Origin of the sequence: Cupriavidus sp. D384 (assembly GCF_001652915.1) — a bacterium.
Taxonomy (GTDB): Bacteria; Pseudomonadota; Gammaproteobacteria; order Burkholderiales; family Burkholderiaceae; genus Cupriavidus.
The window spans coordinates 114,953-208,029 of sequence record NZ_BBQI01000024.1; the positions used below are offsets into that span (position 1 = coordinate 114,953).

A 93,077-nucleotide genomic window follows, 5' to 3' on the forward strand; every position below is an offset into this window, starting at 1 on the left:
TGGGCTGACGGCATGGGGCCGTCCGCTCGAACGCTTGCTGTACCGCCTGGCCGGCGTGCGCGCCGATGCCGAAATGGGCTGGAAGCAGTACGCCATCGCCGTGATCGTGTTCAACGTGATCGGCGTGATTGCCGTGTATGCCATCCAGCGCCTGCAAGGCATGCTGCCGCTGAACCCGCAGGGCTTTGGCGCGGTGTCGCCGGACTCGTCGTTCAACACCGCCGTCAGCTTCGTGGCCAACACCAACTGGCAGGGGTATGCCGGTGAATCCACGATGAGCTACCTGACGCAGATGCTGGCGCTCACCGTACAGAACTTCGTCTCGGCGGCCACCGGCATTGCCGTGGTGTTCGCGCTGATTCGCGGCTTTGCCCGCCACAGCGCGCAGACCATCGGCAACTTCTGGGTCGATCTCGTGCGCACCACGCTGTATGTGCTGCTGCCGCTGTCGATCGTGACCGCCGTGGCGCTGGTCGGCCAGGGCGTGATCCAGAACTTCGACAGCTACAAGGATGTGTCGCTGGTGTCGGCCGTGGAATACACGCAGCCGAAGGTCGACGCGGCCGGGCAGCCCGTGATGGACAAGGACGGCAAGCCTGTGACGGAAGACGCAAGGACCGGCACGCAGACGCTTGCCATGGGGCCGGTGGCGTCGCAGGAAGCGATCAAGATGCTGGGCACCAACGGCGGCGGCTTCTTCAACGCCAACTCGGCGCACCCGTTCGAGAACCCCACGCCGCTTTCCAACCTGATCGAAATGCTGGCGATCTTCCTGATCCCGGCCGCGCTGTGCTTCACCTTTGGCGAGATGGTCAGGGACCGGCGCCAGGGCGTGGCCGTGCTGGCGTCGATGACCGTGATCTTCGTGGTCATGGCACTGGCGGCCATGGCGTCGGAGCAGCAGGTCAACGCGGCGCTGTCGGCGCTGCCGATCGATCATGCCGCATCGGCACTGCAGGCCGGCGGCAACATGGAAGGCAAGGAGGTGCGCTTCGGCATCTCGGCCAGCGCGCTGTTCGCGACGATCACCACAGCGGCGTCGTGCGGTGCGGTGAACGCCATGCATGACTCGTTCACGGCCATCGGCGGGCTGGTGCCGATGCTGCTCATGCAACTCGGCGAAGTGGTCTTCGGCGGCGTGGGATCGGGCCTGTACGGCATGCTGGTCTACGCGGTGCTGGCGGTCTTTATCGCCGGCCTGATGATCGGCCGCACGCCCGAGTACCTGGGCAAGAAGATCGAGGCCTACGAGATGAAGATGACCGCCGTGGCGATCCTGGTCACGCCGCTGCTGGTGCTGGTCGGCACGGCCATCGCGGTAATGGCCGAACCGGGCCGCGCCGGGGTGTTCAACCCGGGCACGCACGGCTTCTCGGAAATCCTGTACGCGCTGTCGTCGGCGGCCAACAACAACGGCAGCGCCTTTGCCGGGTTGTCCGCCAACACGCCGTTCTACAACGTGCTGCTGGCTGCGGCGATGTGGTTCGGCCGGTTCTGGATCATCGTGCCGGTGCTGGCGATGGCCGGATCGCTGGCCGCCAAGCGCCGCACGCCGGCCACGTCCGGCACGATGCCCACGCATGGCCCGCTGTTCGTCGTGCTGCTGGTGGGCTCGGTCCTGCTGGTTGGCGCACTGACCTATGTGCCCGCGCTGGCGCTGGGCCCGGTCGCAGAGCAACTGCAGCCCGCCGCAGTCACGGCGGCTGCCAAGTAATTCGCGGAGATCCACATGCAACAACAATCCCCGGCGACGCGTAATAACACCCCCGCCGCGCCGTCACGTTCCACGGGTCCGACAGGCACCGCTGCCACCACGGCAGTCAGCGTGCCACATCACCCGCGTCCCGCGCGAGGCATGTTCGCGCCCGAGCTGGTCAAGCCGGCCATCGTCGATGCGTTGCGCAAGCTCACGCCGCGTGCGCAGCTGCGCAACCCCGTGATGTTCGTGGTCTACGCGGGCAGCATCCTGACGACGATCCTGTTCCTGCGTGCCTGGCTGGCGCCCACGCAGGGTGGCGAGTCCGCCGGCTTTATCCTGGCCGTCGCGGTCTGGCTGTGGTTCACGGTGCTGTTTGCCAACTTTGCCGAAGCGCTGGCCGAAGGCCGCAGCAAACAGCAGGCCGCCGCGCTGCGCGGGCTCAAGACCACCACCATGGCGCGCGTGGTGCGCCCCGGCCGCGGCGATGCGCGCGCCGCTGGCGCCACCGAGCCGCGCGTCGCCACGGATCTGCGCCGCGGCGACATCGTGCTGGTGGAAGCCGGTGAGATGATCCCCGGCGACGGCGACGTCATCGAAGGCGTGGCGTCGGTCGACGAGAGCGCCATCACGGGCGAATCTGCGCCGGTGATCCGCGAATCGGGCGGCGACTTCTCGTCGGTCACGGGTGGCACGCGCGTGCTGTCCGACTGGATCGTGGTGCGCATCACCACCAATCCCGGCGAAAGCTTTATCGACCGCATGATCAGCATGGTCGAAGGCGCCAAGCGCCAGAAGACGCCGAACGAACTGGCGCTGACGATCCTGCTGGTGGGCCTGACGCTGGTGCTGCTGCTTGCCACGGCCACGCTGCAGCCGTATTCGCTCTACGCGGTGCTGGTGACCAAGGCTGGCGTGCCGGTATCGGTGACGGTGCTGGTGGCGCTGCTCGTGTGCCTGATCCCGACGACGATTGGCGGCCTGCTGTCGGCCATCGGCGTGGCTGGCATGAGCCGCATGATGGAGGCGAACGTGATCGCCACGTCGGGCCGCGCGGTGGAAGCTGCCGGCGACGTCGACGTGCTGCTGCTGGACAAGACCGGCACGATCACGCACGGCAATCGCCAGGCTGCGCGTTTTATCTGCGCCCCGGGCGTGAACGAACGGCAACTGGCCGAAGCCGCCTGGCTGTCGTCGCTGGCCGATGAGACGCCCGAAGGCCGCAGCATCGTCGCGCTGGCGCGCCAGCAGCCCGGCGTGGCCGCGCCGGAAATGGGCGCACGCGGGCTGGCCGCTCCGGTCTTCGTGCCTTTCACGGCGCAGACGCGCATGAGCGGTGTCGACGTGGCGCAAGGCAATGTCGTGCGCAGCGTGCGCAAGGGTGCGGCCGACGCAGTGCGCCGCTACGTGACCGAGCGCGCCGGCAAGTTCCCCGAAGCGGTCATGCAGGCCGTCGACGACGTGGCCCGCGCCGGCAGTACGCCGCTGGTGGTGGCGGAGGCCCTGGCCGAAGGCACCGAGGACAGCGTGCGCGTGCTGGGCGTGATCGAACTCAAGGACATCGTCAAGGCCGGCATCCGCGAGCGCTTTGGCGAGCTGCGCAAGATGGGCATCCGCACCGTGATGATCACCGGTGACAACCGCCTGACCGCGGCATCGATCGCGGCCGAGGCAGGCGTGGACGACTTCCTGGCCGAAGCCACGCCCGAGGCCAAGCTGGCGCTGATCCGCGAATACCAGGGGCAGGGCCGGCTGGTGGCGATGACCGGCGACGGCACCAACGACGCCCCCGCGCTGGCGCAGGCCGACGTGGCGGTGGCGATGAACAGCGGCACCCAGGCCGCGCGCGAGGCCGGCAACATGGTCGACCTGGACAGCAATCCGACCAAGCTGATCGAGATCGTCGAGATCGGCAAGCAGATGCTGATGACGCGCGGGTCGCTGACCACCTTCAGTGTCGCCAACGACGTGGCGAAGTACTTCGCGATCATTCCGGCCGCTTTTGCCACCACGTATCCGCAGCTGAACCTGCTGAACGTGATGCACCTGTCCACGCCGGGGTCCGCCATCATGTCGGCCGTGATCTTCAACGCGCTGATCATCGTGGCGCTGATTCCCCTGGCGCTGCGCGGTGTGGTGTATCGCCCGCTGGGCGCTGCCATCCTGCTGCGCCGCAATCTGCTGATCTACGGGCTGGGCGGCATCCTGGTGCCGTTTGCCGGCATCAAGCTGATCGACATGTTCCTGACGATGTTTGGCTGGATCTGAGTACGGAGAACCGCAATGCCTACGCAAGCCCATATCAATATGCCCGCAGAACCGGTTCGCCAGACCGGCATGCTGCGCCCCGCGCTGACGGTGTTCGTCGGCCTGTCCATCGTCACCGGCCTGCTCTATCCGGGCGTGGTCACCGGCATCGCGCGCACGCTGTTTCCGCACCAGGCTGCCGGGTCGCTGATCGTGCAGAACGGCAGGACGATCGGCTCCGAACTGATCGGCCAGCCGTTCTCGGACCCGAAGTATTTCTGGGGCCGCCTGTCGGCCACGGCGCCGATGCCATACTACGGCGCGGCTTCGGTGGGATCAAATCTGGGGCCGGCCAATCCGGCGCTGACGGATGCCGCGAAAGCGCGTATCGATGCGCTGCGTGCAGCCGATCCCGATAACCAGGCGCCGGTGCCGGTGGACCTGGTCACGGCGTCGGGCAGCGGCCTCGATCCGCAAATCAGCCCGGCGGCGGCCCGCTACCAGGCGGCGCGCGTGGCGCGGGTGCGTGGTCTGCCGGTGGAGCGCGTCGAGTCGTTGATCGCGGCCAATACCGAAGCGCCTGCGCTGGGCGTGCTTGGCGAGCCCGGTGTCAATGTGCTGAAGCTGAATCTGGCGCTCGATGCTGCGAAGTAGGCTTGTGGTCTTTGATCGGCCTGCCCTCTCCCCCGCCCCTCTCCCGCAGGCGGGAGAGGGGAGCACACCGAGGGCATTGGAGCGCGCGCTGCCTGTCTCCCCTCTCCCGCGCGCCACACCAAGAGCATCGGAAACCCCGCTGCCTGTCTCCCCTCTCCCGCGCGCGGGAGAGGGGCCGGGGGAGAGGGCAGGCGTCTCCAGCCACGAGACACGCCTGCGTGGCACAATCCCCGCACGATGACTGACACCGCCCGCCCGGACCCCGACGCCCTGCTGCAACGCATGCAGGCGGAGGGCGCGCGCGCCGCACGCGGCAAGCTGCGGGTCTACTTTGGTGCCTCGGCCGGCGTGGGCAAGACCTTTGCCATGCTGGCGGCGGCGCGGGCCTTGCGCGGGCAGGGCGTGGACGTGGTGATCGGCGTGGTCGAAACCCACGGCCGTGCCGAAACCGAATCGCTGCTCGATGGCCTGGAGCGCCTGCCGCTGCGCGATGTGCCCTATCGGGACCGCGTGCTGCAGGAGTTCGATCTCGATGGTGCGCTGGCGCGGCGTCCGGCGCTGGTGCTGGTCGACGAACTCGCGCATTCCAACGCGGCGGGCAGCCGTCATCCCAAGCGCTGGCAGGACATCCAGGAACTGCAGGCCGCCGGTATCGATGTCTGGACCACGGTCAACGTCCAGCACCTGGACAGCCTGAACCAGGCCGTGGGCGGTATTACCGGTGTGCGCGTCTGGGAAACGGTGCCGGACGCCGTGTTCGACGGCGCCGACGACGTGGTCCTGGTCGACCTGCCCGCCGACGAACTGCTGCGCCGGCTGCGCGAGGGCAAGGTCTACCTGCCCGACCAGGCGCGCCACGCGGCCCGCCATTTCTTCCGCAAGGGCAATCTGATCGCGCTGCGCGAACTGGCGCTGCGGCGCACGGCCGATCGTGTCGATGACGACGTGCGCGCCTACCGCCATGCCGAGGCGATCCAGCCGGTCTGGCGCACGCGCGAGGCGGTGCTGGCGTGCATTGGAACCGGCGACGATGCCGAGCAGGTGGTGCGCAGCGCGCGGCGCCTGGCCAGCCAGCTCGATTGCGACTGGCATGTGGTCACCATCGCCACCCCACGGCTGATGCCGCTGGCCGACCCCGTGCGCGTGCGCGTACGTGCGGCCATGCAACTGGCCGAGGAGCTGGGTGCCCGCACCGAGACACTGGCCGGGCATGACATGGTCAAGGCGGTGGCGGGCTATGTGCGCCGCCACAACCTCACCAAGGTGCTGGTGGGGCGCGCCCGTAATGACTGGCGTGCCGAGGGCACGCTGATCGATCAGGCGCGCATGTGGCTGGCGCGTGCCTTGTCGCCGGTGGTGGGCGCGGGCAACCGGTTGATCGGCAGGCAGACGTTTGCCGATGCGCTGGCGGCGGGGTGTCCCGAGATCGATGTGATCCGGGTGGCCGCCGACACCACGCGTGCCGACCTGCGGCCGCGCGCGGCGCAGATCGTCGAGCCGCGTCACGACGCCGACGCGCAGGCTGCGCTGGAGGCCAGGGCGGAACTGGCGCACATGCGCCGGCGCGACTACGCGTTTGCCGTGGTGTGGTGCGCCGGTGCCACGGTGCTGTCGATGCTGGCCCGGCCGTGGTTCGATCTGGTCAATATCGCCATGCTGTTCCTGGCCGGCGTGGTTGGTGTGGCGCTGCGCCACGGGCGGGGGCCGGCGGCGTTCGCATCGGTGCTGGCGGTGGCCGCGTTCGACTTCTTCTTCGTGCCGCCCCGCATGTCGTTTGCCGTCAGCGATGTGCAATACCTGCTGACGTTTTTCGTATTGCTGACGGTTGGCCTTGTCATCGGGCAGCTGACGGCCGGCCTGCGCGAGCAGGCGCAGGTGGCCGTGCGGCGCGAAACCGATGCACGCACGCTTTACGAACTGGCGCGCGAGCTGTCCGCCGCGCTGACCACCGAGCAGGTGGTCGAAATCGGCAGCCGCTTCATGCGTGCCGCGTTCGATGCGCACGTGACGTTCTTCCTGATGTCCGAACAGGGGCGGCTGGTGCCGGTGGCCGGCGGCACCCCGGGCGGGAAGACAGACAAGGGCGAAGCCATCGACACGGTGCTGGCGCAGTGGGTGTTCGATCACGGCCAGCCGGCCGGTACCGGCACCCATACCCTGCCCGGCAGCACCGTGCTGTACCTGCCGCTCAAGGCGCCGATGCAGACGCGTGGCGTGCTGGCCGTGGAGCCGCGCGCGTGGCATGCGCTGGCCGAGCCCGAACTGCGGCGCCAGGCCGATGTATTCGCCACGCTGATCGCCATCGGGATCGAGCGGCTGCACTACGTGGAAGTGGCGCAGCGCGCGCTGGTGTCGATCGAATCGGAACGGCTGCGCAGTTCGCTGCTGGCCGCCGTGTCGCACGACCTGCGCACGCCGCTGACCGGGCTGATCGGCATGGCCGAGACCTTGCAGCGTGCCACGCCCCCGCTGGCTGGCGACGTGGCGGAGACCGTGGACGCCATGCGCGGCCAGGCGCTGCGCATGCGCACCATGGTGGTGAACCTGCTCGACATGGCCCGGCTGCAGCAGCACGACGTGGCGCTGCAGCGCGGCTGGCAGTCGCTCGAAGAACTGGTGGGCGCGGCGCTGGCGTCGATGCGCGAGGCGCTGAAGGCGCATCGCGTGCAGGTGGCCGACCTGTCCGCGCTGCCGCTGGTGGAATGCGACGGCGTGCTGATGGAGCGCGTGCTGTGCAACCTGCTGGAGAACGCGGCCAAGTACACCGCGCCCGGCACCGTCGTGCGTATTCGTGGCGAACTGCTCGACGACGAAGTGCATCTGATTGTCGAGGACGAAGGCCCCGGCGTGGCGCCGGGCCAGGAACGCCACATTTTCGAAAAATTCACGCGCGGCCAGCGCGAATCGGCCACCGCCGGCGTGGGCCTGGGGCTGGCCGTGTGCGACGCCATCATGCAGGCCCACGGCGGCCGCATCTGGGTGGCGCCGGCCGGGCCCGGCGCGCGCTTCACGCTGGCGCTGCCGCGCGGCAATCCTCCCGCGATCGAGCCGGAACCGCTCGACGCCATCCTTCCTGATCCGCACTGAAATGCCATTCGATTATTCGCCGACCGTGCTGCTGGTCGAGGACGAACCCCATATCCGCCGCTTCGTGCGCGAATCGCTGCAGGCCGAAGGCTGCACCGTGCACGAGGCCGATACGCTCAAGCGCGGCCTGATCGACGCCGGCACGCGCCAGCCGGACATCGTGATCCTGGACCTGGGCCTGCCCGATGGCGACGGCATGACGCTGATCCGCGAAATGCGCACGTGGACCGAAGTGCCGGTGCTGGTGCTGTCGGCGCGCACCGACGAGGCCGACAAGATTGCTGCGCTCGATGCCGGTGCCGACGACTACCTGACCAAGCCGTTCGGCGTGGGCGAACTGGTGGCGCGCGTGCGCGTGCTGTTGCGCCGCCATGCCAAGGCGAACCCGCAGGGCACGCCGCAGGTGGCGTTCGGCGATGTCCGTGTGGACCTGGCGAACCGGCTGGTCACGCGCGGCGACGCGCAGGTGCATCTGACGCCCATCGAATACCGGCTGCTGGCGGTGCTGATCGCCCATCGCGGCAAGGTCATGACCCACCGTGAACTGCTGCGCGAGGTCTGGGGCCCCGCCCACTCTGAAAGCAGCCACTACCTGCGCGTCTATATGGGCCATCTGCGCCACAAGCTCGAAACCGATCCGGCGCAACCGGCGCACCTGCTGACCGAGGTGGGTGTCGGATACCGGTTTGCAGGATAGACGGCGCGGACGCGCCATCACAGGTGGCAGGGGTGCGCCATGGATACGTCCTGGCCCACCTGATTCCATGTACCTGTGCGTCGCAGTTTGAAAGGATTGGATCGCCACCGTGGCAGCCAGTGCATGCATGCCGGCTGACGGCAAGGCAATCCGAAACCGACATCTGGAGCGACGCAATGACACAGCAAGCAAACACGGCCGCCGCACTCGCGGCAGGCGTTCCCTATTTCCGTGCCAACAGCACCGGGCCCGACGCAACCGCCACCGGCGGCAATGCGATTGCCATTGGGCAATCGGCTGCGGCAACGGTGGGCGATTCGATTGCCATCGGCAATTCGGCGGTGGCCGATGGCGACCACAATTCGCTGGCGATTGGCACCGGTGCCCATGCCGGCAAGGGCTATACCGCGGCGGTAGGCCGGGAGGCAAACGCCGCGGCCGCATGGTCGACGGCGCTGGGCGCCCGGGGTGCCGCCACCGGCGACAACGGCACGGCGTTGGGCAGTTCCACCGTGGCTTCGGCGCCCAACGCGACGGCCGCGGGCTTCAAGGCCGCGGCTGCGGGCGAAAGTGCGTCGGCCTTCGGGCACCTGGCCAATGCATCGGCGCCCTATAGCGTTGCCATTGGCGCGGCCAGCGTCGCCAGCGCGAGCGATGCCATTGCCATCGGCACGAAAGCGGGCGCGTCGGCGGCCAACACGATAGCGTTGGGCCTGGCCGTGGCATCGGCCGTGCGCGGCATCGCCATTGGTGACCAATGTCAAGTCAGCGCATCGCAAGCCGTGGCGATTGGATCGAGCGCCATCGCCAGCGCATTGTTTGCCGATGCGATCGGGGCGAATTCGCAGGCCACGCAGGGAGGCGCCATTGCCCTGGGAGCCAGCTCGACGGCCGCGGCGAACTTCGGCCTTGCCCTGGGCGGCCACGCAAAAGTCAGTGCGGAGTTCGGCGTGGCGCTTGGCGCGGAATCGCTCTGCGATCGTCCGATGACCGTTTCGGTTGGCCGCGAAGGCTTCGGTAACCGGCAGATCGTCAAGGTGGCCGCGGGCACGGAAGGTACCGACGCGGTGAATCTCGACCAACTTCGCCAGGAACTGGTCGGCGTCGGGCGGCAGATCGCCGCCCTGGCGACGCGCATCACGGCCCTGGAAAACGCTGGCTGATCCCCCGCCTGCGTGCTGGCATCCCGGCGTCCTGTCGGCGGGGCGCCAGCCCGTTGGCCCGGCGTTTAGTATTCATAATATGAATTTATATTTCTGATATTTGCTACATGACATCGTTCAGGAGAATAGGCGCGTCGATGGATCGCCAACTACACTGAATTCATCGCCCTCGCTTTCCAGCCTGCCCTGCCGGCCTTCGGAGTTCACCATGCCTGCAACCGTCGCCTCGAAGATCCGTCTGGTCGTGCTGGCTCTCGCTGCGGCGGCCGGGTTACACGCCCAGGCGGCCACCGAGCCTCCCGCACCCGCCCAATCCCAGACCCGCGAAGCCGTTGCCGCCTATGAAGCCGGCCATTTCGATGCCGCGATCAAGGGCTTTGCCGAGGCGGCCCAGAAGGGCAACCGGCTGGCCCAGTTCAACTACGCGATGATGCTGCTGCGTGGCGAAGGCACGACAGCCAGGCCGCAAGAGGCGCTGGTCTGGCTGCGGCGCGCCGCCGACAACCAGATGACACATGCGCAGTACACATTCGGGGATCTGTACGAGCGCGGCGAGCTGGTGCCGAAGTCTCTGGAGGAGGCCAACCGCTGGTATGAGCGGGCGGCGCAGGGTGGCCATATCCAGGCGCAGATGGCGCTGGCGACCAACTACTTCACGGGGCGCGGCGTGCCGCTGGACTACGGCCGCGCCTTCACGTGGTACTCCAAGGCCGCCGCCGCCGGAGACGGCGGGGCGCAGTACATCGTGGGCAGCTACTACGAGCGGGGCTATCCGGGCATCGTGGACAAGGACATCGAGCAGGCCAAGATCTGGTACGCCCGGGCGGCCTCGCACGGCGATCCCGGCGCGCTGGCAAAGCTGCGGTCGTTGCTGGAAGAAGGCCTGCGCGCAAAGAACCAGATGTAGGCCGGCGCGGTTGCCGGACGCCTCCCGTCCGCAGGAACGGGCAGGCGGTACAACTCTTGCTAAGCCTGACGCTACACACAACCCCGGGGGTCGCCAGTGGTCACGCACGTCGCGCTGAGTCATGTCACACACTACCGCTATGACCGTCCGGTGCAGTTGTCGCCGCAGGTCGTACGCCTGCGACCGGCACCGCATTGCCGCACGCCGATCCTGTCCTACTCGCTGCGCATCGAACCGGTGCAGCATTTCGTCAACTGGCAGCAGGACCCGTTCTCGAATTACCTGGCCCGCCTGGTGATTCCGGAGAAAACCACGGAGTTTCGCGTCACGGTGGACCTGATCGCCGAGATGGCGGTCTACAACCCGTTCGATTTCTTCCTGGAGCCGTCCGCCGAGAAGATTCCGTTTGCGTACGATGCCGGGCTGGCGCATGACCTGGCGCCCTACCTGGCGAAAGACCCGCTGACGCCGCGCCTTGCCGCCTTTGTCGACAGCATCGACCGCGCGCCGCGCGCCACGCTTGATTTCCTGGTGGACCTGAACCAGCGGCTGCAGCGCGAAATCCGCTACCTGATCCGCATGGAACCGGGCGTGCAGTCGCCCGAGACCACGCTGGAGAATGCATCGGGATCGTGCCGCGACACCGGTTGGCTGCTTGTGCAGACGTTGCGGCATCTGGGCCTGGCCGCCCGCTTCGTGTCCGGATACCTGCTGCAACTGACGCCCGATGTGAAGGCCGTGGATGGGCCGGTGGGCGCCGAAGCCGATTTCACCGACCTGCATGCCTGGTGCGAGGTCTACCTGCCCGGCGCGGGCTGGATCGGGCTCGATCCCACATCGGGGCTGCTGGCCGGCGAGGGCCATATCCCGCTGGCCTGCACGCCCGAGCCCGGCAGCGCAGCACCGGTCAGCGGCGCGGTGGACGAATGCGAAGTGACGTTCGAGCACCATATGTCGATCTCGCGGATCTACGAATCGCCGCGCGTGACCAAGCCCTATACCGATGCGCAGTGGACCGCCATCGACGCCGCCGGGCTGGCCGTGGACCGCCAGCTCCAGACGCTCGACGTACGGCTGACGATGGGCGGCGAGCCCACTTTCGTCGCGGCGCGCGACCGCGACGGCGCGGAATGGAATACCGATGCGCTGGGCCCCACCAAGCGCGGCCTGGCTACCGAACTGGTGCACAAGCTGCGTGCGCGGTACGGCGAGGGCGGCTTCCTGCATTTCGGCCAGGGCAAGTGGTATCCCGGCGAACAATTGCCGCGCTGGGCGCTGTCGATCTGCTGGCGTGCCGACGGGCAGCCTTGCTGGCAGGACCCGTCGCTGTTTGCCGACGAACGCGAGCCCCACCACTACACGTCGGCCGATGCCCAGCGCTTTCTCGAAACCCTGACGCGCCGGCTCGGGCTCGACGCCGGCACCGTCACGCCCGGCTACGAGGATGTCTGGTACTACCTGTGGCGTGAGCGCCGGCTGCCCGTCAACGTCGATCCGTTCGAGGCGAAGCTCGACGACGAACTGGAGCGCACGCGGCTGCGGCGGGTGTTCGACGCCGGCCTGTCCAGCGTCACCGGCTACGTGCTGCCGCTGGCGCGCGACGATCAGGGCGGCTGGCTGACCGGCCGCTGGTTCGTGCGCGACGAACGCATGTACCTGCTGCCCGGCGATTCGCCAATGGGCTACCGGCTGCCACTCGATTCGCTGCCATGGGTGTCGAAGGCCGACTATCCGTGGCAGTTCGAACAGGACCCCTTCGCACCCCGCGCGCCGCTGCCGGCGGCGGTACCGCTGCGCGCGCAGTCGCCGGCCGCCGCCTACAGCCCGGCGGCAATGGCCGCACGCCGGTCCGAGGCACGGGGCCAGGCGCGCCCGGGTGGCAAGGCCGCCGCGCAGGCCGTGGCGCCCGCGCGCGGAGAATCGGCCCGCGACACCATCCGCACGGCGGTCTGCGTGGAGGTTCGCCACCCGAGCCGCGCCGCCGGTCCGGCTGTCGAGCTGAAATCGATGGAAGACAGGCGCGGCATTCTCTATGTGTTCATGCCGCCCCTGACCGTGCTGGAGGATTACCTGGCGCTGCTGTCCGAGGTGGAAGCCACCGCCGCCGAACTGGGCTTCAGGATCGTGCTCGAAGGCTATCCGCCGCCGCGCGATCCGCGCCTGAAGCTGCTGCAGGTGACGCCCGACCCGGGCGTGATCGAGGTGAACATCCATCCCGCCGCCAACTGGCCGGAACTGGTGGACCACACCGACTACCTGTACCAGGCCGCGCACGAAACGCACCTGTCCACCGAGAAGTTCATGCTCGACGGGCGCCACACGGGCACCGGTGGCGGCAACCACTTCGTGCTGGGCGGTGCCACGGCGGCCGACAGCCCGTTCCTGCGCCGGCCCGACGTGCTGGCGAGCCTGATCGCGTACTGGCACAACCATCCGTCGCTGTCGTACCTGTTCTCGGGGCTGTTTATCGGCCCGACCAGCCAGGCGCCGCGCGTGGACGAGGCGCGCAACGACCAGGTCTACGAACTGGATATCGCGTTCGCCGAACTGCGCCGCCAGCTTGACCTGTGCGAAGTGGTGGGCAATGGTCTGGTGCCGCCGTGGCTGATCGACCGCATCCTGCGCAACCTGCTGGTCGACGTGACGGGCAACACGCACCGCTCCGAGTTCTGCATCGACAAGCTCTACTCGCCCGATGGTCCCACGGGCCGGCTGGGCCTGCTGGAACTCCGGGCGTTCGAGATGCCGCCGCATGCGCGCATGAGCCTGGTGCAGCAACTGCTGCTGCGCGCGCTGGTGGCACGCTTCTGGCGCACGCCGTACACGGCCAGGCTGACGCGCTGGGGCACGGCGCTGCACGACCGCTTCATGCTCGGCACCTTCGTGCAGATGGATTTCGACGATGTGCTGGCCGAAATGCGCGCTGCCGGCTTTGTGTTCGAGTCGAGCTGGTTCGCCCCGCACTTCGAGTTCCGCTTCCCGCGCGTGGGCGAAGTCGACGTGGCGGGGCTGTCGCTGACGCTGCGCACGGCGCTGGAGCCGTGGCATGTGATGGGCGAGGAGGGCGCGTCCGGCGGCACGGTGCGCTATGTGGATTCATCGGTGGAGCGCATCGAGGTCAGCGTGCTGGGCATGAACGACAACCGGCATGTGATCACGGTCAACGGCCAGACCATCCCGCTGCAGTCCACCGGACGGGCCGGAGAATTCGTGGCGGGGGTGCGATATCGCGCCTGGGCGCCGCCGTCGTCGCTGCACCCGACCATTCCGTCGCACGCGCCGCTGACATTCGACGTGGTGGATACGTGGATGGACCGCAGCCTGGGCGGCTGTCAGTATCATGTTTCGCACCCGGGCGGCCGTAATTACCAGACATTCCCGGTCAATGCGTACGAGGCGGAAAGCCGGCGCCTGGCGCGGTTTTTCGCGATCGGGCATACACCGGGACGGTCGGTGGCGCCGCCGCCACGCCGCAGCCTGGAATTTCCGTTCACGCTGGACCTGCGAGACATTGCCTAGCGCATTTCGCGTGCCCGGTGTGTCCGGCGTGCCCACCCCACAGGAGAACCGTCAGCCGTGCCGCTGCAGTCGTCGCTGCCTTTCGATGGACCGGACCTTGCCGACGCGCCGGCCGCCCTGGCGGGCCGGTTGGCGCTGCCCGTGCCCGACGGCCATCGCGACGAACTGCGGCTGCCCGATGGCACGCTGCGCGAGCCGTGGGCGCGCTTCTTCCGCATCCTGGACGACCTGCGCCCCGCCGCGCTGAACGCCCATGCGGCGGCCGTCTCGCGCCGGATTCGCGACAACGGCGTGACGTACAACGTCTACGCCGACCAGGGCGGCGGCGCGCGGGCCTGGCAGCTCGAGGTGTTTCCGTTCCTGGTGTCGGAGTCCGACTGGGCCGTGATCGAGGCCGGCGTGACCCAGCGCGCCACGCTGGCGAATGCCGTGCTGGCCGATATCTACGGCCCGCAGACGCTGCTCAGGCGCGGGCTGCTGCCGCCGGGGCTGGTCTACGGGCATCCCGGCTACCTGCGCCCGCTCAAGGGCTACCAGCCACCGGGCGGCAGCTTTCTGCAGACCATGGCGGTGGACCTGGTGCATACCGACAATGGCTGGACGGTCATCGCGCATCGCACCGAAACGCCTTCGGGCATGGGTTACGCGCTGGAGAACCGGCTCATCATCTCGGGCCAGTACGCCGAAGCGTTTCGCGAACTGCGCGTGCGGCGCCTGCCGCCGGCCTTTGCGCAGCTGATCTCGACGCTTGCGCACGCGGCGCCGGCCGTGCCGGTGGGTGCGGCGGAGGAGGGCGCCGGCGCAGGCATGGGTACGGGGGCAGGGACCGGCACGGGGCGGCAGATCGTGCTGCTGTCGCCGGGCCCGTTCAACGAGACCTATTTCGAACACACGTTCCTGGCCCGCTATCTGGGTATCACGCTGGTCGAGGGCAAGGACCTGACCGTGCGCAACGATGTGGTGTACCTGAAGACGTTTGGCGGGCTGGAGCGCGTGGACGTGATCCTGCGCCGGCTCGACGATGTGTTCTGCGATCCGCTGGAGCTGCGCAGCGATTCCATGCTTGGCGTGCCGGGGCTGCTCGAAGCGATGCGCGCGGGCAACGTGGTGGTGTCGAACGTGCCCGGATCGGGCTTCCTGGAGTCGCCGGCCATCCATGGCTTCCTGCCCGGCATCGCGCAGGCATTGCTTGACGAACCGCTGGTGCTGCCATCGGTCATGAGCTGGTGGTGCGGCGAGGCCGCCGCACAGGAAGAAGCGCTGCGTCTGCTTGATGAAGCATTCGTGATGCCCACCTATCCGCGCACCCCGGCCGATGGCTCGCTGGGCATGGAAAAGGGTTTGCAGCGGCTGGACGCATGGCGCGACCGCATCGCCGAAACGCCAGATCGTTATACGCTGCAGGCACCGTTGCCGCTCTCGCATACGCCATGCTGGGAACCCGATACCAACGGCGGTGGACGGATCGGTTCGCGGGCGGCCATGCTGCGCGTGTTTGCGGTGGCCGATGGCAATGGCGGCTGGCAGGTGATGCCGGGCGGTTTCACGCGATTGGCACCGCCCCATCTGGAAGCCGTATCGATGCAGCTTGGCGGCACCAGTGCCGACACCTGGGTGCTGTCGAACCAGCCCGCGCAGGGGCTGATGCCCGCGCCGTCCAGCCATGCGCGCCCGGGGGCGGGATCGCCCTCGCCCCGTACGGCGCTGCCGTCGCTGAGCACGGCGGCGGTGACGCGGCCGCTGGCCGTATCGAGCCGTGCGGCCGAGAACCTTTACTGGGCCGGCCGCTATGCCGAACGCGCGGAGAACGTGGTGCGCGTGTGCCGCCAGATCCTGGGATCGATCGAATCGAATGACGAGACCGACGACGGCACGCTGAACATGCTGGGCCTGCTGGCGCAGTGGTTCGGGCTGGTGGCGCCGCACACGCCGTCGCCGCAGGCGTCGCTGCGCGTGTTCGAACGCAGCCTGGTTTCCACGCTGGCCGATCCGAACGCGGTGACGGGGCTGATGCCAACGCTAGCCAGCCACGCGCGCGCCGCCAACGAGATCCGCAACCGGCTGTCCAACGATCATTGGCGCACCATACTGGCCGCGCGCAATGACTTCCAGGATGCCATGGCCGATGCCGCGTGCCCGGCCGTCGCGGCTGGCCACGGCGAGGGCGCCTACGACCGTTCCAGGGTGCTGGCCGCGCTGGAGCATCTGTCGATGCAGCTCGGCGCGATCAGCGGCGCGCAAGGCGACCGCATGACACGCGACGAAGCGTGGCGCCTGGTGTTTATCGGCCGACATATCGAGCGGCTCGGCACGCTGGCGCTATTCCTGGAACTGGCGGAGGGCAGTGGCGCGCTGGCATCGCGCAGCGGCTTCGACATGCTGCTGCACCTGTTCGACAGCACGCTGACCTACCGGTCGCTGTTTCCGGGCCGTAGCGACGTGGCCGCGCTGGTCGACCTGCTGGTGCTGGAGCCGACCAATCCGCGCGGCCTCTACGGCGTGCTCGATCGCCTGCGCGACAAGCTCGCGCAACTGCCCACGGGCGCCACCGGCCAAACGCGCGTGCCGCTGGCCGAACTGTTGCCGCCGGCCAGCGCGCTGCCGTCGCGCTCGCTGCTGTGCGAACGCGACAAGGATCGCTATCCGAAGCTGGCAGCGCTATGCGACCAGCTTGGCGCGCGCATGGCGAAGCTGTCCGACGAAATCGGCGGCCGCTACTTCAGCCATGCCGGCGTGGCACCGGAGACTGACCTGCCATGAGCACCCAGCCGGACGATCCACCGGCCGAAGCCCGGCAGCCCGCACTGCCCGAGCCGCCAGCGCCAGCGCCAGTCACGCCGCCCGGCGCGCCCACCACGCTGGACGTGCACCACGTCACCACCTACCAGTACGCATGGCCGGTGGAGCACGCGCAGCAGCGTGCCGTGGTGACGCCGCCGCCATACCCGTGGCAGGCGGTTGGCGCGCACCGTACCGATGTGGAGCCGGCCCCGTCGCACCAGCACATGCGCACCGATGCATTCGGCAACAATGTGCTGCACTTCATGCTGGACGTGCCGCACGAGACGATGCGCCTGATCACCAGCAGCACGGTTACGCTGACGCCGCGCTGGGCCGCGTTCGATGCAGCGCAGGGCACGCCGTGGGAAGAGGCGGCACAGCAGCTGCGCTACCGCGCCGGCCAGCCGTTTCATCCCGAGACGGAGTTCGCCTATGCCTCGCCGAACGTGGCGCTGCACGCCACCCTGCGCGACTACGCGCTGCAGAGCTTCACCCCGGGCGTGACGGTGGCCGCCGGCGCCATCGACCTGATGCACCGCATCCACGCCGATTTCGAGTATCACGGCGAGACCACAGAAGTGCATACGCCTGCGCTGGAGGCCTTTGCGCTGCGCAGCGGCGTGTGCCAGGACTTTGCGCAGGTGATGATCGGCTGCCTGCGCTCCATCGGCCTGGCCGCGCGCTATGTCAGCGGCTATCTATGCACCGACCCGCCGCCGGGCGAGCCGCGCCTGCTGGGCGCCGATGCCTCGCACGCCTGGGCTGGCGTATGGTGCCCCGCCAACGGCTGGATCGACCTCGATCCCACCAACGACGTACTGGCCGACACGCGCCACGTCACGCTTGCCATCGCGCGCGACTACAGCGACGTGCCATTGCTGCACGGCGTGATCGTCGGCGGCGGCGAGCATACGGTGGAGGTGGAGGTCAGTGTCGTGCCGGTTGCCGGGGTGGTCTAGCGCGTTGTCGCACAACATTTGCGGCCCACTGATCGGATAAAAAAAACGGCCACGCGCGAACGTGGCCGTTTCTTTAAAGTGGGATCGGAACCAGCGATCTCAGCCCAGCTTCTTCTTCAGCAGTTCATTGACCTGGGCCGGGTTGGCCTTGCCCTTGGTGGCCTTCATTGCCTGGCCCACCAGTGCGTTGAACGCCTTTTCCTTGCCGGCGCGGAATTCCTCGACCGACTTGGCGTTGGCGGCCAGCACGTCGTCGATGATCTTTTCCAGCTCGCCCGTGTCCGACATCTGCTTCAGGCCCTTGGCGGCGATGATCGCGTCGGCGTCGCCGTCGGACTCGCCGGCCCACATTGCCGGGAACACATCCTTCTTGGCCGTGTTGTTCGACACCGTGCCGTCGGCAATGCGAGATAGCAGTTTCGCCAGTTGAGCCGGGCTCACCGGTGCGGCGTCAATCGCGATGCCGTCGCGGTTCAGTTGCGACGCCACGTCGCCCATCAGCCAGTTGGCGGCCGGCTTGGCACTGGCGGTGCCCACTTCCTTGACCACGGCCTCGAAGTAGCTGGCCAGGGCCTTGGTTGCGGTGATGGTGCTCGCGTCATAGGCCGACAGGCCATATTGCGAGACAAAGCGCGCCTGCATGGCGGCCGGCAGTTCGGGCAGCGCGTCCTTCACGCGATCGATCCAGGCGGCGTCGATCTCCAGCGGCATCAGGTCCGGATCGGGGAAGTAGCGGTAGTCATGCGCGTCTTCCTTGGTACGCATGGCGCGCGTCTCGCCGGTGTCCGGGTCGAACAGCACCGTGGCCTGGACAATGTCGCGGCCATCCTCGATTTCGGCGATCTGCCATTGCACTTCGTAGTCGATGGCCTGCTGCAGGAAGCGGAACGAGTTCAGGTTCTTGATCTCGCGGCGCGTGCCGAACTTCTCCTGGCCCACCGGGCGCACGGACACGTTGGCGTCGCAGCGGAAGCTGCCTTCCTGCATGTTGCCGTCGCAGATGCCCAGCCACACCACCAGCGAATGCAGCGCCTTGGCGTAGGCCACGGCCTCGGCGGAACTGCGCATGTCGGGCTCGGTCACGATTTCCAGCAGCGGCGTACCGGCACGGTTCAGGTCGATGCCGGTCATGCCCGCGAAGTCCTCGTGCAACGACTTGCCGGCATCTTCCTCCAGGTGGGCGCGCGTCAGGTTGATGGTCTTCTCGTAGACGCCCTGCTTGCCTTCCACCTGCACGGTGATCTGGCCGCCCTGCACCACGGGGATCTCGTACTGGCTGATCTGGTAGCCCTTCGGCAGGTCGGGGTAGAAGTAATTCTTGCGCGCGAAGATGCTGCGCGGCGCGATCCTGGCGTCGATCGACAGGCCGAACTGGATGGCGCGCTCGACGGCGCCGCGGTTCAGCACCGGCAGCACGCCCGGCAGCGCCAGGTCCACGGGCGAAGCCTGCGTATTGGGTTCGGCCCCGAACGCGGTGGAGGTGCCGGAGAAAATCTTGGAGGCCGTGGAGAGCTGCGCGTGCGTCTCCAGGCCGATCACCACTTCCCATTGCATGGCGGTTTTCCTAATCTAAGTGCTTTTCTGAGTATGTTGGTTCGGTTGCCGAATTCCAGGCCCTGCGGTGTCTGTGTCGTCAGGGATCGGAACTCGCCAGCCATGAATCGAGTTGGGCCAGCGCGGCCACGCGCGCCACGGCGTCGCCGCCGACGGTGACCCCGGAGCCATGGCGCGCAGCGATGTCGCGCCGCACATGCAGCTCGCTGGTGCCATCGAAGCCATGGTACGCGCCCGGATAGATCTCCAGGCGGAAGCGGGCCTTGGGCTGCCGGCTTTGCACCGCATTCTGCAGCATTGCGCAGCGCGTGGCCGGCGTCCAGTCGTCGGCGCCGCCGATCATCAGCAGCAGCGGCGAACGCAGTCTGAAATCGTGCTGCTGCACGGCGCGCTTGCAACCTGGATAAAACGCCACGGCACGGTCGACGTTCGGCGCATCGGTCGGCCAGGGGCGGCTGGCGTCGATGGTGGCCAGCACCGCCTGCGCGCCGTTGGACCAGCCCAGCAGCACGATGCGGCGGGTGTCCACGCCGGGCTGCTTCGCCACCCAGCGCAGCGCGGCGATGGCGTCGGCACGGCGCGTCTTGTCGTCGATGGACCGCGCGTCGAGCGATTCCGTGCAGATGCCTTGCGCCTTGCCGCGCGGGCTGAAGCTGTCGGGCATCAGCACCGCGTAGCCACGCTCGGTCAGCCAGTGCGCGTATTCGCGGTAGCGGCTTTGCAGGCCGGCTGCCGGGTCGATGACTTCCTCGATCGTGCCGGCGCGTCTGGCCGCCACTTTCATGTCCACCAGGCCGCCGCAGCCGTGCAACGCCACCACCACGGGCAGCAGCTGGCTGCGGGCGACGGTGCCTTCGCGCGGCATGAACCAGTAGGCGGTCAGTGCCGGCGAGCCGGGGTCGGCCGGCAGCCGTACCCGCGCCGTGGCGGGCTCGGTCGCGGTGGCCGGCGCCGCCACGGCGGCTGCGCTGGCCGGTGGCACGGGCGCTGTCAGAGGCGCTGTCAGGGGCGACGGCGGCGACAGAGGCGCCATCGACACCGCCGGCTGTGCCGGTGCGGCGGGCATCAGCGCTGCCACCATCGCCACGCCGGCCAGCGTCCCGCGCAGCCAGCGTCCCACCGTGGTCGGAACCAGCGGCGAGGCGTTTGGCGGCAAGGTGGGCGGGAGCAGGCGCGGCATGGTCGATCGACGAATTCAGCCGGAGGTCAGCGCGTGCGCGCGCATTCGCCGGTGCCCGGTTCGAACATCACGGGCCACGCCTCTTCGTAGATGCCGGGCGTGCAGTGCGCCTGGCAGCTTGCGTGACGCGGCGCGGGTCCTGCCAGACCATCAGCTTGCAGGCGCTGCCGTCGTTGGCGCGCAGCTCGATGTGTGGCGTCTTGCGCACCTGTCGGAAGTCGGCCAGGTTGAAGCTGCACGAGCCGCGCTTGCCCACCCACAGCTTCCACTGCAGCTGCTGCACGGTGTTGTCGGCCACGCGCAGCTGCGCGTCCTCGCGGAAGCCGTCTTCCTCGGTGCGCTGGCAGTTGCCCGCCAGGTCGATGTCGCGCGCCGCGATGGGCGTGGAGCGGCCAACGAACGGTATCTGGCAGCCGGCCAGCGTCACGGCCACCGCCAGGGCGGCGGCCAGTCTCAGCGGGATGCGGGGCAGGGCGTGCATGCGCATGGTGGCTCGGCGGTTGGCGTGCGGGCGGTCAGGCCGGGCGGCGCAGATGCCAGTCGGTGGCCTGCTGGAAGGCATGGGCCACCTGCAGCAGGCGCGCTTCGTCGAAGTAGTTGCCGATGATCTGCAGGCCCACGGGCATGTTGCCTTCGCCAAAGCCGGCCGGCACGCTCATGCCGGGCAGGCCGGCCAGGCTGGTGGACAGCGTGAAGATGTCGGCCAGGTACATCTGCACCGGGTCGGCGGTCTTCTCGCCCAGCTTCCAGGCCACGCTCGGCGCCACCGGCCCCATGATCACGTCGCACCCGGCGAACGCGCGCTGGAAGTCGTCGGCGATGATGCGGCGGATCTTCTGCGCCTGCAGGTAGTACGCATCGTAATAGCCGTGCGACAGCACGTACGTGCCCACCATGATGCGGCGCTTCACTTCCGTGCCGAAGCCTTCGGCGCGGCTCTTCTTGTACATGTCGAGCAGGTCGCGGTACTCGGCGGCGCGGTGGCCGTAGCGCACGCCGTCGAAGCGCGACAGGTTCGACGAAGCCTCGGCCGGCGCGATGATGTAGTACACCGGGATCGACAGCTCGGTCTTGGGCAGCGACACGTCCACCAGCGTGGCGCCAAGCTTTTCATACTCGGCCAGCGCCGCGCGCACGGTCTTTTCCACGTCGGCGGCCAGGCCCTTGCCGAAGTACTCGCGCGGCAGGCCGATGCGCAGGCCGGCCAGCGGCTTGGCGGCGCTGGCGCCAGCGCGCGGCTGGCCCAGCAGGCGCGTGAAGTCCTCGTCCACGCCGCCCAGTTCCGGGGTCAGGCTGGTGGAATCCTTCGGGTCGAAACCGGCCATGCCATTGAGCAGCATCGCGCAGTCTTCGGCCGTATGGGCCATCGGGCCGCCCTGGTCCAGCGACGACGCGAACGCGATCATGCCGTAGCGCGACACACGGCCATACGTCGGCTTGATGCCGGTGATGCCCGAGAACGACGCCGGCTGGCGGATCGAGCCGCCGGTGTCGGTGCCGGTGGCGGCCGGCGCCAGGCCCGCGGCCACGGCAGCGGCCGAACCGCCCGACGAGCCGCCCGGCACGCGGTTGGTGTCCCACGGGTTGCGCACGGCACCCTGGTACGAATTCTCGTTGGACGAACCCATCGCGAATTCGTCCATGTTGGTCTTGCCCAGCGTGACCATGCCGGCCGCGCCCAGGCGTTCCACCACGGTGGCGTCGAACGGGCTTTCGTAGCTGGCCAGCATCTTCGAGCCGGCGGTGGACTTCCAGCCGCGCGTCACGAAGACGTCCTTGTGGGCGATCGGCACGCCGGTCAGCGGCGTGGCCTGGCCGTTGGTGCGGCGCTCGTCGGCGGCGCGGGCCTGGGCCAGCGTCAGGTCGGGGTTGACGTCCACAAAGGCGTTGAGGCCCTTGGCGGCGTCGATGCGGGCCAGGTAGTCGCGGGCGAGTTCCTCGGCGGACACGGAACGGGCGGCCAGCGCATCGGCAATCTGGCGCAGCGAGGTCTGTTGATCAGCGGAAAAGGTCATATCGGGTCGGATGGCGTCTGGATGGGCGACAGGGCAGGGCAGCGCGCTGCCGTCACTCGATGACCTTGGGCACCAGGTACAGGCCGTTCTCGGTGGCCGGGGCGGGGCGCTGGTAGTCCGTGCGGCGGTCGGACTCGGTCACGGCGTCGTCGCGCAGGCGCTGGGCGATGTCGCGCACGGCTGACAGCGGGTGGGCCAGCGGCTCGATGCCGGTGGTGTCCACCGCCTGCATCTGTTCCACCAGGGAGAAAAAATTGTTCAGCTGCACAAGCGTTTGCTCGGCCTCGGCATCGCTGGTTTCGATGCGGGCCAGGTGCGCGATGCGCTTGACGTCGGAAAGTTCGAGAGCCATGGCGTGGTGCGGCGCTTCTCGCCGGATTCAGTCCTGTGGACTGGAGATGTTGCGGCCGGGGAAGACGGGGTGGATGCCGGTTCGCAGCCGGCGTCCACCCAACCGTCGTCGGGTGGCCGTCGGGGTGCCCGGAAGGACGCCATGGGCCCGGCAACTGGCGGGGTGGCCAAGGCGTGCCGGACTGGTGCGCCCGGGGGGCACCCCAGGATCGTCGAAGTTACAAGTTTTTCAGGGCCCAAACGCCCCGAAACAGCGGGAATTATAAGGTATCATTACGCGCTGCAGTCTTCCCGCAACGCGCGCTCCACTTGGGTCGCGGCAAAGCGGGCAGGCGGTGATGCCGTCGGCACAGTTGCAACATCCAGATTCGGTAACCGGGTGGAATTGCCAGGTCGCCAATGTGCTGGATCGGGCGGCATACCGGGGCTGGCGTCGCAACCATGCAACAGTAATGTGCCAGCATCATGGCAATGCCGCGAATTAGCGGCCCGTTTTCATCGTATTTTCAGTCGTTAGAAACTGGTTCCTCCGATTAGGCTACTGCCATTGTCAGGCGTGTTCCCGTCCTGTCCCGCGCATCTGTCCGCGAACTTTCGCGCAGAGTCTAATCAAAGGTTCCCGTAGGTCCGGCGTGCAGGCATGCGCCGGCGAAGCGGATTCCCGCTGGCGCACCGGGGCTTGTCCGCGCCAGGGGTACCGGGCGAGCCGGCTGGTGCCGGCGTCAGCCGCACGCACCGGGGGAGCCGTGAACCATCACCCTTGCAAACGTATTCGTGGCCGGGCCGCTACAGGCACCGGCCGCTTCGCATACCCGCGAACCAACAGAAGACAGGATTCCTGATGTTCGGATTTCTCCGCAGCTATTTCTCCAACGACCTGGCCATCGACCTGGGCACCGCCAACACCCTGATCTACATGCGCGACAAGGGCATCGTCCTGGACGAGCCGTCGGTCGTGGCCATCCGTCAGGAAGGCGGTCCCAACGCCAAGAAAACGATTACAGCGGTGGGCAAGGAAGCCAAGCAGATGCTGGGCAAGGTGCCTGGCAACATCGAGGCCATCCGCCCGATGAAGGACGGCGTGATCGCCGACTTCACCGTGACCGAGCAGATGCTCAAGCAGTTCATCAAGATGGTGCATGACACCAAGCTGCTGCGTCCGAGCCCGCGCATCATCATCTGCGTGCCGTGCGGTTCCACCCAGGTGGAACGCCGCGCCATCCGCGAATCGGCGCTGGGCGCCGGTGCCAGCCAGGTGTACCTGATCGAGGAGCCGATGTCGGCCGCGATCGGCGCCGGCCTGCCGGTGTCGGAGCCGTCGGGCTCGATGGTCGTGGACATCGGCGGTGGCACCACCGAGGTGGGCATCATCTCGCTGGGCGGCATGGTCTACAAGGGTTCGGTGCGCGTGGGCGGCGACAAGTTCGACGAAGCGATCGTCAACTACATCCGCCGCAACTACGGCATGCTGATCGGCGAACAGACCGCCGAAGCGATCAAGAAGGAAATCGGCTCGGCCTTCCCGGGCTCCGAAGTCCGCGAAATGGAAGTGAAGGGCCGCAACCTGTCCGAAGGTATCCCGCGCGCCTTCACCGTGTCGTCCAACGAAATCCTCGAAGCCCTGACCGATCCGCTGAACCAGATCGTGTCGGCCGTGAAGATCGCGCTGGAACAGACGCCGCCCGAACTGGGTGCCGACATTGCCGAACGCGGCATGATGCTGACCGGCGGCGGCGCACTGCTGCGCGACCTGGACCGCCTGCTGGCCGAGGAAACCGGCCTGCCGGTGCTGGTGGCCGAAGATCCGCTGACCTGCGTGGTGCGCGGCTCGGGCATGGCGCTGGAGCGCATGGACAAGCTCGGCAGCATCTTCTCCTACGAGTAATACGAGGCAGGGACCGTGGTGACCCGCGTCGCCCCGTCCCCGCGCCCTTTGATGTCTTCCCCCGCCAGCCCGGACCGCCATGCCCCCAAACGGGCGAGCGGACGCGCTGGCGGAATGGTTTCGCCTGCGCACCGGTAAATGGATTACTCTCCACCGCCGCTCTTCAAGCAAGGCACGTCTGCCGTTGCACGCCTGGTCGTGTTCGTGGCGATCGCGCTGGCACTGCTGATTGTCGATGCGCGCTTCGACGCCATGCGCGTCGCGCGCCAGGTGGCCGCCACCGTCCTGATGCCCGTGGAACGCCTGGTGCTGGTGCCGCGCGACGCACTGCGCGGTGTCTTTGACTACGCCCAGTCGTCGGTCACGCTGGCCAATGAAAACCGCGAACTGCGCCGCAGTGCCGTGGAGCAGGCCAACGCATCCGTACGCCAGGCCCAGCTCGAGGCCGAGAACAACCAGCTGCGCAAGCTGCTGAACCTGCAGCAGCAGTCGGCCACGCCGGTCACGGCGGCCGAGATCCTCTACGATGCCCGCGACCCCTACAGCCAGCGTATCGTCATCGACCACGGCAGCGCGCAGGGCCTGCGCGCCGGCTATCCGGTGATCGACGAGCGCGGCGTGATCGGCCAGGTCACGCGCGTGTCGCCGTTCCAGTCCGAAGTGACGCTGCTGACCGACAAGGACCAGGCCATTCCCGTGCAGGTGGTGCGCAACGGCCTGCGCAGCGTGGCGTTTGGCGGCTCGCGCGCGGGGCTGCTGGATCTGCGCTTCATGGCCGCGTCGGCCGACCTGCAGCAGGGCGACCTGCTGGTGACGTCCGGCCTGGACGGCACCTATCCGCCGGGCCTGCCCGTGGCGAAGATCGTCCAGATCGAGCGCAAGGCCGACACCGCATTCTCGCGCGTGTACTGCGAACCCGTGGCCGGCGTGCGCTCGCATCGCCAGCTGCTGGTGGTGCGCTACGAGTCCGGACTTGGCCCGCGCCCGCAGGAAGAGTCTGCCCCGACCAAGGCCGAGAAGGGCGCCCGTTCGGCGGCCGCGCGTGCCGGTGCCGAGCAGAAGGCGGCTGACAAGGCGGCTGACAAGGCAGGCGACAAGCCCGCCGAGAAGGCCACCGACAAGCCCGCCGACAAGCAGAAATCCCCGGAGCGTTCCCAGTGACGACATCCCAATACCTGCTGCGGCCGGTCAATCCCGCGTTTATCGCGCTGACCTTCGTGCTGGCCTTCCTGTGGAACCTGATGCCCTGGGGCACCACGCTGTGGATCCCCGACATGGTGGCCCTGGTGCTGGTGTTCTGGAACATCCACCAGCCGCGCAAGGTGGGCATGGGCGTGGCGTTTCTGCTAGGCCTGTTGATGGATGTGCACGATGCGCGCCTGCTGGGCGAGCATGCGCTGGCCTATACGCTGCTGGCGTACTTTGCGATCACGATCCACCGCCGCGTGCTGTGGTTCTCGGTCTATACGCAGGCGCTGCATGTGATGCCGCTGCTGTTCATCACCCATGCCGTGCCGGTGGTGATCCGCCTGGCGATGGGTGCGCCGCTGCCCGGCTGGCAACTTCTGGTGGCGCCGGTGATCGAAGCCGTGCTCTGGCCGATGGCCACCGCGTTGCTGCTGGCGCCGCAGCGCCGATCGGCCGACGTCGACGAGACGCGCCCGATCTAGCCCATCCCATTCCCTGATACCGCCACGCCGCCCGCAGTACCGCCATGACCGAAATCCGCAACGTCGAACTGGAAATCGGCCGCTTCCGCATCCGCGTGGCGGCGGCCGCCCTGTTCACGGTCATCTGCTTTGGCCTGCTGCTCTCCCGCTTCCTGTGGCTGCAGTGGTACAAGCACGACCAGTACTCGGCCAAGGCCGAGGACAACCGCATCTCCGTGGCGCCGATCGAGCCGAACCGCGGCATCATCATGGACCGCAACGGGGTGATCCTGGCGCGGAATTTTTCGGCGTACACGCTTGAAGTCACGCCGTCCAAGCTGACCGACACACTCGACAACACCATCGACGAACTGGCCCGGCTGGTCGATATCCAGCCGCGTGACCGCCGCCGTTTCAAACGCCTGCTGGAAGAATCGCGCAGCTTCGAAAGCCTGCCGATCCGCAGCCAGCTGACCGACGAGGAAGTCGCCAAGTTTTCGGCGCAGCGCTTCCGTTTTCCCGGGGTGGACGTCCGTGCGCGCCTGTTCCGCCAGTACCCGCTGGGCGAATCGGCCAGCCACGTGGTGGGCTACCTGGGCCGCATCTCGCAGCGCGATCAGGAACGGATCGACGCGATGGACGAGGCCAACGACGCCGATCCCGCCAAGTACGACCCGCGCCGCGACGCCGACAACTACAAGGGCACCAGCTACATCGGCAAGATTGGCCTGGAGCAAAGCTACGAGACCGAACTGCACGGGCTGACCGGCTTCGAGGAAGTGGAAGTCAGCGCTGGCGGCCGTCCGATTCGTACTTTGTCCACGTCGCCGGCGACACCGGGCAACAACCTGATCCTGTCGCTGGACATCCGGCTGCAGCAACTGGCCGAACAGCTATTTGGCGACCGCCGTGGCGCGCTGGTGGCGATCGAACCGGAAACCGGCGACATCCTGGCCTTCGTCTCGAAGCCGACCTTCGACCCGAACCTGTTTGTCGAAGGCATCGACTCCAAGACCTGGGACGAGCTGAACGGATCGCCCGACAAGCCGCTGCTGAACCGCCCCCTGCGGGGCACCTATCCGCCGGGCTCCACGTACAAGCCGTTCATGGCGCTGGCCGCGCTGACCACGGGCAAGCGCACGGCGGCCTGGGGCATGCACGATCCGGGCTTCTTCACGCTGGGCAACCACACGTTCCGCGACGACAAGCCGGGCGGCCATGGCTGGGTGGACATGCAGGCGTCGATCGTGCAGTCGTGCGATACCTATTACTACGCGCTGGCGCGCGACATGGGTGTCAATGCAATCCACGATTTCATGAAGCCGCTGGGCTTTGGCCAGATCACGGGTATCGACATCGAGGGCGAAAGCCGCGGCATCCTGCCGTCCACGGATTGGAAGCGCAAGGCCTACCGCAAGCCCGAGCAGCAGAAGTGGTATGACGGCGAGACCATTTCGCTGGGCATCGGCCAGGGCTACAACAGCTTCACGATCCTGCAGCTTGCCAACGCCGTGTCGATCCTGGTCAACGACGGTGTGGCGATGAAGCCTCACCTGGTGAAGGCCGTCGAGGATTCGGTGTCGCGCAAGCGGTCGCTGACCGTGCCCAAGGAAAGCTACCGGCTGCCGTTCAAGCAAGCCGATATCGACGTGATCAAGCGCGCCATGGTGGCCGTGACCCACAACGGCACGGCGGCGCGGGTGTTTGCCGGCGCGGCGTACGAGTCGGCGGGCAAGACCGGCACGGCCCAGACCTATACGCTGGGCAAGAACGAGAAATACAACCACCACGCCATCGACGAACGCAAGCGCGACCACTCGCTGTACACGGCATTCGCGCCGGCCGACCATCCGAAGATCGCGCTGGCGCTGATCGTGGAGAACGCCGGCTTTGGTGCCGCCGTGGCCGCCCCGATCGCGCGCAAGGTGATGGACTACTACCTGCTGCGCAAGTGGCCCGAGGAGCTCCAGGCCACCGCGCCGCCGCCCGAGGAAGCGCTGCGCGCCGGTAACCGGCCGCCGGTGGATACGCCGAGCGTGTTCACCACGGGCGATACGGCGAATGCGGCCACGGCGACGGTGATGCAGACCGCACCGGCGCCCGTGGCAGCCGCCTCGGGCGCCGCGGCCGCTGCCAGCGCGCCGGGCGCCAGTGCCGTGGCTGCGGCATCCGTGCCGGTGCCGGCGGCCAGGGCGACCGGTGCGTCCGAGTCGATCGCCGCGCAGCTCGATCCGGCTGCCATCGCGCCAGCCTCCGCCGTGACCACGCTCGACGACCGCATGCTGCAGGCGCTGGGCCACAGCAAGCTGCCGGCGTCGGCGCCCAAGGCACCGCCGCCGCGCGTCACGCCGGCGTCCGCACCGGCCCCGGCGCCGCGTACGCGCCCGGCCAAGACCGCCAACCTTGCCCAGGCCGATGCGGCCGGCAAACAAGTTTCAGAGTAAAAGGAGACGCGCCATGGATAAACGCCGCGTCGCATCGACGATCAAGACGGCCCTGACCGGCTTCGACAAGCCGCTGGCCCTGATCGTCTTCCTGCTGTTCGCCACGGGCATCGTGGCGCTGTATTCGGCCGCCATCGACATGCCGGGCCGCGTCGAGGACCAGCTGCGCAACATCCTGCTGTCCTACGTCGTGATGATAGTGATTGCCTACATGCCAACCCAGCTGCTGATGCGGATCGCCGTCCCGCTCTACACAGTGGGGGTGGCACTGCTGATCGCCGTGGCGATGTTCGGCCTGATCCGCAAGGGCGCACGGCGGTGGCTCAACGTGGGCATGGTGATCCAGCCATCGGAGATCATGAAGATCTCGATGCCGCTGATGCTGGCGTGGTACTTCCAGAAGCGGGAAGGGGTGATCAGATGGTTCGACTTCGTGGTGGCGCTGATCATCCTGGGCGTGCCCGTGGGCCTGATCGCCAAGCAACCCGACCTGGGCACCGGCCTGCTGGTGCTGGCCGCCGGCCTGTACGTGATCTATTTCGCCGGGCTGTCCTGGAAGATCATCCTGCCGCTGCTGGGCCTGGGCATCGTGGCGATCACGCTGCTGATCAGCTATGAAAGCCAGATCTGCGCGCCGGGCGTGAACTGGCCGATCCTGCACGATTACCAGCAGCACCGCGTGTGCACGCTGCTGGACCCCACCACCGACCCGCTGGGCAAGGGCTTCCACACGATCCAGTCGATCATCGCGATCGGCTCGGGCGGCGTGACCGGCAAGGGCTGGCTCAAGGGCACGCAGACCCACCTTGAGTTCATCCCCGAAAAGCACACCGACTTCATTTTCGCGGTGTTCTCGGAGGAATTCGGCCTGATCGGCAATGCCGTGCTGCTGGTGCTGTACCTGCTGCTGATCTTCCGCGGACTTTATATTGCGGCCAACGCGCCGACATTGTTCTCGCGGCTGCTGGCCGGCTCGATCACGCTGATCTTCTTCACTTACGCCTTTGTGAACATGGGCATGGTGAGCGGGATCCTGCCCGTGGTGGGCGTGCCGCTGCCGCTGTTGAGTTATGGTGGTACGGCATTGGTGACGCTGGGCATGGGGATTGGCATCCTGATGAGCATTTCGCGGCAGAAGCGGCTCATCCAGACCTGATCGGCCCGCGCCAACGTCACTTTGCTACACTGCCAACCGAAAAAATCTTATCGGTAGAAGCTTATGAACGCCCAGGACGTCGCCGCCTATCTGCAGAGCAACCCGCAGTTCTTTGAGGACCATGCCGAACTGCTGGCCACGGTGCAACTGACCAGCCCGCACAGCCACCGCGCCGTGTCGCTGCAGGAGCGCCAGATGGAAATCCTGCGCGAGAAGAACAAGGGTCTGGAACTGAAGCTGGCCGACCTGGTTCGCCACGGCCACGAGAACGACCGCACGCAGCAGCGCATGCATGCCTGGCAACTGCGCCTGCTGGCCGAAGCCGATTCGCACGCGCTGCCTTATGCGGTGCAGGACGGCCTGCAGCAGGTGTTCGACGTGCCAGCCGTGGCGCTGCGCCTGTGGAACGTGGGCGAGGCGTTCGCGCATATCGAAGTGGCGCAGGGCGCCAGCGACGATCTGCGCCTGTTTGCCGAAGGCCTGCGCGTGCCGTATTGCGGTGCCAACAGCGGCTTCGAGGCTGCCAGCCTGCTGGAGCGCGACGACATCGCGTCGCTGGCCATGGTGACGCTGCGCGTGCCGGCCCGCCCCGGCGACGATGGCCCGGGTGCCGCGTTCGGCCTGCTGGTGCTGGGTTCGTCAGAGCTGCGCCGCTTCCACGAAGGCATGGGCACCGCGTATCTGGCGCAGATCGGCGAAGTGGCCGGCGCCGCCCTGAACCGCCTGCGCGACTGAATCGCACCCTTCCGCCATGCGCAAGCGCCAGCCGGGCAAGGATGAGGCCGCAGCCACCACGGATACCGCCGCGGCGCCAAAGCCGGCTCCCGATCCGCTGGTGCTGCGCTACCTGGACTGGCTGGCGACCAACCGAAAGCTCGCTGACCACACCCTGACCAGCTACGCGCACGATCTGTCCGTGTTGCAGGAATCGGCCACCCGCTTTGCCGCGGGCGTGCCGCTGCTGTCGCTGGAAACCCGCCATATCCGATCCTTCGCCGCCCGTCTGCACGGCAGCGGCCTGTCGGCGCGCACCATCGCGCGCACGCTGTCCGGCTGGCGCGGCTTCTTTCTGTGGGCGGCGCGGCACGGCCATGGCGTGACCGCCAATCCGGTTGACGGGGTGCGGGCGCCCAAGCGCGGGCAGCCGCTGCCCAAGGCGTTATCGGTGGAACACGCCGTGGCGCTGGTGGCGCACAGGCGCGGCGACACGACCGAAGCCATCCGCGACCAGGCCGTATTCGAACTGTTCTATTCCAGTGGTTTGCGGCTGTCGGAACTGATCCAGCTCGACGTGCGCTATACCGAGGACGGCGAGTACCGGTCGGCGGGCTGGCTCGACCTGAAGGGCGCCGAGGTGACCGTGATTGGCAAGGGGTCGCGCCGCCGGACGGTGCCCGTGGGCAGCAAGGCGCTGGTGGCGCTGAAGGCGTGGCTGGCGGTGCGCGAGACGCTGCTGCGGCCCGGGGCCCTGCCCGAGGACCTGCACGCGCTGTTCCTGGGCACGCGCGGCAGGCGGCTGTCGGGCAGCACGGTGCAGACACGCATCAAGCAACAGGCGCTGGCCGCCGGGGTGCCGTCCAACGTGCATCCGCACATGTTGCGGCATTCCTTCGCCACGCACGTGCTGCAATCGTCGGGCGACCTGCGCGCGGTGCAGGAGATGCTGGGCCACGTGAGTATCACCACCACGCAGGTCTATACGTCGCTCGACTTCCAGCACCTTGCCAAGGTCTACGATCAGGCCCATCCCCGCGCTGGGCGTGCGAAAAAAACCGTACCCGGATCAGCGCCGGGGCGGCCCGATGGGGGCGATGGGGCCGATGAAGCCGATGCGACCGGCGCGCCTGGCGCCGGAGAGGGCGGCAGCGCCGGCGCCGAAGGCTAGGTCCACTGCGAAAGGATGTTCCGGAAACGCTCCATTTCCGGCAGCAGCCATTGCCGGAACGCCTGCACCTTCGGCGTGGCCAGGCTGGCGTGGGTGCAGACGAAATGCAGCAGCCACGGACACGGGATGCTGACCTCGAACAGCCGCACCACGCGGCCCGACAGCAGGTCGTTATAGGCCAGCGACGACCGGATCAGCGCAATGCCCTGGCCTTCGGCCGCGGCCTGCAGCAGCAGCGACGAATCCTGCATCATCAGGCCCTTGGTCGGTTCCGGCCAGGCCAGTCCGGCCGCCTCGAACCACGGTTTCCACGGATCGCCCTCTCCACGCAGCAGCGGCATGCCGGCCATGTGCGCGGGCTGCTCGGGCAGGCGTCCGCCGTTGAAGCCGGGGCTGCAGACGGGGAAGAACACATCGTCCAGCAGGCGTTCGACATAGAGGCCCGGATACTGGCCGCCGCCCATGCGCAGCGCCACGTCCACCTCCTCGCTGGCAAAGTCCACAAGCGAGTTCGACGACAGCAGTTCCACATCGAATTCCGGATGCTGCTCGATGAAGCTGCCGATGCGCGGCGTGAGCCAGCGCGCCGCAAACGACGGCATGGTGCTGATGGTCAGCCGCTTCTCGCGGTTGCCGGCCTGCAGGGCACGCGTGGCGTCGGCGATCTGCAGCAGTGCGTCGCGCACCCGTTCGGCATAGAGCCGGCCGTTTGCCGTCAGCATCACGCGCTTGCCGCGCCGCTCGAACAGCGGCTGGCCCAGTTCTTCCTCCAGGGCGCGGATCTGGTGGCTGACCGCGCCGTGGGTGACGAACAGCTCCGCCGCGGCACGCGAAAAGCTCTCGTGACGTGCGGCCGCCTCGAACGTACGCAGGGCGGCCAGCGCCGGCAGGCGCGGAAATTCGCGTTTCCAGCTACGGGGATCGTCCGGGTTCCAGGTACCGCTCCAGACCATGATGGGCCTCGTCTATGTGAGTTGAGCTAACAAGACACAAGAATATATATCGTTTTGCCAGCGCCGGGGTCATCACTAGAATTCACTCACCGGACCCCGCCAGACAACGCCCTCAACTGTTCTGGTCCAACGACCAAGCCAGTTTCGGCCACTCCGACAACACAGCGGGACCCCGGACTCACGGAGAAGCCATCATGAAAGCCCTACTCACAACGACCGTCTTTACGCTGAACCCCGGCGAAGTTGCGCCGCTGTCGGTGCATGCCGCCCAGCGCCTGTTTGTGGAAGATGCCAAGGGTGTCGATGTATGGGTGACCCGCGAGAACGATTCCGAGGATTACTGGCTGCGCTGCGGCGGCAGCCTGCTGTTGCGGCGCGGCGACGAGATCGTGCTCAGCGTCGACACGCGCGCCAGCGGCCCGGTGCGGCTGGCGCTGATCGCCGAGGCACGGCGCCCGGCCCTGACCCTGGCCGATCTGCCGCACCTGGTGTTCCGCGCCGCGCGCCGGCTGGTTCGAGGCACGGAATGGACGCCGGGGCAGGACAAGATCCACGCCTCATGATGCCGGGGCGCGGCGGCCGAGGCTTGTATGGCCGCCGCCCGACGGCAAATGACCCGGAATGACCCAGGTCAGGGCCGGTCTGTCCCAGCGCAGGCCGGCCCTTTTCGTTACACTCTCGGGCATGCATCCGATCCAAGTCATCGATCAGGGCCGCCAGCCGTACGAGCCCTGTTTCGACGCGATGCGGGCATTCACCGCCGCCCGCACGCCCGAGACGCCCGACCAGATCTGGCTGGTCGAGCACCCGCCGGTCTATACGCTCGGGCAGGCCGGAGACCCCGCACACCTGCTGGTCCCCGACGACGCGATTCCGGTCGTGAAGATCGACCGTGGCGGCCAAATCACTTATCACGGACCCGGCCAGGTCGTGGCCTATCTGCTGCTCGATTTGCGGCGCCGGCACCTCATGGTGCGCGAGCTTGTGAACGATATCGAGCAGGCGGTACTGGACACGCTCGCGGCGTATAATCTCGCAGCCGAACGCAAGCCCGGCGCCCCCGGCATTTATCTGTCCGATGGTCCGCACCAGGGCGCCAAGATTGCCGCGCTCGGCCTCAAGATCCGCAACGGCTGCAGCTACCACGGTGTCAGCCTGAACGTGCAGATGGACCTGGACCCGTTCCTGCGCATCAACCCCTGCGGCTATGCCGGACTGGAAACGGTCGACATGGCCACCGCGGGCGCCACCTTCGTGGCGGCGCACGATGCCGGCCCGCTGCCTGTCACCGCGGCACAACAACCCGCAATCGCACAACGCCTGGCGGCGGCCCTGTGCGAGGTCCTGACCGCACGCGAGGCGAGCGCCCAGGCCCACGGGAATGCCGCCGCCGAGGCTGCCTGAACCCGTGGCACGCCCGGCCCCGAATCAACGCCAAACATGCACGCGGCTGCGCGTGCGGAGAACAGTATGAGCGACGCACTGATCGCCACGTCCAGCGAAGCCCCGCAAACGCCCGAATACGACGCTACCAAGAAGCAGAAGTCGGCCGAGAAGACCGCACGCATCCCCATCAAGATCGTGCCGGCCGAAAAGCTCAAGAAGCCGGACTGGATCCGCGTCAAGGCCGCCACCGGCAACTCGCGGTTCTACGAGATCAAGGACATCCTGCGCGCCAACAACCTGGTCACCGTGTGCGAGGAAGCCAGCTGCCCGAACATCGGCGAATGCTTCGGCAAGGGCACGGCCACGTTCATGATCATGGGCGACAAGTGCACGCGCCGCTGCCCGTTCTGCGACGTGGGCCACGGCCGTCCGGACCCGCTGGACGTCAACGAGCCCGGCAACCTGGCACGCACCATCGCCCAGCTCAAGCTGAACTACGTGGTGATCACCAGCGTGGACCGCGACGACCTGCGCGACGGCGGCGCCCAGCATTACGTGGACTGCATCTCGCAGACGCGCGAACTGTCGCCCAACACCCGCATCGAAGTGCTGGTGCCCGACTTCCGTGGCCGCCTGGACAAGGCGCTGGACATCCTGCTGACGGCACCGCCGGACGTGATGAACCACAACATGGAAACGGTGCCGCGCCTGTACAAGCAGGCTCGCCCGGGCGCGGACTACGCGCACTCGCTGAAGCTGCTGCAGGAATTCAAGCGCCGCAACCCGGACGTGGCGACCAAGTCGGGCCTGATGGTGGGCCTGGGCGAGACCGACGAGGAAATCCTGGAAGTCATGCGCGACATGCGTGCGCATGACATCGACATGCTGACCATCGGCCAGTACCTGGCCCCGTCGAACCACCACCTGCCGGTGATGCGCTACGTGCATCCGGACACCTTCAAGATGTTCGAGGAAGAGGCCTACAAGATGGGCTTCACCCACGCCGCCGTCGGCGCCATGGTCCGCAGCTCGTACCACGCCGACCAGCAGGCGCATCAGGCGGGGTTTGCGTAATCCCCCAGGACGTCTCTCTCACAAGAAACCGGCCAGGCATCCCCTGGCCGGTTTTTTTTGCGCCGGATGTCTGCAACGCGCCTTTCAGTTCCCTTTCGTGCGTAGTCTGGTAATCGCCACTTAATCACCCTTGTGGCGCCAACTTCCGCCAAATGGTGCATAACTACCTAGGGTCTACCCCGAGTGCCGGGCGTTGCCATGTTTCGATATGATGAATTTATCGATAAATCGTTGATGAAATTCGATTGAGTCACATCGGGTTCATCGGCGAGACATGTCGCGGTCCCTGTGGCGCCTACACTGCATGGATCGAAGCCCCGCCCCCAACCAGCGAGCCCTCCATGCCCCAATGCACCGTTCACCGTCTGGCCGAGCAGGCGCTGCTCTATAGCGTCGCGCCACCAGCCTCGCTGGATGTTCAGCGCCGCATCTGGGCCATGGCCGAGCGTGCTGCCGACTGGCGTGGCGTGGTGGATGTGGTGCCGGGCATGAACAATCTCACGCTGACCTTTGACGACACCGCCGACGTGGCGGCGCTGGAACGCAACCTGAAGCTTGCGTGGGCGTCGGGCGAGACGCGCAACACCACGGGCAAGCTGGTGGAGATTCCGGTGCGCTACGGCGGCGAGTTCGGTCCCGATATTGCCGATGTGGCCGCGCATACCGGCCTGACGCCGCAGGAAGTGGTGCGCCGCCACGCCGCTGGCGAATACGTGGTCTATTTCCTGGGCTTCCAGCCTGGCTTTGCCTATATGGGCGGCCTGGCGCCCGAACTTGCCACGCCGCGCCGCCGCGAGCCGCGCCTGGCCGTGCCGGCCGGTGCCGTGGGCATTGGTGGCGAGCAGACCGGCATCTATCCGGCCGTGCTGCCCGGTGGCTGGCAACTGATCGGCCGCACCGAGGCACAGCTGTTCGTGGCTGACCGCGATCCGCCATCGCTGTTCGCACCCGGCGACACCGTGCGATTCGTTGCCGAGGAGGTGTTGCTGTGATCGAGATCCTTCGACCTGGCGCGCAGGCGTCGGTACAAGACCTGGGCCGTACGGGATTCCGCCGCTTTGGCGTGGGCCGCTCGGGCGCCGCCGACGGGCTGGCGCTGAAGGTGGGCAATCGCCTGCTGGGCAACGATCCGAACGCGGCCGCCATCGAATTTACGCTGGGCCGCGCGGCGCTGCGCTTCGAGGCCGACATGCGCGTGGCGCTGACCGGTGCCGAGTGCAGCGCGAATGTCGATGGCGTGCCGGTCTGGTCGTGGCATGCGTTCGACGTCCGCCGTGGCGAAACGCTGACGCTGCCCGCGCCGCGCGGTGGCTCGCGCACCTATCTCTGCGTGGCTGGCGGTATCGACGTGCCGCTGGTCATGCAATCCCGCAGCACCGATCTCAAGTCCGGCTTCGGCGGCTTCGAAGGCCGCGTGCTGAAGGAAGGCGACCACCTGCCCGTGGGCCGCCCCGGCATCGATGCCGGGCAGGACTGGGTTGGCGTGGCCGCGCCGGGCTGGGCGCTGCCGCTGCGGCGCGAGGGCAATGCGCTGGTGATCCGCATGCTGGCCGGCCCCGAATATCCCGATTTCGAGCCCGAATCGCAGGCCGCGTTGTGGTCGTCGGACTGGTCGATCACGCCGCAAAGCAACCGCATGGGCCTGCGCCTGCAGGGGCCTGCGCTGGCGCGCCGCGCCGACCGCTCGGGCGACCTGTTGTCGCATGGCGTGGTGCCGGGCGTGATGCAGGTGCCGCCCAACGGGCAGCCGATTGCGCTGATGAGCGACGCGCAGACCACGGGTGGCTATCCGAAGATCGGCACCGTGATCGGCGCCGACCTGTGGCGTCTGGCCCAGGTGCCGCTGGGCGCCACGGTGCGCTTCCAGCAGGTGTCGGTCGAAGAGGCCGCCGCCGCCGCGCAGGCCGAGGTGGACCGCTACCTGCGCCAGATCGACCAGGCGCTGCGTTGGCAGGGCGCCGGCATGCTGATTGCCGCGCGCCGCCGCACCACAACACGGTTCGTCGCATAACTCTTAAATCGCCCCACACATCCGGAGAACGTCCCCATGCAAATCGACCTGAATGCCGACCTTGGCGAAGGCTGCGGCAATGACGAAGCCCTGATCCAGCTGATCAGTTCCGCCAACGTGGCCTGCGGCTGGCACGCGGGCGATGCGGCGACGATGCTGCAGACCGTGAAGTGGGCGCTGGACAACAACGTGGCCATCGGCGCGCATCCGAGCTTTCCGGATCGCGAGAACTTCGGCCGTACCGAAATGCAGCGCGACCCCGAAGCGGTCTACGCCGACGTGCTGTACCAGATTGGCGCGCTCGACGCCATGGTGCGCGCGCAGGGCGGCCAGCTGGCCCACGTGAAGCCGCACGGCGCGCTGTACAACATGGCCGTGCGCGATGCAAAGCTGTGCGACGCGATTATCCGCGCCGTGCGCGACTACGATTCCGATCTTGTCTTCTTCGGCCTGGCCAACAGCCAGATGATCACCATGGCGCGCGACGCGGGCCTGCGCGTGAAGGAAGAAGTGTTCGCCGACCGCGGTTACAACCCTGACGGCACGCTGGTCAAGCGCGGCACGCCCGGCGCGCTGCATGACGACGAAGACGTGGCCCTGAACCAGACGCTGTCGATGATCCGCGACAAGCAGGTGCGCGCGATCGACGGCACCTGGGTACCGATTCGCGCCGAAACCGTGTGTCTGCACGGCGATGGCGCCCACGCGCTTGCCTTTGCGCGCCGCATCCGGGAACGGCTCGGCGCGGAAGGCATCGCCATCCGGGCCGGCAACTGACGGGTCCCCCCGGCAGGCGCAGGCTTTGCTCCACTTGTAATCAGGTGTTTCCCATGGAATCGGCTGTCAATCTTTGGCCCCTGCTCGGGGTCGGCGTCATCATCCTCGGCTTCGTCCTGCGGTTCAATCCCATGATGGTGGTGGCGGCAGCCGCCATTGTCACGGGGCTGGCCGCGTCGATGCCGGTCGTGCAAATCTTTACTGCCATCGGCACGGCCTTCGTCAAGGCACGCAATCTGCCGCTGATCATCCTGCTGCCGCTGGCGGTGATCGGCCTGCTGGAACGCCACGGGCTGCGCGAGCATGCGCAGGCGTGGATTTCGCGGATCGCTTCGGCCACGGTCGGCCGTCTGCTGATCGTCTACCTGGCCGTGCGCGAGCTGACCGCCGCCGTGGGCCTGACCAGCCTGGGCGGCCATCCGCAGATGGTGCGTCCGCTGCTGGCCCCGATGGCCGAAGGCGCGGCGGAAACGCGCTTCGGCCACCTGCCCGAGCCGGTGCGCCAGCGCGTGCTGGCATTCTGCGCGGCCACCGACAACGTGGGCCTGTTCTTCGGCGAAGACATCTTCGTGGCATTCGGTGCCATTGCGCTGATGCACACGTTCCTGCTGTCGTCGAATATCGATGTCGAGCCGCTGCACATTGCCGTGTGGGGTATTCCCACCGCGATCTGCGCCTTCCTGATCCACGCCGTGCGCCTGAGGCGCCTGGATGGCTGGCTGGCCCGCGAACTCGGCGGCAAGCAACCGGCCGGCACGCCGGCCACCGCCGCTGCCGCAGCCAAAGGGGAGTAAGCGATGATTATCTCGATCGAATATCTCTACTGGCTGGCCGGCTTTGTCCTGCTGATCACCGCGCTGATGACGTTCACGGACAAGACGCATCCGCGCCGGCTGACCACGGGCCTGTTCTGGCTGCTCTACGCCATCATCTTCCTGATCGGCGACAAGATCCCGCCGGCCATCGTCGGCGTGGGTGCCGTGGTAATGGCGCTGATCGCCGGGTTTGGCGGCGTGGGCCATGGCAAGCACGGCACGTTGTCCGAAGAGAAGCGCCGCGCCAGCGCCAGGCGCCTGGGTAACAAGCTGTTCATCCCTGCGCTGCTGATTCCGCTGATCACGGTGCTGGGAACGGTGCTGTTCAAGGACGTCAAGATTGCCGGGCTGCCGCTGCTGGATCCGAAGAACGTCACGTTCGTGTCGCTGGGTGTGGGCTGCCTGGTGTCGCTGTTCGTGGTCTGCTGGCTGACGCGCGACACGCCCGCGCAGAGCATGCGCGAATCGCGCCGCCTGATCGAGGCGCTGGGCTGGGCGCTGGTGCTGCCGCAGATGCTGGCGATGCTGGGCCTGGTGTTTGCCGATGCCGGCGTGGGCAAGGCCGTGGCGCACCTGACCACGTCGTATATCAACATGGACTTCAAGTTCGTGGCGGTGACGGTCTACTGCGTGGGCATGGCGCTGTTCACAGTCATCATGGGTAACGGCTTTGCCGCGTTCCCGGTGATGACGGGTGGCGTCGGCGTGCCGATCCTGGTGGGCGTATTCCACGGGAACCCGGCCGTGATGGCGGCCATCGGCATGTTCTCGGGCTACTGCGGCACGCTGATGACGCCGATGGCGGCCAACTTCAATATCGTGCCGGCCGCGCTGCTGGAACTGGAAGACAAGAACGCCGTGATCCGCGCGCAGTTGCCCACCGCGTTCGGCATCCTGATCGCCAACATCTTCCTGCTTTACTTCCTGATGTAAGGAAACTGCCATGTCCGTCCGTACCGTCCTGCTGACCGGCTTCGAGCCGTTTGAACAAGAGCCGATCAATCCCTCGTGGGAGGCGGTGCGGGCGCTCGATGGCGAGCGCGTGGGCGATGCGGTGATCGTCGCGCGCCAGTTGCCGTGCGTATTCGGCAATGCCATCGATGCGATGGCGGCACTCGTAGAAACACTAAAACCGGATGTGGTGATTGCCGTGGGCCAGGCCGGCGGCCGCACCGAGATGTCGATCGAGCGCGTGGCGATCAATGTGGACGATGCCCGCATTGCCGACAACGCCGGGGCCCAGCCCATCGACAACACCATCGCGCCGGATGGCCCCGCCGCGTACTTCTCGACGCTGCCGATCAAGGCCATCGTGCGCGACATGCGCGCCGCCGGCGTGCCGGCGATGGTGTCGCAGACTGCTGGCACCTTTGTCTGCAACCACGTGTTCTACGGGCTGATGCACGCGCTGGCGCAACGCCAGACCACGGCGGCCACGCGCGGCGGCTTCATCCACATTCCCTATCTGCCCGAGCAGGCCGCACGGCATCCCGGCGCGCCAAGCCTGGCGCTCGACACGCTGATCGCCGGCCTGCGCGTGGCCGTTGCCACGTCGCTGGCGACCGATACCGATATCCGCGAGCAGGGCGGCCAGCTGCACTGATTGCTGCCGGCGGGCAGTCGATGACTGGCCGTCGGTCCTATTTCGATTCCTGCCGGGTTTGCGTCGCCGCAGCCACAGCCCGCGCCGTGGCACGCCGCTGGGCGCGTCTCTGCAGGCGCCGCCGCAGCGTGATCTGCTCGAGGCGCCAGACCACATAGAAGAAGGCCAGGAACGGCCATAGCCAGCCCAGCCATTGCGCCAGGCTGTTGAAGTGGACGAAGCGGCCCATGCGCCAGCCTTGCTCCGAAATCCACGCGTAGGGGTTTGGCGGCAGGATATTGGTCAGCACCACGAGCCCGATCAGCGATACCACCGCCAGCACCGCGCGCAGCCAGCGCGGCAGGCGCAGCAGCAGGACCAGCACCAGCGAACTGGTCAGCAGGGCGAAGCGCCCGCCCTCGGACAGCCAGTTGAACGCGTTGTCGTCGGGGAACTGCAGCTCCGCGACGCTGGCCTTGATGATCAGCGCGGCGGTCAGCAGCCCGGCCAGGATGCGCAGCATCGGCGCGGTGCGCCGCATGGCGAGCGACGCAAACAGCCCGGTGCCGATCCAGCTCGATGCCGTCACCATGGTTTCCAGCAGCAACTGGTTCTGCAGGTCGTCGGGCCGCAGGTTGATGCTGTCCTGCCACGCAATCAGCGCCGGGAAATAGGCCTGCACCCACACCATCGGCCATGAGTCGGGATCGGTCAGCCATTCGCGCACGATGCCGCCCATGCCGAACAGGTGCTCCTGCGGAAACACCTGGGCGAACGGCCACAGTACGATCAGCACGATCGCAAAGCTGGCATGGGGTTCGAACCATGCCATGCGCACGCGGGTCAGGTTGCCGCGGTCGATCAGCGCGCTTGTGAACGGTGCCACCACGGCGGCGCCCAGCAGTGCGCCCAGCGCGTTGGTGATCAGGTCGATGTTCGACGATATCCGGGTAGGCAGCCACGTCTGCAGCGCTTCCATGACCGAAGACAGCAGCGCGCCGGCCACCAGCGCGATCAGCGTGGCGCGTGCGCCCGATACGCGCGGATGCAGCGACAGCACCACGAGCGCGCCAAAGGGGCAGTAGCCCAGTACATTGGTGAGCAGGTCGAATTCGGTGATGTAGCGCGGCTTGGGGGCGGTCAGGAATGCGAACGGCGAGATGCCGTTGCTTATCCAGCCCGAGAACGGATACAGGCTGGCGTAGACCACCAGAAGCGTGAAGCAGATCAGCCCCACACGCGCCAGCGGCGAATGTCGGGGCATCCAGCCCTCCAGCTCCGGTTGCGGCGGAGCCTGCGGGGGCGTCGGGGGCGAAGGGGGCAGGGGCGTATCCGGTGCCATTGACTGCGTAGAACCTTACGGCCTGATTCGCACTATAGGCGCTTCGGGCCTCATTGGCGCGGTGGGGTGGGCTTGGGTGTCTCTTCGGGCGGCAGCGGCACCGCGTTGCGCCCCGGCGGGTTCACGCGCGGCAACTGCGCTGGGCCGGCAGCGGCGGCGGCCTCCAGCGGCAGCGTGGCGGTCCAGTCGAGGATCGCGGCGATGACCGCGTCGCTGCTGGCCGACAGCGCCTTCACGCCGCCCGCACCGTCGGCGCTGGGCGCCGGCAGCTCGGCCACAAAGGTCTTTTGTCCGATCAGTCCCTTGTGGAAGACCGTGGCCCGCGCGCGCACCACGCCGCGGCTGCTGGTGGCCGAGTCGAAGACCTGCTCGAAACCGAGCAGGTCCACCTTGATCGCCGGTACGGTGGTATCGCCGTACCAGGTCAGTTCGCCGCGCGTGGACACGGCGTCGCGCAGTCGGTCGTCGAAGAGCCGCGTCGGGGCGTCTACCCAGCGCTGCGTGGCGTATGCCTGCAGCCGTTGGGCCTGGGTGTACTGCAGCCGGTAGTAGATGCCCCGGCCGTCCATCCATGTCGGGCCATCGGTCTCGGCCACGCGCAGCTTGGGCAGGCGGGCGGGCGGCTGCGACGGCGCGGCGGCCAGGGGACCCAGGTCGTAGGTGGTGCTGGGCTTGGCGGGCGACAGCACGCTGCAGCCGGACAGGGCCGTCAGCGCCGTCAGCATGACCAGCGAGGCAAGGGCGGAAGCGGTTCTCATGGTGGATTCCCGACGGTGGATCTGACGCATGGCGCGGCGATGGTTCAGGGCGCGTGGAAGCCCGGCTCGCCGGGTCCGGGCGCCGCGGACGAGCCGCCGAACAGCACGCTGCTGGGCTGGTCGTTGAACTGGCCGGCTGCGCGGTCGATGCTGCGCGTGGCCTGGCGGGCATCGCGCGCCAGCCCGTTGATCTGCGGCAGCGTTTCCTGCGTGAAGATGCCGGCCGCCTGCTGCACCGAATCGGCGGCGCCCTGCATGTTCTCGCCCACGCGGTTCACGGTGCTCATCACCGTGCCGTGCGGGTTGGCCAGGTCATCGGCCAGCCGGCGCGTGGAGGCCAGCGTGGCGTTCAGGTTGTCCACGGCCTGCGGCAGGCGGGCGGCTGCAGGCTGCAGCGACGCGGCCAGCTTCGAATAGTCGTCGGCGGTCTTGTGTACCGATTTGATGGCGGCCATCAGCTCATCCCGATTGGTGGTCTGGAACATCTCGTTGAGCGATGACATCAGCGTCTCGGTCTGGGTCAGCAGCGAGTCGCCGCGCTTTTCCAGTTCCTCGAAGAAGCCGGGACGCATCACGATGCGCGCGGGCTCGCGTGCCGACGTGTGCAGCGGCGGCGAGCTGGTGCTGGCGCCGTCCTCGCGCGCGGTGTCGTCCAGCTGCACATAGGCGATGCCGGTCACGCCCTGGAAGCCCAGCGTGGCATAGGTGGTGCGCGTGATCGGCGTGTCCTGGTTGACGCTGATGCGCACGATGATCTGGCCCGGCACCTGCGGATCGAACTTGATCGACAACACCTTGCCGACATCGAGGCCGCGATACTTCACGTCGGCCTGGGGACCCAGCCCGTTGACCGTCGACCGGGTGATCAGGTCGTACGGTACGCGCACGGCGTGGTCGCTGCTGAACCAGAACAGCGAGAACAGCACCAGGATCGCCAGTCCGATGGTGAACACGCCTGCCAGGAAGGCGTTTGACTTGTTTTCCATCAGGTGTCTCCAGTATTTCCAGTTGGCGCGGCCGCGCTGCCCGGGCCCTTGAGGGCGGGCAGCGCCTGCAGCGCGCGCTGGGCGCGGTCGCCCAGAAAGTATTCGCGAATGAACGGATGATCGACCTTGATCACCTCGGCAATGGGCGCGGCGGCCAGCACCCTGCGGTCGGCCAGCACGGCCACGCGGTCGGACAGCGCCACGAGCGTGTCCAGGTCGTGCGTGATCATGACCACCGTCAGGCCCAGCTCGCGGCGCAGTTCGCGGATCAGGGCCACGTAGTCGTCGGACGCCATCGGATCCAGGCCGGCAGTAGGTTCGTCCAGAAAAACCAGCTCGGGTTCCAGCGCCAGTGCGCGCGCCAGCGCCACACGCTTGATCATGCCGCCCGACAGGTCCGATGGCATCTTGTCGGCGTCCTTGGCCGACAGGCCCACCAGCTGCAGCTTCAGCAGCGACGCCTGGCAGATCAGGTTGTCGGGCAGCGCGCGCATTTCGCGCAGCGGCAGCGCGATATTGTCGATGACCGACAGCGCCGAAAACAGCGCGCCGCGCTGGAATTGCAGGCCCCAGCGGTTGCGCAGCGTCTGCAGCTGCGCGGCGTTCAGGCCGGCGGGGTTCTCGCCGAAGACCTTGATCGTGCCCGAGGTCGGCCGCTCCAGGCCCACGATCTGGCGCAGCAGCACGGTCTTGCCCGTGCCCGAGCCGCCCACGATCGACAGCACCTCGCCGCGATAGACGTCGAGGTTCAGGTTGTCGTGCACGACATTGTCGCCATAGCGCTTGACGAGGTTGTGCACCTCGATGATTTTCTCGCGCGGGGTGTCGGGGCCGACTTCCGGCGTGGCGATGGTATTCATAGGCCCACGTTCTTGAACAGGATGGCGAAGACCGCGTCGGCCAGGATGACCACGGTGATCGACGTCACCACCGATGCCGTGGTGCCCTGGCCCAGGCTCTGCGTGTTGGGCTTGATGCGCAGCCCGAAGTGGCAGGCGGTCAGCGCGATCAGCATGCCGAACGCCACGCCCTTGCCCAGGCCCAGCCACAGGTTGGCCACCGGCACCGCGTCGGGCAACTGGCGCAGGAAGAACGCGTAGCTGATGTCGAGCTGGTAGCGCGCGGCCACCATGCCGCCGGCCAGCGCCATCACGTCGGTCCACGCCACCAGCAGCGGCATCGAGATGGCCAGCGCGATCACGCGCGGCATGATCAGCCGGAAGCCGTGCGAGATGCCCATCACGCTCATCGCGTCGAGTTCCTCGGTCACGCGCATCACGCCGATCTGGGCGGTGATGGCCGAACCGGAGCGGCCGGCAATCAGGATGGCGGCCAGCACGGGCCCCAGCTCGCGGATCACGGCCATGCCCAGGATGTTGACGATAAAGGTGCTGGCGCCGAATGTGCGCAGCTGGTTGGCCGACAGGTAGGACAGCACGATGCCGATCAGGAATCCGACCAGCGCCGTGATCCCCAGTGCCTTGTAGCCCACGTTGTAGACGTTGGCGGAGATCTCGCGCCACGGGCCGCGATGCGGCGCGCGCGCAAAACGCAGCAGGTCGAACGCAAGCTGGCCCAGCATGGTGATGCCGACGCCCAGCTGGGCGAAGAACGACAGCAGCCTGGCGCCCAGCAGGGTCACCGGATTGAAACGGTCGACCATGGTCTTGCGCCAGCCGTCGGTGCGCAGGTTCTGGATACGCTCGAACACCCGGCGCTGGCCGTCGTTCAGGTCCACGCGCTCGGGCATGCGGCCGTTCCAGGCCTGCCAGATCAGCTGCGCGCCGATGTGGTCGAGCCGGGTCACGCCGGCCAGCGACCATTCGGCGTGCTGGGGCGCCTCGGTCAGTTCGTGCAGCTGGGCGCGCAGGCCGCGTGCCTCGTGGCAGCCGGCAAGCGCAAGAGCAGTCCAGTCCCCTTGCAGTTGTATGCTGCAGGCTCCGTCCTGGCGAGAGATATCAATGGCGGGCGTCGGCTGGCGATCCAAAAGCGATGATCATGTGATGGCTGAGTCTCGATTCTATGCTACCAACCGGGGTCACGCGACCGGACATCCGCTGACACGGCCACGGCTACAATCTCGCCAGACTCCGCGCCATATGCCGCCCCGCCGGATTGATTCCTGATTCTTGCCGTCCCCATGCCAGACATTTCCGATTCCTCTGCCGCCCACCGTGCTGTCGATGCTGCCGCCCTGCCGGCATGGCGGATCGACACCGACACCCTGCGCCAGGCGCTCGACGGCGGCCCCGCGCGGTCCTGGCAGGTCGAGGTCGTGGAGGAAACCGGCTCGACCAATGCAGACCTGACGCAGGCCAGCCGCACGGCACCGTGGGCCGATGACGCTGCCCGCGTGCGCGTGGCCTACCGCCAGACTGCCGGGCGTGGCCGGCAGGGGCGCCCCTGGCAAGGAGCCGGGCTGATGTTCTCGGTGACGATGCCGCTGGCGCTGGCGCCGGCGCGCCTTAGCGGCCTGAGCCTGGCAGTCGGGCTGGCCGTGGCCCAGGCGCTGGAAGACTGCGATGCCGCCTGCGGGACGCGCGTGGGCCTGAAGTGGCCCAATGACCTGCAGATCGACGGCCGCAAGCTGGCCGGCATCCTGATCGAATCGGTACCGGCCGGGCCGCAGCGGCTGTGGGCGGTGATCGGCATCGGGCTGAACCTGATGCGCGATCCGGACATGGAAGCGGCGCTGGGCCGTGAACTGGCGGGCGTGGCCGAGGCCATGGCGTCGTTCGACGCGCAGCGCGACCCTACGCGCATCCTGGCGGCGGTGCTGAACCGGCTGGCGGCCATGCGGGCGACGTTCCTGGCGCAGGGCTTTGCGCCGCTGGCCCCGGCATGGTCGGCCCGCGATGCCTTCCGCAACGAACCGGTGCGGCTGCTGCATGACGGCCAGGTGCTGGCCGAAGGGCTGGCGCGGGGCGTGGATAGCGACGGCCACCTGCTGCTGGAAACGGCCGAAGGCCTGCAACGGATTGCCAGCGGCGAGGTGTCGCTGCGCGGAGCCAGCACATGAGCACGCTGCTGATCGATATCGGCAATACGCGGCTCAAATGGGCCTGGTGCGACGATGACGCGCCCGCGCAGGCACCCGTGGCCGGTGCGCTGCCCACGCCCTGGCAGCACGCCGGCGCAGCCACGCACACCGCACCCGCCGAGCGGGCTGCGCTGCTGGGCACGTGGCAGCGGCTGGCCGGCGGCCGCGCACCGGCGGTGTGGATCGCCAACGTGGCCGGGCCAACGCTGGCGGGCAAGGTCGATGCGTTACTGGTGGACGCCTTCGGCAGCAACGCCCCGCTGACATGGGTACGCACCACGGCGGCTTGTGGCGGGCTGGTCAACGGCTATCGCGAGCCGACGCAGCTGGGGGTGGATCGCTGGGTCGGCAGTATCGGCGCGCATCGCTGGCTGCCGGACCAGACGTTGCTGATTGTCACGGCAGGCACGGCCACGACGCTGGACATCGTCACCCCTACGCCCGGCGGCGCGCGATTCGACGGCGGCCTGATCCTTCCCGGCCTGCAGCTGATGCTGGGCACGCTGGCGCGCAACACCGCGCAGTTGCCCGAACTGGACGTGCTCGATACCGGCGCCGGTGCCATGCGCGCGGTGCGGGCGTTGGGCGCAGACAACACTCACGATGCCATTGCGGCGGGCTGCCTGGCCGCGCAGGCCGGTGCCATCGAGCGCACATGGCGTGCACTGGCCGAACGCGGCGCGGTGCGCTGCCTGCTGTCGGGCGGCGCGCGTCACGCGGTGGCCGGGGCGCTCGCGATGCCGTTCGAGATGCACGATAATCTTGTGCTGCTTGGGTTGCATGCGATGGCGCTGCCCGCCTGAGCCGTTGCCATCATCGTTGGCTATCTTTTGCTGTTCACACTCATTCGATCGACTCGCGCCAAATGTCCCGGAGAGGCCTGACCGTCCTGCTGCTGATCCTGCTGATCGCCAATCTGCTGATGCTGGCCGCCGTGCTGGGCGTGTTTGGGCCGCATCCGCTTGGCGGCACGCTGGAGAGCCCGCGCGAGCCGCAACGCGTGGATCAGCAGGTGCGCCGCGAACGGATGGAAGTGCTGCCCCAGCCAGCCGAAGCATCGGCGCCCGTGCCGCGCAGCGAGATTCCGGACGGCGCCGCACCGGCTGGCAAGATGGCGCCCGGCAGCGTGACGCTGGCCGCTGCCGCACCGGCCGATGCCTGCCTGGAAATGGGCGGCTTCACGACGCAGACCGTGCAACGCGCCCGGGAAGACCTGGCCGCCATCGCAGCTGGCTCGCCGCTGGTCGTGGACCAGTTCGAACGCAGCGAACAGGTGCGGTGGTGGGTGCACCTGCCGGCCCAGCCCACGCGCGAGAATGCCGACCGCAAGCTGGCCGAACTGCGTCGTCGCAAGGTGACCGATGTGTCGGTGGTGAGTGCCGATGACCCCGAGTCGTACACGGTGTCGCTGGGCCTGTTCCGCGAGCGCGAACGGGCCGACAAATTCCTGGAAACGCTGCGGGCAATGGGAGTGCGCACCGCGCTGGTCAGCGACGCGCCGCGTGCCCTCTCGCGCCAGTGGCTGCGCGTGGCGCACGCCGACGAGGCAGTGCGGACCCGCATGGATGAAGTGCGCCTGCGGTATGGCGCGGAGCTGCTGCAATCCTGCAAGGGGATGACGCAGGCGCGCGGCGAGGGCAGTGCCGCGCGGGCCGGGTAGGGGAAGGTTTTTTCCTCTCTCGCACCAGCGGGAGAGGGGGCCGTATGTCAGCCGTGCTGGCGCACCTTCGTCAGCAGCTTGGTGGTGGAGCGGTCGTGCAGGAACGGGATGGCGTAGGCCTGGCCGCCCCAGCTGCGCACCAGGCGGGTTTCCTCCAGCGTGTCGATATCGTAGTCGCCGCCCTTCACGTAGATGTCCGGACGCACCAGGCGGATCAGTTCCACCGGCGTCTGCTCGCGGAACATCGCCACCAGGTCCACCGATCCCAGCGCGGCCAGCAGGGCCATGCGGTCGGCTTCATGATTGAGCGGGCGGTCGTCGCCCTTGCCCAGCATCTTCACCGACGCATCGCTGTTCACGCCCACCACCATGCTGGCGCCCAGTTCGCGCGCCTGCGCCAGGTAGGTGGCGTGACCGCGATGGAGGATGTCGAACACGCCATTGGTAAAGACCAGCGGGCGCGGCAGCGCGGCCACGGCGGCGTGCAGCGCGGCGATGTCGTCGGCGGGTACCAGCTTGGATTCAAAGGCGGGTGCGGTCATGAGTCGGGTCTGGAAAGGGCGGCGGCGCCCCAAATGAAAAACCCCATCGTAGCCGATGGGGTCTTGTCGCAACGGCTGGAACCGGAAATCCTCAGGCCTGGGCGGCCTGCAGGTTCGCGTTCAGTTCCTTGCGGTAGCGGTTCAGGTCCTGCACCGATTCGAACGTGCGCTCGAACAGCAGCGACATGTTGTGCAGGATCCGCTCGATCACCTTCTTTTCCCAGACCTCGTCGAAACGGATCTGCTCGTCGAGCCAGTGCTCGAGCCAGTCAGGGTCTGGCAGGCGCGACTGCACGGTGTCGTTCGGGAACAGTGCCTTGTTCACGTGCAGGTTGGTCGGGTGCAGCGGCTTTTCCGTGCGACGGGCCGATGCCATCAGCACGCCGATCTTGGCGAACGCGGCGCGCGCCGAATCGCCAAACTGGGCCAGGTACTTCTTCATGTAGCGCAGGTAGGCGCCGCCGTGGCGGGCTTCGTCCTGCGAAAGCGTGCGGTAGATGTGCTTGATGACCGGTTCCGAGTGCCATTCGGCGGCACGGCGGTACCAGTGGTTCAGGCGGATCTCGCCGCAGAAGTGCAGCATCAGCGTTTCCAGCGGCGGGGCCGGGTCGAACTCGAAGCGCACGGCGTGCAGTTCTTCCTCGGTCGGCACCAGGTCCGGACGGAAGCGGCGCAGGTACTCCATCAGCACCAGCGAATGCTTCTGCTCTTCGAAGAACCAGATGCTCATGAAGGCCGAAAAGTCGGAATCGTGGCGGTTGTCGCGCAGGAACATCTCCGTGGCGGGCAGGGCCGACCACTCGGTGATCGCATTCATGCGGATGGTCTTCGCCTGGTCGTCGGTGAGCAGGCTCGGGTCGAAGGTATCCCAGGGGATGTCCTTGTCCATGTGCCAGCGGACCGCTTCCAACGATTTGAACAGTTCGGGGTAGAGCATGCTAAGCCTTTGAAATTACGGGCGGATTCTACCAGACAAGAATCATTCTCGAATGTTTTCTCTACTCCGTTTTAGCCCTGATGCGATGGATTGCAACAAGTGGAGTGCCTGGCAGGCATCGAAAGTGGCGCTACTACGACACTTCTGACATTTCTTGTGCCGTGGGCTTGGTTTCCGGTACGACACCGTACAGGAAGGCGGCGATCTCGTCGGCCTGGGCGGCCGCATCCCGTTCGCCCAGCGCCAGCAGCGCCTGCGTGAACTCGGGTTCGAACAGCAGGTAGCTGGCAAATGCGGCCCCGCGCGCCTCGGTGCCCCCAAGCGGCGACAGCAGCGCGCGCACGGTGCGCGGCAGCCGGTGCAGGTGCTCGGCGGCAACGGCCTCGATGGGCTCGCTGGGCGAGATTGTCATCACCTGCACGGGGCGCCAGCCTTCGGCATCGTTGGCCATCTCGGGCATGCGCGACAGCAGCCGGTTGATATGCATGAGCCGTTCGATGTCGGCCTGCAGGCCGTCCAGGAAGATGCTTGCCAGGGCCTGGCCGCCCACCTGCGCCAGCGACGGATAGCCGCCCGAAGGCACCGTGTCGAACCAGCCCGCGCGCTGGCGCGAGGCCGCGCCGATCGCCAGGATGCGCGAGGCGCCCAGGTGGATGGCTGGCGACAGCGGCGACATCTGGCGCATCGTGCCGTCGCCGAACCACTCGTGATGGCCCTCGATCTCAAGCGGCATGGCCGGGAACAGGAACGGGATCGACGACGATGCCAGCAGGTGGTCCACGCCGATGGCGGCCTCCACGGCCAGGCGCTGGCTGCGCTGCCACGGGTGGATGCGCCGGTGCGACTGGTAGAACGTGATGTGGCGTCCGGTGCTGTACGACAGCGCCGTCACGGCGAACGCATGCAGCGCGCCGCTGTCCAGGCTGGCCTGCACGCGTCCGGGCTCGAACAGTTCGGTCAGGAAGCTGCCCAGCGGCGCGTTGTCGAACAGCGCGCGCGGCGCACGGCGCGTGATCCAGCCCAAGGCCAGCGACGACAGCCAGCGCGCGCCCGACACGCCCATCTGGACCACGTCGGTCCGGTAGACATCGTCGGCATGCAGGCTGTGCCAGAGCGCCGCCAGCGTATCGGCAGCGGTGCGGAAATCGGCAGCGCCGGTGGCGAGGCCGGCGCCATTGATGGCCCCTGCCGAAGTGCCGGCGATGATGCCGAACGGCAAGGGGCAATGATCCAGCCCGTGGCGCGCGGCGATCCTGGCAATGCCGGACAGCACGCCGGCCTGGTACGCGGCGCGGGCGCCGCCACCCATCATCACCAGCGCCGTGCTCTGGCGCTGGTTGGCACGGGCAAAGGCGGTGGCGGGCGTGGCCGTGGTCACTCGAAGCTGTCCTCGGCCGTGCCCGGTGCGGGCGGCCTGCCGGGCTCGGGCCTGGCGGCAGCCTTGGCCGGGGACTTTCCGGCGGCGCCCTTCGCCGTACCCGTTGCAGCGGTTTTCTTTGCGGTGGCTTTGGTTGCAGGCTTCTTGGCGGCCGGTTTCTTCGCGGCGGCCTTGCGTGCTGCAGGCCTGGCGTTGCCATTGGGGGCCGGCTTGCGCTGCGCCGGCGGATCACCCTTCACGCCCGGCTCCACGCCTTCGGCACCGGGAGCTGCCGCCGGGCCGAAGCCCGCCATGCCGCCGAACGGCGAGGCTCCGGCTGCCGCCGCACTGGCCGCCGCGGCGCTGCTGGCGATCTGCGAGAACTGCTGTTGCAGCAGGTTCCACCACAGGGATGCGTTGGGCGGCAGCGGCGCTGCGCCGGGCTGGGCCGCTGCGGCATCGGCGCCGCCGTCGGCCTGGGCTGCGGCCTCGGTGCCGTCGGGAGGCGCGTCATCGTCGTCGGGTTCGTCGTTCTCGGCGTCGGCCTGGGCTTCGGAAACGGTCTGGCTGGCGCCGAACGGCTGGTGATGCTGGGGCGGATGGGCGCTGGGTGCGTTGGCCGCGCGCGCGACGTTTTCCATCGCGTTCTGCATGGCCTCCGGAGACAGCGCGTTGCCGAACGTCTGCAGCGCCACCAGCGTGGCGCGCTGCACCTCGAGGCCCTGGATCGTGGTGCGCAGCAGATTGGTGTTCAGCTGCAGCCAGCTTTCCACGGCCTTGAGGTCGTGGATGCGCTTGTCCACCTCATCGAGATCCATGGGTGGCGTCATCGCGCCCAGGCCCGGCATCAGGCCACTGGGCATGCCGCTGCCGGTGGCCCAGAGTTTGCGCAGGAATTCGAAGCTGTTGGAGAAATCGGGGATCTGTCCGAACATGGTCGCGGCACTCCATCTGTCGGGGCCGCCCGATGCCAGGCGTGGCGGCCGGTTACTGGAATTCGGGCGGCCGCTTCTGACGCAGGCTCGCCATGCCTTCGTGCACGTCGGGGCCGGCAAAGCCCATGAATTCGAGCGCCAGCGAGGTATCGAACGCGGGACCGGCCATGCGCAGCCAGTTGTTCAGCGCGTACTTGGTCCAGCGGATGGCGGTCTGCGATCCCGCGGCGAGCCGGTTGGCCACCTCGAACGCCTTGGCCACCAGTTCGTCTTCCTCCACCGCCAGCGATACCAGGCCGATCCGCTCGGCTTCCTCGCCGCTGACCGACTCGCACAGCATCAGATAGTACTTGGCCTTTGCCATTCCGCACAGCAGGGGCCACACGATGGCGGCATGATCGCCCGCCGCCACGCCCAGCCGGGTATGGCCGTCGACGATGCGCGCGGTCTTCGACGCGATCGAGATATCGGCCAGCAGCCCGGCCACCAGCCCCGCGCCCACGGCCGGGCCGTGCATGGCCGAGACGATCGGCTTGTCGCAGTTGATGACGTTGTAGACCAGGTCGCGCGCCTCGTGCCAGACACGCGTGCGGGTTTCGAAGTCGTTGGCCATGTCCTCGACCAGCGCCAGGTCGCCGCCGGCCGAAAAGCCCTTGCCTTCGCCCCGGATCAGGGCCACCCGGATGTCCGGGTCGGCCGAGATGTCGCGCCAGATCTCGGCCAGCTCGCGGTGCATGCTGGCGTCGGCCGTGGCCAGCTTCTGGTTGGCCGACTGCGCGGCGCCCATGATGACTTCGAGCACCGGGCCATGGCGGCGCAGCGTCAGGGCCTGGTAGCGGGCCAGGCGGGGGGAAAGCGTGTTGGCGTCGGCGGTCATGGGGGCGGATTCCGGCAGTTGGCGCGCGGGGGCGCCAGGCAAGGCAATGGTCCGGCCGATTTCCCGACCGGGTGGTCGGGAAATTATAGGCGCAACCGCCCAGTGGGCCGCAAGCCGGGGTTTGGCCCGATGCGGCCGCCTGGCGTACCGGATCGCCGCACCGGTCAGCGGGCGGCCACCACCTGGTCGATGGCGCCGAAGATCGACTTGCCGTCGGCATCGAACATCTCGATGCGCACGGCGTCGCCGAACTTCATGAACCCGGTCTCGGGCTTGCCCTTTTCGATGGTCTCGATCATGCGCTTTTCGGCGATGCAGGCGTACCCCTTGCTGCGGTCGACGTTCGAGATGGTGCCCGAGCCCACGATGCTGCCGGCGCGCACGTTGCGGGTCTTGCAGATGTGGGCGATCAGCTGGCCGAAGTCGAACACCATGTCGGTGCCGCAGTCGGGCGCGCCCACCTTGCGGCTGTTCCAGTGGACCACCATGGGCCGATGCACCTTGCGGTCCTGCCAGGCGTCGCCCAGTTCGTCGGGCGTGACCGCCACGGGCGAGAACGCGGTGGCCGGCTTGCTCTGGAAGAAGCCGAAGCCCTTGCCCAGTTCGGCCGGAATCAGGTTGCGCAGCGACACGTCATTGGCCAGCACCACCAGGCGGATGGCGTCGGCGGCCTGCTCGGGCGTGGCGCCCATGCGCACGTCGCCGGTAATCACGGCCACCTCGGCCTCGAAGTCGATGCCGAATGCCTCGTTCGGGCAGACGATGTCGTCCTGCGGGCCGATGAAGTCATCGGACCCGCCCTGGTACATCAGCGGATCGGTCCAGAACTCGGGCGGCATCTCGGCGCCGCGCGCCTTGCGTACCAGCTCCACGTGATTCACATAGGCGGAGCCGTCGGCCCACTGGTAGGCGCGCGGCAGCGGGGCCATGCAGTCCTGCGGCTGGAACGGGAACGGGTGGCGCGCGCGCCCGGCGTTCAGTGCGTCGTACAGGTCCTGCAACTGGGGCGCGTAGAAATGCCAGTCGTCCAGCGCGGTCTGCAGCTTGCCTGCAATATCGGTGGCAAAGTGCGCGGTCTTCAGATCACGCGAGACAACGACGAGCTGGCCGTCACGCGAACCGTCCTTCAGGGTGGCGAGTTTCATGCGAAATCGAACATTGGCAGGAATGAATGGCCGGTAGTCTACCGGAGCGGCCCGGGGCGCCCGCCGGCCGCGTATAGAATGGCCGGCATCACATTCCTGTTTCCCGACTCACGCATGACTGCTGTGGACGACGACGATTCCCGCGAAGACCAGGCACACGACGACGCCCGTGACGACGCCCGCGAGGACGCCAAACGCGCCGGCATCCAGTCCATCGAGGTGGGATTCCGGCTGCTGCAGGCGCTGGCCGCGTCGCCCCGCGCGATGATGCTGCGCGACCTGGCCGCCGCCGCCGACATGAGCCCGGCCAAGGCCCACCGCTACCTGGTCAGTTTCCAGCGCCTGGGCGCGGTGACGCAGGACGCCGTGAGCCAGCGCTATGACCTGGGCCCGTTCGCGCTGCAGCTTGGCCTGGCGGGCCTGAACCGGCTGGACCCGGTGCGCAAGGCCCGGCCGATCCTGTCGCAACTGCGCGACGAGATCGACCAGACCGCCGGCATCGCCGTGTGGGGCAACCACGGGCCCACCATCGTCCACTGGGAAGAGTCCAGCCATCCGGTCAGCGTAAGCCTGCGGCTGGGCGATGTGATGCCGCTGCTCAACTCCGCCACCGGCCGGCTCTACGGCGCGTACCTGTCGCGGCGCCAGACGCTGCCGCTGATCGAGCGTGAACTGTCCACCCGCGGCGATGTCGCACTGCCTGACATGCCCGCATCGCTGGCTGAATACGATGCGATCTGCGCCGACGTGCGCAAGCGCGGCGCGGCGCGCACGCGCGGCGGCGTGCTGCCGGGCATCAACGCGATCTCGACGCCGGTATTCGATGCCAACGGGCATTTGTCGATGGCGCTGATCGTGCTGGGCGCCCAGAGCGTATTCGATGCAGAATGGGGCGGAGCAGTAGACCGCCGTGTGCGCGATATCGCGCGACAGATTTCGTCGGAACTTGGTTATCTTGGCGACAGCCAGCCGTCCGGAAGGGACGGACACCCCTCGTAAGCGTCCCCGGCGTCTGCGCCGGTGGATGGTGGTGATCGCACTGGTGGCGGTCGCGCACGCGCTGTTGCTGTTTGGCCTGGTGCGCGTGCCGATCCCGTCATTGCCCGACGCGGGCGAGACGCCGCCCATCGAGGCGGTGCTGCTGCCCCCGCCCGCGCCACCCGCGCCGCCAGCACGGCCCCACCCCGCGCCCAGGCAGGCGCCGCAGGCTCAAACACCCGTTCCAGCCCCGGAGCCCGCTGAAGCGCCATCCGCACCCGCGCTGGCAACGGCCGAGAGCGGCGACACGACCGCCACCACCGGCGCCGGCGGCACGGGCACCGCCAGCGCGCCATCGCCGCCGGCCGAGACAGCCGCGCCACCCACGCCACCCGGGCCGCGTTATGCGGCCCCCCCTTCGGTCACGCTGCGCTACGCGAGCTTCGTCAACGGCGTGCAGAACCCCGACGGCATCATCCGATGGGAACAGGACGGCAAACACTACCGGCTTGCCGTTGAAACACGCGTGCTGTGGTTCCGCTTTGCGTTCCAGAGCGCCGGCGACATGACCGATCGCGGGCTGTCCCCCACGCGCTACGAGGAGGCCCGGCGCAGCAAGGTGGAGGTGGCACGCTTCGACCGCGCAGCCAATACCGTCGTGTTTGAAACGCGTGGCGGCCAGGTGCCAATGCCTACCGCCTTCCAGGACCGCTTCAGCATCTTCCTGCAACTGGTGGGCTGGGTGCGCGGCGACCCGCAGCGCTATGCCACGCCCGGCGTGGTCGAGTCGTTCAACGTGGCCGACACCCGCGAGGTAGAGCCGATGCAGATCCAGTACGTGGGCGACGAGGATATCGACATCGGCACCGACGTGGTACGGGCGCGACACTTCATGCGGCTTCCGCGTCACCCCAACGACAAGCGGCGCGTGGAAATCTGGCTGGCGCCCTCGCTGAACTGGATGCCCGCGCGCCTTCGTCAGACGGAGCCCGATGGCACTCAGATCGATCTGGTCTATCGTAGTAGTGAAGGGCGGTGATGCCGATGCCGCGGTGACACGTGTTGACCACGCGGGAGACTGAAACATGCCTGACACATTGGCGCAGCGAATACGGGCTGGCGACGTCCAGCTGCAGGCTCGCATCGATGGCCGCGAAGGGCCATGGGTGGTCCTGATCCATGCGCTCGGTGCGAATCTGACGCTGTGGGACGACACCGCGCGTCATCTGTCCGGTCGATATCGGGTCTTGCGTTTCGACTTGCGCGGGCATGGCGGCAGCGATGCCCCGGTGGGCGCCTATACGATGGCCCGGCTGGCCGACGACGCCGTGGCGCTGATGGACGCCTTCGACATTGGGCAGGCCCACGTGTGCGGCGTCTCGGTGGGTGGCATGGTGGCCCAGACCCTGGGCGTGCGGCACGCCGACCGGCTGCTGTCGCTGACCCTGGTGGACACCATCGACCACACCCCGATGGAAGCCCATCCGATGTGGGCCAACCGGATCGGCCAGGCCGAGGCGCACGGCATGGCGGGCATGGTGCCGACGACGATGGAACGCTGGCTGACGGCGTCTTTCCGCGCGCAGCATCCCGACGAGGTCGAACGCATCAGCCGCATGCTGCTGGCCACGCCGGTGCAGGGGTACGTGGGGGTGGCGCAGGCCATCGTGGCCTTCGACCTGGCAGACGCGATCGGCCGTATCCATTGTCCTGCCCTGGTTGTGACGGGCGACAAGGACGAAGGCGCGCCGGTATCGATGGCCCAATCCATTGCGCAAAAAATCCACGGTGCGAAGCTGGAGGTGCTGCCCGATGCAGCGCACCTGTCGTTTATCGAACAACCGGAACGCTTCCATGCGATCTTCGACGCGTTCCTGGGGCATGCGGCATGTGGCGGGCAGTGTGATATTCCGTAACGCCATTGGGAAGATCGCAACACAGTAGTGCTCGGCGCTCAAGAAACTTGTAGCAGGCGCCGATGCCCAAAGGTAAGAGGGCAGAAGTGGCACGCAAAGGCTCGTCCGGGTAGTACAACTTGAATTCCGGACGACTACCCTCAGCTTGGAGAGGAAATCGCGTCATCCCGGCAGGCTTGGGACCGGCGCCAACCATACGCCAGGAGGTAGTGCGATGCAAATGATCTACAACAGCGACAATTACTGCATTGTCGAGTTTGGAGCAGATGTCGAGCATGCGACCCTTGCCTCGGGCGGCTACGAAATCGTCGACAAGAACCTGAAACGCGAAATTTTCCTCGGCGGTCATATGGCCGAGACCTTCCGCGCCGACGTGACGCGTCTGATTGAAAGCGAGCCATCCGTGGAGGAAGTCGACGAGTTTCTAGGCAAGTTCGACACCGTCATGAACAACCCGCTGGTGATGCACTGAGCATTGCCGGCACGGCCCAGACGAAAACGCCCGCTTTCGAGCGGGCGTTTTTCATTGGCGCGGCCGGGGCGTCAGTACTGCTCCCAGGGCAGCCCTTCGTGCCGCCAGCCGTTGACGGTATTGCGATGGCGGTGGGCGTCAAGGTCGCCCTCGAAGCCATGCAGCACGTTGTAGACCGTGGTGAATCCGGCGCCCTCCAGCGCCCGCGCGGCGGCCGACGACCGGTTGCCGCTGCGGCAGATCAGCACCACGGGCCGGGCGGAGACCTGGCCGGCCAGCTTCTTCACTGCCTGGACGAAGTGCGGGTTGACTTCCCAGTCCGGGCCGTCGTTCCAGGGCACGTTGTGCGCGCCTTGCGGATGGCCGACGAACAGGTATTCCATCTCGCTGCGGCAGTCGATGAAGAGCGCGTCGGGCTCGGTGCCGAGCAGCGTCAGGGCGTCGTTGGGGCTCAAGTGTTGCATGGAAACTGACGAAAACTGGTCGAAAGCGAATGATGGCGCACGCAGGCGAACGAAGGCGAACGCCGTTCGTGGCGAATACGTCTCCCAGTGTAGGCGCGGCGTCTGCCGCTGACAACCGCGCGCAACGCCGCGGGCCGGAGCCAGGTGCCCGCCCGCAATCCCTTGATCTACCTGATAAAATCGTCCTCTTGCCCAAATTTGCGCATTCGGCCTGCCGGTCGGGCGCGCGCATCACATCCAGGCCCCACCATGAGCGCTGTCCAATCCGCCCCCCGCCCTTATACCCGGGCCGCCAGCCTGCCCCGGCTGCTGCGTGAACGTATCCTGATTCTCGACGGCGCGATGGGCACGATGATCCAGCGCTACAAGCTGGGCGAGGCCGAGTACCGCGGCACGCGTTTCGCCGACCATCCGATCGACGTGAAGGGCAACAACGAACTGCTGCTGCTGACGCGTCCGCAGGTCATCAGCGAGATCCACGAGCAGTACCTGGCCGCTGGCGCGGACCTGATCGAGACCAACACGTTCGGTGCCACGGGCGTGGCGCAGGAAGACTACAAGATGGCCAGCCTGGCCTACGAGATGAACGTCGAGGCCGCCCGCCTGGCGCGCGCCGCCTGCGACAAGTACAGCACGCCCGAGAAGCCGCGCTTCGTGGCCGGTGCCTTCGGCCCGACGCCGAAGACGGCCAGCATCAGCCCCGACGTCAACGACCCCGGCGCGCGCAATGTCACCTTCGAGGAACTGCGCGATTCGTACTACGAACAGGGCAAGGGCCTGCTCGAAGGCGGCGCCGACGTGTTCCTGGTCGAAACGATCTTCGACACGCTGAACGCCAAGGCCGCGCTGTTCGCCATCGACCAGCTGTTCGAGGACACCGGCGAGCGCGTGCCCGTGATGATCTCGGGCACCGTGACCGATGCATCGGGCCGCATTCTGTCGGGCCAGACCGTGGAAGCGTTCTGGAACAGCCTGCGCCACGCCAAGCCGGTCACGTTCGGCCTGAACTGCGCGCTGGGCGCCACGCTGATGCGCCCGTATATCGCCGAACTGGCAAAGGTGTGCGACGCCGCGGTGTCGTGCTATCCCAACGCCGGCCTGCCGAATCCGATGAGCGACACGGGCTTCGACGAAACGCCCGAGGTCACGTCGGCGCTGGTGGAGGAATTCGCCGCGTCGGGCCTGGTGAACCTGGTGGGCGGCTGCTGCGGCACCACGCCCGACCACATTGCCGCCATCGCCAAGCGCGTGGCCGACAAGACGCCGCGTGCCTGGCCGGGCCAGTACCGTGAAGACGCCGAACAGGCCGCCTGAAACATCGCACGCACCGAGCATTAGAGAAGAGACATCATGAGCCAGAGTAAGCTGCCCCCGCGTCCGATGCGCCTGTCCGGCCTGGAGCCGTTCCTGATCGACGACGACACGCTGTTCGTCAACGTCGGCGAACGCACCAACGTCACCGGTTCCAAGGCCTTTGCCCGCATGATCCTGAACGGCCAGTTCGACGAGGCGCTGGCCGTGGCCCGCCAGCAGGTGGAGAACGGCGCGCAGATCATCGACATCAACATGGACGAGGCGATGCTCGATTCGAAGGCGGCGATGGTGCGCTTCCTGAATCTGATTGCATCGGAGCCGGACATCGCCCGCGTGCCGATCATGATCGACTCGTCGAAGTGGGACGTCATCGAGGCCGGCCTGCAGTGCGTGCAGGGCAAGGCCGTGGTGAACTCGATCTCGCTCAAGGAAGGCGAGGAGCAGTTCCGCCACCATGCCGCGCTGATCCGCCGCTATGGCGCCGCCAGCGTGGTGATGGCCTTCGACGAGAAGGGCCAGGCCGACACGTTCGAGCGCAAGACCGAGATTTGCAAGCGCAGCTACGATGTGCTGGTCAACGAGGTGGGATTCGCGCCCGAAGACATCATCTTCGACCCGAACATCTTCGCGGTTGCCACGGGTATCGAGGAGCACAACAACTACGCGGTGGACTTCATCGAGGCCACGCGCTGGATCAAGCAGAACCTGCCGTACGCGAAGGTGAGCGGCGGGGTGTCGAACGTGTCGTTCTCGTTCCGTGGCAACGACACGGTGCGCGAGGCCATCCACACCGTGTTCCTGTACCACGCCATCGAGGCGGGCATGGACATGGGCATCGTCAACGCCGGCCAGCTCGGCGTGTATGACCAGCTCGACGCCGAACTGCGCGAGCGCGTGGAAGACGTGGTGCTGAACCGCCGCGACGACGCCACCGACCGTCTGCTGGAGATTGCCGACCGTTTCAAGGGCGGCGGCCAGAAGAAGGAAGAAAACCTGGCCTGGCGTGGCACGCCCGAGGCACCGGTTCCGGTGGGCGACCGGCTGGCCCACGCGCTGGTGCATGGCATCACCACGTTCATCGTCGAGGACACCGAGGAAGTGCGCCAGCAGGTGGAAGCGCGCGGCGGCCGTCCGATCGAGGTGATCGAGGGCCCGCTGATGGACGGCATGAACATCGTCGGCGACCTGTTCGGCGCGGGCAAGATGTTCCTGCCGCAGGTGGTCAAGAGCGCCCGCGTGATGAAGCAGGCCGTGGCGCATCTGCTGCCGTACATCGAGGAAGAGAAGCGCCTGCTGGCCGAAGCGGGCGGCGACGTGCGCGCACGCGGCAAGATCGTGATCGCCACCGTGAAGGGCGATGTGCACGACATCGGCAAGAACATCGTGTCGGTGGTGCTCCAGTGCAACAACTTCGAAGTCGTGAACATGGGCGTGATGGTGCCGTGCAACGAGATCCTGGCGCGCGCCAAGGTCGAGGGCGCCGACATCGTGGGCCTGTCGGGCCTGATCACGCCGTCGCTCGAGGAAATGGCCTACGTGGCATCGGAGATGCAGCGCGACGACTACTTCCGGGTGAAGAAGATCCCGCTGCTGATCGGCGGCGCCACCACGTCGCGCGTGCACACGGCGGTCAAGATCGCGCCGAACTACGAAGGCCCGGTGGTCTACGTGCCCGATGCCTCGCGCTCGGTCAGCGTGGCTTCGAGCCTGCTGTCCGACGAGGGCGCCGCAAAGTACCTGGACGACCTGAAGACCGACTACGATCGCATCCGCGCCCAGCACGCCAACAAGAAGGCCACGCCGATGGTGTCGCTGGCCGAGGCGCGCGCCAACAAGACGCCGCTGGACTGGAGCCAGTACGTGCCGCCGAAGCCGAAATTCATCGGCCGGCGCGTGTTCCGCAACTACGACCTGTCGGAGCTGGCGAATTTCATCGACTGGGGCCCGTTCTTCCAGACCTGGGACCTGGCAGGCAAATTCCCGGACATCCTCAACGACGAGATCGTCGGGGAGTCGGCGCGCCGCGTGTATTCCGACGGCAAGAGCATGCTGGCCCGCCTGATCCAGGGCCGCTGGCTGACCGCCAACGGCGTGATGGCGCTGCTGCCGGCCAACACGGTCAACGACGACGATATCGAGATCTACACCGACGAGTCGCGCAGCAAGGTGGCGCTGACCTGGCACAACCTGCGCCAGCAGAGCGAGCGTCCGGTGGTTGATGGCGTGAAGCGTCCGAACCGCTGCCTGGCCGACTTCGTTGCCCCGAAGGCAAGCGGCGTGGCCGACTATATCGGCGTGTTCGCGGTCACGGCCGGCATCGGCGTGGACAAGAAGGAAGCGCAGTTCGAAGCCGACCACGACGACTACAGCGCGATCATGCTCAAGGCGCTGGCCGACCGCCTGGCCGAGGCGTTTGCCGAATGCCTGCACCAGCGCGTGCGGACCGACCTGTGGGGCTATGACGCCGCCGAGACGCTGGACAACGACCAGCTGATCGCCGAGGCGTACCGTGGCATCCGTCCGGCGCCGGGCTATCCGGCCTGCCCGGAGCACACGGTCAAGGGCCCGATGTTCGAATTCCTGGACGCCGCCGAGATCGGCATGGGCATTACCGAGGCGCTGGCGATGACGCCTGCCGCGTCGGTGAGCGGCTTCTACCTGTCGCATCCGCACTCCACGTACTTCAGCGTGGGCAAGATCGGCCAGGACCAGCTTGACGATATGGTGGCGCGTCGCGGTGAAGACCGCACGGCGCTGGAGCGCGCACTGGCGCCTAACCTGTAAGCGGCTTCGCTGCAGCTGTAAGCAGTTGCAATGACCGGGGCGCCGCGCGACAGCGGCGCCCCGGTTTTTTTATGGCCCGCCCGCTGCCGGGACCGTTGCCACCGCCGTTGAAACGTAAGGGAAATACGACGAATCCGTTATCCGGCGCGGCCTGTGGGACGCCGGCCGACAATGTTCGCAATGTCTTCACGACTGCTTACAGAACCTGACAAGTGCTCACAGACCGGCATGGATCGGCTCCATAGACTGGAACCCAGTTCACGTGACACCGCGTGAATGCCGCAGCGAATGTTTCGCTGCGGAGCATTCAGTAAAGGAGTCTCTCCCATGAAGAAGCTGCTGATCTCCCTGTCCGCCCTGTCGATTGCCGCCGCCTCGTCCTTCGCGATGGCCCAAGGCACCGGTGCCACGGTTGGCACCCAAGCGGGCGTCGGCGCCTCCGTGAACGCACCCTCGCAGAATGCCAGCCCGAATGCCGGTGTGAACGCCGGCGGCGCGGCCGGTGGCGCGGTGACCCCGGCCAGCCCGAGTTCGGCGGATCCGGGCAGCAAGGCCAGCCTGGGCGGAAAGGCGGGCGCCGACACCTCGATGTCGTCGACGCCCACCGAGAAGGAAAACAAGGGCAAGCACACCGGCCATGCCAAGGCCAAGTCGAAGAAGGGTGACCTGGGCGCCAACGCCGGGGCCGGCGCCGATGCCGGTACCAAGATCCAGTAGCCGCAGGACGGGATGACGGGGCGGGCCCTCCAGACCGCCCCCATCCCGGCAGCAGGCAAATGGACTGACGGACGCCTTCGGGCGTCCGTCTTGCGTTTGGGCGCGCCGCTCCCGGGGTGCGCCGCACTGCAGCATTTTCCATTCCCCTGCGCCCGCGCGCGGCGCTTGTCGGCCCGCCCTGCGGGTGTCGCCGTGGCGCGTCATGTCAGCCTGACACCGACATATTCGGCGTCGCGTCGGCACTACAATGCAGGAAACCGGCCCGGGCCGTGCTTCGGCAGGCGGGCCACCCCCTCACCGTGGAGACACCGATGATCCGCGTCTTGATCGCCGACGATCATGAGATCGTGCGCGCTGGTCTGCGCCAGTTCATTTCAGAGGAACCCGACATCAAGGTGACGGGCGAAGCCGCCAGCGGCGACGAAGTGATGGCGCAGTTGCGCGACAGCGAGTTCGACGTACTCGTACTCGATATTTCCATGCCGGATCGCAACGGCATCGATGTGCTGAAGCTGATCCGGCAGCGTTTGCCCAACCTGCCGGTGCTGATCCTGTCCACCTATCCCGAAGACCAGTACGCGATCAATCTGATCCGTGCCGGCGCCTCGGGCTACCTGACCAAGGAATCCGCGCCGGACGACCTGGTCAAGGCCATCCGCACGGTGGCCCAGGGCCGCCGCTACGTGAGCCCCACCGTGGCAGACCTGCTGATCGGCGGGCTCGACAAGCCGACCGAACAGCCGGTGCACCAGACCCTTTCCGAGCGCGAGTTCCAGATCTTCTGCAAGCTCTCGCGCGGACAGTCGGTGTCGGTGATTGCCGACGAACTATTCCTGAGCGTGAAGACCGTGAGCACCTACCGCTCCCGCATCCTGGAGAAGATGGGCATGAAGACCAATGCCGACCTGACCTACTACGCCATCAAGAATGGGCTCGTGGAATAGGCCGGACTTTGGAAGCCTCGTGCCAGAACCGTTAATCGTTCATCTCTTCGCCTGACAGTTGCCAAGCGCCATGCCGGAGCAAGCCACGGCCTCCTCGAACCGTTCGCTGCGGGTCCTCCTGATCGAGGACTCCGAAGTATTGCGAGGCATGCTGCTGGAATACCTGACGGCCTTCCCGTTCGTCGAGTCGGTGGACTGGGCCGACACCGAAAGCGGCGCGGTGAAGCTGGCCACCCACGGCCAGTACGATGTGTCGATCGTCGACCTGCAGCTGCGCCAGGGCAACGGCATCAACGTGCTGCGTGAAATGCAGAAGGCCGGGCTGTCGGGCATCCGCATCGTCTACACCAACCATGCGCAGGTATCGATGTACCGGCGCCAGTGCGCCGAGGCCGGCGCCGACTATTTCTTCGACAAGTCGCTCGAACTGGAACAGGTGTTCCGCGTGATCGAGGACTACGCGACCTCCGCCTCCTGATACCCGTCTGAAGAAGCTCGGGCGTGGCCTGGCCGTCGCCATCGGCCCCGGATGGGTCCCGCCGCGTGCGGGCTCAGACTTCGGTGGTTTCCTCGGGCGGCGCCAGCACAGATGTGGTCAGTGGCACCTCGACGCGGATCGAAACGCCTTGGCCCGGCACCGAATCCACGTGCATCGTCCCGCCCAGTGCCAGCACCCGCTGCTCCATGCCCAGCAGGCCATGATGGCCGCCGGTGCTGCCGGCGTCGAAATCGGGCGGCAGGCCGCGGCCGTCGTCCCGGATTGCCAGCGTGAGCTGTTGCGCGGTGCAGGCCAGCGATACGGAAATGTGCTGCGCCTCGGCGTACTTGCTGGCGTTGTTCAGCGATTCCTGCACGATCCGGTACAGCGCGATGGCCGCGTTGTCGCGCAGCGGCGGCAGCGATTCGGGCAGGTCGACCTGGGTTTCCCACTGGTTGCGGGCGCCCACGTCTTCCACCTGCTGCACGATGGCCTCGCGCAGCCCCAGGTTCAGCAGCACCGTGGGGCGCAGGTCCTCGATCAGCCGGCGCTTGATCTGGATGGCCTGGTCGGCATGCTGCATCACGCGCGTGATCTTGTCGCGCGCCTCGGGGTGCGTCTGTTGCACCCGCATCTTTACCCAGTGCAGGTCGAGCTTGATGGCGGTCAGGATGGCGCCCAGTTCGTCGTGCAGTTCGCGCGACAGGCGCGTCTTTTCGTCCTCGGTCACGCGCTGCAGGTGGGCCGCCAGTGCCGACAACTGCCGCGTGCGCGCGCGGACCTTGCGATCCAGCCGGGCGCTTTCCTCTTCGAGCTGTTCGCGCGCCGCCTCGGCCATCGTCATGCGTCGCTGATGGCCCATGCCCACGGCCACGAGCAGCAGGATGTTGATCGCGGTCAGCAGCCCGATGCCGTAGCGGGACAGCTGCAGGTCGTGCTCGGCTGCCTCCAGGTTGTGGGTGACCGTGCCCGATTCGCGCACCTGCAGGTGTTCCAGTCCGCGCCGGGCGCTTTCCATGGTCTGCTTGCCGAAGTCGGTGCGGATCATGTCCAGCGCCACGTCGACGTCGCGCTTGCCGTAGACCAGCGTCAGCGCCATCTCGTTGAGCTTGCGCGTGACGAACTGCGAGGCCTCGCCGAACTGGCGCAGCCCTTCGGGATCATTGGCGTAGTGCTGGCGGATGCGCGACATCAGCTCGCTGATATGGGGCAGCGCCTTGTAGTACGGGTCCAGGTAGCTTTCCTTGCCGGTCAGCAGGAAACCGCGCTGGCCGGCTTCGGCGTTGACCAGCTCGGCGATCAGCTCGCCCAGGTCGCTTTGCAGCTGCTGCGAGCGGATGGCTTCGGTATAGCCCTCGCGCAGGCGCAGGTTTCCGGTCTCAGATGCGATCAGAACGGCCAGTGTCAGCACGATGCCGCCGGCAAGCAGCAGGGTGTTTCTCAGGAGTAGGGAATGCTTGGCCATCTGAAGTCACTGGTTGATGCGCTGCCGCGGCAGGGCGGAAGAGCGGCCATGGAATCACATCGTCATGTAGCGGTCAATCGTACCGGGCCGCCGCGCGTATCGCATCCGGCGCGAAGCGGCGCCCGCTGTAGGACTTGGCTGACATCTGAATCGGTCTGGTTTCGGTGTGCGGTCAAAGGGTGGAACCCTACGATGAGGCTATGAGCTTGCGCACCGTGGCGCAAGCCGAACGCACCACCAGCCGTCAGGCCGGTTGCGCTCGCTAACCTCGGGAGACTGGTCATGCTGTACTACGCACTCGTCTTTTTCATTGTCGCCCTGGTGGCGGCCATTTTCGGCTTCGGTGGTATTGCAGCCGGCGCGGTGGAAATCGCGAAGATCCTGTTCTTTATCTTCCTGGTCGTGGCGCTGGTGGCGGCCGTGATGGGGCTGGTGCGCCGACGGTAAGCGCAGCAGCACGCGTTGCCTGACCGGGGGACCGGCAGGCAACTCCGCCAGGGACTGGACAAAGGAGTATCCATGCTCACGCAGAATCCAAAGATCCGCAAGGAAATCAATCATCTGCAAGACAGCGCCGATTCGGCCGTACGCCAGCTCCGGCATGCCGCCCGTGATACCCGCGATGCGGTGGGGCCGGTGTCGGACGAGGTGAAGGCGCTGATCGCGCAACTCCAGCAAACCATCGACGTACTGGCGCACGAAGGCTCCGCCGAAGGCATGGCCGCGGGCCGCCGCCTGCGGGCCCGGGCCCACGAACTGTCCGACCGCATGCGCGAGCGTGGCCGCGACGGCGTGCACTGGGCGCGCGACCAGATGGACGTGGCCGTCGACAATGGCCGCCAGCGCGTGGTGGAGTCGCCGCTCAAGGCGGTAGGCGTGGCCGCGCTGATCGGCGCGTGTATCGGGCTGATGCTGGCCGGCCGGCGCAACGGCGACTAGCGCGATTCAGGGCGATTCAGGGCGATTCAGGGCGATTCAGGGCGATTCAGGGCGCAGGTGGCGCCCAGGTCGCCAGCGCCACAGGACGCACACAGATACGCAGGTTGGCAGGACGAATTCCAGGGTCTCTCCCCTTACCCCTGCAGCAACCCCCTTTCCGGATATATCCCTGATCCGGGACGCCCGGGCACCAAGCGGTGTCCGGGTTCTTTTTTGCGCGCCACGCATGCATGGCCGCAACCTTGCAATTGGCTTTCCAGGGGTGGGCGAATCAAGGCGGGCGGCCCGGACAGGCCGCCGTTCAGAGGGGGCACCGGCGCTGTGACGTGGCGCGCCGGCGGGTAACGATCAGGCCGGGGGCCGGCGATGCAGGCTCAGACGCCCCACATCACGTCGGCGCCTTCCTTCTGCGACAGGCGCAGCATGTCCAGGAACGGGTAGGCTCGCTGCCCCAGGTGCAGCGGCTCTTCTTCCCGCTCGTCTTCCGGGCCCGGGTGGACCGTGGTATCGGCGGGATGCACCTTCCTGGCGTCCTGCACGGCCGCTTCCAGCTTGCGGATTGCCGCCGGCATTTCCTCGGTCGTGATCACCCCGCGTTCGCCCAGATGCTTGCCAATGATGCCAAGCAGCGTGATGGCAAGGTCCTTCATCATGATCAGGTCCTGCGCCGCGTGGGATTTGAAGGTGATCAGCATGATGTTTCCTTTCACGAGTGGCGACATGACTGGCGCGGGGCGCACAGGTCGTCGCATGATGTCAGCATAGCACCTGATAAAATTCCGCGTTTCCCGATTTCCACTGCCGGTGCACGCGGCGGGGCCTTCACTTTCCAGCCCCTCCGAGCCCGGACGCATTCCAGCTTTCCAAGGCCCAGATATCCATGCTGCCTGTTCAGACCTCCCAACTCGCCGCCGCGTTCACCGATGCCGTGCGCGCGCTTGCCCCGGCCGACGCCGCCCTGCCCGCGGTCACGTTCGAGCGCCCCAAGCAGGCCGCTCACGGCGATCTGGCCTGCAACATCGCCATGCAGGTGGCAAAGGCGCTGAAGACCAACCCGCGCGAACTGGCGCAGAAGGTGGTTGACGCGGTCAAGGCAGATCCGCGCGCATCGGCGCTGGTGGCGGCCCTGGAGATCGCCGGCCCCGGCTTTATCAACCTGCGCCTGAGCCCGGCGGCCCGCGCCGAGGTGCTGCGCGCGGTGCTGGGTGACGGCGACCGCTACGGCGCGCGCCCGGCCGGCGAGCATGGCCAGGTGCTGGTGGAGTTTGTGTCGGCCAACCCGACCGGTCCGCTGCACGTCGGCCACGGCCGCCAGGCCGCGCTGGGCGACGCGCTGGCGAACCTGCTGGCCTGGCAAGGCTGGGCCGTGCATCGCGAGTTCTACTACAACGACGCCGGGGTGCAGATCCACACGCTGGCCGTGTCGGTCCAGGCACGTGCACGCGGCCTGAAGCCGGGCGACGCCGGCTGGCCCGAATCGGCCTACAACGGCGACTACATTGCCGATATCGCCGCCGACTTCCTGGCCGGCAGGACGGTCTCGGCCTCGGACGGCGAGCCGGTGACGGCCTCGGGCAACGTCGAGGACCTGGAGTCGATCCGCAAGTTCGCCGTGACCTACCTGCGCAACGAGCAGGACATCGACTTGCAGGCGTTTGGCGTGAAGTTCGACCGCTACTACCTGGAATCGTCGCTGTACAGCGACGGCCGCGTGGATGCCGCCGTGCAGTCGCTGGTCGGCAAGGGCAAGACCTACGAGAGCGAAGGCGCGCTGTGGCTGCGCACCACTGACGACGGCGACGACAAGGACCGCGTCATGAAGAAGAGCGACGGCACGTACACGTACTTCGTGCCGGACGTGGCCTACCACACCACCAAGTGGGAGCGCGGCTTCGCCAAGGTCATCAACGTGCAGGGCAGCGACCACCACGGCACCATCGCCCGCGTGCGCGCCGGCCTGCAGGGCCTGGACATCGGCATTCCGCAGGGCTACCCCGACTACGTGCTGCACAAGATGGTCACCGTGATGAAGAACGGCGAGGAGGTGAAGATCTCCAAGCGCGCCGGCTCGTACGTGACCGTGCGCGACCTGATCGAGTGGAGCAACGGCGGCGACGAGACCATCCGCGGCTGCCTGGAAGCCGGTGTGGCCGACTGGCCGGCGCACTTCACGCGCGGCCGCGACGCCGTGCGCTTCTTCCTGCTGTCGCGCAAGGCCGACACCGAGTTCGTGTTCGACGTGGACCTGGCGCTGAAGCAGAACGACGAGAACCCGGTGTACTACGTGCAGTATGCCCACGCGCGCATCTGCTCGATCTTCGAAGCCTGGGGCGGCGCCGACTGGCAGCAACGCCTGCCGGAGCTGGCAAGCGTGGATCTGGCGGCCGTGACCGCCGCCGACGTCAGCCCGCAGGCCATCGCGCTGGGCCGCCGCCTGGCCGAGTTCCCGGACATGCTGGCCGCCGCCGCCGGCGAACTGGCGCCGCACGCCGTGGCGTTCTACCTGCGCGACCTGGCCGGCGACTTCCATGCGTTCTACAACGCCGACCGCGTGCTGGTGGACGACGAGACGGTCAAGCGGGCCCGTCTGGCGCTGCTGGCCGCCACCCGGCAGGTGCTCAAGAACGGCCTGGCGGTGATCGGCGTCTCGGCGCCGCAACGGATGGACCGTGCTCCGGAGCAGGAAACGCCTGCCGCCTGAACTTCGCGTCATCGGACTGGCTCTATAATCCCCGGCAACACCGAAGAGGACTACATGCAACACAATGCAAAGCGCGCCTTGCGCGCCGTCCGCCATCGCCAGACGCAGCGTGGCGGCACGTTCCTGGGCCTGGTGCTCGGGCTGATCGTCGGCCTGGCCATTGCCGTGGTCATCGCGCTGTACATCACCAAGTCGCCGGCGCCGTTCAAGGGCAATGGCAACAACAGCCCGGCGCCGCGTCCGACCGAGCCGGGCAACGTCGCCAGCGCGCTGCCCAACCCGACCCAGCAGGCGCAGCAGGCCCAGCCGGGCGCGGAGCCGGCCGATCCGAACAAGCCGCTGTGGAGCAAGACGCCCGCCAAGCCGGTGGGCCAGCCCGAACAGCCGGCTGCGCAGCCGCCCGTGGCGACCAGCCGTCCGGCCGAGATGCCGGCCAGCACCGGCTCGGTGGCCAGCAAGCCGGCCGAAAAACCGGCGGAAAAGCCGGCCGCGCGTCCGGCCGAGAAGCCGGTGGCCGATCCCATCGCCGAGATTGCCCAGGCCGATGCCAACAAGGTGGGCTACCTGCTGCAGGTAGGCGCGTTCCGCTCGCAGGACGACGCCGACCGCCAGAAGGCCAACCTGGCGATGCAGGGCTTCGAGGCCAAGGTGACCGATCGCGATGTCAACGGCGTCAAGATGTACCGCGTCCGCCTGGGGCCGTTCAACCGGATCGAGGACATGAACCGGGCGCGCGACCGCCTGCAGTCGGCCGGTTTCGATGCCTCGGTGATCCGTTTCACGAAACAGTAATCCAGCGAAATATTCTGACCGGGGGGGCGGGTGCGAACCATGTGCCGCCGTCCCGGTCTTAGACGCTATCCAATCGCTCGTCGAGCACGTTCAACCCGTAAGGCCCTTCTGACATGAAGAAAATCGCCGCACTGATCGCCACCGCTGCCGCCGTAGGCGGCCTGCTGATGTCCGCGCCCGCCGCCATGGCCGCGCCGACGGAAGGCAAGGACTACACGGTTCTGAAAGCCCCGCAGCCGGTGCCGGCCGGCAAGATCGAGGTGACCGAGTTCTTCTGGTACGGTTGCCCGCACTGCTACGACTTCGAGCCCGAGCTTGAAGCGTGGATCAAGAAGCAGGGCAAGGACGTGGTGTTCAAGCGCGTGCCGGTGGCCTTCCGTGACGACCTGCTGCCGCATACGAAGATCTTCTACGCGCTGGAATCGCTGGGCAAGCTCGACGCCATGCACACCAAGGTGTTCGACGCCATCCACAAGCAGCGCAAGCGCATGGTCGACACCAACGAGATTGCCGATTTCATGGCCGCCAACGGCATCGACCGCAAGCAGTGGCTGGACACCTACAACTCGTTCTCGGTGACCACCAACGCGCAGCGCGCCAACAAGATCGCCGACGCCTACAAGATCGATGGCGTGCCGACCGTGGTGGTGCAAGGCAAGTACGAGACCTCGCCGTCGATCGCCGGCACCAAGTCCGCTGCCATCCAGGCCATGGACTTCCTGGTCACGGGCGTGCGCGACAAGAAGCTCTGATCGACCGCCGTCCCGGCCGGATCGACTCCAACAGCCCGGTGCAGCCGCTGCACCGGGCTGTTTTGCTTTGGGCGCGTGTGCCAATCTGCGACAAATTGCCGCGCCGGTCCCTGCCCTTGCTCCCAGCCCGGGCGGCCACCCGCGCTATATTCCCACCCATGAACCCCCAGAAAATCTTCCTGACCGGCGCGTCCAGCGGCATTGGACAGGCCCTGGCCCGAGCCTATGCCGCGCAGGGCGCAACACTTGGCCTGGTGGGCCGACGTGAGGACGCGCTTCGCGCCTTTGCCGCCAGCCTGCCCAATCCCGCCGCCGTGCGGGTCTACGCCGTCGATGTCCGCGACGCGGATGCCATGCATGCGGCGGCGGCCGACTTTCTGGCGAACGTGGGATGTCCCGATGTGGTCGTCGCCAACGCGGGCGTATCGGTGGGTACCGTCGCAAGCGAGCGCGAGGACCTGGAAGTCTTCCGCACGGTGATGGATACCAACTGGTTTGGCACGCTGACCACATTCCAGCCATTTCTGGAGCCCATGCGCGCGCAGCCGCCCGGCCCGGACGGCTGGCGCGGCACGCTGGTCGGCATCGCCAGTGTGGCCGGGGTGCGCGGCCTGCCCGGCGGCGGGGCGTACAGCGCGTCGAAGTCGGCCGTGATCAAGCTGCTGGAGAGTCTGCGGCTGGAACAGTCGCACGAGCGGATTCGCGTGGTGACGATCGCACCGGGCTATATCCGTACACCGATGACCGCCCACAATCCGTACAAGATGCCGTTCCTGATGGACGCCGATGTGTTCGCCCGCAAGGCCGTGCGCAAGATTGGCGCGGGTGCGCGTTTTGCGGTGATTCCGTGGCAGATGGGCGTTGTGGCGTCGCTGCTGCATGTGATGCCGCGCTGGCTCTACGATGCGCTGTTCCGGCGCGCGCCGCGCAAGCCGCGCCAGTCGCGGAGCGCATGATGTGGACCGATGCGGTGGGACACGTGCATGGTACGGCCGAGGGCACGGTGCGCATCGCGTCGCTGGTGCCGTCGATCACGGAACTGCTGTTCGACCTGGGGCTGGCTGACCGGATCGTGGCGCGCACCGGCTTCTGCATCCATCCGGAGCCGGCTGTACGCGCCGTGGCAAAGGTGGGCGGTACCAAGGACGTCAAGCTCGACCGCCTGCGCGCGCTGGCGCCGACGCATGTGATCGTCAATATCGACGAGAACCGGCGCGAGACCGTGGAGGAGATCCGACGCTTCGTGCCGCACGTGATCGTCACGCATCCGTGCGGGCCAGAGGACAATTTCGCGCTCTATGCCCTGCTGGGCGGCATCTTCGGGCGGCAGGCCGAGGCCGAACCGCTGGCGGCCGGGCTGCGGGGCGCGCTCGACGCGTTGCGCGCCAGGTCGTGGCCCGCCCGCCGCGTGCTCTATGCGATCTGGCAGGACCCGTGGATGACGGTGTCGCGCGACACCTATATCAGCCAGATGCTTGCACTGGTGAACTGGGCCACGTGGCCCGATACGGCGCCGCAGGCGTGCGTCGATGGCGATTGCAGCCGCCCGAACGCGGCTGGCGAGCGTTATCCGACCTTCCGCTGGAGCGATGCCCTGGTGCGTGACCTGGATGCCGTGCTGTTGTCCACCGAGCCGTACCGCTTTACCGAAGACCATGCCGACGCGCTGGAGCGGCAGATCGGCAAGCCGGTGCTGCTGGTGGATGGCGAGATGCTGTCGTGGTACGGCAGCCGCGCCATGGCCGGCGCGCGCTACCTCAAGACACTGGCTGAGGGCTTCTAGCGCTCAGCCAGCCAAGGCCGCTTAGGCCTTGGTAAAGCGGACGACGCCGTCGTCGCCCACCTGCCGCGCCAGTTCGCCGCGATGCCACAGCGCGTGCAGGTGCGCCAGCGCCTCGCCCATCGCGAAGGTCAGCTGGTGGATGTCGAACTGGCGGCGGAAGATCACCCTGACGATATCGTGCGCGTTGCACGGCTTTTCGGCGCACGCGGCCAGCGTTTCGGCCAGGCGGTCGACATGGTGCTCCCGTAGCTGCAGGATCCGCGTATGGAGATTGCGGAATGGCCGGCCGTGCGACGGCAGGATCAGCACGTCGCCGGGCAGGTCGTCGTACTTGCCCAGCGAATCGAGATAGAGCTGCAGCGGATTGGCTTCGGGCTCCATGTCGAACACGCTCACATTCGTCGAAATGCGAGGCAGCACCATGTCGCCGGAGATCAGCACGTTGGTGGCTGCGTTGTACAGCGCCACGTGTTCGGGGGCGTGTCCGTAGCCGGTGATGACGCGCCACGAAGCCGTGGCCGGGTCGGCGTCGATCTGCACGGTGTCGCCGTCCATCAGGCGGCGGTACTGGGTGGGCAGGCCGGGCACCAGCGACGGGTAGTAGCTCTTGCGGGCCCGCAGCTTTTCGAGATTGTCGGGGTCGGTCAGGCCATGGCGCGCGAAGTGGCTGGCCGCGAAGTCGCCGCCGGCATTGGAGCCGACGCCCGAGCCGCCCGCCATCACGCGGGCCGACATGTAGTCGCCCAGGCTCATCCACAGCCGTACGTCCCAGCGCTTGCAGATCCAGTGCGCCAGGCCCACGTGGTCGGGGTGGCAATGCGTGACCAGCACGCGCAGCACGGGCAGGCCTTCCAGCTCGTTGGCGAAAATGGTCTCCCAATGGGCCTGGATGGTGTCGTTGGTGATGCCGCAATCGACGATGGTCCAGCCATCGCGGCCGTCGATACGGTCGCGCAGCAGCCACAGGTTGATATGGTCCAGCGCAAAGGGCAGCGGCATGCGCAGCCAGTACACGCCCGGCGCCACTTCCTGACGCGTGCCCGGTTCGGGCATGGTGTCGCCAAACGGATATTGGAGCTGATGTTCGAGTGCGTTCATGGGGTTTGTCTCGTCAATAACGGCGTGCTCGGGGGCACGCTCTTGTCCGGATTGTCACGCGCAGCAGTTGACGCTAACGTTAACGTCAATTCGCAAACCATGCACGGTCATCTTAGACGAAAAAGTTGATCATGCAACGAATCCGCGAACGATCGTTCATTTTTTAGCAGGACGCCATATGTCGGCCCAGCCATCTTCCGCCACCTACACGATTACCGATCTTGCACGCGAATTCGAAGTAACGCCGCGCGCGATCCGCTTCTACGAGGACCAGGGCCTGCTGTCGCCTGACCGGGAGGGGCCCAGCGGCCGCAAGCGCGTCTACAACGGCCGCGAACGCACGCGGCTGAAGCTGACGCTGCGCGGCAAAAGGTTAGGGCTTACTCTCAATGAAATCCGCGAAATTCTGGATCTCTACGAGTCGCCACGCGATACGGCGCCGCAGCTGGAGCGCTTCCTGCACTTGCTGGCCCAGCACCGCGGCACGCTGGAGCGGCAGATGGAAGACCTGCAGGCCCAGCTGGCTGAAATCGACCAGCATGAACGCCAGTGCAAGGCGCTGCTCGCGACACACCATGACGCCGGCCACACCCGCACGGCCTGATCCTGCCGCGAAGTCGACACTTCGTGGCAACTCCAATTGACGTTTACGTAAACGTCAATAAAATAGCTCCGACACATCCAATACCGAACCCTGCGCGATCCACGGCAGATCCAGCGACAGAACCAGGAGACAACACCATGACCGAACTTCCCGGCCTCAAATTCGACCTTGGCGAAGACATCGAGATGCTGCGCGAATCGGTGCGCAGCTGGGCCCAGGCCGAACTGGCGCCGCGCGCCGGCGAGATCGACCGCACCGACCAGTTCCCGATGGACGCCTGGAAGAAGATGGGCGACCTGGGCGTGCTGGGCATCACGGTGGCCGAGGAGTACGGCGGTGCCAACATGGGCTACCTGGCCCACATGATCGCAATGGAGGAAATCAGCCGCGCGTCGGCGTCGGTGGGTCTGTCGTATGGCGCCCATTCGAACCTGTGCGTGAACCAGATCCACCGCAATGGCACGGCCGCGCAGAAGGCGAAGTACCTGCCGAAGCTGGTATCTGGCGAATGGATTGGCGCGCTGGCGATGAGCGAGCCGAACGCCGGGTCGGACGTGGTCAGCATGAAGCTGCGTGCCGATTTCAAGGGCGACCGCTTTGTGCTGAACGGCACCAAGATGTGGATCACCAACGGCCCCGACTGCGACGTGCTGGTGGTCTACGCCAAGACCGAGCCCGACCTGGGCGCGCGCGGCATGACCGCCTTTATCGTCGAAAAGGGCATGAAGGGGTTCTCGGTGGCGCAGAAGCTGGACAAGCTCGGCATGCGCGGCTCGCACACGGGCGAACTGGTGTTCCAGGACGTGGAGGTGCCGGTGGAGAACATCCTCGGGGCCGAAAACGGCGGCGCCAAGGTGCTGATGAGCGGGCTGGACTACGAACGCGCGGTGCTTTCCGGGGGCCCGGTCGGCATCATGCAGGCGTGCATGGACGTGGTGACGCCGTATATCCACGACCGCAAGCAGTTCGGCCAGAGCATCGGCGAATTCCAGTTGATCCAGGGCAAGGTGGCCGACATGTACACGACGCTGCAGGCGGCCCGCAGCTATCTGTACACGGTGGGCAAGAACTTGGACGCGCTGGGCACCGACCACGTGCGACAGGTGCGCAAGGACTGCGCCGCGGTGATCCTGTACACCGCCGAAAAGGCCACGTGGATGGCTGGCGAGTCGGTGCAGATCCTGGGCGGCAACGGCTATATCAACGAATACCCGGTGGGGCGCCTGTGGCGTGATGCCAAGCTGTACGAGATTGGTGCGGGCACCTCGGAAATCCGCCGCATGCTGATTGGCCGCGAGCTGTTCGCGGAAACGATGTAAGCCCGGAAAGTGATCCCGGAGGCGTTCGTGGCTTACCCGAGGGTAAGTACCGAACGCCATTACAATTTCGACTGCCAGCCGTTCTCCCGATTGTCCGGAACTCTCGAGTCATGTCCCCCTTTCCCAAGCTGCTCGCCTCGCAGATTGCCTACGATGTGGCGCGGACCATGCTGGACGGATTCGACAAGCACTACCGGCTGTTCCGCGAGGCCGGCGTCACGGCCAAGGCGCGCTTCGAGGCCTGCGACTGGCATGGCCTGCAGGCGCTGCAGCGCGACCGCATCGCGTTCTACAACGACCGGGTGCGCGAGGCCGTGGAGACGCTGCAGGACGAATACGACGCCGAGCGTATCGACGACGATATCTGGCAGCAGATCAAGCTCCACTACATTGGCCTGCTGACCAACCACCACCAGCCCGAACTGGCCGAGACTTTCTTCAACTCGGTCTGCACGCGCATCCTGCATCGCTCGTACTTCAACAACGACTTCATCTTCGTGCGCCCGGCCGTCTCGACCGAGTACATCGAGAACGAGGAATCGCCCACCCGGCCCACCTATCGGGCCTATTACCCGGGCAGCCGCGAAGGCATGGCCGCCTGCTTCGAGCGGATCGTCCACAACTTCCAGCTCGACGTGCCGTTCGAGGACCTGAAGCGCGACGTCGGCTACGTGCTGCGCGCGCTCGACGAGCACGCCGGGGAATTCCGCGTGGCCGCGAATTTCCAGGTGCATACGCTGTCGTCGCTGTTCTTCCGCAACAAGACGGCGTTCATCATCGGCCGGGTGCTGAACGGCGACCAGACGTATCCGATGGCGATTCCGGTGGTGCACGGGCCGTCCGGCAAGCTGGTGCTCGACACGGTGCTGCTGCGCCCCGAACAGCTGCTGGTGCTGTTCTCGTTCGCACATGCCTATTTCCTGGTCGACATGGAGATCCCGTCGGCGTACGTGACCTTTCTGCGCGACCTGCTGCCGCGCAAGTCGCGGGCGGAGATCTACACCTCGCTGGGGCTGCAGAAGCAGGGCAAGAACCTGTTCTATCGCGACTTCCTGCACCATCTGCAGCATTCGTCGGACAAGTTCGTGGTGGCGCCCGGCATCAAGGGGCTGGTGATGCTGGTGTTCACGCTGCCGTCGTTCCCCTATGTTTTCAAGGTGATCCGCGACGAATTCCCGGCGCCCAAGGAAACCACGCGCGCGCTGGTGAAATCGAAGTACCAGCTCGTGAAGCAGCACGACCGCGTGGGCCGCATGGCCGATACGCTGGAATATTCGGACGTTGCCTTTCCGCTGTCGCGTTTCGACGACGCGCTGCTGCGCGAACTGACCCGGCATGTGCCGTCGATGCTCGAATACCAGCGCAGCAGCGACGGCAGCGACGAGATCGTGGTGCGCCACCTGTATATCGAGCGGCGCATGACCCCGCTGAACATCTGGCTGCAGGAAGGCACCGACGCCCAGGTGGACCACGGCATCCAGGAATATGGCGATGCCATCAAGGAGCTGATTGCTGCGAACATTTTCCCCGGCGACATGCTTTACAAGAATTTCGGCGTCACGCGGCACGGCCGCGTGGTGTTCTACGACTACGACGAAATCGAGTACCTGACCGACTGCAATATCCGGCGCGTGCCCGAGCCGCGCAACGAGGAAGAGGAAATGTCCGGCGAGGTGTGGTACACCGTACATCCGCACGACATCTTCCCGGAGACCTATCGCACGTTCCTGCTCGGGGATCCGCGCGTGCGGGCCGCGTTCCTGCGGCACCATTCCGATTTCTTTGACGCCGCCATGTGGCAGCAACACAAGGACCGGCTGCTGGCCGGCCATGTACATGACTTTTTTGCCTATCCACAACAAGAACGCTTCATTCACCGCTACGGCGCAGCAACAATCGACCACGCAAGGAGGGCAGCATGACTGATGCCATCGCCCAACTGTTCCGCAACAATCGCGAGTGGGTAGATCGCGTCAACGCGGAAGACCCGACATTCTTCACCCGCCTGGCCAACCAGCAGGCGCCCGAATACCTGTGGATCGGCTGCTCGGATTCGCGCGTGCCCGCCAACCAGATCCTGGGCCTGGCACCGGGCGAGGTGTTCGTCCATCGCAATATCGCCAATGTGATCTCGCACAGCGACCTCAACGCGCTGTCGGTGATCCAGTTCGCCGTGGAAGTGCTGAAGGTGCGCCACATCACCGTGGTGGGCCACTACGGCTGCGGCGGCGTGAAAGTGGCGCTCAAGCGCGAGCGCGTGGGCCTGTGCGACAACTGGCTGCGCCACGTGCAGGACGTGGCCGACAAGCATTCGGCCTACCTGGGCACCGTGCTGCGCGAAGACGACGCCCATACGCGCCTGTGCGAGCTGAACGTGATCGAGCAGGTCAACAACATCTGCCAGACCACCGTGCTGCAGGACGCCTGGGACCGTGGGCAGCAGGTGACCGTGCACGGCTGGATCTACGGCGTGTCCGACGGCCTGCTGCGCGACCTGGGCATGGCCGCCAGCAGCAACGACGAATTGCAGGCGCAGATTGCGGCCGCCCTGCAGCAATACGGCGATCCGCCACAAGCATCGATTCGCTGATCGACTACGACTGAAGCCCACCTGCTTCGAGGAGACACAGACATGCAAAATCCGAACGACCCGATCGTCATCGTTTCCGCCGCACGCACCCCGATGGGTGCGTTCCAGAGCGAACTGAGCAGTCTGACGGCGCCGCAGCTTGGCGCCGCCGCCATCCGCGCCGCCGTGGAGCGTGCCGGTATCAAGCCGGAGCAGGTGCAGGAAGTGGTATTCGGCTGCGTGCTGCCTGCCGGACAGGGCCAGGCGCCAGCGCGGCAGGCCGCGCTGGGCGCGGGGCTGCCGCTGGACGTGGCCTGTACCACGGTCAACAAGATGTGCGGCTCGGGCATGCGGGCGGCCATGTCGGTCTACGACGGCCTGCTGGCCGGCTCGTTCGATATCGCCGTGGCGGGCGGCATGGAAAGCATGACGAACGCGCCGTACCTGATTCCGAAGGGCCGTGGCGGCTACCGTATCGGCCACGGCATGATCTACGACCACATGATGCTGGATGGCCTGGAGGATGCCTACGACAAGGGCCGCGCCATGGGCACGTTCGGCGAGGACTGTGCCGCCAAATACCAGTTCACGCGCGAGCAGCAGGATGCCTTTGCGATGGAGTCGGTGCGCCGCGCCCAGCACGCCACGGAGGCCGGCGATTTCCGCTGGGAGATCACGCCGGTCACGGTGTCGGGCAAGGGCGGCGACACGGTCATCGACACCGACGAAGGTCCGCGCCGCATCAAGGTGGACAAGATCCCGTCGCTGAAGCCGGCCTTTGCCAAAGACGGCACGATCACCGCCGCATCGTCTTCGTCGATCAACGACGGCGCCGCCGCGCTGGTGATGATGCGCGAATCCACCGCGAAGCAACTGGGCCTGGTGCCGATCGCGCGCATGCTGGGCCATACGTCGTACGCACAGGCGCCGGGCTGGTTCACGACCGCGCCGGTCGAGGCCATCGCCAGGCTGTACCGCAAGCTGGACTGGACCACCGACAGCGTGGACCTGTTCGAGATCAACGAAGCGTTCGCCGTCGTACCGATGGCCGCCATGCACGACCTCAAGATTCCGCATGACAAGGTCAACATCCATGGCGGCGCTTGCGCGCTGGGCCATCCGATCGGGGCGTCGGGCGCGCGCATCATGACCACGCTGATCGGCGCGCTGCGCAAGACGGGCGGCAAGCGTGGCGTCGCCAGCCTCTGCATCGGCGGGGGCGAAGCCACCGCTGTCGGGATCGAGATCGTCTGATCGGCACTGACCACCACACACGACAACAAGCAGGAGTTTCGCCATGCCTACCGCGCTCGTTCTTGGTGCTTCCCGAGGTCTGGGCCTTGAATTCGTCCGGCAGTACCGCGCCGACGGCTGGCGCGTGGTAGCCGCCGCGCGCAGCGCCGAAGGCGTGGAGGCGCTCAAGGCGCTGGGCGCCGAAGCCCACCAGATCGACCTGACCGACGCCGGTGCGGTGGCGGGCCTGGGCTGGAAGCTCGATGGCGAGTCGTTCGACGTGGCGATCTACAACGCCGGCGTGATCGGGCCGCGTACCGAAGGCGCGCAGCCCATCGCGCAGCAGGACTTCGACGCCGTGATGCACACCAATGTGCTGGGGCCGATGATGGCCCTGCCACTGGTGCTGCCGTTCGTCGAGACCGGCAATCACGGCCGCGGCGGCGTGCTGGCCGTACTGTCATCGAAGATGGGCAGTATCGGCGGGATGGACAGCAACGGCGCATGGATGTATCGCATCAGCAAGGCGGCGGCCAACGCGGTGCTCAAGAGCGTGTCGCTGGACGCGCGCCATGCGATCTGCGTGGCGCTGCATCCGGGCTGGGTGCAGACCGACATGGGCGGCCCGAACGCCGACCTGACGCCGCAGCAGAGCGTGACCGGCATGCGCCGCACGCTGGCCGGCCTGACGCACAACGACAACGGCAGCTTCCACAACTACGATGGCACGGCTATCCCCTGGTAAGGACCGACGCTCATGCTGCTGACCCCCGAGCAGGAAATGATCCGTGACGCCGTGCGCCAGTTTGCGCAGGACGTCATTGCGCCGCAGGCCGCGCAGTGGGACCGTGACAAGACCTTCCCCAAGGACGTGCACAAGGAACTGGCACGCCTGGGCGCCTACGGCGTGGCCGTGCCCGAGGAACTGGGCGGCGCCGGGCTCGACTACCTGTCGTTGGCCCTGATCCTGGAAGAGATCGCGGCAGGCGACGGCGGCACGTCCACCGTCATCAGCGTCAACAACTGCCCGGTCTGCAGCATGCTGATGGCCTTTGCCAGCGACGCGCAGAAGCAGCGCTGGCTGGTGCCGCTGGCCCGTGGCGAGATGCTTGGCGCGTTCTGCCTGACCGAGCCGCATGTCGGTTCCGACGCCTCGGCGCTGCGCACCACGGCCACCCGCGATGGCGACCACTACGTGCTGAACGGCGTGAAGCAGTTCATCACCAGCGGCAAGCATGCCGATGTGGCGATCGTGATGGCGGTGACCGACAAGGCAGCCGGCAAGCGCGGCATCAGCGCCTTCGTGGTGCCGACGTCCACGCCCGGCTATATCGTGGCCCGCCTGGAAGACAAGCTCGGGCAGCATTCGTCGGACACCGCCCAGATCGTGTTCGAGGACTGCCGTATCCCTGCCGACTGCCTGCTGGGCGAGGAAGGGGCGGGCTACAAGATGGCACTGTCGGGGCTCGAAGGCGGCCGTATCGGCATTGCGTCGCAGAGCATCGGCATGGCGCGCGCCGCATTCGAGGCTGCGCTGGCCTATGCCAAGGAGCGCGAAAGCTTCGGCCAGCCGCTGTTCCAGCACCAGGCCGTGCAGTTCCGCCTGGCCGACATGGCGACGCAGATCGACGTGGCGCGGCAGATGGTCTGGCACGCCGCCTCGCTCAAGGACGCCGGCCGGCCCTGCCTCAAGGAGGCCGCCATGGCCAAGCTGTTCGCCAGCGAAATGGCCGAGCGCGTATGCTCGGACGCGATCCAGGTGTTCGGCGGTTACGGCTATGTGAACGATTTCCCGGTCGAACGGATCTATCGGGATGTGCGCGTGTGCCAGATCTACGAAGGTACCAGCGACATCCAGAAGATCCTGATCGCCCGCGCGCTTGGATGACAGACCAGACGTTCCCCTGAAACCGTCGCACCCGAACCGGAGTCCCTCGCGATGACCGCACCGATCGATTTCTACTTCGACTTTTCCTCGCCCTACGGCTACTTTGCCAGCACCCGCATCGACGAGCTGGCCCAGAAGTACGGCCGCGGCGTGATGTGGCATCCGGTGCTGCTGGGCGTGGTGTTCAAGACCACCGGCTCGTCGCCGCTGCCGTCGATCCCGCTCAAGGGCGAGTATTGCTGGCGCGATTTCGAGCGCACCGCGCAGTTCCACGGCATCGACTACAAGCGCCCGACGCACTTCCCGCTGCCGACGCAGCACGCCGCCCGCGCCATGCTGTGGCTGCAGAACCATCACGGCGCCGACCTGGCCGCCGCGTTCGCCAAGGCCGTGTACCGCGCGCTGTTCGTCGACGACCTGAACATCGCCGAGCCGGCCGAGCTGGCGAAGCTGGCCGAGGCCCTGGGCGTCGACCCGGTGGCAATGAACGAGGGCGCCACGAGCTACCAGATCAAGGACCAGCTGAAGGCCGAGATCGACGTGGCGATGGCCAAGGGCGTCTTTGGCTCGCCGTTCGTGATCATCGACGGCGAACCGTTCTGGGGCTTCGACCGCTTCGAGCAGATCGAGGCCCACCTGAAGAGCCGGCGGCAGACCGAACTGCGCGCCGTCGGCGGCAACGAACTCAACAAGGAAAAGAAACCCGCATGACCGCAGCAAACCAGGCCGCACGCTTCGATTGCGTGATCTTCGACTGTGACGGGGTTCTCGTCGACAGCGAGCCGATCGTCCATCGCGTGCTGAACCGCGTGCTCAACGAGCTTGGCATCGAGATCACGCTCGAGGAATCCATGAAGTGGTTCCTCGGCCGTGCGGTGCGCGACGAACTGGGCAATATCGAGGCGCGTCTCGGCAAGCCGCTGCCGCGCAACTTCCTGTCCGAATGGTTCGTGCGGCGCGACGCCGCGCTGATCGAGGAACTGGAAGCCGTGCCGCATATCCGCCAGACCATCGAAGCGATCAAGGCGCGTGGCCTGCCGGTGTGCGTGGCATCGGGCGCGGACCGTATCAAGGTCAAGCTGCAGCTGACGCATACCGACCTGCTGGGGCTGTTCGTCGACCCGCAAGACCAGCGCGAGCATATCTTCTCGGCCACCGAGGTCGAGCACAGCAAGCCCGCACCGGACGTCTACCTGCTGGCCGCGCGCACGATGGGCGTGGAGCCGTCGCGCTGCGCCGTGGTGGAAGACAGCCCCACCGGCGCCACCGCCGGCGTGGCCGCGGGCATGACCGTGTTTGGCTATGCCGCGCGCACCGATGCCGACGAACTGCGTGCGGTGGGCGTCAAGACCCTCTTCACCGACATGCGCAACCTGCCGGAGCTGATCGGATGACCAGAAAGCGCCAGTCCGGTGCCAGCGCGGAACCTTGCCCCTGCGGCAATGGCCCCTATGCCACGTGCTGCGGCCGCTTTCACCGTGGCGAGGCGGTGCCGGCCACGGCCGAGGCGCTGATGCGTTCGCGCTACAGCGCCTATGTGCTGGGCGACGAAGGCTGGCTGCGGCAGACCTGGCATGTGTCGACGTGTCCGCAGGACCTGTCGGCCGATGCCGGTACGCGGTGGCTCGGGCTGACGGTGAAGTCCCACGTGCAACAGGACGACACACACGCCACGGTGGCCTTCGTGGCGCGCTACAAGGTGGGCGGGCGCGCCCACCGGCTGGAAGAGCTGAGCCGCTTTGTCTTCGAGCCGCGCGAGCCTGGCACGCCGGCCCGCTGGCTCTACGTGGATGGCGACCTGAAGGAACAGGAAGGACAGGAATGACGTGCGGCGCCCGCGCGGCGCACGATCCCGGCTGAATTGGCACGACAAGCAAGAGAACACAGGAAGAGACATGCCCACGCTGGAAACCAAACTGAACGCACGCTCGGAATCGTTCAAGGCCAATGCCGAGACCATGCAGGCGCTGGTGGCCGACCTCAGGCAGAAGATCGCGAAGCTGGCCGAAGGCGGCGGCGAGGATGCCCGAGCCAAGCACCTGGGCCGCGGCAAGCTGCTGCCGCGCGACCGCGTGCAGCAGCTGCTTGATCCGGGCACGCCGTTCCTGGAACTGTCGCAACTGGCCGCGTACGACATGTACGACAATGCGGCCCCCGGCGCTGGCGTCATCACCGGCATCGGCCGTGTGGCCGGCCAGGAGTGCGTGATCGTCTGCAACGACGCCACGGTCAAGGGCGGTACCTACTACCCGATGACAGTCAAGAAGCATGTGCGCGCGCAGGAGATCGCCGAGCAGAACAACCTGCCGTGCATCTACCTGGTGGACTCCGGCGGCGCCAATCTGCCGAACCAGGACGACGTGTTCCCGGATCGCGATCATTTCGGCCGCATTTTCTACAACCAGGCCAACCTGTCGGCCAAGGGCATTCCGCAGATCGCCGTGGTGATGGGCTCGTGCACGGCCGGCGGCGCCTATGTGCCGGCGATGAGCGACGAGTCGATCATCGTCAAGAACCAGGGCACGATTTTCCTGGGCGGCCCGCCGCTGGTGAAGGCGGCCACGGGCGAGGAAGTCAGCGCCGAGGACCTGGGCGGAGCCGACGTGCATACGCGGCTGTCTGGCGTGGCCGACTACTTCGCGCAGAACGACCATCATGCGCTGAGCCTGGCCCGCAATATCGTGCAGCACCTGAATCGCCGCAAGCCGGACCAGATCCGCCTGCACGAACCGCAGGAGCCGCTGTATCCGGTGGAAGAGCTTTATGGCGTGATTCCTACCGACACGCGCAAGCCGTATGACGTGCGCGAGGTCATCGCCCGCATCGTCGACGGATCGGAATTCGACGAATTCAAGGCGCGCTACGGCACCACGCTGGTCTGCGGCTTTGCGCGGATCTGGGGCTACCCGGTGGGCATCATCGCCAACAACGGCATCCTGTTCTCGGAGTCGGCGTTGAAGGGCGCGCACTTCATCGAGCTGTGTTGCCAGCGCAAGATCCCGCTGGTGTTCCTGCAGAACATCACCGGCTTCATGGTGGGCCGCAAGTACGAGAACGAAGGCATCGCGCGCAACGGCGCCAAGATGGTGACGGCCGTGGCCACCGCCCAGGTGCCCAAGTTCACGGTGATCATCGGCGGGTCGTTCGGCGCCGGCAACTACGGCATGTGCGGCCGCGCCTATTCGCCCCGATTCCTGTGGATGTGGCCGAACGCGCGCATCTCGGTGATGGGGGGCGAGCAGGCGGCCAGCGTGCTCGCCACGGTGCGCCGCGACGGCATCGAGTCGAAGGGCGGCCAATGGGGCGCCGACGAGGAAGAAGCATTCAAGGCCCCGATCCGCGACCAGTACGAGCGCCAGGGGCATCCGTACTACGCCAGCGCGCGGCTCTGGGACGATGGTGTCATCGACCCGGCGCAGACCCGCACGGTGCTGGGCCTCGGTCTTTCCGCCAGCCTCAATGCGCCGATCGGCGACATGAAGTTCGGCGTATTCCGCATGTAGTTTTTTCTTGTTTGATTGTTTTTTCTGGAAGGTTGGTTGTTGTCATGTCCCGTGTTGTTCCCACCACCTGCCGCGCAGTGGTTGCGCTGGCCGCGTTGGCCTGCATCGTGTGGTGCGGGCCGGCCATCGCGCAGGTGGCGATGCCGGCGCAGTCGGTCGAGCAGGTGGTAATGGTGCCGAAGGTGGGGATGGAAACCACCGTCGACCTGGAAACCACGATCTTCCGGCCGGCCGGCGAAGGGCCGTTCCCGATGGTGGTGATCAACCACGGCAAGTCGCCGGGCAAGCCCGCGTTCCAGGGCCGTGCGCGATTTGCCGCGCAGACGGCCGAGTTCGTGCGGCGCGGCTATGTGGTGGCGCTGCCGATGCGGCAGGGGTTTTCCAAGTCGGGCGGGCAGTACGTGGGCGGCAGCTGCGACGTGCGCGGCAACGGCATGATGCAGGCCGAAGACGTGGTGGCGGTGCTGGACTACCTGGTGCAGCAGCCCTATGTCGATGCCACGCGCATCGTCGTCATCGGCCAGTCGCATGGCGGCCTGTCGACCATGGCGTTGTCGGCCATCGGCTACCCCGGTGTGGTGGGTGTGGTCAATTTCGCGGGCGGCCTGCGCAACGACAACTGCGTGGGCTGGGAGAACAACCTGATCGACGCATTCGGTGACTACGGGCGCGGGGCGCGCTATCCGTCGCTGTGGGTCTACGGCGACAACGACAGCTACTGGCCGTGGCCGCTGCCCGAGCGCATGTTCAACAGCTACAAGGCCAACGCCAGCGGAGCGGCAAAGGATGCGCGCTTCGTCGACGTGGGCGAATTCGACGGCGATTCGCACCGCCTGTTCAGCAACCGCGCCGGCGTGGCCGTGTGGCTGCCAGAGGTGGACGTGTTCTTCCGGCACCTGGGCTTGCCGTTCGACGAGGTCCCCGAACGGACCCAGCCCGCCAGAGCGAAGACCGCCGGCCAGACATCCTGACAATCCAGGAACCAGGAGGAGACATGCAATTCACCACGCTTTCAGTGACCGCCGAGCGCCATATCGCCACGGTCACGCTGAACCGGCCCGATGTGCGCAATGCGTTCAACGAGACGGTCATCGCCGAACTGACCGGCGCCTTCCGGGCGCTGGGTGACACGCCCGAGGTGCGGGCCATCGTGCTGACCGGCAATGGCCCCGCGTTCTGCGCGGGCGCCGACCTGAACTGGATGAAGAAGATGGCCGGCTACTCGGACGACGAGAACCGTGCCGATGCGCTGACGCTGGCGCAGATGCTCCACACGGTCTGGGTCTGCCCCAAGCCCGTGATCGCGCGGGTCCAGGGCGATACCTACGCCGGCGGCATGGGGCTGGTGGCGGCCTGCGATATCGCGGTGGCGTCGGCCACGGCCAACTTCTGCCTGTCCGAGGCAAAGCTGGGCCTGCTGCCCGCCACGATCAGCCCCTATGTGATCCGCGCGATGGGCGAGCAGGCGGCGCGCCGCTATTTCATTACCGCCGAGCGGTTCGATGCCGCCGAGGCGCTGCGCGTGGGATTCCTGCACGCGGTGGTGCCGCCGCAGGACCTGGATGAAAAGGTGGCCGAGATCGCCGCCACGCTGGCGGGCAACAGCCCCAATGCCGTGCGCGAGAGCAAGCGGCTGGTGCAGGATGTGGCAGGCCGCGAGATCGACAGCGACCTGCTGGCCGATACCGCCAACCGGATCGCAGCGATCCGCGCGTCTGACGAAGGGCGCGAGGGCGTGCGGTCGTTCCTGGAAAAGCGCGCGCCATCGTGGAAACCGCAGTAGCGCGGGATGCTGGAGATCTGCGCCCCTCTCCCACTCGCGGGAGAGGGGCGCAACCAGAAGCTTGCAAAGACGGCGGCCGCCACACAATTTTTAGCAGACATTTGCCAGACGTTACCCGCGAGAAGCGCGACTCCAGGTGCCATGCGCGGCACGGCAGCCGGCAACATCGCGCTATTTCGCTCAATCTGATGCTAACGCGCTGACGGCGCCCGGTTTGCCAAGACAAGACGGACCTTCCTAACATGAGCCTCCCCAATCCGCCCGCAGCCCCAGCGCGTCCCGGCCTTGCCGTGACTGGCGCCGGCATGGGCGGACCTGGCAATCAAAGGAGGGTCCCCTTGACACATCCTGTCCCCAATCCCGCCGGCGCCGCCGTCGATGACATGACGCTTGCGGCACGCAGCCAGCAGGCCGTCTGGCATCCGTGCACGCGCCTGCGCCCTGACGCGGCCGACAACGAGCCGCCGCTGGCTATCGCCCGTGGCGAAGGGCCGTGGCTGATCGATACCGATGGCCGCCGCTATTTCGACGCCATCAGCTCGTGGTGGGTCAACCTGTTCGGCCATGCCAACCCGGCGATCAACGCCGCGCTGGTCGCGCAACTGAACACGCTCGAGCACGTGATGCTGGCCGGCTGCACCCACGCGCCGGCCGTGGAACTGGCCGAGCGGCTCGAAGCGCTGACCGGCGGCGTGCTGGGCAATGCGTTCTATGCGTCTGACGGCGCGTCGGCAGTGGAAATCGCGCTCAAGATGAGCTTCCACTACTGGCGCAACACGGGCCTGTCGGCCAAGCGCGAGTTCGTGTGCCTGCGCCACGGCTACCACGGCGAAACCGTGGGCGCGCTGGCCGTGACCGACGTGGAGATCTTCCGCGATGCCTACGACCCGCTGACGCGCCGCGCCCATGTGGTGATGTCGCCCGATGCGCGCCAGGCCGGTCGCGGCGAGTCAGCCGCCGGTGTGGCAACCCGCGCGCTGGCCGAACTCGAAGCGCTGCTGCGCGAGCGCGCGGGCCAGATCGCCGCGCTGATCGTCGAGCCGCTGGTGCAGGGCGCCGCCGGCATGGCAATGTACGACCCGTCCTATCTGGAAGGTGCCCGTGCGCTGTGCGACCGCTATCGCGTGCACCTGATCGCCGACGAGATCGCCGTGGGCTGCGGCCGCACCGGCACATTCTTCGCGTGGGAACAGGCGCGCGGCGGCGAGCCTGTCCCGGCGCATGCCTGGCCCGATTTCCTGTGCCTGTCGAAGGGCATCACGGGCGGCTACCTGCCGCTGTCGCTGGTGCTGTCGCGCCCGGAAATCCAGCGCGCCTTCGTGGCCGACGACATCGCGCGCAGCTTCCTGCATTCGCATTCGTACACGGGCAACCCGCTGGCCTGCCGTGCGGCACTGGCTACGCTGGACCTGTTCGCATCGGACGACGTGCTGGCCCGCAACCGCGAACGCGCCCAATGGCTGGCCCAAGCGATGGCCGGCATTGCCGCAGACCCCCGCGTAAGCCACGTGCGCCAGTGCGGCATGATCTGGGCTGCCGATATCGACCCCGAGGCCGCCGGCCCTGACTTTGCGGCGCGCTTCCACCTTGCCGCACGCGAGCGCGGCGTGCTGGCGCGGCCGATCGGCAACACGCTGTACGTGATGCCGCCCTATGTATTCGACGCCGCGCTGGCCAACTGGCTCGGCGAGCAATTGCTGGTCACGCTGCAGGCAGTACTGGCACCTGACGAGGAGGCACGCCATGCTGCTTGACCACCTGAAACGCGCCGCTGCGGCGCGTGAAACCGAGGCGCTGACGCGCCGCCGGCGCATCGCCCATACCGCCTGCGCCCCGCACCAGTCGGTCGGCGCCGTCGATGCCACGCCCACCCCGCTGCTGACCTTCTGCAGCAACGACTACCTGGGCCTGGCCAATCACGCGTCGATCGCCCACGCGCTGGCCGACGGCGCGCACCGCTACGGCGCCGGCAGTGGCGCGTCGCACCTGGTCAGCGGCCACTCGCTGGCCCATGCCCAGCTGGAGCACGAACTGGCACGCTGGATGGCGCCATATATCCCGCAGGCGCAGGCGCTGTACTTCTGCACGGGCTACATGGCGAACCTGGCGGTGCTGACATCGCTGGGCACGGCCGATGCGACGCTGTTCTGCGAGACGCTCAACCATGCATCGCTGATCGATGGCGCGCGTCTGGCGAAGGCCGACGTGCAGCGCTATCCGCATGGCGACACGCAGGTGCTGGATGCGCTGCTGCAGGCCAGCCAGGACAAGCTGAAGCTGATCGTCACCGACAGCGTGTTCAGCATGGACGGCGACCTGGCACCGCTGGCCGCGCTGCTGGCGCTGGCCGAGCGCCACGACGCATGGATCATCGTCGACGACGCGCACGGCTTTGGCGTGCTGGGCGGCAACGGCCATGGCGTGCTGGAGCACCTGGGCCTGCGCTCCGAACGGCTGGTCTATATCGGCACGCTGGGCAAGGCCGCCGGCGTGGCCGGTGCCTTCGTGGCGGCGCACGAGACGGTCATCGAACACCTGGTCAACACGGCGCGTCCGTATATCTATACGACGGCCGCGCCGCCGGCCGTGGCGCACGCGCTGCTGACCAGCCTGGAAATCATCGCTGGCGAGGAAGGGCACAGCCGGCGCGCCCATCTGGCCGATCTGATCGCGCAACTGCGCCAGGGCCTGGCGGCGCTGGCCGCGCAGGCGGGCTGGACGCTGGGCGACAGCGATACCGCGATCCAGCCGCTGATCGTGGGCGATAACGCGGCATCGCTGGCGCTGTCGGCGGCGCTGGAGGCCGACGGCATCCGCGTGGGCGCGATTCGTCCGCCCACGGTGCCGGCTGGCACGGCGCGCCTGCGCATCACGCTGTCGGCCTCGCATACGGCCGCCGACGTGGCGCGCCTGCTCGATGCCATCGCCCGCGCCATGCCGCGCCGGCACAAGGAGGCCGCATGATTGCCAACAAGCCGGAGCGCTTTGCCTGCTTCGTCACGGGAACCGACACCGGCGTGGGCAAGACCCACGCCACCGCCACGCTGCTGCACGCCCTGTACGGGGCCGGCTACAGCACGGTGGGCATGAAGCCCGTGGCAGCCGGCGGCGAGTGGCTCGATGACCGCTGGCAGAACGACGATGTCGACCAGCTGCGTGCGGCGGGTTCGGTGATCGTGCCGCAGGAAGAGATGTGCCCGTTCTTCTTCCGCACGCCGGCATCGCCGCACCTGGCCGCCGCGCTGGAAGGCGAGCGCATCACGCGCGGGCCGATCCGGGCCGCGTTCGACTCGCTGTGCACCAAGGCCGATGCCGTGGTGGTGGAGGGCGTGGGCGGCTTTGTCGTGCCGCTGGACGTGGGCGCGGTGCGGTGGAATACCGCCGACCTGGCCGCGATGCTGGACCTGCCCGTGATCATGGTGGTGGGCGTGCGGCTGGGCTGCCTGAGCCACGCGATGCTGACCGCCGAGGCGGTACGCGCACGCGGCCTGAGGCTGGCCGGCTGGATCGCCAACCGCATCGACCCGGACATGCTGCTGCCTGCCGAGAACATCGTCACGCTGCAGGACGCGCTGGACGCACCGATGCTGGGCGAACTGCCCTGGCAGGTGGCGCCAGCCGTTGCCGCCCAACACCTGGACCTTGCGCCGCTGCTGGCAAGCATGCCGCCGGTTGCAGCCTCCAACATTGCCGCGCCGCGTCACGCCTGACCCGCGCATCGTGAAACCGAATACGTATTCCCCGAACATGACTCAAATCGCTGAAACCCAGACCGTCGCCACCATCTCCGCCGAATCGCTGCGCCAGTCGGCCCGCAACATCGCCGCTGCCGCGCCCAAGGAGGGCGACGCCTGGCGCGTGGACGACGTGGCCGCGCTGTTTGCCCTGCCATTCAACGACCTGCTGTTCCGTGCGCAGCAGGTGCACCGCGAGAATTTCGACGCCAACACCGTGCAGCTGTCGACGCTGCTGTCGATCAAGACCGGCGGTTGCGAGGAAGATTGCGGCTACTGCCCGCAGAGCGCGCACCATGACGCGGGCGTGACGGCCGAGAAGCTGATGGACCTGGAAGCCGTGCTCGACGCCGCCAAGTCCGCCAAGGCAAACGGCGCCACGCGCTTCTGCATGGGCGCCGCATGGCGCAGCCCGAAGGACCGCCACCTGGAGCCGGTGATCGACATGGTGCGCGAGGTGAAGGCGATGGGCCTGGAAACCTGCGTGACGCTGGGCATGCTCAAGGCCGAACAGGCACAGCGCCTGAAGGACGCGGGCCTGGACTACTACAACCACAACCTCGATACGTCGCCCGAGTTCTACGGCAAGATCATCACCACGCGCACGTACCAGGACCGCCTGGACACCATCGGTCATGTGCGTGACGCCGGTATCAATGTCTGCTGCGGCGGCATCGTGGGCATGGGCGAGGCGCGCGAGGCGCGTGCCGGCCTGATCGCGCAGCTGGCCAACATGGACCCGTACCCCGAGTCGGTGCCCATCAACAACCTGGTGCAGGTGGAGGGCACGCCGCTGGCGGGCACCGAAGCGCTGGACCCGTTCGAGTTCGTACGCACCATCGCCGTGGCACGCATCACGATGCCGCGCGCGATGGTGCGCCTGTCCGCCGGCCGCGAGGCCATGGACGAAGCGTTGCAGGCGCTGTGCTTCATGGCCGGCGCCAATTCCATTTTCTATGGCGAGAAGCTGCTGACGACCGGCAATCCGCAAGCCGAGCGCGACCGCGCCCTGCTGGCACGTCTCGATATCCGCGCCGAAGGTTACGCGGGGTAAGCGACGTACAACCTGCCGATCTGAAGGAGCCTGGCTCGCCTTGACCCGGAGACAAAGGGAGGAGCCATGTTCAACAAGATCCTGATCGCCAACCGTGGCGAGATTGCCTGCCGTGTGGCGGCCACGTGCCGCCGGCTCGGCATCCGCACGGTGGCCGTCTATTCCGACGCCGACGCCGACGCGCGGCACGTCGCGTTCTGCGATGAAGCCGTGCATATCGGCGGTGCGGCCGCGCGCGACAGCTATCTGCGCGCCGACCACATCATCGAGATGGCAAAGGAAACCGGCGCCCAGGCCATCCACCCGGGCTACGGCTTCCTGTCCGAGAACGAGGACTTCGCGCGCGCCTGCGCCGAGGCCGGGCTGGTCTTTATCGGGCCGCCTGCCGATGCCATCCACGCAATGGGCAGCAAGAGCGCCGCCAAGCAGCTGATGGAAAAGGCCGCGGTGCCGCTGGTGCCCGGCTATCACGGCGAGGATCAGGATGCGGCGCTGCTGCGGCGCGAGGCCGACCGCATCGGCTATCCGGTGCTGCTCAAGGCCAGCGCCGGCGGCGGCGGCAAGGGCATGCGCGTGGTGGAGGCCGGCGACGGCTTCGAGGCGGCGCTGGCATCGGTCAAGCGCGAGGCGTCGGCCAGCTTCGGCGACGACAAGGTGCTGGTCGAGAAGTACCTGACGCGCCCGCGCCATATCGAAATCCAGGTGTTTGCCGATACGCACGGCAACTGCGTCTACCTGTTCGAGCGCGACTGCTCGGTGCAGCGCCGCCACCAGAAGGTGCTCGAAGAAGCGCCGGCGCCGGGCATGACCGAGGAACGACGCCGCGCGATGGGCGACGCCGCCGTGGCCGCCGCCCGGGCCGTGGGCTACGTCGGCGCCGGTACCGTGGAATTCATCGCCAACCAGGACGGTTCGTTCTACTTCATGGAAATGAACACGCGCCTGCAGGTGGAGCATCCGGTCACCGAGATGATCACCGGCCAGGACCTGGTCGAATGGCAACTGCGCGTGGCCGCCGGCGAGCCGCTGCCGCTGGCGCAGGACCAGCTCAAGATCGACGGCCATGCGCTGGAGGCACGCATCTACGCCGAGAATCCGGACAAGGGCTTCCTGCCGTCGACGGGCACGCTGCGCTTCCTGCGCACGCCGCCGGCTGTGCAGTTCATGCGTGGCGGTGACGCCCATGGCCCGGCCGGCGTGCGGATCGACGCCGGTGTGCGCGAGGGCGACACCATCAGCCCGTTCTATGACCCGATGATCGCCAAGCTGATCGTCTGGGGCCGCGACCGCGACGAAGCGCTGTCGCGCATGGCGCAGGCGCTGTCCCATTATCACGTGGTGGGCCTGTCGACCAACGTGGCGTTCCTGCAGCGGCTGGTCAGGTCCGAGGCATTCCGCACGGCGGATCTCGACACGGGCCTGATCGAGCGCAACCAGACCGTGCTGTTCCCGCCGCAGAAGTCGGTGGGTATCGAGGCCATCGCGCTGGCCGTGGCCGCGCTGCTGGAGCGCGAGACGCGCGAGCGCCGCGTGGACGAGGCCGACCGCCATTCGCCGTGGACCCACGCGGGCGGCTGGCGCCTGAACGCGCGCGACGTGCGCAAGCTGTACTTCGAGGGCGCCGGCCACAAGCTGGAAGTGGTGCTCAAGGGCGATGCACGCGCAATACCGGATCAGCGCCGCAGCACGCTGATCTACGCCGACCAGGCCGCGCCATTCGCCTACACCTTCAACGCCGACGACATCCGCGTGGACCTGGGCACCCGCCGCACGCACGGCCAGGTGCA

At 67.2% G+C, this 93,077-nt stretch carries 83 protein-coding genes and 1 pseudogene (1 of these 84 cut by a window edge); 63 read left to right on the forward strand and 21 right to left on the reverse strand.

Going from position 1 to position 93,077, the window contains the following annotated elements; all coding sequences use genetic code 11:
* The 10 genes from kdpA to A9J21_RS09860 all read left to right on the forward strand — a co-directional run.
* On the forward strand, positions 1 to 1,714 hold the 3' portion of the coding sequence (kdpA, locus tag A9J21_RS09815) for a potassium-transporting ATPase subunit KdpA (RefSeq protein ID WP_066734676.1). Its footprint begins 131 nt before the window's first position; 1,714 of the gene's 1,845 nt are visible here — the last part of the coding sequence; the start codon falls outside the window, past its left edge; it ends in the stop codon at positions 1,712 to 1,714.
* 15 nt (positions 1,715 to 1,729) lie between these two features.
* A complete protein-coding gene (gene kdpB / locus A9J21_RS09820; protein ID WP_066734679.1) occupies positions 1,730 to 3,964 on the forward strand; it encodes a potassium-transporting ATPase subunit KdpB in 2,235 nt (744 codons plus the stop codon).
* Positions 3,965 to 3,979: 15 nt separating this feature from the next.
* The gene (gene kdpC / locus A9J21_RS09825) at positions 3,980 to 4,597 is read left to right on the forward strand and encodes a potassium-transporting ATPase subunit KdpC (protein ID WP_066734682.1); all 618 of its coding nucleotides are present in this window, start codon (positions 3,980 to 3,982) and stop codon (positions 4,595 to 4,597) included.
* A gap of 237 nt (positions 4,598 to 4,834) precedes the next feature.
* Positions 4,835 to 7,684: a sensor histidine kinase KdpD gene (locus A9J21_RS09830; RefSeq protein WP_066734684.1), complete on the forward strand. Its 2,850-nt coding sequence runs from the start codon at positions 4,835 to 4,837 to the stop codon at positions 7,682 to 7,684.
* Position 7,685: 1 nt separating this feature from the next.
* On the forward strand, positions 7,686 to 8,381 hold the full coding sequence (gene kdpE, locus A9J21_RS09835) for a two-component system response regulator KdpE (protein WP_066734692.1): 696 nt from the start codon (positions 7,686 to 7,688) through the stop codon (positions 8,379 to 8,381).
* Positions 8,382 to 8,557: 176 nt separating this feature from the next.
* Positions 8,558 to 9,544 (forward strand): hypothetical protein, encoded by a 987-nt coding sequence (locus tag A9J21_RS09840; protein WP_066734696.1) that lies wholly within the window; start codon positions 8,558 to 8,560, stop codon positions 9,542 to 9,544.
* Positions 9,545 to 9,752: 208 nt separating this feature from the next.
* On the forward strand, positions 9,753 to 10,451 hold the full coding sequence (locus A9J21_RS09845) for a tetratricopeptide repeat protein (protein WP_066734703.1): 699 nt from the start codon (positions 9,753 to 9,755) through the stop codon (positions 10,449 to 10,451).
* A gap of 96 nt (positions 10,452 to 10,547) precedes the next feature.
* Positions 10,548 to 13,970, forward strand: a complete 3,423-nt coding sequence (locus A9J21_RS09850) for a DUF2126 domain-containing protein (protein ID WP_066734706.1) — start codon at positions 10,548 to 10,550, stop codon at positions 13,968 to 13,970.
* Positions 13,971 to 14,027: 57 nt separating this feature from the next.
* Positions 14,028 to 16,730: a circularly permuted type 2 ATP-grasp protein gene (locus A9J21_RS09855; RefSeq protein ID WP_066734715.1), complete on the forward strand. Its 2,703-nt coding sequence runs from the start codon at positions 14,028 to 14,030 to the stop codon at positions 16,728 to 16,730.
* The gene (locus A9J21_RS09860; protein ID WP_082926327.1) at positions 16,727 to 17,710 is read left to right on the forward strand and encodes a transglutaminase family protein; all 984 of its coding nucleotides are present in this window, start codon (positions 16,727 to 16,729) and stop codon (positions 17,708 to 17,710) included. The genes A9J21_RS09855 and A9J21_RS09860 overlap by 4 nt, the downstream gene beginning before the upstream one ends.
* Before the next feature lie 99 nt (positions 17,711 to 17,809).
* Here the strand turns inward: A9J21_RS09860 and gatB are convergent, their stop codons facing one another.
* The 5 genes and pseudogenes from gatB to gatC form a co-directional block, all read right to left on the reverse strand.
* Positions 17,810 to 19,264, reverse strand: a complete 1,455-nt coding sequence (gatB, locus tag A9J21_RS09865) for an Asp-tRNA(Asn)/Glu-tRNA(Gln) amidotransferase subunit GatB (RefSeq protein WP_066734717.1) — start codon at positions 19,262 to 19,264, stop codon at positions 17,810 to 17,812.
* A gap of 79 nt (positions 19,265 to 19,343) precedes the next feature.
* Complete coding sequence (locus A9J21_RS09870) at positions 19,344 to 20,444, reverse strand: dienelactone hydrolase family protein (protein ID WP_231906869.1); 1,101 nt, start codon at positions 20,442 to 20,444, stop codon at positions 19,344 to 19,346.
* A 26-nt stretch (positions 20,445 to 20,470) separates the two neighbouring features.
* Positions 20,471 to 20,931: pseudogene (locus tag A9J21_RS09875) on the reverse strand (hypothetical protein).
* Between the two features lie 28 nt (positions 20,932 to 20,959).
* On the reverse strand, positions 20,960 to 22,459 hold the full coding sequence (gene gatA, locus A9J21_RS09880; protein WP_066734720.1) for an Asp-tRNA(Asn)/Glu-tRNA(Gln) amidotransferase subunit GatA: 1,500 nt from the start codon (positions 22,457 to 22,459) through the stop codon (positions 20,960 to 20,962).
* 52 nt (positions 22,460 to 22,511) lie between these two features.
* The gene (gatC, locus tag A9J21_RS09885; RefSeq protein WP_066734730.1) at positions 22,512 to 22,811 is read right to left on the reverse strand and encodes an Asp-tRNA(Asn)/Glu-tRNA(Gln) amidotransferase subunit GatC; all 300 of its coding nucleotides are present in this window, start codon (positions 22,809 to 22,811) and stop codon (positions 22,512 to 22,514) included.
* Between the two features lie 840 nt (positions 22,812 to 23,651).
* Between gatC and A9J21_RS09890 the strand changes: the two genes are divergently transcribed.
* From A9J21_RS09890 to A9J21_RS09920, 7 genes are all read left to right on the forward strand, one after another.
* Positions 23,652 to 24,695, forward strand: coding sequence for a rod shape-determining protein (locus A9J21_RS09890; protein ID WP_019450345.1), 1,044 nt, complete (start codon positions 23,652 to 23,654; stop codon positions 24,693 to 24,695).
* 138 nt (positions 24,696 to 24,833) lie between these two features.
* Positions 24,834 to 25,856, forward strand: a complete 1,023-nt coding sequence (gene mreC / locus A9J21_RS09895) for a rod shape-determining protein MreC (protein ID WP_066734732.1) — start codon at positions 24,834 to 24,836, stop codon at positions 25,854 to 25,856.
* Positions 25,853 to 26,365 (forward strand): rod shape-determining protein MreD, encoded by a 513-nt coding sequence (gene mreD / locus A9J21_RS09900; protein WP_066734734.1) that lies wholly within the window; start codon positions 25,853 to 25,855, stop codon positions 26,363 to 26,365. The genes mreC and mreD overlap by 4 nt, the downstream gene beginning before the upstream one ends.
* Before the next feature lie 44 nt (positions 26,366 to 26,409).
* On the forward strand, positions 26,410 to 28,788 hold the full coding sequence (gene mrdA, locus A9J21_RS09905) for a penicillin-binding protein 2 (RefSeq protein WP_066734737.1): 2,379 nt from the start codon (positions 26,410 to 26,412) through the stop codon (positions 28,786 to 28,788).
* A gap of 13 nt (positions 28,789 to 28,801) precedes the next feature.
* On the forward strand, positions 28,802 to 29,944 hold the full coding sequence (gene rodA / locus A9J21_RS09910) for a rod shape-determining protein RodA (RefSeq protein WP_066734740.1): 1,143 nt from the start codon (positions 28,802 to 28,804) through the stop codon (positions 29,942 to 29,944).
* Positions 29,945 to 30,007: 63 nt separating this feature from the next.
* On the forward strand, positions 30,008 to 30,679 hold the full coding sequence (locus A9J21_RS09915; protein WP_066734743.1) for a DUF484 family protein: 672 nt from the start codon (positions 30,008 to 30,010) through the stop codon (positions 30,677 to 30,679).
* A 16-nt stretch (positions 30,680 to 30,695) separates the two neighbouring features.
* Positions 30,696 to 31,829, forward strand: a complete 1,134-nt coding sequence (locus tag A9J21_RS09920; RefSeq protein ID WP_066734746.1) for a tyrosine recombinase XerC — start codon at positions 30,696 to 30,698, stop codon at positions 31,827 to 31,829.
* On the opposite strand, the gene A9J21_RS09925 is transcribed toward A9J21_RS09920, so the two are convergent.
* A complete protein-coding gene (locus A9J21_RS09925; RefSeq protein ID WP_066734750.1) occupies positions 31,826 to 32,782 on the reverse strand; it encodes a transcriptional regulator GcvA in 957 nt (318 codons plus the stop codon). The two genes, A9J21_RS09920 and A9J21_RS09925, sit on opposite strands and share 4 nt — an antisense overlap.
* A gap of 194 nt (positions 32,783 to 32,976) precedes the next feature.
* On the opposite strand from A9J21_RS09925, the gene A9J21_RS09930 reads away from it, so the two are divergent.
* From A9J21_RS09930 to pcp, 9 genes are all read left to right on the forward strand, one after another.
* Entirely contained in the window at positions 32,977 to 33,345 is a 369-nt protein-coding gene (locus tag A9J21_RS09930; protein ID WP_066734753.1) for a DUF2917 domain-containing protein, read from the forward strand.
* Between the two features lie 121 nt (positions 33,346 to 33,466).
* Positions 33,467 to 34,186 (forward strand): lipoyl(octanoyl) transferase LipB, encoded by a 720-nt coding sequence (gene lipB, locus A9J21_RS09935; RefSeq protein ID WP_066734771.1) that lies wholly within the window; start codon positions 33,467 to 33,469, stop codon positions 34,184 to 34,186.
* Between the two features lie 66 nt (positions 34,187 to 34,252).
* Positions 34,253 to 35,242, forward strand: coding sequence for a lipoyl synthase (gene lipA / locus A9J21_RS09940; RefSeq protein WP_066734777.1), 990 nt, complete (start codon positions 34,253 to 34,255; stop codon positions 35,240 to 35,242).
* Between the two features lie 341 nt (positions 35,243 to 35,583).
* Complete coding sequence (gene pxpB, locus A9J21_RS09945) at positions 35,584 to 36,234, forward strand: 5-oxoprolinase subunit PxpB (protein WP_066734778.1); 651 nt, start codon at positions 35,584 to 35,586, stop codon at positions 36,232 to 36,234.
* Entirely contained in the window at positions 36,231 to 37,253 is a 1,023-nt protein-coding gene (locus A9J21_RS09950) for a biotin-dependent carboxyltransferase family protein (RefSeq protein ID WP_066734782.1), read from the forward strand. The genes pxpB and A9J21_RS09950 overlap by 4 nt, the downstream gene beginning before the upstream one ends.
* A gap of 36 nt (positions 37,254 to 37,289) precedes the next feature.
* The gene (pxpA, locus tag A9J21_RS09955) at positions 37,290 to 38,030 is read left to right on the forward strand and encodes a 5-oxoprolinase subunit PxpA (RefSeq protein ID WP_066734784.1); all 741 of its coding nucleotides are present in this window, start codon (positions 37,290 to 37,292) and stop codon (positions 38,028 to 38,030) included.
* A gap of 53 nt (positions 38,031 to 38,083) precedes the next feature.
* Entirely contained in the window at positions 38,084 to 38,824 is a 741-nt protein-coding gene (locus A9J21_RS09960) for a DUF969 domain-containing protein (protein WP_066734786.1), read from the forward strand.
* A gap of 3 nt (positions 38,825 to 38,827) precedes the next feature.
* On the forward strand, positions 38,828 to 39,778 hold the full coding sequence (locus tag A9J21_RS09965) for a DUF979 domain-containing protein (RefSeq protein ID WP_066734790.1): 951 nt from the start codon (positions 38,828 to 38,830) through the stop codon (positions 39,776 to 39,778).
* A gap of 10 nt (positions 39,779 to 39,788) precedes the next feature.
* A complete protein-coding gene (gene pcp / locus A9J21_RS09970; protein WP_066734792.1) occupies positions 39,789 to 40,448 on the forward strand; it encodes a pyroglutamyl-peptidase I in 660 nt (219 codons plus the stop codon).
* Between the two features lie 37 nt (positions 40,449 to 40,485).
* Here the strand turns inward: pcp and A9J21_RS09975 are convergent, their stop codons facing one another.
* The 5 genes from A9J21_RS09975 to A9J21_RS09995 are packed head-to-tail and all read right to left on the reverse strand — an operon-like array spanning position 40,486 to position 45,500.
* Entirely contained in the window at positions 40,486 to 41,769 is a 1,284-nt protein-coding gene (locus tag A9J21_RS09975) for a VanZ family protein (protein WP_066734795.1), read from the reverse strand.
* Positions 41,770 to 41,819: 50 nt separating this feature from the next.
* Positions 41,820 to 42,527, reverse strand: a complete 708-nt coding sequence (locus A9J21_RS09980) for an ABC-type transport auxiliary lipoprotein family protein (RefSeq protein WP_082926328.1) — start codon at positions 42,525 to 42,527, stop codon at positions 41,820 to 41,822.
* Between the two features lie 44 nt (positions 42,528 to 42,571).
* Positions 42,572 to 43,513, reverse strand: coding sequence for an MlaD family protein (locus A9J21_RS09985; protein WP_197497481.1), 942 nt, complete (start codon positions 43,511 to 43,513; stop codon positions 42,572 to 42,574).
* Positions 43,513 to 44,373, reverse strand: a complete 861-nt coding sequence (locus tag A9J21_RS09990; protein WP_066734802.1) for an ABC transporter ATP-binding protein — start codon at positions 44,371 to 44,373, stop codon at positions 43,513 to 43,515. Before A9J21_RS09990 ends, A9J21_RS09985 begins: the two co-directional genes overlap by 1 nt.
* A complete protein-coding gene (locus A9J21_RS09995) occupies positions 44,370 to 45,500 on the reverse strand; it encodes an ABC transporter permease (RefSeq protein ID WP_066734804.1) in 1,131 nt (376 codons plus the stop codon). The genes A9J21_RS09990 and A9J21_RS09995 overlap by 4 nt, the downstream gene beginning before the upstream one ends.
* 153 nt (positions 45,501 to 45,653) lie before the next feature.
* Between A9J21_RS09995 and A9J21_RS10000 the strand changes: the two genes are divergently transcribed.
* From A9J21_RS10000 to A9J21_RS10010, 3 genes are all read left to right on the forward strand, one after another.
* Positions 45,654 to 46,532, forward strand: coding sequence for a biotin--[acetyl-CoA-carboxylase] ligase (locus A9J21_RS10000; RefSeq protein ID WP_066734807.1), 879 nt, complete (start codon positions 45,654 to 45,656; stop codon positions 46,530 to 46,532).
* Positions 46,529 to 47,356, forward strand: a complete 828-nt coding sequence (locus A9J21_RS10005) for a type III pantothenate kinase (RefSeq protein ID WP_066734817.1) — start codon at positions 46,529 to 46,531, stop codon at positions 47,354 to 47,356. Before A9J21_RS10000 ends, A9J21_RS10005 begins: the two co-directional genes overlap by 4 nt.
* 62 nt (positions 47,357 to 47,418) lie before the next feature.
* A complete protein-coding gene (locus A9J21_RS10010) occupies positions 47,419 to 48,213 on the forward strand; it encodes an SPOR domain-containing protein (RefSeq protein WP_066734819.1) in 795 nt (264 codons plus the stop codon).
* A 47-nt stretch (positions 48,214 to 48,260) separates the two neighbouring features.
* Here A9J21_RS10010 and rfaE2 read toward each other — a convergent pair whose 3' ends face one another.
* From rfaE2 to A9J21_RS10040, 6 genes are all read right to left on the reverse strand, one after another.
* Entirely contained in the window at positions 48,261 to 48,755 is a 495-nt protein-coding gene (rfaE2, locus tag A9J21_RS10015) for a D-glycero-beta-D-manno-heptose 1-phosphate adenylyltransferase (protein ID WP_066734821.1), read from the reverse strand.
* Between the two features lie 91 nt (positions 48,756 to 48,846).
* Positions 48,847 to 49,692: a ferritin gene (locus A9J21_RS10020; RefSeq protein ID WP_066734823.1), complete on the reverse strand. Its 846-nt coding sequence runs from the start codon at positions 49,690 to 49,692 to the stop codon at positions 48,847 to 48,849.
* A 133-nt stretch (positions 49,693 to 49,825) separates the two neighbouring features.
* Positions 49,826 to 51,004 (reverse strand): patatin-like phospholipase family protein, encoded by a 1,179-nt coding sequence (locus A9J21_RS10025; RefSeq protein ID WP_082926332.1) that lies wholly within the window; start codon positions 51,002 to 51,004, stop codon positions 49,826 to 49,828.
* A 62-nt stretch (positions 51,005 to 51,066) separates the two neighbouring features.
* Positions 51,067 to 51,984, reverse strand: a complete 918-nt coding sequence (locus A9J21_RS10030) for a PhaM family polyhydroxyalkanoate granule multifunctional regulatory protein (protein WP_066734828.1) — start codon at positions 51,982 to 51,984, stop codon at positions 51,067 to 51,069.
* Between the two features lie 52 nt (positions 51,985 to 52,036).
* The gene (locus A9J21_RS10035) at positions 52,037 to 52,861 is read right to left on the reverse strand and encodes an enoyl-CoA hydratase/isomerase family protein (protein ID WP_066734830.1); all 825 of its coding nucleotides are present in this window, start codon (positions 52,859 to 52,861) and stop codon (positions 52,037 to 52,039) included.
* Between the two features lie 164 nt (positions 52,862 to 53,025).
* Positions 53,026 to 54,006, reverse strand: coding sequence for a fumarylacetoacetate hydrolase family protein (locus tag A9J21_RS10040; RefSeq protein WP_066734832.1), 981 nt, complete (start codon positions 54,004 to 54,006; stop codon positions 53,026 to 53,028).
* Between the two features lie 114 nt (positions 54,007 to 54,120).
* On the opposite strand from A9J21_RS10040, the gene A9J21_RS10045 reads away from it, so the two are divergent.
* The 4 genes from A9J21_RS10045 to A9J21_RS10060 all read left to right on the forward strand — a co-directional run bounded on the left by A9J21_RS10045 (position 54,121) and on the right by A9J21_RS10060 (position 57,372).
* On the forward strand, positions 54,121 to 55,005 hold the full coding sequence (locus A9J21_RS10045) for an IclR family transcriptional regulator (protein WP_066734835.1): 885 nt from the start codon (positions 54,121 to 54,123) through the stop codon (positions 55,003 to 55,005).
* Between the two features lie 25 nt (positions 55,006 to 55,030).
* A complete protein-coding gene (locus A9J21_RS10050) occupies positions 55,031 to 56,023 on the forward strand; it encodes a DUF3108 domain-containing protein (protein ID WP_066734837.1) in 993 nt (330 codons plus the stop codon).
* A gap of 46 nt (positions 56,024 to 56,069) precedes the next feature.
* Complete coding sequence (gene pcaD / locus A9J21_RS10055; RefSeq protein WP_066734849.1) at positions 56,070 to 56,900, forward strand: 3-oxoadipate enol-lactonase; 831 nt, start codon at positions 56,070 to 56,072, stop codon at positions 56,898 to 56,900.
* A 214-nt stretch (positions 56,901 to 57,114) separates the two neighbouring features.
* Positions 57,115 to 57,372, forward strand: a complete 258-nt coding sequence (locus tag A9J21_RS10060) for a DUF3567 domain-containing protein (RefSeq protein ID WP_061956410.1) — start codon at positions 57,115 to 57,117, stop codon at positions 57,370 to 57,372.
* 71 nt (positions 57,373 to 57,443) lie between these two features.
* Here the strand turns inward: A9J21_RS10060 and A9J21_RS10065 are convergent, their stop codons facing one another.
* Positions 57,444 to 57,836: a rhodanese-like domain-containing protein gene (locus A9J21_RS10065; RefSeq protein ID WP_066734851.1), complete on the reverse strand. Its 393-nt coding sequence runs from the start codon at positions 57,834 to 57,836 to the stop codon at positions 57,444 to 57,446.
* Positions 57,837 to 58,085: 249 nt separating this feature from the next.
* Between A9J21_RS10065 and A9J21_RS10070 the strand changes: the two genes are divergently transcribed.
* The 5 genes from A9J21_RS10070 (at position 58,086) to A9J21_RS10090 (ending at position 64,073) form a co-directional block, all read left to right on the forward strand.
* Positions 58,086 to 59,150: a homocysteine S-methyltransferase family protein gene (locus A9J21_RS10070; protein ID WP_066734853.1), complete on the forward strand. Its 1,065-nt coding sequence runs from the start codon at positions 58,086 to 58,088 to the stop codon at positions 59,148 to 59,150.
* 36 nt (positions 59,151 to 59,186) lie between these two features.
* Positions 59,187 to 61,934, forward strand: coding sequence for a methionine synthase (gene metH, locus A9J21_RS10075; RefSeq protein WP_082926329.1), 2,748 nt, complete (start codon positions 59,187 to 59,189; stop codon positions 61,932 to 61,934).
* A gap of 327 nt (positions 61,935 to 62,261) precedes the next feature.
* Positions 62,262 to 62,651 carry a hypothetical protein gene (locus A9J21_RS10080; RefSeq protein ID WP_066734855.1) on the forward strand — a complete coding sequence of 130 codons (390 nt, stop codon included), beginning with the start codon at positions 62,262 to 62,264 and terminating at the stop codon, positions 62,649 to 62,651.
* Between the two features lie 311 nt (positions 62,652 to 62,962).
* Positions 62,963 to 63,595: a response regulator transcription factor gene (locus A9J21_RS10085; protein WP_061956399.1), complete on the forward strand. Its 633-nt coding sequence runs from the start codon at positions 62,963 to 62,965 to the stop codon at positions 63,593 to 63,595.
* Between the two features lie 70 nt (positions 63,596 to 63,665).
* On the forward strand, positions 63,666 to 64,073 hold the full coding sequence (locus tag A9J21_RS10090; RefSeq protein ID WP_066734857.1) for a response regulator: 408 nt from the start codon (positions 63,666 to 63,668) through the stop codon (positions 64,071 to 64,073).
* 73 nt (positions 64,074 to 64,146) lie between these two features.
* On the opposite strand, the gene A9J21_RS10095 is transcribed toward A9J21_RS10090, so the two are convergent.
* Entirely contained in the window at positions 64,147 to 65,538 is a 1,392-nt protein-coding gene (locus A9J21_RS10095) for a CHASE3 domain-containing protein (protein ID WP_066734859.1), read from the reverse strand.
* 282 nt (positions 65,539 to 65,820) lie between these two features.
* On the opposite strand from A9J21_RS10095, the gene A9J21_RS10100 reads away from it, so the two are divergent.
* Together A9J21_RS10100 and A9J21_RS10105 are read left to right on the forward strand one after the other, a co-directional pair.
* Positions 65,821 to 65,985 carry a DUF1328 domain-containing protein gene (locus A9J21_RS10100; protein ID WP_066734861.1) on the forward strand — a complete coding sequence of 55 codons (165 nt, stop codon included), beginning with the start codon at positions 65,821 to 65,823 and terminating at the stop codon, positions 65,983 to 65,985.
* 72 nt (positions 65,986 to 66,057) lie between these two features.
* Positions 66,058 to 66,477 (forward strand): DUF883 family protein, encoded by a 420-nt coding sequence (locus A9J21_RS10105; RefSeq protein ID WP_066734863.1) that lies wholly within the window; start codon positions 66,058 to 66,060, stop codon positions 66,475 to 66,477.
* A gap of 374 nt (positions 66,478 to 66,851) precedes the next feature.
* Here A9J21_RS10105 and A9J21_RS10110 read toward each other — a convergent pair whose 3' ends face one another.
* The gene (locus tag A9J21_RS10110) at positions 66,852 to 67,172 is read right to left on the reverse strand and encodes a DUF1840 domain-containing protein (protein WP_066734973.1); all 321 of its coding nucleotides are present in this window, start codon (positions 67,170 to 67,172) and stop codon (positions 66,852 to 66,854) included.
* Between the two features lie 185 nt (positions 67,173 to 67,357).
* Here A9J21_RS10110 and argS point away from each other — a divergent pair, with 185 nt between their 5' ends.
* From argS to A9J21_RS10135, 5 genes are all read left to right on the forward strand, one after another.
* Positions 67,358 to 69,178, forward strand: coding sequence for an arginine--tRNA ligase (gene argS / locus A9J21_RS10115; protein ID WP_066734867.1), 1,821 nt, complete (start codon positions 67,358 to 67,360; stop codon positions 69,176 to 69,178).
* A 54-nt stretch (positions 69,179 to 69,232) separates the two neighbouring features.
* Complete coding sequence (locus A9J21_RS10120; RefSeq protein WP_066734869.1) at positions 69,233 to 69,970, forward strand: SPOR domain-containing protein; 738 nt, start codon at positions 69,233 to 69,235, stop codon at positions 69,968 to 69,970.
* A 113-nt stretch (positions 69,971 to 70,083) separates the two neighbouring features.
* A complete protein-coding gene (locus tag A9J21_RS10125; RefSeq protein WP_066734871.1) occupies positions 70,084 to 70,722 on the forward strand; it encodes a thiol:disulfide interchange protein DsbA/DsbL in 639 nt (212 codons plus the stop codon).
* A 158-nt stretch (positions 70,723 to 70,880) separates the two neighbouring features.
* Complete coding sequence (locus tag A9J21_RS10130) at positions 70,881 to 71,678, forward strand: SDR family oxidoreductase (protein WP_066734880.1); 798 nt, start codon at positions 70,881 to 70,883, stop codon at positions 71,676 to 71,678.
* Positions 71,678 to 72,505 (forward strand): helical backbone metal receptor, encoded by an 828-nt coding sequence (locus A9J21_RS10135; protein ID WP_066734882.1) that lies wholly within the window; start codon positions 71,678 to 71,680, stop codon positions 72,503 to 72,505. The genes A9J21_RS10130 and A9J21_RS10135 overlap by 1 nt, the downstream gene beginning before the upstream one ends.
* Positions 72,506 to 72,526: 21 nt before the next feature.
* On the opposite strand, the gene A9J21_RS10140 is transcribed toward A9J21_RS10135, so the two are convergent.
* Positions 72,527 to 73,603 carry an MBL fold metallo-hydrolase gene (locus tag A9J21_RS10140; protein WP_066734884.1) on the reverse strand — a complete coding sequence of 359 codons (1,077 nt, stop codon included), beginning with the start codon at positions 73,601 to 73,603 and terminating at the stop codon, positions 72,527 to 72,529.
* 178 nt (positions 73,604 to 73,781) lie between these two features.
* On the opposite strand from A9J21_RS10140, the gene A9J21_RS10145 reads away from it, so the two are divergent.
* The 18 genes from A9J21_RS10145 to A9J21_RS10230 all read left to right on the forward strand — a co-directional run.
* Positions 73,782 to 74,207 carry a MerR family DNA-binding transcriptional regulator gene (locus A9J21_RS10145; protein ID WP_066734887.1) on the forward strand — a complete coding sequence of 142 codons (426 nt, stop codon included), beginning with the start codon at positions 73,782 to 73,784 and terminating at the stop codon, positions 74,205 to 74,207.
* A 137-nt stretch (positions 74,208 to 74,344) separates the two neighbouring features.
* Positions 74,345 to 75,526 (forward strand): isovaleryl-CoA dehydrogenase, encoded by a 1,182-nt coding sequence (locus A9J21_RS10150; protein WP_066734889.1) that lies wholly within the window; start codon positions 74,345 to 74,347, stop codon positions 75,524 to 75,526.
* A 110-nt stretch (positions 75,527 to 75,636) separates the two neighbouring features.
* Entirely contained in the window at positions 75,637 to 77,448 is a 1,812-nt protein-coding gene (aceK, locus tag A9J21_RS10155; protein WP_066734891.1) for a bifunctional isocitrate dehydrogenase kinase/phosphatase, read from the forward strand.
* Entirely contained in the window at positions 77,445 to 78,116 is a 672-nt protein-coding gene (gene can, locus A9J21_RS10160; protein ID WP_066734893.1) for a carbonate dehydratase, read from the forward strand. Before aceK ends, can begins: the two co-directional genes overlap by 4 nt.
* A gap of 42 nt (positions 78,117 to 78,158) precedes the next feature.
* A complete protein-coding gene (locus tag A9J21_RS10165) occupies positions 78,159 to 79,349 on the forward strand; it encodes an acetyl-CoA C-acetyltransferase (protein ID WP_066734896.1) in 1,191 nt (396 codons plus the stop codon).
* A gap of 43 nt (positions 79,350 to 79,392) precedes the next feature.
* A complete protein-coding gene (locus A9J21_RS10170; protein ID WP_066734899.1) occupies positions 79,393 to 80,073 on the forward strand; it encodes an SDR family oxidoreductase in 681 nt (226 codons plus the stop codon).
* Between the two features lie 12 nt (positions 80,074 to 80,085).
* Entirely contained in the window at positions 80,086 to 81,216 is a 1,131-nt protein-coding gene (locus A9J21_RS10175; protein ID WP_066734902.1) for an acyl-CoA dehydrogenase family protein, read from the forward strand.
* 51 nt (positions 81,217 to 81,267) lie between these two features.
* On the forward strand, positions 81,268 to 81,927 hold the full coding sequence (locus A9J21_RS10180) for a 2-hydroxychromene-2-carboxylate isomerase (RefSeq protein ID WP_066734905.1): 660 nt from the start codon (positions 81,268 to 81,270) through the stop codon (positions 81,925 to 81,927).
* Positions 81,924 to 82,610 (forward strand): HAD family phosphatase, encoded by a 687-nt coding sequence (locus tag A9J21_RS10185; protein ID WP_066734908.1) that lies wholly within the window; start codon positions 81,924 to 81,926, stop codon positions 82,608 to 82,610. The genes A9J21_RS10180 and A9J21_RS10185 overlap by 4 nt, the downstream gene beginning before the upstream one ends.
* A complete protein-coding gene (locus A9J21_RS10190) occupies positions 82,607 to 83,041 on the forward strand; it encodes a YchJ family metal-binding protein (RefSeq protein WP_066734911.1) in 435 nt (144 codons plus the stop codon). The genes A9J21_RS10185 and A9J21_RS10190 overlap by 4 nt, the downstream gene beginning before the upstream one ends.
* A 70-nt stretch (positions 83,042 to 83,111) precedes the next feature.
* The gene (locus A9J21_RS10195; protein ID WP_066734914.1) at positions 83,112 to 84,719 is read left to right on the forward strand and encodes a carboxyl transferase domain-containing protein; all 1,608 of its coding nucleotides are present in this window, start codon (positions 83,112 to 83,114) and stop codon (positions 84,717 to 84,719) included.
* A gap of 44 nt (positions 84,720 to 84,763) precedes the next feature.
* The gene (locus tag A9J21_RS10200) at positions 84,764 to 85,690 is read left to right on the forward strand and encodes a CocE/NonD family hydrolase (RefSeq protein WP_066734916.1); all 927 of its coding nucleotides are present in this window, start codon (positions 84,764 to 84,766) and stop codon (positions 85,688 to 85,690) included.
* A 23-nt stretch (positions 85,691 to 85,713) separates the two neighbouring features.
* Positions 85,714 to 86,502 carry an enoyl-CoA hydratase/isomerase family protein gene (locus A9J21_RS10205; protein ID WP_066734918.1) on the forward strand — a complete coding sequence of 263 codons (789 nt, stop codon included), beginning with the start codon at positions 85,714 to 85,716 and terminating at the stop codon, positions 86,500 to 86,502.
* Positions 86,503 to 86,885: 383 nt separating this feature from the next.
* On the forward strand, positions 86,886 to 88,256 hold the full coding sequence (bioA, locus tag A9J21_RS10210) for an adenosylmethionine--8-amino-7-oxononanoate transaminase (protein ID WP_404851362.1): 1,371 nt from the start codon (positions 86,886 to 86,888) through the stop codon (positions 88,254 to 88,256).
* Positions 88,246 to 89,466: an 8-amino-7-oxononanoate synthase gene (bioF, locus tag A9J21_RS10215; RefSeq protein ID WP_066734923.1), complete on the forward strand. Its 1,221-nt coding sequence runs from the start codon at positions 88,246 to 88,248 to the stop codon at positions 89,464 to 89,466. Before bioA ends, bioF begins: the two co-directional genes overlap by 11 nt.
* Entirely contained in the window at positions 89,463 to 90,212 is a 750-nt protein-coding gene (bioD, locus tag A9J21_RS10220) for a dethiobiotin synthase (RefSeq protein ID WP_066734925.1), read from the forward strand. Before bioF ends, bioD begins: the two co-directional genes overlap by 4 nt.
* A 37-nt stretch (positions 90,213 to 90,249) precedes the next feature.
* Entirely contained in the window at positions 90,250 to 91,290 is a 1,041-nt protein-coding gene (gene bioB, locus A9J21_RS10225) for a biotin synthase BioB (protein WP_066734976.1), read from the forward strand.
* 66 nt (positions 91,291 to 91,356) lie between these two features.
* On the forward strand, positions 91,357 to 93,077 hold a 1,721-nt coding region (locus A9J21_RS10230; RefSeq protein WP_066734932.1), incomplete at its 3' end, for an acetyl/propionyl/methylcrotonyl-CoA carboxylase subunit alpha.

What these genes read in the sequence shown, in the direction of transcription:
- A9J21_RS10045 (WP_066734835.1), top strand. Translation starts at nt 54,121, where the DNA reads ATGACTGCTGTGGACGACGACGATTCCCGCGAAGACCAGGCACACGAC.
- A9J21_RS09915 (WP_066734743.1), top strand. Translation starts at nt 30,008, where the DNA reads ATGAACGCCCAGGACGTCGCCGCCTATCTGCAGAGCAACCCGCAGTTC.
- A9J21_RS10085 (WP_061956399.1), top strand. Translation starts at nt 62,963, where the DNA reads ATGATCCGCGTCTTGATCGCCGACGATCATGAGATCGTGCGCGCTGGT.
- A9J21_RS10060 (WP_061956410.1), top strand. Translation starts at nt 57,115, where the DNA reads ATGCAAATGATCTACAACAGCGACAATTACTGCATTGTCGAGTTTGGA.
- A9J21_RS09870 (WP_231906869.1), bottom strand. Translation starts at nt 20,444, where the DNA reads ATGCCGCGCCTGCTCCCGCCCACCTTGCCGCCAAACGCCTCGCCGCTG.
- rodA (WP_066734740.1), top strand. Translation starts at nt 28,802, where the DNA reads ATGGATAAACGCCGCGTCGCATCGACGATCAAGACGGCCCTGACCGGC.
- bioB (WP_066734976.1), top strand. Translation starts at nt 90,250, where the DNA reads ATGACTCAAATCGCTGAAACCCAGACCGTCGCCACCATCTCCGCCGAA.
- A9J21_RS10010 (WP_066734819.1), top strand. Translation starts at nt 47,419, where the DNA reads ATGTCCCGGAGAGGCCTGACCGTCCTGCTGCTGATCCTGCTGATCGCC.
- bioF (WP_066734923.1), top strand. Translation starts at nt 88,246, where the DNA reads ATGCTGCTTGACCACCTGAAACGCGCCGCTGCGGCGCGTGAAACCGAG.
- A9J21_RS10105 (WP_066734863.1), top strand. Translation starts at nt 66,058, where the DNA reads ATGCTCACGCAGAATCCAAAGATCCGCAAGGAAATCAATCATCTGCAA.
- aceK (WP_066734891.1), top strand. Translation starts at nt 75,637, where the DNA reads ATGTCCCCCTTTCCCAAGCTGCTCGCCTCGCAGATTGCCTACGATGTG.
- A9J21_RS09845 (WP_066734703.1), top strand. Translation starts at nt 9,753, where the DNA reads ATGCCTGCAACCGTCGCCTCGAAGATCCGTCTGGTCGTGCTGGCTCTC.
- A9J21_RS10190 (WP_066734911.1), top strand. Translation starts at nt 82,607, where the DNA reads ATGACCAGAAAGCGCCAGTCCGGTGCCAGCGCGGAACCTTGCCCCTGC.
- A9J21_RS10110 (WP_066734973.1), bottom strand. Translation starts at nt 67,172, where the DNA reads ATGCTGATCACCTTCAAATCCCACGCGGCGCAGGACCTGATCATGATG.
- A9J21_RS09840 (WP_066734696.1), top strand. Translation starts at nt 8,558, where the DNA reads ATGACACAGCAAGCAAACACGGCCGCCGCACTCGCGGCAGGCGTTCCC.
- lipA (WP_066734777.1), top strand. Translation starts at nt 34,253, where the DNA reads ATGAGCGACGCACTGATCGCCACGTCCAGCGAAGCCCCGCAAACGCCC.
- metH (WP_082926329.1), top strand. Translation starts at nt 59,187, where the DNA reads ATGAGCCAGAGTAAGCTGCCCCCGCGTCCGATGCGCCTGTCCGGCCTG.
- A9J21_RS10125 (WP_066734871.1), top strand. Translation starts at nt 70,084, where the DNA reads ATGAAGAAAATCGCCGCACTGATCGCCACCGCTGCCGCCGTAGGCGGC.
- A9J21_RS10170 (WP_066734899.1), top strand. Translation starts at nt 79,393, where the DNA reads ATGCCTACCGCGCTCGTTCTTGGTGCTTCCCGAGGTCTGGGCCTTGAA.
- gatB (WP_066734717.1), bottom strand. Translation starts at nt 19,264, where the DNA reads ATGCAATGGGAAGTGGTGATCGGCCTGGAGACGCACGCGCAGCTCTCC.
- A9J21_RS09965 (WP_066734790.1), top strand. Translation starts at nt 38,828, where the DNA reads ATGATTATCTCGATCGAATATCTCTACTGGCTGGCCGGCTTTGTCCTG.
- A9J21_RS09860 (WP_082926327.1), top strand. Translation starts at nt 16,727, where the DNA reads ATGAGCACCCAGCCGGACGATCCACCGGCCGAAGCCCGGCAGCCCGCA.
- A9J21_RS10145 (WP_066734887.1), top strand. Translation starts at nt 73,782, where the DNA reads ATGTCGGCCCAGCCATCTTCCGCCACCTACACGATTACCGATCTTGCA.
- A9J21_RS10025 (WP_082926332.1), bottom strand. Translation starts at nt 51,004, where the DNA reads ATGATGGGTGGCGGCGCCCGCGCCGCGTACCAGGCCGGCGTGCTGTCC.
- A9J21_RS09980 (WP_082926328.1), bottom strand. Translation starts at nt 42,527, where the DNA reads ATGAGAACCGCTTCCGCCCTTGCCTCGCTGGTCATGCTGACGGCGCTG.
- A9J21_RS10200 (WP_066734916.1), top strand. Translation starts at nt 84,764, where the DNA reads ATGTCCCGTGTTGTTCCCACCACCTGCCGCGCAGTGGTTGCGCTGGCC.
- A9J21_RS10005 (WP_066734817.1), top strand. Translation starts at nt 46,529, where the DNA reads ATGAGCACGCTGCTGATCGATATCGGCAATACGCGGCTCAAATGGGCC.
- A9J21_RS09975 (WP_066734795.1), bottom strand. Translation starts at nt 41,769, where the DNA reads ATGGCACCGGATACGCCCCTGCCCCCTTCGCCCCCGACGCCCCCGCAG.
- gatC (WP_066734730.1), bottom strand. Translation starts at nt 22,811, where the DNA reads ATGGCTCTCGAACTTTCCGACGTCAAGCGCATCGCGCACCTGGCCCGC.
- A9J21_RS09890 (WP_019450345.1), top strand. Translation starts at nt 23,652, where the DNA reads ATGTTCGGATTTCTCCGCAGCTATTTCTCCAACGACCTGGCCATCGAC.
- mrdA (WP_066734737.1), top strand. Translation starts at nt 26,410, where the DNA reads ATGACCGAAATCCGCAACGTCGAACTGGAAATCGGCCGCTTCCGCATC.
- A9J21_RS10000 (WP_066734807.1), top strand. Translation starts at nt 45,654, where the DNA reads ATGCCAGACATTTCCGATTCCTCTGCCGCCCACCGTGCTGTCGATGCT.
- A9J21_RS10080 (WP_066734855.1), top strand. Translation starts at nt 62,262, where the DNA reads ATGAAGAAGCTGCTGATCTCCCTGTCCGCCCTGTCGATTGCCGCCGCC.
- kdpC (WP_066734682.1), top strand. Translation starts at nt 3,980, where the DNA reads ATGCCTACGCAAGCCCATATCAATATGCCCGCAGAACCGGTTCGCCAG.
- A9J21_RS09925 (WP_066734750.1), bottom strand. Translation starts at nt 32,782, where the DNA reads ATGGTCTGGAGCGGTACCTGGAACCCGGACGATCCCCGTAGCTGGAAA.
- rfaE2 (WP_066734821.1), bottom strand. Translation starts at nt 48,755, where the DNA reads ATGACCGCACCCGCCTTTGAATCCAAGCTGGTACCCGCCGACGACATC.
- A9J21_RS10095 (WP_066734859.1), bottom strand. Translation starts at nt 65,538, where the DNA reads ATGGCCAAGCATTCCCTACTCCTGAGAAACACCCTGCTGCTTGCCGGC.
- A9J21_RS10070 (WP_066734853.1), top strand. Translation starts at nt 58,086, where the DNA reads ATGAGCGCTGTCCAATCCGCCCCCCGCCCTTATACCCGGGCCGCCAGC.
- A9J21_RS10100 (WP_066734861.1), top strand. Translation starts at nt 65,821, where the DNA reads ATGCTGTACTACGCACTCGTCTTTTTCATTGTCGCCCTGGTGGCGGCC.
- kdpB (WP_066734679.1), top strand. Translation starts at nt 1,730, where the DNA reads ATGCAACAACAATCCCCGGCGACGCGTAATAACACCCCCGCCGCGCCG.
- lipB (WP_066734771.1), top strand. Translation starts at nt 33,467, where the DNA reads ATGCATCCGATCCAAGTCATCGATCAGGGCCGCCAGCCGTACGAGCCC.
- A9J21_RS09990 (WP_066734802.1), bottom strand. Translation starts at nt 44,373, where the DNA reads ATGAATACCATCGCCACGCCGGAAGTCGGCCCCGACACCCCGCGCGAG.
- A9J21_RS10035 (WP_066734830.1), bottom strand. Translation starts at nt 52,861, where the DNA reads ATGACCGCCGACGCCAACACGCTTTCCCCCCGCCTGGCCCGCTACCAG.
- bioD (WP_066734925.1), top strand. Translation starts at nt 89,463, where the DNA reads ATGATTGCCAACAAGCCGGAGCGCTTTGCCTGCTTCGTCACGGGAACC.
- argS (WP_066734867.1), top strand. Translation starts at nt 67,358, where the DNA reads ATGCTGCCTGTTCAGACCTCCCAACTCGCCGCCGCGTTCACCGATGCC.
- mreC (WP_066734732.1), top strand. Translation starts at nt 24,834, where the DNA reads ATGGATTACTCTCCACCGCCGCTCTTCAAGCAAGGCACGTCTGCCGTT.
- A9J21_RS09830 (WP_066734684.1), top strand. Translation starts at nt 4,835, where the DNA reads ATGACTGACACCGCCCGCCCGGACCCCGACGCCCTGCTGCAACGCATG.
- pcp (WP_066734792.1), top strand. Translation starts at nt 39,789, where the DNA reads ATGTCCGTCCGTACCGTCCTGCTGACCGGCTTCGAGCCGTTTGAACAA.
- A9J21_RS10120 (WP_066734869.1), top strand. Translation starts at nt 69,233, where the DNA reads ATGCAACACAATGCAAAGCGCGCCTTGCGCGCCGTCCGCCATCGCCAG.
- A9J21_RS10065 (WP_066734851.1), bottom strand. Translation starts at nt 57,836, where the DNA reads ATGCAACACTTGAGCCCCAACGACGCCCTGACGCTGCTCGGCACCGAG.
- A9J21_RS10050 (WP_066734837.1), top strand. Translation starts at nt 55,031, where the DNA reads ATGGTGGTGATCGCACTGGTGGCGGTCGCGCACGCGCTGTTGCTGTTT.
- gatA (WP_066734720.1), bottom strand. Translation starts at nt 22,459, where the DNA reads ATGACCTTTTCCGCTGATCAACAGACCTCGCTGCGCCAGATTGCCGAT.
- A9J21_RS10135 (WP_066734882.1), top strand. Translation starts at nt 71,678, where the DNA reads ATGTGGACCGATGCGGTGGGACACGTGCATGGTACGGCCGAGGGCACG.
- A9J21_RS10195 (WP_066734914.1), top strand. Translation starts at nt 83,112, where the DNA reads ATGCCCACGCTGGAAACCAAACTGAACGCACGCTCGGAATCGTTCAAG.
- A9J21_RS10165 (WP_066734896.1), top strand. Translation starts at nt 78,159, where the DNA reads ATGCAAAATCCGAACGACCCGATCGTCATCGTTTCCGCCGCACGCACC.
- A9J21_RS10140 (WP_066734884.1), bottom strand. Translation starts at nt 73,603, where the DNA reads ATGAACGCACTCGAACATCAGCTCCAATATCCGTTTGGCGACACCATG.
- A9J21_RS10205 (WP_066734918.1), top strand. Translation starts at nt 85,714, where the DNA reads ATGCAATTCACCACGCTTTCAGTGACCGCCGAGCGCCATATCGCCACG.
- A9J21_RS09960 (WP_066734786.1), top strand. Translation starts at nt 38,084, where the DNA reads ATGGAATCGGCTGTCAATCTTTGGCCCCTGCTCGGGGTCGGCGTCATC.
- pxpB (WP_066734778.1), top strand. Translation starts at nt 35,584, where the DNA reads ATGCCCCAATGCACCGTTCACCGTCTGGCCGAGCAGGCGCTGCTCTAT.
- A9J21_RS10175 (WP_066734902.1), top strand. Translation starts at nt 80,086, where the DNA reads ATGCTGCTGACCCCCGAGCAGGAAATGATCCGTGACGCCGTGCGCCAG.
- A9J21_RS10040 (WP_066734832.1), bottom strand. Translation starts at nt 54,006, where the DNA reads ATGAAACTCGCCACCCTGAAGGACGGTTCGCGTGACGGCCAGCTCGTC.
- A9J21_RS10030 (WP_066734828.1), bottom strand. Translation starts at nt 51,984, where the DNA reads ATGTTCGGACAGATCCCCGATTTCTCCAACAGCTTCGAATTCCTGCGC.
- bioA (WP_404851362.1), top strand. Translation starts at nt 86,886, where the DNA reads ATGACGCTTGCGGCACGCAGCCAGCAGGCCGTCTGGCATCCGTGCACG.
- A9J21_RS09920 (WP_066734746.1), top strand. Translation starts at nt 30,696, where the DNA reads ATGCGCAAGCGCCAGCCGGGCAAGGATGAGGCCGCAGCCACCACGGAT.
- A9J21_RS10090 (WP_066734857.1), top strand. Translation starts at nt 63,666, where the DNA reads ATGCCGGAGCAAGCCACGGCCTCCTCGAACCGTTCGCTGCGGGTCCTC.
- pxpA (WP_066734784.1), top strand. Translation starts at nt 37,290, where the DNA reads ATGCAAATCGACCTGAATGCCGACCTTGGCGAAGGCTGCGGCAATGAC.
- pcaD (WP_066734849.1), top strand. Translation starts at nt 56,070, where the DNA reads ATGCCTGACACATTGGCGCAGCGAATACGGGCTGGCGACGTCCAGCTG.
- A9J21_RS10180 (WP_066734905.1), top strand. Translation starts at nt 81,268, where the DNA reads ATGACCGCACCGATCGATTTCTACTTCGACTTTTCCTCGCCCTACGGC.
- A9J21_RS10020 (WP_066734823.1), bottom strand. Translation starts at nt 49,692, where the DNA reads ATGCTCTACCCCGAACTGTTCAAATCGTTGGAAGCGGTCCGCTGGCAC.
- kdpE (WP_066734692.1), top strand. Translation starts at nt 7,686, where the DNA reads ATGCCATTCGATTATTCGCCGACCGTGCTGCTGGTCGAGGACGAACCC.
- A9J21_RS10130 (WP_066734880.1), top strand. Translation starts at nt 70,881, where the DNA reads ATGAACCCCCAGAAAATCTTCCTGACCGGCGCGTCCAGCGGCATTGGA.
- A9J21_RS10185 (WP_066734908.1), top strand. Translation starts at nt 81,924, where the DNA reads ATGACCGCAGCAAACCAGGCCGCACGCTTCGATTGCGTGATCTTCGAC.
- A9J21_RS09985 (WP_197497481.1), bottom strand. Translation starts at nt 43,513, where the DNA reads ATGGAAAACAAGTCAAACGCCTTCCTGGCAGGCGTGTTCACCATCGGA.
- can (WP_066734893.1), top strand. Translation starts at nt 77,445, where the DNA reads ATGACTGATGCCATCGCCCAACTGTTCCGCAACAATCGCGAGTGGGTA.
- A9J21_RS10150 (WP_066734889.1), top strand. Translation starts at nt 74,345, where the DNA reads ATGACCGAACTTCCCGGCCTCAAATTCGACCTTGGCGAAGACATCGAG.
- A9J21_RS09930 (WP_066734753.1), top strand. Translation starts at nt 32,977, where the DNA reads ATGAAAGCCCTACTCACAACGACCGTCTTTACGCTGAACCCCGGCGAA.